We start from the raw sequence: 115,343 nt of genomic DNA on the forward strand, positions 1-115,343 counted from the left end.
GACACAATGTTATGGAATCACTTTTTTGCGGTGAGCGTGAGGAGTTTTCGGGAAAAGTTGTCAAATACTCACCCTAGCTTTTAATCGAACACCAGTACTATAATGGGTGGTGAGTGTTGAACATGCTGGATAGTATTCTCTCAGCTTGAACGTAAAGGACTATGGCCTGCGGATACCGATGGGAAAGGGGAAGGAATCATGTCGAATGTCGTATCGGCTACTACGCGTTTTGTGCAGCGTGCCGGGGGAGCGCAGCGGCTGCTTGACGGGGCCCATATTCATCTGGTGCAGGCCGGTGAGCTATCCCACCAAGGTGACATGTGCTCTGCATTGGAATATGCATATCGTGCGGCGTTGAGGGCTGCGGGGGCGCGGGTTGCTATGTCTCCAATAGCGACTCGCAAGCGTAAGCCAACTAGCGCGATTGAGCAATTGCGCTTGGTGGGGGCAGCAGAAAGCATGTGGGCGGACAAGATCGCTGGTTATTCACGGTTGCGCTCGCGAGTCTCTACTGGTTTGGAAACGGAAGTTTCGGCGCAAACCGTTCGGGGGCTTATATCTATTGTTTCAGATTTCCTGGACGATATTGAGTGTGCTCATGGTGGTCCTGTAGTGGCCTGACCTGCTATTTTTCAAGGTCTCCCTGTGTGGTTTTGAATTAGCTGGGAAAAACCTAATCTGGAGGGAACTTTCCTACTAGTGTTGGCGTTAGCATAAGTAGCTAGTTAAAAAGCAAAACGTCCCTTGGGAGGTCGAAGTGTCACTTTCAGAGCAGGAGCAGCGTGCGCTGCGAGAGATTGAACGCTCTTTATTGGCGGAAGACCCCAAGTTTGGCGCTTCTATAAGGGATGCGGGCTTGGTGCCTTCCGGCGGAATGGTTACCCTTCGGGGAATTGCGATCATTGCTATCGGATTGGTAATGCTCATTGGGGGCGTTGCGCTGAGCCAGCAAACACTACTGTTTGTGCTCCTTGCTATCGCTGGTTTTATCGTGATGCTTGGCGGTGCGATATGGATGCTTCGTGCGCCTTCTGGTGGGAAGGTCTCGTCTTTTGGGGCGACTCGCTCCTCGGGAAAGTCGAACCGCTCTTCACGCTCCGACGGAATCGGCAATCGCATGGAGGAAAATTTCCGTCGTCGATTTGAGCAATAGTTTTTTTAAAAAAGACAGTCGGTCACCCTCGGGTGGCCGACTTTTTTTCTGTGTGGGGCTCGTTGTCTGCGGCTTATGTATAGTCTCCCAAGGTTCCCCACTTTCCCCCACCTTTTCAGATGTGTCTGTCATTCCCCGTGGAAATATTGTGAAGAAGTGGGCATGTGGCGTTGCTGGCTACATTTTTTAAACGTGGATAAAAGTCGGCATTTCACCTTGTTGTGGTGATTATTTATCGTTTTTTCTAGCGTGTCACTGTGTCAAGGATGGGGTGTTGTGATTTGTGAAAAGGGGGAGAACTGGTGTGATTATTGGGTGTGTTGTGAAAAATTCTCCACTTTTATATCAGCTGGTAGAAGCCGATATTTTCACGTTTCCCAAGGTAAAAACGCAGTGATGCCTGTTGTCAGTGGGGGAAAGTGGGGTAAGGTGGTTTGCAGTGACGGGATAGTGGTTATTCTGCTACCCCGGAACTGGCAAAGACGTTGAGGCTTGCGTTATCGGGAAGGCAGGTGCCTAGCCAATGTTTCTTGGCACCTATACGCCGAAACTTGACGACAAAGGCCGTCTGACGCTTCCTGCAAAATTTCGAGATGAACTTGCCGGTGGCCTGATGGTTACCAAAGGGCAGGATCATTCGCTATCGGTCTATCCGCGTGAAGAGTTTGCAGCTCGTGCGCGTAAGGCCGCCGCGATCTCTAGGGCAAATCCTGAGGCGCGTGCGTTTATTCGAAATTTAGCTGCGAGTGCTGATGAACAACGTCCGGATGGGCAAGGTCGCATTACCCTCTCAGCCGCACATAGGGACTATGCAGGGCTGACAAAGCAATGCGTAGTGATCGGCTCCGTGGATTTCTTGGAGATCTGGGATGCCGAGGCTTGGGAGGCGTACCAAGCGGAAACTGAAGCCGCATTCTCCTCTGCTGAGGGCGACTTCTTAGGCGGTCTGTTATAGGTCAGATAACTACATATCGTATGGCGTGCGGAGTGTACGTACGAACTCTGCTCGAAGTGAAACTCTGGTGTACTTCCCCGATATCAGAGTGGGTTCTTCGTGCAGGGCTCTGTGTACACCCCGCTTTTAATTAACGTGCCGCTGAAGGGCGACGCATAGTTCTACTGAAAGGGGGACTTCATAGTGACCAGTGGTAGAGATTCTGCGTGGAACTACGATATTCGTGATAATCACGGGCACGTCCCCGTGCTCAGGGAACGCATGGCGGAATTGATCGCTGCTCCAGTGACCGCGATGGGGACATCCGCAGTCATTGTGGACGGGACTCTCGGCGCTGGTGGACATTCCGCCTTCTTCCTGGAAACTTTCCCAGAAGCCTGCGTTATTGGGTTGGACCGTGATCTTCATTCACTGGCTAACGCTCGGGAAAGACTAGCGGTTTATGGCGATCGCTTTCTAGGTATCCATACCCGCTTTGATCATTTCCTTCCTAAGTTGCAACAGAGTGCGGAGGAAGGCAATGAGATTGCGCAGAAAGCAATGCGCCACGGTATCAGCGGAGCACTGTTCGATCTTGGGGTTTCTTCAATGCAACTCGATCAAGCAGAGCGCGGATTTGCGTATCGGGTAGATGCGCCGCTTGATATGCGAATGGATGATTCCAAGGGGATCACTGCGGCGGATGTTCTCAACACATATGCGCATGGTGATTTAGCCAGGATCTTGAAAGTCTACGGCGAGGAGCGTTTCGCCGGAAAGATCGCGAGTGCCGTGGTAAAAGAACGCGAAAAAGCGCCTTTTACGCACTCTGGCCGGCTAGTAGAGCTGCTTTACGCTACTATCCCCGCTGCTACTCGACGAACCGGCGGACACCCAGCCAAAAGAACATTCCAGGCTCTGCGCATCGAAGTCAACAAAGAGCTGGAATCAATAGAGAATGTTCTTCCTGTGATAACAGGCCATTTGGCTAAAGGCGGCCGAGCGGTGTTCATGTCCTATCAGTCTTTGGAAGACAAGATCGTGAAACGCTACTTCGTGGACATTAGTACTTCTAAGTCTCCGCCAGGACTTCCTGTGGATCTCCCCGGGATGGAAGCGGGATTCAAAGTAGTAACACGAGGCGCAGAAAAGGCAAATGAACAAGAAATCGCAGAGAATCCTCGAGCCGCATCGGTGAGAGTCCGAGCGATTGAGGCACTTAAAGAACCAACCACAGCCAATCAGCACCTGGAGCAATAGATGACGATGACGGAAGGCACACGCCGAGAGTCAAGCTACCGGTCCCGTGACTTAAGCTCCGGAACCGCTACTGCGTTGCTAGATTCTCCAAGCAGGACTGCACGCCCCAGCTATCATGCGCTGTCAAAATCCCGGCGCAGGTTCCAACATGTGCCAGGCTCCCAGCAGGTTATTTCCTATCGGGGGCGGCGCATCGAGCGTCCCAAAGTCGATAAGGGGCGGGTGCGTTTTGTTGCTGGTATTTTGTTGCTGATGATCGCAGGAGTTGCCGTGACACTAGTTTTGTCAGGCTTGTCGACCAAACAAACCTTTGCTATCCAGCAGCTACAGAATCAAGAAACCACCCTAAAAAATCAGATTGAGACCCTCAATCGGGATGTAGAAAACGCGTCTTCTTCTGCAGAGATCGCGCGTAAGGCTAGTGCCATGGGGCTTGTAGTCCCTGATGCTGCAGGTGTTCTTGCGCACGATGACCACGGAAACCCAGTGGTTCAGCGGGAGGCTAATGATGCAACGCATCCTCTCGTGGACATCAACGGCGACAAGATTTCTCCTTCTGCATCCAGCGATCCTGCCAAAACGAATGAAGTAGCGGGTAGCCTTAATGCTGTTCCGCAATCCGGTCCCGCAGTGAGTGCTAACACGGGTACAAATACTGGTGCCAATGGGTCTACGGTTGCTCCTTATGCAGCAACCGCAGGTCGGTAGAGGAAGTTTCACCAGGTTAGGTGGCAATAGCGAGTGAATCGATCTAATTCGGATAATGTCCCGAAGAGACAAGAATGGGCTTCTCGGGATACTTCGCGTCGCCGCAACGATAGCTTTAGGTATCGGCGTGAACAAGATCTCGGTCTTAAAAGGACCGTCAACACAAGTGCCGTCGCGGTGGACAAGGATAAGCAGCTACTCTTCCGGCTCCGTGGAGTGATGGCGCTTGCCATTATCATGATTGTTCTCTTAGTTGCGCGCCTAGCGTGGGTTCAACTCGTGTGGGGACCAGAGCTTTCACATCGCGCAGAAGCGCAGCGTTCGCGTACCTATATAGATAGTGCGCGCCGTGGCGAAATTCTAGATCGCGCAGGCAACCGTATTGCCTATACGATGCAGGCTCGTTCTTTGACTGCTTCTCCTAAACTATTGCGAAAAGAATTGCGTTATACGGCGCAGCTTAAACTGCAAAATAGCGGCGAGTATGCCAAGCTCGACAGCAGCGCCAGGGAGAAGCGTATCGACGAAGTGGTGGATGATATTCTGAACGATTATGCCGATCAGATTCTCACCATCATCAGTGACGCGAGCGCTACGACGTTGGAAGTGAAGTCCGAACAGATTCTGAAGAAGCTGAAGGCCGATACTAATTACGAGGTTCTCGTGCGCAACGTGGACCCCGATATTGCTGAGGAGATCTCCCAGAATTTCCATGGCATTGCCGCAGACATGCAGCAGATTAGACAATACCCCAACGGGGCTGTCGCAGAGAACATAGTGGGGAAGATTAGCCAAGATGGCCAAGGCCAGTTTGGTTTTGAGGCAGCTAATGATTCTTTGCTCTCTGGTATTGATGGGCAAAAAACGCTTGATGTTTCTGCTAATGGTCAGATCATTCCCGGCACAACCCGCGATGAGGTTCCTGCCACGGACGGGGCTTCCATCACCTTGACATTGGATCTGAACTTGCAGGCCTATGTTCAGCAACAGCTAGAACAAGCCGTAGCTAACTCAGGCGCGAAATCTGCCTCTGCAGTGGTCTTGGACTCTGAAACCGGCAAGATCATGTCGATGGCTAATTCCGGCACAATAAATCCAAATGGAGATATTGAAAAGCAGCTCAAAAACGGAAAAGTCTTTGATAACACTGCGGTATCTGCTCCCTTTGAACCGGGTTCGGTTGCAAAGATCATTACTGCAGCCGGTGTGATAGAAGACGGAAAGACCACCCCTGACGAGGTGCTTCAAGTTCCCGGAAGTATCAAGATGTCTGGCGTGACGGTTAAAGACGCCTGGGACCACGGAACGGTTGGATATACCACCACAGGCGTGTTTGGAAAATCATCCAACGTGGGCACCTTGATGCTGGCGCAACGTCTTGGTGAAGAACGTTTTAATGATCTCCTCCATAAGTTTGGCGTGGGGCATACGACGGGCGTGGAGTTGCCTTCAGAATCTGCTGGACTTTTGCCAGATATTTTGCAGTGGTCCGGTGGTACCTTTGCCAACCTTCCCATCGGCCAAGGAATGTCCTTGACTCTGCTGCAGATGGCAGGGATCTATCAAGCAATGGCAAACAAGGGCGAGCGCATCGAGCCACGAATCGTGGAAAAAGTCGTTGACTCAACGGGATCCGAAATAGCTCAGCCTGAGCCAAACAAGACGCGAGTGGTATCAGCGGATACTGCGCGAACAGTCGTGGATATGTTTAGGGCCGTTATCCAGAAAGATCCCACAGGCGTCCAATCGGGTACTGGAGTTGGCGCAGGCGTGGAGGGCTATCAAGTATCGGGTAAGACCGGTACCGCGCAGCAAGTTGATCCCAATACTGGTGCATACTCAAACTCCAATTATTGGATTACGTTTGCGGGCATAGCACCGGCTGATAATCCTCGCTATGTGATCGCGCTGATGCTTGATAAGCCACTGCGTGGAGTTCACGGCGAAGGCGGGCAGTCGGCGGCTCCTTTGTTCCACGATATTGCGTCGTGGTTGCTTGATCGCGATAACGTTCCTCTGTCACGACCAATGGAAGGCCAATTGGTTTTACAGGCTCATTAGTTTTGTGAATATTTCGGCTAAAGCAGGGATTCATGAAAGACTTATCGTTTGTCGTTAAATGCGTTAGTGATCTTGGTAGGGAAGGAAGCGTATGAGCGGAAAAGAGCGTGCCTTGGTAACGCTGGGTTCTCTGGCAGCGTTGACATGTGGTGAACTCCACGGTGACAAGGACATTGTCATTGAGGAGATCAGTCTTGACTCCCAGGAACTTCCTCAAGGAGGTCTCTTCGCCGCACTTCCGGGTACCCGCAGCCATGGTGCTGTTTATGCTCAAGGAACACAAGCAGCTGCGATTTTGACGGATGCTGCTGGTGCGGCGATTTTGCAGGAGAGCGGAGATACCCGCCCGCGGCTGTTAGTCGAGAATGTTCGGGACATCCTTGGCGCAGTCAGCGCTGAGATCTATGGACACCCTTCAGAGTCGCTGCAAGTCATTGGAATTACTGGCACCAGTGGCAAAACAACAACGAGCTATATGCTTGAAGCCGGTCTGATTAACGCTGGAAAATCAGTAGGGCTCATCGGCACGACCGGGACTCGAATCAATGGGGCGAAGATCCCCACCAAGCTCACTACTCCTGAAGCGCCGATGCTACAAAAGCTATTTGCTCAGATGCTTGACCAGGGCGTAACCCATGTAGTGATGGAAGTATCCAGCCACGCCTTGTCTCTGGGTCGGGTGTCGGCTACGCATTTCGCTGCAGCTGGATTTACCAATCTTTCCCAAGATCATCTGGACTTCCATCCGACGATGGACGAGTACTTTGAGGCGAAAGCATTGCTGTTTGATCCAGCCTCTGCTGTGCACACAAACAAGGCAGTCGTGTGTATAGACGACCCATGGGGTCTGCAGATGCTAGAACGAAGCGGAGCGGATGCTCTATCGGTGTCTACGACTTCGGAAGCACAAGCAGATTTTGCTGTCTCGGGTCTTACCGTGGATGCCGCTGGTGGCCAGCGTTTTGTGGTGACGCATGGAGAGTGGAACATCGACGTTGATCTGCCTATTCCAGGGGTTTTTAACGTAGCTAATGCAGCGCTTGCAGTAGGTTTGGCCAGCAGCATCGGCATCGACCTTGATCGCTTTGTCGCAGGGCTCACGGCGGTAAGTGTCCCTGGGCGTATGGAGCGGGTTAACCGAGGCCAGGATTTCTTGGCGATCGTAGATTATGCGCACAAACCTGCGGCAGTGGCTGCGGTATTGGACGCGGTTCGTCGTCAAGCAGCCGGGCGCGTGGCGATAGTCGTGGGCGCTGGCGGCGATCGAGATAAAGGTAAGCGCTCAATCATGGGGGAGGAGTCCGCCCGCAGAGCCGATTTAGTGATTGTTACTGACGATAATCCGCGTTCGGAAGATCCTGCACTGATTCGGGAAGCCGTTCTGCGTGGTGCCCGTGAAGCCGCGACGACTGCGGAAATCCGTGAGGTAGGAGATCGTCGAGAAGCTATAAAGCAAGCTGTGGCGTGGGCAAAGCCCACCGATGCCGTCATTATTGCGGGCAAAGGCCATGAGGTAGGACAGCTCATCCAGGGAGTAAATCATCACTTTGATGACCGGGAAGAGCTGGCCGCCGCGCTCGAAGAGATAAGAAATAACAGCTAGCGCGCGAACTCATCCTGCTGATGGTCTAACCTGCGGCAGGCGTTAACCAGAGAGTCGAAGTACATGGGATTGAAGGGAAAACAATGATTGAGTTGTCTTTGGGGACAATCGCCGAGATCGTCGGCGGGAGTCTTACCTCGGGCACCGATCCGACGGCGTTAGTGACAGGATCTGTTGAGTTCGATTCCCGCAAAGTTACTGCCGGTGGGCTGTTTATCGCGCTCAACGGGGCGCGTATCGACGGCCACGACTATGCCGCGAAAGCAGTCACGGATGGCGCCGTGGGCTGCCTTTTGTCCCGTCCGGTTATGGATGGTGGACACCCTGTTCCTGGCGTTATCGTCCCGCCAATCCCGGAAAAAGAACGGAAACGCGATAGCTATGCCACAGAAAACGATGCCGATGGGTCCGTGGCCGCGGTATTACGTGCGTTGAGCCTGATAGCTCGTCACGTTATAGATGCTCTTACCCAGGAAGGCCTCGTGGTAGTCGGGGTGACGGGTTCCGCAGGAAAAACGTCCACCAAGGATATGATGGCTACCATCTTTTCTGCAGCAGGGAGCACCGTTGCTCCTCCGGGGTCGTTTAACAATGAAATCGGTCATCCCTATACTGCCCTGAAGTGCACCACAGAGACCCAATTCCTTATCGCGGAAATGTCCGCGCGGGGGATAGGCCACATCGCACATTTGGCTGCAATCGCACCTCCCAAGATCGGTGTGGAGCTCAACGTAGGAACTGCCCACGTCGGAGAATTTGGTTCCCAAGCTGCTATCGCCCAGGCGAAAGGTGAGCTGGTAGAGGCTCTACCAGACAATGGTGAGGCTGTTCTCAACGCGGATGATCCGCTGGTTTTGGCGATGGCGTCGCGGACTAATGCACGCGTGATCTCCTACTCTGCGATATCCACAGAGGCCACCGTACATGCAACGAACATCAGCTTTGATCACAATGCCCGCGCTAGTTTTATGCTGCACATTCAGGGCGAGAACGCCCATCAGATTACTCTTCTTGTCGCAGGAGAACATCAGGTATCTAATGCCCTTGCGGCAGCTGCGGCAGCATATGCGGCGGGGATCGATTCTGAAACGATTGCACGTTCCTTGAACCGTCATGTGGGTGCTTCAGCACATAGAATGTCGCTCGTTTCTTGTCCTCGCAACATTACGGTGATTGACGACGCCTACAACGCCAACAATGAATCGATGCGTGCCGGGCTATCCGCACTGGTACATACTGCCCGGGCTCGGGGAAGTAGTGGTTGGGCAGTGTTGGGACCGATGGGTGAGCTTGGTCAAGAATCTCACACAGTCCACACGGCACTCGGCGCTGAGCTTAAAAACATGGGTGTGCATGGGCTTATCGCAGTAGGTGAGAATCCTGACAGTCGCGCCTTAGCCGCTGCAGCAGAGAAGACGGGTATAACTACTCTGGTTGCTCGCACTAATTCGGAAGCCGCGCATATGCTTGCTTCTTTGCTGCATGCGGACGATGTGGTGCTGGTCAAAGCATCCAATGCGTTTGCCCTTTGGGAGGTAGCAGATGAGCTGGTAGCCGTGATATCCGACCAAGAGCTAATAAACAAACCCCACGTGAACGATCAACATAAAGAACGAAATACAGCAGGTGAATAGCAAGTGACTCAAATCCTTATCTCCGGAGCCATTGGATTGTTGGTCTCCTTATTTGTCACACCCGTGTTGATTCGTCGTTTTAGCGCGGAGGGGCTAGGGCAGGAAATCCGTGAGGACGGCCCAAAGTCTCACTTGCGTAAACGTGGCACCCCGACAATGGGTGGCATTGCTATCTTGGTGGGAATCACAGTCGCGTACCTAGTGACTGCGATTTATGGGGAAATCAGCGGACAAGGCGGTTTCACAGTTTCCGGAGTCCTGGTGCTTGGCTTGACTCTGGCACTTGGCGGGCTTGGGTTCGCAGATGACTTTATCAAGCTGTACGAAGGCCGAAACCTAGGCTTGAATAAGACCGCCAAACTCGTGGGACAGCTGGCCATAGCTCTCATCTTCGGCGGCCTGGTTCTGGGGTTCCCAGATGAAAACGGACTCACACCAGGGTCCACGCACTTGAGCTTCTTGCGAGACCTAGACACGGTGGACTTAGCCGTTGGTCCCACCGTTGTGGGAATCGCGATCTTTTTGATCTTCATTTACATTTTGATTTCTGCCTGGTCGAATGCCGTGAACCTCACCGATGGACTCGACGGCTTAGCCGCTGGCTCGACGGCTATCGTGATGGGAACGTACACCCTGATTACCTTCTGGCAGTTCCGTAATGCATGTACTGCTGGTGCGGAACCTGGCTGCTATGACGTACGCGATCCTTTGGACTTGGCTATTTTGGCAGCCGCAGGGTTGGGCGCATGTTTGGGTTTCCTCTGGTGGAATGCCGCGCCGGCGAAGATCTTTATGGGAGACACCGGTTCCCTGGCCCTCGGCGGTCTTGTCGCCGGTTTGTCAGTAGCTTCTCGCACCGAGCTTCTCATGGTGATCGTTGGTGCTCTGTTTGTTCTTGAGGCCGCATCGGTTGTTATTCAGGTAGTCGGGTTCCGGACTAAGGGAATCAGAATTTTCCGTATGGCTCCGTTCCATCATCACTTTGAAAATGGCGGGTGGGCCGAAACCACTGTCGTGATTCGTTTTTGGCTCATCGCTGCTCTTGCCGCTTTGATTGGCGCATCGGTGTTCTACGGTGAGTGGCTCTCGCTGGCGGGAGTCTAAGCGATGAAGAGACTTCCTCAAGAACTCCAGGGGCGCGTTCTCGTCGCTGGTGCTGGCGTATCGGGACTGGGAACCGCAGCTTTGTTAAAGAGCCTGGACGTAGATGTGGTTGTTGCAGACTCGCGTCCAGACGCCCTGGAAAACATCCACGCGCAGACCGGTGCCGCAGTCTGCGTGGACACAGATGTACAGCTTGAAGGTTTTTCATCTGTTATCACGTCGCCTGGTTGGAAGCCGGACACGCCTTTATTGGTGCGTGCTCAAGACTTAGGGATTGAAGTCTTGGGTGACGTGGAACTGGCATATCGCCTTGACCGCGCAGAAGTATTTGGGAAACCACGCCAGTGGCTTGTAGTAACCGGAACAAACGGGAAAACTACGACCACTGCGATGCTGGAAGCAATCATGAAACGTGCTGGCGTCAAGGCACAAGCGGTGGGCAATATCGGGGTTTCAGTGGCAGAAGCGCTGAACAGCGCTGAGCGTATCGACGTTTTCGTGGCTGAGCTTTCCAGCTTTCAGTTGCATTGGTCGGAGCAGCTTATCCCTGATGTGGGTATCTTGTTGAACCTCGCAGACGATCACATCGACTGGCACGGGAGTTTTGACAGCTACGCTGCTGCCAAAGCGAAGGTTCTGCGCGCCCCTATCGCTATTGCCGGTGTGGACAACGAACACGTAGCACGGATTCTGAGCACCACTCAGACGCAAAAGCTCGTTGAGTTTACCGCTGCCGACCCACGCGCAGGCCAGCTGGGAGTGCGCAATAAGATGATTGTGGATTGCGCTTTTGCCGATTCACTTGAGCTTGTATCCGCTGAAGGCATTGAGCCGCCTGGGCCAGCGGGAGTTTATGATGCCCTTGCTGCTGCGGCAGCGGCCCGAGCTATGGGAGTTTCTGCGGACACGATTGCGGCGGCACTAGCGGACTTCCACGTAGCAGGGCATCGCAGTCAGATCGTGGGTAATGTGCGCGGCATTGTGGCCATTGATAATTCAAAGGCCACAAATCCCCATGCAGCAGGCACCGCACTGGCTGGACACGAGTCGATCGTATGGGTTGCAGGAGGCCAGCTCAAGGGGGCAGAGATTCGAGACCTTGTTCTTGAGCATTCCCCACGATTGAAGGCGGTAGCCTTACTTGGTATCGATGCTCCGATTATCGCAGAAACAGTGCGAGAGCTTGCTCCACATGCCGCTATTATGGTGACGGAGAGTCAGGAACCCCGTGAGGCGATGAATGATGTTGTCGCGTGGTCTGTGGCACACGCGGCACCAGGTGACGCGATCATCCTCGCTCCTGCGGCGGCAAGCCTGGATATGTATACCGGAATGGGACAACGCGGAGACATCTTTGCTGAGGCCATAGCGCGAGAACTTCACGATTAATCGCTAAGGTGAGTTCCATAACCATCACGACAACCAGCGGCTAGGGGCAGTAATGACAAGCACCACAGCACCACAACGAAACACTGGATCTCCGCTTCGGATGATCGGTGATCGGGTGAGCGCGCTGTTCCAGCGGCCGCTTGCCAACTACTACATCATTTTGTCGATAGTCGGGTTGCTCGTCCTTTCCGGAGTCTTGATGGTAGTGGCCAGCTCGATGACGTGGTCTTTGGCAGAAGGCAGCGGCGTCTGGGGTTCTGCTCTCAAGCAGATGGTGATGGTAGTGATTGGCCTGGTCAGCATGTGGTTGATGCTGTGGTTGCCCCCAGGCGTAGTGCGAAGATTTTCCACTTTAGCCATGGCCTTTACGGTTTTCCTCTTGGTTCTGGTTCTTATACCTGGATTTGGTACAGGACGAGAAGAAGTGGGTTCGCAATCGTGGATTGTTCTAGGACCATTGCGGCTGCAGCCCTCAGAGGTCGCTCGTGTCATGATCGCGGTGTGGGGAGCGCACTTTTTTTCTCGCCCGAAATTTAAACCGACGGGTAAATGGAACGACTACATCGTTTACTCACTGTTCTCAGGAGTGGTCGCCGTTCTCATCGCGGCCGAAGGCGATTTGGGAATGACGGTTACCTTTTCTTCTGTGGTGATCGCGATGCTATTTTTCGCGGGCGTTAAAAAGACCTACATGTTGACCGCTGCAGCAGTTATTGTTTTTGGTGCATTGGGGATGGTGGTCGGAACCAGTTTCCGAAATGACCGTTTCACTGTCTACTTTGACGCGCTGCTAGGGCACTTTGAAGACACTGCAGATAAGGCCTACCAGTCGTATCAAGGCTTCCTTTCGCTTTCCGACGGTTCCCTCACCGGCGTAGGAATCGGGCAGTCGCGTGCAAAATGGTTCTACTTGCCAGAGGCACGTAATGACTTTGTTTTTGCCATTGTTGGAGAAGAATGGGGTTTTGTTGGCGGAGCGATTATCATCGTGCTCTTTGCCTGCCTACTTTTCTTTGGGATGCGCACGGCTGCAAAAAATTCCAATCGCTTTCTAGCTCTTGCCGCCGCGACGCTGGCAACAGGCGTATCTGCACAGGCCTTTGTCAACATTGGGTATGTGATTGGCTTGCTCCCTGTGACCGGTATCCAGCTACCGATGATCTCTGCTGGCGGAACTTCAGCGATTATTACTTTGGCCTCCATGGGCCTTTTGGCCAACTGCGCACGGCATGAGCCGGAGGCAATCTCAGCGATGCAATCTTATGGGCGCCCTCCCATCGACCGCCTCCTGGGGCTGAGAGAACCAAATGTGGAAGGACTTTCCCCTAAAGCCCCCATTTTTGGGCGTTCTGCTGCTAAAAACCGTCTCGCAGAGCGACGCATGCCGCCGCCAGCACCCAAGCCACACCAGGCTTCCTCGCCTGCTGCCCGTGGACCCCGGAGAGAATCAACTCATCGTAGCTCCTACGTAGTGGAGGAACAACGCACTACGCGAGGCAATCAAAGTCGTGATTGGCGGGACAATAGAGCAAGAAACACCGATACGCGTTACTCTTCTGGATCCGCATAACGCGGAAATAGGTGGGCGTCGGAAAGCAATAATTACGGCACTGGTAGCGTCGGATACCGTAGGCGGGACGGATGGTCCTCGCAGAACAATAAAGACGATAGGCGTAGGAGACGGTAATGCAATCCCCACACGTAGTAGTAGCAGGTGGCGGAACCGCGGGGCACATCGAGCCGGCGATGGCGGTCGCAGAGGAATTGCGAGGTCGCGGTGCTCATGTGATCGCGTTGGGGACATCTAGAGGGCTGGAGCAGACAATCGTTCCTGCGCGAGGGTTTGATCTTAAACTTATTGATCCCGTTCCTGTGCCTCGCAAGATTAATGCGGATTTGTTCAAGCTCCCATTGAGGCTGCTGCGTACCGTAAAACAGACCCGCGACGTGCTCAAAGCACACGACGCCTCCGTGCTTATCGGATTTGGCGGATATGTTTCTGCTCCCGGATACCTTGCGGCTAAGACATTGGGGATCCCGTACATCGTTCATGAGTCCAATGCGCGCTCGGGAATGGCCAATAAACTGGGCGTGCGGATGGGCGGGCTGGGACTCAACGCAGTAGCCGGCTCTGGCATGCCTGGGCGAGTTGTTGGGATTCCAATCCGTAATACGCTTGAGGTTAACTCTGAGGCTCGGGAACGCGGACTACAACTGTGGGGGCTAGATCCCGCTCGGAAGACCGTTTTGGTTACCGGCGGTTCACAAGGAGCCGTCTCTATTAACCGAGCCGTGGCAGCGGGAATTGATTCTTTACTTTCGCAGGGATACCAAGTTTTGCACTCTTATGGCGCAAAAAATGATGCTCCTAGCGCGCGCGAGCACTATGTTCCGGTTCCCTACATCGAGGACATGGCGGCAGCGTACTCGGTCTCTGATCTCATTGTCTGCCGTGCAGGGGCGATGACCGTCGCAGAAAACACTGCTGCTGGAATTCCAGCGATATACGTCCCCTTGCCCCACGGTAACGGTGAACAGGGGCTGAACGCGGCAGAAATCGTTGCTGCAGGTGGGGCTATTCTCGTTGACGACGAGGTTTTCGACGGTGATGCGTTTGCTACCAGTGTCGGAAAAATTCTGGGTGCCTCTGAGATATACCGCACTATGAAAGACGCAGTGGCTCACTCGCAGGCCGGTAATGCGGCTGCGGTCATTGCCGATATTGTGTATCACATTGTTAAAGACCACGATGCGGAGCATCTGCCCGCGTAGCTTGTTAGTCTGAGCCTGCCTTCTGAGAGAGGCTCCCTGTGGGTGCTGCCATCGCCCGCTTTATGATCATTCTTTTTTGTGTAAAAACGCTGGAAACATCAGCTTTTGTAATTCCCCACGGAGGATAAATGACCACTTCGGATTCAGCCATCGATCTTAGCCGGGTTCACCTCATCGGTATCGGCGGTGCTGGGATGTCCGGCGTTGCACGAATTTTGTTATCGCGAGGCGCAACCGTCTCAGGATCTGACGTGAAAGATTCGCGACCTGTTCTGGCGCTTCGATCCATGGGTGCACACGTGGCGGTTGGACATGCTGCAGAAAATCTCACCATCACGGGGGAAACGCCGACGGTAGTGGTGACATCCTTTGCGGCAATTCCACAGGATAACCCGGAATTAGTCGCAGCTCGTGAGCGCGGTATTCCTGTTATTCGTCGCTCTGATCTCCTAGGGGAGCTCATGGAGGGCAGCACGCAAGTTCTGATTGCTGGCACGCATGGGAAAACATCCACTACATCTATGGCAGTGGTAGCGATGCAAGCAGCGGGTATGGATCCGAGCTTTGCCATCGGTGGACAACTCAATAAAGCTGGGACGAACGCTCACCAAGGTACCGGCGACGCCTTTGTAGCAGAGGCCGATGAATCTGATGCCTCGTTGCTGCGTTATAAGCCGAATGTAGCGGTCATTACCAACATTGAGCCGGATCACCTTGACTTTTTTAAGTCGGAGGAAGCCTATTTTGAGGTGTTTGAGAAGTTCGCTGAGCGTTTGGTACCTGGCGGTTCCTTAGTCGTGTGCTTGGACGACCCCCACACCGCTACGTTGGGACAAAAAGTTCACGAGGAGCACAGCGACATCAACGTCGTGGGGTATGGCACGTCAGCTGCTGCGGCGGATTATCCGGATATCGCAAAGACAGTGGTGAAGTCCTTCGAGGTTACGCATTCCGGCACGGCGGCAACCATCATCGTCCAGGGCAAAGGGGTAGAGGTCCTCCTGCGGACACCCGGCCAGTATATGGTTCTCAACGCAGCGGCTGCATTAACTGCAGGCATGATCGCAGGTGGGGATCTATCCAAGTTAGCCGCCGGGATCAGCGATTTTAGCGGTGTACGCCGCCGCTTTGAATACCACGGTGCCGTTGCAGAGGGAGACTTTGCAGGCATTGAGCTTTACGACGACTACGCGCATCACCCCACCGAGGTGACTGCTGTCTTAACCGCTGCTCGTGCCAAGCTGCAAGCTCGCGGTCGGGGACGCCTCATCGTCGTCTTCCAGCCTCACCTATACTCCCGAACAATGAATTTTGTGGATGAGTTTGCTGCCGCTTTGTCTTTGGCTGACGAGGCTATTGTCCTGGACATCTATGGGGCGCGGGAGAAACCCGTTGAGGGTGTGGATTCCAGAATCATCACAGATAAAATGACCATCCCCGCGCATTTTGAACCTGATTTTTCGCATGTTCCCGATGCCGTCGCAGATCTTGCAGCACCGGATGATCTTGTGATTACGATGGGGGCAGGAAGCGTGACAATCCTTGCGCCGGAGATTTTAACGCGCTTGCGATCAGAAACAACATAGGAATTTCGTGGAGTTATGAAAAAGAAAACGATCTTGGGAAGCATAGGAGTACTTGTTGCTGTAGCCCTTGTTACGGCTGTCCTTTTTATTGTTCCTGTGATCAAAGTTTCAGGTTTTGACGTAGAAGGAAACATTCACACTCCACAAGAAGAAATTGTGGCTGCGACGGGTATCGCTTTGGGAAGCAACCTGTTACGGATTGATGCGAGAAAAGCAGCTACCGGTGTTTCGCGATTGCCGTGGGTGGCGTCTGCCTCAGTTGATAGGGCCTTTCCGCAATCTGTCAAGGTAAAAGTGACCGAGCATAATGCCGTGCTTTTTGCTGAGCGTTCTGACGGAGATCATCTTTTCGACGAAAAAGGGCGGGCCTTTGTTATCGATGTACACCCTCAAGAGGCGATCCGGGTTACCGGGCAAGACGACGATGCCTCGCCCGCGTATGCGGCGGTAGGGGCCATGGTGGAAGGACTTTCCTTTGAGATTCGTGCTCAGATTGAGTCCGTCGATGCTCCTAGCGCGTATGAACTGAAAATCCAGCTTAAGGACGGGCGCAGTGTCTACTGGGGTTCGCAGGAGAACTCAAAGGATAAAGCAGTTGCGCTGAAAAATGCTCTCACGCGTCCGGAACAGAGCCTGGATGTGAGTGGTGCACCGCTTATTGCCGTGAAATAAAATTCCTTAAAAAATGGAGTGCTCTCTTTTGTTGAATGGCACTCCATTTTATTGTGATGGGGTACAGAGGCCACTGGTACTTTTTCTGTGCTGAGCAGGCAAGCGAAACCCTTGAGGGAGGTGTCTAAACCTCCCTGTTTCTGCACGTCAAACCCTAAAGTTAAGGTTGAGACTAGAGACACGCCGCCGCAAATGTCCGACAAAAATCCCTGAAAGTAGTCGATGATGTATTGCAGTGCAGCGTCGCATTTTGGTCGTTTCCCTTGCGTCGCTGAATGAAGAAGTAAAAATACTCAATGTGAAAGGCGAGTCGCTCATGACTTCCCCAGATAATTACCTCGCCGTAATCAAGGTTGTTGGCGTCGGCGGTGGCGGCGTCAACGCTGTTAACCGCATGATCGAGGAAGGTCTTAAGGGCGTCGAATTTATTGCTGTCAATACCGATTCCCAAGCGCTGATGTTCTCTGATGCGGACGTCAAGCTTGATATTGGGCGTGAAGCTACCCGTGGCCTTGGTGCTGGAGCGAATCCAGAAGTTGGACGCACCTCTGCGGAAGATCATAAAAACGAGATTGAAGAAACCCTCAAGGGTGCAGACATGGTGTTTGTGACTGCGGGAGAGGGCGGCGGAACCGGTACCGGCGCAGCTCCAGTTGTTGCGAGCATCGCCAAAAAGATGGGTGCCCTGACCGTTGGCGTTGTTACCCGTCCCTTTAAGTTTGAGGGCCCGCGTCGTACGCGCCAGGCAGTAGAGGGTATCGATGCGTTGCGGGAAGTCTGCGACACGCTTATCGTGATCCCGAATGATCGCTTGCTGCAGCTAGGTGACACGAGCCTTACCATGATGGAAGCTTTCCGTGCTGCAGACCAGGTGCTGCACAACGGAGTGGAAGGTATTACCAACCTCATCACCATCCCCGGCATGATTAACGTCGACTTCGCCGACGTTCGCTCAGTCATGGCCGATGCTGGATCTGCGCTCATGGGTGTGGGCTCAGCACGTGGGGACAATCGGGTACTCACGGCTGCTGAAGAAGCCATTAATTCGCCATTGCTTGAGTCCACCATGGAAGGCGCCAAGGGCGTTTTGCTCTCTATTGCCGGCGGCTCAGATCTTGGCCTCCAGGAAGTCAATGACGCAGCCTCGATGGTGCAGGAGAAGGCTGATGAAGACGTCAACCTGATCTTTGGAACGATCTTCGATGACAACTTGGGTGACGAGGTCAGGGTCACTGTTATCGCCACGGGCTTTGATGGTGCAAAAAATGCTGTGGAAGCACCCGCTCCTAAGGCAGAAGCAGCTCCTGAGCCTGCCGTAACACCGACCCCTGCCCCTGAGCGTGCTTCCACATCAATCTTTGGTGAGGAATCCGATTCTTCAGCTCGCCACCTGCGGATAGAGGAGCCACCGCACCGTGGCAATGCTGGCGGTGGCGACGGCCTGTTCACCTCAAGCGATGAGCGCCGAGCAGACTACCGTAACGATTATCGGGATCGTCGCGACGAGCGCGGCGGAGATCTCGATGTTCCCGACTTCCTCCGCTAAACATGAGTAATGGAAACGACCGCTCCGTCCGCAAGGTGTTTACCACCAGAGCGGGCGGGGTCTCCCTTCCCCCATATGACTCTTTCAATCTGGGAGATCATGTGGGTGACGCGTTAGCTAACGTGACTTCTAATAGGAAACGTTTGGCGCGTGTTATCGGGTTGGAACCTCACAACATTGTATGGATGGAACAGATTCATTCAGTCAACGTTACGGTGGTTACTCAACCTCAAGAAACACCAGTGGAAGCTACCGACGCACTTGTGAGCACCACGCGTGGCCTTGCTTTGGCTGTTCTGGCAGCTGATTGTGTTCCCGTGTTGTTGTCGGACACGGAAACTGGGGTGGTGGCGGCAGTTCACGCTGGCCGAATGGGAGCTAGGAACGGAATTGTTCGTAAGACAATTGAAACCATGGCTGACTTAGGTGCCACACCTCGCAATATTCATGCACTTTTGGGACCAGCTGCCTCCGGGCGGCACTATGAGGTTCCTTTAGAGATGGCTGCGGACGTGGAGCGTCATCTGCCTGGCGCTCGGGTAAAAACTCGCAAAGGAACGCCAGGATTAGACCTTCGCAGAGGGCTAGCGCGACAATTGCTACAGCTAGGGGTCAAAGCTATAGATATTGACCCACGCTGCACGATAGAAGATAAAGAACTTTTTTCTTATCGTCGCGAAGGTACTACAGGGCGACACGCAGGGCTTGTGTGGCTTCCTTAACGTGGGCAATGAGGCAGGCAATTTTCTCCACAAAATTCATACCGGCTCGGAAAAATGCTGTGTCGCAGCGGCATTGAGCCACCATAAGCAAGTAGCTTTAGGTGCTAGTACCAGCTTTTGGACATCGCAAAAGCGGAGTACTGCATATCACACCGCATACGATGAAAGGGACACTTTATGTCGATAATGAAGAAGACCAAAGATTTCTTCGGGCTTTCTGGGGTAGAAGGCGATCCGTACCTCGCGGATGAGGCTTACTACGAGGAGCCACGTTACGAGGGAAGCGCAGCGTACCAGCCACAGCGCTACCGTGAATCCGCATATCAGGATGCACACGCCTATGACCGCGTTTCTCGTCGTGCTTCGTCGAATATTGTCCCTGTAACCATCAATAGCTACTCGGATGCCGCAACCAAAATTGGTGAGCCTTTCCGCGACGGTGATTCTGTTGTCTTTGACATCAATCGCTTGGGAATGGATGAAGGCAAGCGCATCGTTGATTTTGCGGCAGGCCTGTGCTTTGCTCTCCGTGGCCAGATGAAAAAGATCAGCCACATGGTTTTTGCTATTGTTCCCGAGAACGCAGATGTGACCACTGCAGATTTGGAGCGCGCCGCCCGCGTATAGGACCTTCCGTCAGGGTCTGGGAGAAACTTTTCTTACCCCTTGGCGTTATAAAGATGGATATGTCCCAACCATCCTTATAACGCCAAGGGGTTTTGTGTATCTCCCGAGGATAAAAGAATATGGATATTGATTGGGGGTTGATGTGGCACAATGCTGCGCTGGCTTCCACGATCATTGTGCTGATCAACTTGTCTTAGGGCACATTATTATGAATAAATACTAGGAAGCTAGATGAAGTTAGATAAATTTTTGCAAGGCGGAAGGGCACATCATTGCACACTCTGTTAAATATTCTGATTTTGATTGTCCAGATTTATACCTGGATCTTAATCGGACGAATCTTGGTGGAAATGATCGTGAGCTTCTCTCGTAATTTTCAGGCCCCACGATTCATGGTTATTGTCTTCGAGGTTTTGTTCAAACTAACGGATCCTCCGGTGCGCCTTTTGCGTCGTTGGATTCCTCCGCTAAAGCTCGGAAATGTTGCGCTGGATGTATCTATTTTGGTACTTTTCTTCGCGCTTTCGTTTGTCAGAATTTTGCTCAGCATCGCTCTTTATTCCGTATAAACTATAAATAACTTATGTCTCGGGTGCCCCTAAAAGAGGGCGGAGATGTCCAGTTTTCTGCTTGCTCGCCCGATTTCTTTCATTTTTGTTGAAAAAACACCAAAAAGTAGGAAAACGAGAGCTGTTTTGGCCTGTACTGGGCTGCATAAGCGCCTACACGCGTTATCATGGGGGAGGTATTGCGTATAAACGTTTGATCATCTTCTTGACGTTTGAGTGTGCAAGTAAGTTAATGTGAATTGTTAACCCCCCGCGCACAAGGAATTAGGTTCTTGGGCGCAGAAGAAATCTCGAAGGGAAGAGCTCCATGCCGCTGACTCCAGCCGATGTGCACAACGTCGCTTTCAGTAAGCCTCCAATCGGCAAGCGAGGCTACAACGAGGACGAGGTCGATCAGTTCTTGGATCTGGTAGAAGACACCCTCGCTGAGATTCAGGAAGAGAACGAGGATCTGCGTCAGCAGATAGAGGAACTAAAGGCGGAAGCTAAACAGGGCGGAATATCCAAGCCTGCTATGGCCTCTGCCTCTTTTGCTAAGCCCTCTGTCGATGAGGCTGCGATTCGTCGTGAGATCGAATCCAAGCTCAAGGCTGAATACGATGCCAAGCTAGCCGACGCGCGGAAGTACTCCGATAAGTCCTCGACCGATATCGCTGCTTTGCGCTCTGAGTTGGAAGCCGCCAAGGCCGAGGCTAAGAAGGCCAACGAAGAGGTGGTCAAGGCTAAGGCTGCTGCAGCAAGCCCCAAGCTGGACGTTTCCAAGGCAGCTTTCGCTGCGGCGGGCGCTGGCGCTGGAATCGCTACTGCAGAAACACACATGCAGGCAGCTAAGGTGCTTGGACTAGCCCAGGAGATGGCAGACCGCCTTACCTCTGAGGCGCAGAACGACTCTAAGTCCATGCTGGATGAGGCTCGTAGTGCTTCTGAGCGTCAGATTCAGGATGCGGATGTGCGTGCTAGGGCAACGCTTGCCGACGCGCGCGCGAAGGCCGACAAGCAGCTTGCAGAGGCTGACTCCCGTTCCCGCGCTTTGGTTGAGGAAGCTCAGAAGAAGTCCGAGCAGACCCTCAGCGAGGCAAACTCTCGTGCTGAGGCACAGGTACGCCAAGCTGAAGACAAAGCAAACGCACTTCAGGCGGACGCAGAGCGCAAGCACACGGAGATCATGGCGACCGTCCAGCAGCAGCAGTCTGCACTGGAGAAGCGCATCTCTGAGCTCCGCACCTTCGAGCGTGAATACCGCACTCGCCTCAAGACTCTGCTGCAGAGCCAGCTAGAAGAGCTTGAGAGCCGTGGCACGACCGCACCCGATGAGAAGCGTTAAGGCCTTTCAGGATAGACGCATATGTTCACGTGGCCCCTAGCTGAATGAGCTGGTGGGCCACGATTTCTTTATCAGTAAGTTCCAAGGAGCCTTGAATATGTTGATCGCTGCCATTGTGCTTTCGATCGCAGGGTTTATCTTTCTCGTTTTATCTCTGAGCAGCACTGGTGAGATTTGGGAATGGCTCTTGTTTGGAACTGTAGTTTTAGGCATGATCTTGTTGTTTGTGGACATGTTTAAAAAGCGACGTACGCGAGGCTCGAGCGGTAAACACTCTGGTGGCAAGCACTCCGCACGATAATGTAGATTGTACCAAAGGCTCGGAGAATCAAACGCGAAAAGGCGCTGTCAAAACGCGACAACGTCGTAAGCCTTATCCCCGATACGATGCGGACAACGTAGGGGTGCAGTGAGTTCGTCGCACATGGTTTATCGGGTATACTAATCGGCTACAAGGCGCTGATCCGGCAATCACCGGGGAGCCTCCGGAAGAAAAGCGATGCGCAGAAACGCACAGGCTGCCAATTGTGGTGGCTTTTCTCGTTGTGTGATCGTGGATGCTGAGTAGAACCGGACGGGTAGGACCGTCATCTCCTTCACAATGAAGCGGGAGCACTGTGTGCTCCAAGCAGGGTGGTACCGCGCTATAGATAGCGTCCCTGCGGCAGCGAATGCGATAGTGAAGGAGATTTTATGACCAACCAGGTAGGTGGCGTGTATCCCAAGGTGGACATGTCTGGTGGTTCCAATCGTTTCCCAGATATGGAACGAGAAGTTCTTAATTTTTGGTCTTCAGATAACACATTCCAGGCTTCTTTAGAGCAGCGTTCTGATTCCCCAGAGTATGTATTTTATGACGGCCCTCCCTTTGCTAACGGACTTCCACACTACGGGCACCTGCTGACCGGATACGTCAAAGACATCGTTCCGCGTTATCAGACTATGAAGGGCAAGCTCGTCGGGCGCGTTTTTGGTTGGGACTGCCATGGACTTCCAGCTGAGCTCGAAGCGGAAAAGCAGCTCGGTATCAAGGACAAAGGCGAAATCGAGTCGATGGGCTTGGAAGCCTTTAACGATTACTGCGCGAAGTCCGTTTTGGAATACACCCAAGAATGGAAAGACTACGTAACTCGGCAGGCACGCTGGGTCGACTTTGATAACGGCTATAAAACCATGGATCTAGATTTCATGGAGTCGGTCATGTGGGCATTCAAGGAGCTTTATGACAAAGGCCTGATCTATCAGGGATTCCGGGTCTTGCCTTACTCGTGGGCTGAACACACGCCGCTGTCCAATCAGGAAACGCGTTTGGATGATTCCTACAAGATGCGGCAAGATCCAACCCTTACGGTGACTTTCCCTATCACTGGGGTCGTCGAGGGAACGTCGGCAGATACCTCGCTCGTTGGTGCTTATGCGCTCGCATGGACTACTACTCCTTGGACGTTGCCTTCCAACTTGGCTCTCGCTGTTAATCCGAGCGTGAACTACGTTGAGGTGAAAGTAGGCGAGGATGGTGCCGAGGCTATCCGTGGCCAGCGCGTTCTTCTGGCGGAGGCTCTTATGGGGGCCTATGGCAAGGAGCTTGGAGAACACCACGAGGTACTGGCGGTTCACACTGGTGCGGACCTCGTTGGCCTAAAGTACCAGCCGATCTTTGACTACTTTGCAGATACGGAGAATGCTTTCCAGATTCTTGCTGCAGAATATGTGACCACTGAAGACGGCACCGGCATCGTTCACCAGGCACCTGCATTCGGTGAAGACGATATGAACACCTGTAAAGCCAACGGTATCCCCACAGTGATCCCGGTGGATATGGACGGAAAGTTTACGTCGCTAGCACCTGAGTATGAAGGTCTTTTGGTCTTTGATGCCAACAAGAACATCATCGCTGATCTCAAGGCTGCGGCTAGAGTTGTACGCCACCAGACGATCGAGCACTCTTACCCGCATTCGTGGCGTTCCGGGGAGCCTCTTATCTACATGGCGTTGCCGTCATGGTTCGTGGAGGTGACTAAGTTCCGCGACCGTATGCTTGAGCTGAACAAGGACATCGAGTGGATGCCCGCGCACATCCGGGATGGCCAGTTTGGCAAGTGGCTTGAAGGTGCTCGCGATTGGAATATCTCGCGTAACCGCTACTGGGGTTCGCCTATCCCAGTGTGGGTGTCCGATGATGAAAACTATCCGCGTATGGATGTTTATGGTTCTTTGGACGAGCTGGAACGCGATTTTGGTGTGCGTCCCACCTCGTTGCACCGTCCGTTTATCGACGAGTTGACGCGCCCTAACCCAGACGATCCAACAGGAAAATCGATGATGCGTCGTGTGCCTGAGGTGTTGGACTGCTGGTTTGAATCAGGCTCCATGCCTTTTGCTCAGAAGCACTATCCGTTTGAAAACAAAGAGTGGTTCGATAGCCATTCCCCGGCGGACTTCATCGTGGAGTACTCGGGCCAGACTCGAGGTTGGTTCTACACGCTGCATGTGTTGGCTACCGCGCTCTTTGATCGTCCTGCCTTTAAGAAGGTTGTGGCGCATGGCATCGTCCTTGGCGATGACGGAACAAAGATGTCCAAGTCTCGTCAGAATTACCCCAACGTGAACGAGGTCTTTGATCGCGATGGTTCTGACGCTATGCGTTGGTTCCTCATGAGCTCGCCGATCCTGCGTGGCGGTAACCTAATCGTCACCGAGCAAGGCATCCGCGAGGGTGTACGCCAGGCGCTTTTGCCGATGTGGAACGCCTACTCTTTCTTGCAGTTGTATTCGTCGAAGCCTGCCGAATGGTCTGTCGATTCCACAGATGTCTTGGAAAAGTACATCTTGGCAAAGCTTCACGACGTCGTCCGCGGCGTCGGCGAAGCCCTCGATAATACCGATATTGCTCAAGCATGCGATGAGGTCCGCTGGTTCTGCGATGCTTTGACCAACTGGTATGTGCGTCGTTCGCGCGAGCGCTTCTGGGCGGGTGACGATCAGCACCCAGAGGCCTTCAACACCTTGTTTACCGTGCTGGAGACTTTGACCCGTGTCACGGCTCCGCTGCTTCCGATATCCTCTGAGGTGATCTGGCGCGGACTGACCGGCGAGCGCTCAGTGCACCTGGCGGATTTCCCCAAGGCAGAGGATTTCCCGGCAGATGCTGACCTTGTCCGTGCTATGGATGAGATTCGTGGCGTATGTTCTGCTACGAGCTCGGTGCGCAAGGCTCACAAGCTGCGTAACCGCCTCCCGCTGCCTCAGGTGACGGTTGCATTGCCGGATTCGCAGCGCCTTGAGCCGTTTACGTCGATCATCCGTGATGAGGTCAACGTGAAGAACGTCGTGCTCACCTCCGACGTCGATGCCGTTGGGCGCTTTGATGTAGTGGTCAATGCCAAGGTTGCAGGACCTCGCCTAGGTAAGGACGTGCAGCGGGTGATCAAAGCAGTGAAATCTGGCAATTATGAGCGCTCTGGCGACGTCGTTGTTGCGGATGGTATCGAGCTGAATGCTGATGAGTTCACGGAACGTCTAGTCGCTGCGGATCCAGATTCAACGGCTCAGATAGATGGGGTCGACGGCCTGGTAGTGCTAGATATTACTGTGGATGAGGCCCTGGAAGCGGAAGGCTGGGCTGCGGATGTTATCCGTGGTTTGCAGGATGCTCGCAAGGCTTCGAACTTTGAAGTCTCAGACCGCATCATTGTGGAGCTCTTTGTCCCTGAAGAGAAGAAAGAGTGGGCTGATCGCCATTCGGCACTTATCGCCGGTGAGGTGCTAGCGACTGCTTTCACCGTAACCGTTGGTGGGGAAGGCGCGCATAAGGTCATAGAAGCTGTGACCGCAGATGTCGCAAAAGCTCAGTAATAACAGCGCATAAGAAAATATCCCGGACGCATAACACCCCCTTGTGTCCGGGATATTTCCTGTGGTGGTACCTGCAGCGTCTACTTGCGCTTTTATAGATTCGACACACACGTTTTATCGAACTAATGTTTGTATTTATGAGGCGTTGGGTACTGCACATAGATATGGATGCGTTTTTCGCATCCTGTGAGCAGCTGACGCGACCAACGCTGCGTGATAGACCGGTTCTTGTCGGAGGGGTGTCGGGCAGGGGAGTTGTCGCAGGTGCCTCCTATGAGGCTCGGGCGCTGGGCGCTCATTCCGCGATGCCGATGTACCAAGCAAAAAGGCTTGTTGGTTTCCGTGGCGTTATTGTTGCCCCGCGTTTTGAGGTCTACCGGGCGGCTTCGCACCGAGTTTTTGAGATTCTGCGTTCTGTGGGTGGGCTAGTGGAGCAAGTTTCTGTGGACGAGGGGTTTATGGAGCCAGAAGAACTCCAGGGGGCAACGTCTGCAGAAGTCATGGAGTGGGCGCATGAGTTGCGCCGGATAATACGACAGGATGTTGGGCTTCCGGCCTCCGTGGGAGCGGGATGTGGAAAACAATTTGCCAAGATCGGTTCGGATCAGGCTAAACCGGACGGTGTTTTTGTCGTGCCGGCGGAAAAACATGGAGAGCTGATTCTTCCTTTACCTGTGGGCGAGCTGTGGGGCGTGGGCCCGGTAACTCGCACAAAGCTCAAACAGTTGGGCGTGGAAACAATCGGAGACCTAGCCGCAATGACACAGTGGGAGGTGGATATTAGCCTGGGAACAACGGTCGGACGGGCACTGTGGATGATGGCGCGCGGCGTAGATGATCGCCCGGTAGCTCCGCGGGCTGAGGCTAAGCAAATATCAGCAGAACACACGTATCCGAAAGATCTCATGAATGTTCCCCAAGTGGATGATGCGCTGCGGCGTGCCGCGGATGATGCGCACAGGCGGCTGCTTAACGACGGCCGAGGCGCGCGGACGGTAACGGTGAAACTTCGCATGGCGGACTTCCACATAGAATCGCGATCGGCTACCTTGCCCTATGCCACTGATGATCGGGATACGTTTCTAGCAACGGCGATGAAGCTGGTGCGCTACCCGGATGAACTGGGGCCGATACGCCTTGTGGGCGTTAGCCTTTCCGGTCTGGAAATAGCTCGTCAAGATGTGCTATTTCCCGAGATCGACAGGGAGATCGTTCAGCGTGATTCTGACTTTGAAGTGGGAGTATCTGGGGCAGTGTCCAAAGAAAGCGCTGATCAACAGGAAACTGACCTAAAAGATACTCACCACGATGATCTTGTAGAAGAATCCCCACGGTGGCGTGCAACCCAAGATGTTTGGCATCCTGAGCTGGGCCACGGTTGGATCCAAGGACTTGGGCACGGGAAGATGACCGTAAGGTTTGAAACACGTACTACGGGGATCGGCAAGGTGAAGACTTTTGATCTTGATGATTCCGAGTTACAGCCTGCCGATCCTGTGGCAAGCCTTGATTGGGATGTAGCGGATTTTTAGAAAAGAGTTGCCGGATGCACGCCTGTAGCCACAGCAATGGCGAGCAGTACTCGTGCTTGGCCAGCCCGGAAATACGTTGAGCTGATTGCGCTCTTTGCGGCAAGGGTTGCTCCGCCACCGGCCCCGCCGTAAGCGCCGAAGACCTCGCCGCGTGGAACCCGAGTTGTTATAACAACGGGTATCCCGGCGTCGAGGGCAGCTCCGAGGGCCACTCCCATCTCCGTCCCCACATTTCCTGCGCCCATTGCCTCAACCACTAACCCTTGGGTTCCAGCATTTACCGCGGCGTCGACAAGCGTGGCTGGCGCGCCGGGGAAGGCCGGGATGATATCGACGCGGACGTCGGAAAGCTGCGTGGGGCTCACTGGATCCGCGCGCAACGGCTCCTCGGGGCCGTTGGTGGCAAAAGCGAGGGCATCGGAGGTGTGCCATTTCATACAACCGCGAGCCGGCAGCACCGCATGACCAAAGACAACCAGAACTCCGATGTCGCGAGCAGAAGTATCGCAGGCCACCATGATTGCTTCAAAGAGATTGCCTTGTCCGTCGGACTCGGGGTGATCGAAAGGAAGCTGAGCACCAGTGAGCACGATGGGGTTCGGGCTGGTGTGGAAAGTATCCAGTGCTATGGCTGTTTCCTCCATGGAGTCCGTGCCATGGGCGACCACCACGCCAAGAACATTGGGCTCTGCCAGAGCCTTGTGAGACTCAGCGACTATGACATCTATGTCGGTAAAAGTCATAGATGCGGAATCAAGACGATGCAGCTCGCGTACTTCTATGTCCACGCTTCCGCTGAAGCGAGGCGCGACATGCGCGATTAATTCCTCACCAGAAACCGTGGGGATAAGTGCACCATTGGGGTCCATCGTGCAGGAGATGGTTCCTCCTGTGGTGAGAACGACAACTTTTCCAAGTTCTTCATGAGCTGAGGTCATGTGCTCAAGACTGCCATATTGCGGGAGACAGCTGTGTTTACGTGACCATGTTGACGTGAGATTTTTTTCAATGAGCGCTAACATTCATGAGATACAACCCTTGTTCGCCATGTGGGCAGGGGAGCTAGGAGAGCATTCTTTGCGACGTATGCGGTCTGCGTTAAATGGCCGTGTGCTTTTGCTCATGATGCACTTCTGGTGACCTTGTGCAGGCCTCTGCGCATGGCGGACCGGTGACGGGCAGCAGCTTCTGCCGCTCACAGCCAATTCCGCTATAGTGCAGGGTTCGTGCCCGAGTGGACATGATCGGAAGTTCTGCAACCGCAGAATACAAACCATTGTGGCTTGGTGTGCGTGCCTTAACGGCGAACCAAACCTAGGAGTATTTGTGAAGCTAAAGAAGATCGTGGCAGTTACCCTTGCAGCAAGCGCGGGTCTCGCCCTTTCCGCTTGTTCCAGCGACGACAAGGGCTCGTCGAGTAGCTCGTCTGCGTCTAAGAGCACCTCATCTGCGGCCTCAGAGGCTGCGCCGGCAGAACTTCCTTCTGCTGAGGACCTCAACGCTATTTTGGCCGTGGCAACAGATCCCAATGCGCCAGTAGAAGAAAAAGTAAAGACTGTTCAAGGTGGAGAGACCGCGCCTGAGCTGTTCCAAACCATGACAGCATCCAAGCAGGAATCAGGAGCCGATTTCCACGTGGTTCCTCCGATCCTCCCTGGCTATACTCCTAACTCGGTGCTGGCTACGGTGAACTTCACACTGCCAGGTAAAGAAGCACAACCAGCAGAGAACGTGGAATTCATCTACGACAACGGTATGTGGAAGCTGTCCCAATCGTGGGCTTGTACCTTGATCACCAACACTGTGGCTCCAGAACAGGTTCCTCCTATGTGCCATGATGCTGCGGCACAACCGCCTGCGCCAGAAGCACCCGCTCCTGCGCCGGAAGCCCCTGCACCCGCACCAGCGCAGTAAAGCAGCACGCTAAAGCTTGAGCACACAGCTGCTCAGCGTTCATGACATACAGCACTGCCGTCGCCCTCTCGGTAAGAGAAGCGACGGCAGTGCTGTATTTTCTTGTATTCCCCTGTCCAGTATCAGTGAGTAGGAGAGAATTCTAGAGCGCTTGTGGAATCTTGGATTATGCGAAGATCTGAATTCTCTTGCCCGTAAACTACCCGGGTAGTCAGGGCTAGGGTGCCCATGGGAAGCGGTTTTTTAGATCGACGGTAAGACGTCCTGTGCTGGTTGTATGAGAACTGAGGACTTCTAGGGACGTGCCGTTTTGCTCAAGTGCTCCTAGCACGGGGCGTTGTTGGACGTCTACGTCGAGTACAACGGAATCCCCCTGAGCTTGCGCCAAGGTAAAACGCATCGTTTGTAAAAACGCAGAGTCGCCGTTGACCCGTGAATCAACTGTCCATACGGCGCCCTCGCCGATTTCCTCCGTGGGGAAAATGACGGGTAGGGACGCAAGTTTGAGCAAAAACGGTTCTACAATGGCACGGCCCGGTGTCGGTTGCGTCGACGGGTGCGGCGACGTTGACGGAGGACACCTGGCCAGATTTTTTAGCAAACCAGCCAAGACGAAAGCCTTTAGCGGTGTTTACTTCTTGTGCGACCTCAAGCTCGTCATATGTGGGGTATGCAAAAGTCACCGAAACTGAACGTGCTCCGTTATCATTTTCCACCGAGGCTTGAACCGGGGATTTTAAGTAGTGGATGTCGCCCCCGGAGGGCGCGGTGGTGTCAAAGGTTCCTTGCTTACGGGCCTCTTGATGGAAACCATCGGAGATTTTTACTGCAATTTTTTGGGAGTTATCGTGTGTGGTCTCCAGATCTTGGTATTCGTAGATCTTTTTGTCTGAATTGCCAGAATTAAGGACAGTAATCTTTGGGGCGTCGACTTCCAGGCCGATTGCTCGTTCAACCGGGGGAGTGTCAGGAGACTTCTGGTTACTGCATGCCACAAGCGTGCTGCCAGCTAAGAGGCAGGACAACATAACAGCTAGTGGGCGCTTGATCATGTGCCGGTTTTGCGGCTGATCGGAGGGGGATAAGCTGACAACGGGGGGAGTCTTTTGGTGATCAAACACAGGTCCACTGTACAGATCGCGTGTGTTCGGTTGGAACTTTTACCGGTGGGTTTGCCAAGATAGAAGGCGTGACTCGAACAGACAGGAGACAGCGGGGCCCGATAGGTACCGACAATCAACGCACATTCATCGTTACGATGGCCGCCATCAGCATCAGTATTGCAGCGGTGGATCAGGCGTCTAAAGCGGCAGTATTGCATTTCCTTGGTAACGGCCAGCCATTAAAGCTCATTGGTGATTGGTTCCGTTTCCGCCTCCTGTTCAACCCAGGCGCCGCGTTCTCCCTAGGCGAAAACGCGACGTGGCTTTTTACCTGCATTCAACTCATTTTTGTTGTCGGCATCGCGTGGTATGCACCAAAAGTGCGCGATGGCTGGACTGCCGTGGCTTTGGCGATGATCGCCGGAGGCGCGTTGGGTAATCTCATCGACAGGCTATTCCGCGAGCCAGCGTTTTTTGTTGGTCACGTTGTGGATTTCATCTCCGTGGGGAACTTCGCAGTTTTCAACGTGGCTGATAGCGCCATAACGTGCGGCGTGGCTGTTTTCTTTGTAGCGATCTTGTTGGAGAGTAAACGAGAAGCGCAGCAGCTCCAACGCAACGAGGATGAGGTGATTGACAATGCGTGAGCATCGTTCGCTCCCTGTTCCTGAGGGGCTAGCAGGCATGCGTATCGACGCAGCACTGTCCAAACTCCTCGGCATCTCGCGCACGGTCGCCGCAGATTTAGCCACAGCTGGCGATGTGCTTGTCGACGCCACCCCCGTGGGGAAATCGGACCGTATCGCCGAGGGACAGTGGCTGGATGTGACACTGCCGGAGACAAAGGATCTCACTCCTCGCGAGGAACTCGTCGAGGGCATGGACATCCTGTATTCCGATGATGATCTGATAGCAGTCAACAAACCGGTGGGAGTGGCAGCGCATCCTACACTTGGGTGGGAGGGGCCTACTGTGATCGGTGGGCTGGCCGCCGCAGGCTTTAGGATTTCTACCTCGGGCCCTCCTGAGCGCAAGGGGATAGTCCAGCGTCTCGACGTCGGCACGTCTGGCGTCATGGTGATTGCTGCCTCTGAACGCGGCTATTCAGTTCTTAAGCGAGCTTTCAAAGAGCGCACGGTGTCTAAGACATATCACGCGCTAGTTCAGGGACACATGGATCCTTTCACAGGCACCATCGATGCCCCGATCGGCAGGCATCCGTCGGCAGGCTGGCGTTTTGCCGTGACCAGTGATGGAAAACATGCGGTGACGCATTATGAGACTCTGGAGGCTTTTGCGGAAGCTTCACTGCTCAAGATCCACTTGGAGACCGGACGTACACACCAAATTCGTGTGCACATGTCTGCGCTGCACCACCCATGTTGTGGCGACCCCATGTATGGGAGCGATCCCAAGCTTTCGGAGAGGCTAGGCCTCATTAGGCAATGGCTTCACGCAGTTTCGCTCGGCTTTCATCATCCTGCTGATGGTCGCTGGATGGAGATAACATCGCCATACTCCGATGACTTGCAGCACGCGCTCGATGTTTTGCGGGAAGACTAGTAGTTGCTTGCTGTAGCGGCGCACGTTACCGTGCCGTAGTGTTCATCTACGCGTTAACATTGTGCAATGGACCACGTGGATAAAGGCCGGATGGTTATCGCGCTTGTGAGTATTGCTGCGCTCATGGCTGCTATCGCGATTCTGGGGCAGTCGGATAAGACCAGCAAACCGATGAACATTAACGGCGACCAATTGGGTATGGAACACTCTGAGAGCCTTGACCACTATGTCTCTCGGTCACGAGAATCATTATCTGACTTTGAAGGAAAGGCATTTGCCTTAGCGACTTTTCGCGGGCATTTCAGCGTAGCGGAAATAGGTTCTGTACTGGAGAAAGCGGGTATTGAGCGAGTCAATGCAGTAATTTCTGGCGGAGCTACGGCCATTGAACTTCCTGAGCCCATCCAGGGCGTCAACCGGGCTTCAGTGCTTACACAGCAGATTGTTATGCGGGGTGCGGACGAGGATGATATCCGTTCGGTCGTTGTGTATGACAACGTGAAGGCATTGCAGAAACTGCAAGAAGACCCGAAGATTCTGACCGTTGAGGCTTTGCCTCCTGATGCTGCTTGGGGGCGTATCGGAATCCGCCCTGTAAACCTTTAAACCTGGGCAGTGGGAGGCGTCGAGAGCTTTTTAACTTTCCTGCGCCATAGCGCGAGATCTGTGAGGTAAATAGCTACAGAAATCCAAATGATCACAAAACCCACCCAGCGGATGGTGTCCAGCTGCTCATTGACTACAAACACTGCCCACAACATTTGGAACGTAGGGGTCATATATTGCAGCATTCCAATGGTAGAAAGCGGAATGAGTTGTGCGGCGATACCAAAAAGGAGCAACGGAACTGCCGTGACTAATCCAGCGCTGATGAGCAACGCCGAGTGCTGCGGTCCATGAGAGAAAAATGTTCCTGTTCCTGTGGCTTCAAGATAACCCACATATGCCAGAGCTACTGGCATGAGGATGAGAGTTTCTGCGGTTAGCGATGCTGCAGGGGATAGGGACAATCCCTTTTTTACTAGCCCGTAGAAGCCAAAGGATGCGGCCAGAAGCAAAGAGATAACGGGAACGTGTCCTCCCACGATGCTGAGTAGAAGCACCGCGATGGTAGCAACTATCACGCTGAGCGTTTGGAGCTTTCTTAGACGTTCCGCTAAGAAGATGACGCCGAGGAGAACGCTTACTAATGGGTTAATAAAATACCCGAGGGCCGCATCCGCCACGTGTTGGGAATTGACAGCGATGACATAAATGAGCCAGTTAGCGGCGATGAGTACTGCTGCAAGCGCAATGCGTGACCATGTGGACACACTTGCGTTGCGCAACTCGCGCCATTTTTTAGTGACTGTGATGACAATGGCCATGACCACTCCGGTCCAGATGATCCGGTGGGCGATGATTTCTACAGGGGCCGCGGGGAGGAGCAGCGGGAAGTATGCGGGGAAGAGACCCCACAAGAGATACGCCAAAAAGCCATAGAGCATGGGGGAATCCTAACCTCTCCCATTGGTCGGACGCACCCGATAGTGCCGGTAGCGGACCCAGTTGGGGGTCGGGCAAGCGAAACGGGAACAGTGATATTGAAATTGAAGTTCAATAACGAACGTGGTGGGGCGTTAAAATATCCCCTGACCTGGCATGAGGCGATTTAAATAACAAGGCGCTACACTGACTGGCTATGGCCAAGAAATCCTCTTTCGTACATCTGCACAATCACACTGAGTATTCGATGCTCGACGGCATGGCGAAAGTGGATATGCTTGCCGACGAAGTCGTGAGGCAGGGGATGCCAGCTGTGGGTATGACAGACCACGGCAACATGTTCGGATCGGATGCTTTCTACCGAACTATGAAGAAAGCCGGAGTAAAACCAATTATTGGTATCGAGGCGTATATGGCTCCGGACTCTCGATTCAACAAAACAAGGGTTCGGTGGGGCGAGCCACATCAGAAGTCCGATGACGTCTCAGCCTCCGGCGCATATCTGCACCAAACTATGCTGGCAGAAAATGCCGAAGGCCTCCGCAATCTTTTCTATCTGTCATCGATGGCATCCTATGAAGGGCAGCTGGGTAAGTGGCCACGAATGGACGCAGATCTGATAGCCGAGCACGCCTCCGGCATTATTGCAACCACCGGATGTCCCTCCGGAGACGTACAGACTCGCTTGCGCCTAGGGCAATTTGATCAGGCGCTCGAAGCCGCCGCCATGTGGCAGGACATTTACGGCAAAGAAAATTATTTCTTGGAGCTCATGGACCATGGCCTGGAGATCGAAAACCGGGTTCGCTCGGAGCTGCTGGAAATCGGGCGAAAGCTTGATCTTCCGCCATTGGTCACCAACGACTGCCACTATGTTTTGGAATCTCAGGCGCAGGCCCACGAGGCCATGTTGTGCGTGCAGACCGGAAAAACGTTGAGCGATCCCGACCGATTCAAGTTTGACGGGTCTGGCTATTACATCAAGACTGCAGAACAGATGCGGGAAATGTGGGACTCTCTTGTGCCTGAGGCCTGCGACAACACTTTGTGGATTGCAGAAAGGGTCCAGGATTACGGTGAGATTTGGGAGGAGCACACCCACGACCGTATGCCCATCGCAGATGTGCCAGAGGGCCATACGCCGACATCCTGGTTGCATCATGAGGTTATGGAGGGACTCCGCGTTCGCTTCAACGGCGGGGAGGTTCCGCAGTCCTATATCGACCGTGCTGAATATGAGATTTCAGTGGTTGATATGAAGGGCTACCCCTCCTACTTCCTCATCGTTGCGGAGCTGATCAAACACGCCCGATCCATCGGTATCCGAGTAGGCCCTGGTCGTGGTTCTGCCGCAGGTGCCTTGGTGGCATACGCGTTGACCATTACCAATATTGATCCGATGGAACATGACCTTCTTTTTGAGAGGTTCTTGAACCCTGAGCGGCCTTCCGCGCCCGATATCGATATCGACTTCGATGATCGTCGTCGCGGTGAAATGATCCGTTATGCTGCTGATCGTTGGGGAGAAGACAAGATCGCCCAAGTGATCACCTTTGGAACGGTGAAGACCAAACAGGCGCTTAAAGACTCAGCTCGCGTGCAGTATGGACAGCCTGGCTACCAGATCGCCGATCGCATTACAAAGGAACTTCCTCCCGCGATTATGGCCAAAGACATTCCGCTATCCGGGATTATGGATCCCGAGCATCCCAGGTACGGGGAAGCCGGGGAAGTTCGAAATCTCATTGAGACAGACCCCGACGTTAAAAAAATCTATGACACTGCTCGCGGACTAGAAGGCGTAGTACGTCAGGCGGGCGTCCACGCTTGTGCCGTCATTATGGCCAGCGTGCCGTTGTTGGAGCATATCCCGATGTGGAAGCGTGCCGCAGATGGGGCGCTTATTACCGGATGGCCGTATCCTGCGTGCGAGGCCATCGGCCTGCTGAAGATGGACTTCCTAGGGCTGCGTAACCTTACGGTTATCGGTGACTGCATCGAGAACATCAAGATCAACCGGAAAGAGACGATTGATCTTGAGGAACTGGCCACAGATGACCCCAAGGTGTATGAACTGCTGTCCAGCGGCGATACGCTCGGTGTTTTCCAGCTCGACTCGGGCGGCATGCAAGAACTGCTCAAACGAATGCAGCCCACGGGCTTCCACGACATCGTGGCGTCTTTGGCTTTGTATCGTCCTGGCCCCATGGGTGTGAATGCGCACTGGGATTATGCGGACCGAAAGAATGGTCGTAAACCCATTGAGCCTATCCACCCTGAGCTTGACGAGCCGCTGCGTGAGATTCTTGATGAAACTTATGGTCTCATCGTTTATCAAGAGCAGATCATGCGTATTTCCCAAAAGGTAGCTAACTACACAGCTGGTGAAGCCGATGGGTTCCGTAAAGCGATGGGTAAGAAGCAGCCTGAAGTCTTGGCTAAACAGTACGACAAGTTCCTCGAGGGAATGCTGTCCAACGGGTACTCCAAGGGCGCTGTGGACGCACTGTGGGGAACTATTGAGCCCTTCGCCTCCTACGCGTTCAACAAATCCCATGCCGCAGGTTATGGCTTGGTTTCTTATTGGACTGCGTATCTGAAAGCCAACTACACAGCTGAGTATATGGCGGCGCTGCTGACGTCTGTTGCGGATAAGAAAGACAAGTCTGCCATCTACCTATCCAACTGTAGGCACCTGGGCATATCGGTGCTCTCACCGGACGTTAACGAGTCTCGTTTGAACTTCCTCCCCGTAGGAAACGATATCCGTTTTGGCTTGGGGGCTGTGCGTAACGTTGGTGAGGACGTGGTCAACTCGATCGTGAAAGCCCGCCAGGAAAAGGGCAGCTTCTCAGACTTCTCGGATTATCTGGACAAAATCGATACCGTTGCGTGCAACAAACGCGTGACAGAATCTTTGATCAAGGCTGGCGCGTTTGATTCCTTGGGACACCCGAGGAAAGGCTTGTTGCTCATCCACGAGGACGCAGTTGATTCCGTCATTAGCACTAAAAAGGCGGAAGACAAGGGACAATTTGACCTCTTCGCCGGATTCGGCGGCGATGATGACTCAATGAGCAATGCTTTTGCCGTGCAGATTCCAGAGGCTCAATGGGATAGAAAGCACCAGCTCGCGCTAGAACGAGAGATGCTTGGACTGTACGTTTCTGGGCACCCGCTCGATGGATACGAGGAAGCGCTAGACGCTCAGACAGATACTCAGCTGACAACGATCCTGGCCGGTGAGTTGCGTAATGGCGCAGAGGTACAAATCGGCGGCATTATTTCGAGCGTTGATCGTCGTTACTCTAAAAAAGATGGCTCCCCTTGGGCAATCGTAACCATTGAGGATCACCATGGTGCCCAGGTGGATCTGCTGGTGTTTAACAAGATCTACGCGATAGTTGGACCCCAGATTGTGGAAGACAATATCATCCTGGCCAAGGCACACGTCTCAATCCGTGATGATCGTATGTCGCTGTTCTGCGATGACCTCAAGGTCCCTGACCTTGGCCCGGGCAATGGAGCAGGGCTTCCCCTCCGATTGACGATGCGCACAGAACAATGCACCATGGCAAACATTGCGCGTCTGAAAGACGTGCTGGCTAATAACAAGGGCGATTCTGACGTGTACCTCAACATCGTTCATGGCGATGAGGCCACCGTGATGATTCTTGGTGAACATTTACGGGTTAACCGCACAGCAAGCCTGATGGGGGACTTGAAGGCCACGATGGGCCCGGGGATCCTCGGCTAGGAGGACGACAATTGGGGTGAACGCGAGGCAACCTTGGCCTGTGCGCACCCCAATTGTTCTCTCAATTAAAAATCACTTGAGATAACCGTCTAAACTGTGTCCTCATGACTACATCGGACAAGAAGCAGATCGCACATAGCGTTAATCATGAGGTTCATGCCGCCGATATTCAGATGGCGCAAGCACGGATTTCTGCTTCTATTGCTCCGACTCCCTTGCAGTATTGCCCACGTCTTTCCCAAGCTACGGGTGCGGAGGTGTACCTTAAGCGCGAGGACCTCCAAGACGTCCGTTCGTACAAAATTCGGGGAGCCGTGAACGCAATCTCGCAGCTTTCCGACGCCCAACGTGCGGCAGGAATCGTGGCGGCGTCGGCAGGCAACCATGCGCAGGGCGTAGCGTTTGCTTGTCGAACGATGGGGATCAAGGGACGCATCTATGTTCCTGCGGCAACTCCTAAGCAAAAGCGCGATCGTATTCTGGTCCATGGCGGAGACTCCGTAGAACTCGTGGTGACTGGGGCTAACTTTGATGAGGCGGCCGCGGCTGCGCGTGCCTATTCCGAGGAAACCGGGGCGACAATGGTGGAGCCCTTTGATAACCGAGACACCGTGATAGGCCAAGGAACCGTTGCGGCGGAAGTCCTCGCGCAGCTGACGAGTCTGGGAAAATCACTTGACTCGATAGTCGTTCCCGTCGGTGGGGGCGGGCTTCTTTCCGGAATACTGAGCTATGTTGCGGATATGGCGCCTCGTACCGCAGTGGTCGGGGTGGAACCGGAACACGCGGCTTCCATGGCTGCGGCGCTAGACAACGAGGGTCCTGTGTCTTTGGATACCGTTGATCCCTTTGTCGATGGCGCTGCGGTGAAGCGCATCGGTGATCTTAATTACCAGATCATTGAGGCAAATCTTGGGCGGCTGCACCCCATGCACGTAAGCGAGGGTGCTGTGTGCACGGAGATGCTAGATCTCTATCAAAACGAGGGAATCATCGCAGAACCAGCCGGAGCCTTATCGGTGACGGCTTTAAGGCACCTCAATCTCCCTAAAGGCCAGGTTGTAGTATGTGTGATTTCTGGAGGCAACAACGATGTCTTGCGTTATAGCGAGATCATGGAACGTTCTCTGGTGCACCGTGGACTGAAACATTATTTCCTCGTGATTTTCCCACAGGAGCCTGGTCAACTGAGGTCTTTCCTCAGCGACATTCTGGGGCCAGACGATGACATCACGCTGTTTGAATATTTGAAACGGAATAACCGCGAGACTGGCACCGCGTTGGTCGGCCTGCAACTGGGACGCGCGAGTGATCTCAAGGGGCTCTTGGAAAGGATGGATTCCTCCCGGATTGAGTGCCGTCGACTCGAACCTGGTACCGCAGAATATGGGTACTTGGTGAGTCTGTAGCGGGCCCCGTGGCTTTGAGGCAGCGTATCGCAATCGATAGTAAGAGTTGAGAGGCAGCGTTTATGTACGTCCGGCCGGTGGACCACCAGGAATTTTCCACTGAGATTGACATTAAGCGGTCTCGATTCATCACTTTTATTCGACGGGTTGCTTCTGAAGAGGAAGCGCGGAATTTTATCTCCGACATAAAAAAGCGATTTCCTGATGCACGCCACCATTGCAGCGCCTATATCTACCATGTCGAGGGATCAAATCCCGTAGAGCGTTCGAGCGACGACGGCGAACCATCGGGTACCGCGGGAACCCCCATGCTCGATGTGCTGCGGGGAAGCGGAATCCTCGATGTTGCAGCGGTAGTTGTGCGATATTTCGGCGGCACAAAGTTAGGCGCCGGAGGCTTGGTTCACGCTTATTCAGGCGCGGTGTCTGATTGCCTGGCTCAGGTGGCAACTGTGCAGCGACATAAAAGAGAGCTCTATTCTGTTGATTTCAACCACGCGGATGCCGGGCGTTTTGAAGCTGAGCTGCGTGCGCGGCACGTGGCAGTCGTGGACACCCAGTATTCTCACCGTGTGACATTAACGTTGGCTGTGGACCCTGGCCAGCGGGAATTCCTTGAAAATCTGCTGGCCTCGTTAACCCAGGATGGCGCGCGGCTATGCGACGCTGGCATCGCATGGATTGAACAGTCGCATTAGTGGGCTATTTTTGCCCAAGCTTTGTAGAATCTTAAAGCATGACTATGCAACCTCGTCCTTATAACTCGATTGAGCAGCGTAAACAAGATGTGCGTAAGTACACCCGGAATGCAGCAGTAAGCGTTGTCGGCGGTGTTGCTGGTGGCCTCGCAGTTTTTGCCCTGACGTCCTCTACGTTTCTGCTCATTGTCGGGTTGATTATCGCGGTAGTTGGCGGCTGGACTAACTGGTCTAAGGTGCAAAAGATCGTGAATCATAAGGACAATTACTAAACAACCGGTCTAGGCGACCTGATGAGGAACAGGACAAGCACGTGAGCGATGGCAAGCCAGTGCGTATCGACGCATGGGTATGGGGCAGTACGTCTGATAAAAACTCGGTCTCTTGCCTCTGAGGCTTGTAAAGCTGGCCACATCAAGCTCAACGGATCTGCAGTAAAACCATCGCAGTCGGTGGTGCCTGGGGATCGCGTTCGAGTATGGGTAGATCATCGTGAATACGATGTTGAGATCACAGAGTTAATCCGTAAACGGGTGGGGGCGGCTATTGCCCGCAACTGCTACGTAGATTATTCTCCGCCACCTCCGCCCAAAGAAATTCTTATGTCGATGCCTCGACGTGACCGGGGTGCAGGGTGTCCTACCAAGAAAGAGCGGCGTGAAATCGACCGTTTACAGGGACGCGCATAATTGTGTACTCGATAAAGTAAAAGGGTGGTGGAAAACGTAGTTTTCCACCACCCTTTTACTTGCTAACTAGAATCCCCAGTTAGGAAGCGGGAAATTGATCCCCAGTGGGCGGAAGAAATCGGCGATCGATAGCGCCCAAACGGAAATAAAATCTGCGAGAAGCGGAAAATGGGTAATGATCGATGTGCCCATGAGGAAAACTCCTAAGGTTCCATTGTTGCGGCTGCCTGTAAAGCAGCATTGTACACAAGCCAGCCTACGTGCCTGCGGACTCATGTCAACTATGGAGATGTAAGCTCAGCCTTGCTATGTGGTTCCGAGTCATCCAGAATACGTGCTGCCCGCATTGCGTGGAGGCGCTTGCGTAAGCGGGGTCCGCGCTGACGTGGATACTTTCCGCTCTTTCCCGTCGCATTGATATGTTCATCGTGGTATCTGCGTAGCAGCAGGTCGTCGATGATTCGCACCTGTCCAGGCTGGAATTGATAGTTCAATGAGCGTCTTACAGCATCTATGTCAGGGTCATTGAGGAGATCTCGTAGCTTTGTCGCAGTAGTAATACCGTGAGCAAAGAGCAATTCTTCCAACCACCGATAGTCTTCGATGCGCGATTGTGGGAAGCGATTTCCTACCAGCATGGCGATAACACCGGGCAGTGTCTTAGCACTGAGCTCAACATCTAGATCAGTACTGTGATGGTGGCCTGGATCCTGGATAGCTGCGATTTGATCAAATTGTTGGTCAGCCAGCTCAATGAGTCCAGCGGCAAGGGTGAAGGCCCTGTCCACCTGAGGATCCAAACCGCCAGACCGCTTGTAGCGGACATCATGCTCGAATTCTGCCCACGCATGTTGCAGCACTGTCCGGATTTGGACTTCAAAAACAAAGCCGTGGTAGCCGGCAAGATCTTCAATTCTATGGTCGACCTCCAAAATTAGGTGGTGGGAACCATAGCCAAAACTGCCAGATACTCTTGTTTGTGCGGCTTTATCCACGGAACGGTGCACGATAAAGACATCTGCGAGGGCCTCAATAATTTGAGGGATTTCCGTTGAATGAAGCGTGGTGATCCGGACACCAATCACATCGTGGATATCGACCCACGGCTCTGGATAGATAAGGTGTCCATCGGAGTTTTTCTTACGCGCTTTAGTCCGTAAGGACTGCCATTCTTTTAGCCGGACGCTTACGCGATCATAGGTGAGGCCGGCGTCGGCAAGCACTTCTTCAAACGCTTCCCGAAAGTCAGCTTCTGCATGGGGATGCTGGTTAGTGAAGTCTCTGTATCGCGCACTGAGTTTTGAGATGAACTTGTTAGGCATGGCGTTACGAGTTCCTTCCTCTGGTCTCGATGAGGCGATGACGAGTGACCCACTATGCGGGGAGCGAAGTGGCCGGCGATCTACCTTATCAGGTAGCCGAATCTTTGGTTTATAACACCATACTCTGTTTCAGAAGTCGTGACTAAGCCGCAAAGTGATCGACATGCTCGGGAAAACCTGAAGAGCAGACCACCCCACCTTGCTCCAGGGGGTGCTCAAAAGTGGTGAGCCATGTCGCAAGCTTTGGGCAGTTTTTACTGCGAGGAACTGCAATCAAGGTTGTGGGAGTAGGGCAAAAGAATACGGGTGCTTCTCTGATTTTCATGTTGATGTGATGGTTGAGGAGGACAAAGGTGCGCGGTTGCGCCAACCAGCTAGTGACTGGCCCGCTACCTGCCGCTATGTGAAGTCCGGTGGTCGGCTGTTTCACGAGTCGGGAAAGATCTCTCGTATGAATCGCTATACCGTGTGGTGTGCGGGCGGTGTCGATGAGATTTGTAGCGGCATCATTCCATAGCTGCCGGATTGTTTTGCCCAGCGAGTGCAACGAGCCCTGTCTGAGCAGTTGGCCATTGTATTTTAAACTCGCAGATAAACCGGAGGACAACGCGATAATCGCTGGAGCTCGATCAAAGTACGGGCTAAACATCTCATACGATAAGGTCTCTGAGTTGTCACGGCTACGAGTGAGATGCACTGTGACAGTGCCGAGACCAGCTTCCGGGTTCCTAGATGGAGGATGTAGCCTCTGCAGCTTAGAAATCATACTCGTTGTCATAAAGTCTCCCCCTGACGCACAATTTATGCCGCGGTCATAAGCCTGACGGTTTTTATAGCGCAGTTGTATATAGCTTTTGTGTGATTCGACGTAATACGCCGGGGGAGAGGTTCCCTGCGTCATGCAGTACCCCCTAGACGGAGGGAACCTACTAGTTAAGCAACGTGTTGTTTAAAACGGCGGTTGCTCGTCTGGCGCATCTAGTCCGAGCTGTGCAAAGAGATCCTCAGCTGTCCAGATCTGAATATTTTGTCCTTTAGCTATTAGTTCTTCAGCGCGTTTTTGTTTGGACGTTATAGATGCCCAAGGACCGCAGACAAGAATAGTTGTCTTTTTGGTCACATTTTTGCCAATTGTTCCGCCTTGCTCGGCGATGCCGTCCCAGAGTTTTCCTTTATCAAAGGGCTCAAAATCGCCAGTGAGCGTGACATTTTGTTGGTAGAGCCTGCCGTGCGGATCAGCGTCTGGGTTGGGTTCGGGGATAACTTCCGGGGTTGCAGCTTTCGCCCATGGCGTCTGTGCCTTTCGCTTCTGAGGCGCAGCGGTTTTTGTCGCAGCGTGCGTTTTCCCTATCGGTGGTTGCGTAGCACTGGTGGCAGCGGACTCTACCAGGGACGCAGAGGGCTTTTTCTTGAGCACCGGATACACGCGTTGAGCAGAAAGCTGGCCTTGAGTGAAACCGAGCGCCGCGCAGACATCGACAAAGCTTCCCTTGACGTCGGCTTTTTGTGCGAGTTTTATGATAATTCCTGCACAAGCAGCTGCGTCTGCAGTGGCATTATGATGATTGGTCAAATCCACATTGAGATGCTTGGCGACGGTAGGAAGCTTGTGGTTGGGCGTCCCTAAATCAGCTGCACGCGACAACGCAAGCGAGCACCCGAAAGAAACAGTGGGCAGAGCCACGTTGTCAGCCTGTGCGGCACGGAAAAATGCCGTCATATCAAACTGTGCGTTATGCGCTGCGAGAGGAAGGTCTCCCGTAAAACTGAGCATCTCAGCGAAGCACTCAGAAAACGGCTGGGCTGTTGCAACATCGTCTGGGCGGATGCCGTGAATGGCGATGTTAGCCGGTGCAAAATGGTTGATTGGGGTAGGCGGTTGGCAGAGCCACTCACGCTTATCCGTGATCACGCCATCCTTTACTGTGACCACTCCGATCTGGCAGATGGACCCCCAATCGTCGTTGGCTGTCTCTACATCCACAGCGGCGAAATCCAGGCCTGGGATTGCTCGGTGCGCTGGGGCTTGGCCATTGAGGGCGGTGGTGGCGGCGGATATAAAGGCCTGTTGTTCGTCGGCCCTGTTGGGGCTGAACTCAAGCCGCACTGTATGAGAATCACAGTTGATAGTGACTATTCCGCAGTCGTATCCATCGGAAAGTTTCAATGTGGATACCGAATCGATGCTGGCCAAAGAGATAATTTTAGGTTCTGTGGCTAATGCGGTGTGCAACAACGACGGTGTGATCGCGACCTGGTCTCTATCGACGAGGACAGTAGCACCGTGCGCATGAATCGCATCTGCCATGGTGATAAAACTCCTTTAATACGAGTGCTTCCAAACCTCAGTTGCACGTATGCCCCTGCAGCTCACTGGCCAAGTGTTCTCCTATGGATGAGAACACTTGGCGGAGATGCCAGCAACATCACCTACGAGTAAGTGAGGGCTTTCCCTAGAAGCTTAGCGGGTGAGGGAAACTTTGGGCCAACATGCTGCAAAAGGACACGGCAGGCACTGCACAAACGCCAAGACTGTGCCGCATCTGGTTGCACGATGGCACGCAGATGAGGCACAGTCGTTGGAAACGATATGGGTTAAGCCCTGTTTTTATGCTCTGGAATAGTCATCGGCACGTGGAGCAGGTGCCTTGTTTTCTCCATGCGAGTCGGCTTGGGCATCATCATGCGCTGGTAGGGCTTCGAGCTGCCGGAAAAGCATGGTGGAACGAGCTGGAACGACCACGGTGTCTCCGACGCAGGCAACTTTCTCCGCGTAAGGGTAACCAGTGTCTTCCGTTGTGTCGACAATGAGCTTCCAGCTGTGCCCAAACTGTTCCGTAGGAATAGTAAATTCTATGTCCTCATGATACGCATTGAACATGAGCAGGAACGAGTCGTCTTCAATCTTTTGCCCACGGTCGTCTGGTTCTTTAATCGCCATGCCGTTGAGGTAAACCATGAGGGATTTTCCAAAAGCAAAATCCCAGTCTTCTTGCCCCATGAGCTGCCCGGTGGGCACAAGCCACGCAATATCACGATCATGAACGTCTGCGCCGAGAGGGCCACCTGCGAGGAATCTACGACGCCGGAACACCGGGTGATTGTTTCTGATACGGATTAACCGCCGCGTGAACTCCAGGAGCTCTTTATGCTCGGTGGCAAAATCCCAGTTCATCCAGGCTAATTCGTTGTCTTGGCAATACACATTGTTATTGCCCTTTTGCGTGCGCCCCATCTCATCGCCGTGCGCGATCATGGGTGTGCCCTGGCTCAGCAACAGAGTGGTGAGGAAATTGCGCCGTTGGCGGGCACGCAGGCTGAGGACTTCAGAATCGTCTGTGTCTCCTTCAATTCCGCAGTTCCACGAACGATTATGGCTTTCTCCGTCGCGTCCGTCTTCGCCGTTAGCGTCGTTATGCTTTTCGTTGTAGCTCACGAGGTCATTGAGGGTGAATCCATCATGCGCGGTGACAAAGTTGATCGATGCAGTGGGACGACGTCCATTGTTGGCATAAAGATCGGAAGAACCAGTCAAACGTGACGCGAACTCGCCAAGCGTAGAGGGTTCGCCCCGCCAGAAATCGCGGACAGTATCGCGATACTTTCCGTTCCACTCAGTCCACAGCGGTGGGAAATTGCCCACTTGGTAGCCGCCTTCGCCAACATCCCATGGCTCAGCGATAAGTTTGACTTGAGACACCACAGGGTCTTGTTGCACAAGATCGAAGAAGGTGGCAAGGCGGTCGACGTCGTGAAGCTCACGGGCGAGCGTTGAAGCAAGGTCGAATCGGAAACCATCAACGTGCATCTCCGTGACCCAATAACGCAGCGAATCCATAATCATCTGCAGCGGATGGGGGTCTCGCACGTTCAGGGAATTTCCGGTGCCCGTGTAGTCCATGTAGTGCGCTTTATCGCCGTCAACGAGCCGGTAATAAGCCTCATTGTCAATACCGCGGAAAGCAATGGTTGGTCCCATGTGGTTGCCCTCAGCGGTGTGGTTATACACCACATCCAGGATGACTTCGATCCCGGCCTCGTGGAAGGCGCGAACCATGCCTTTGAACTCGGAAACTGCGCCGCCTGGCTCCTGCGCCGCAGCATAGTCTTGCTGAGGGGCAAAGAAGCCGAAAGTGTTGTAGCCCCAATAATTGCGTAAGCCGAGGTCGCGGAGCCGATCGTCTTGCAAGAATTGGTGCACAGGCATGAGCTCGATAGCGGTAATACCGAGATCTTTGAGATAACTAATAATCGCAGGATGAGCGAGTCCTGCATAGGTTCCGCGAAGCGCCTCAGGCACGTCGGGATGCTGCATCGTCATGCCTTTGACATGCGCCTCGTAAATCACGGTTTCGTTATAAGGCGTGCGGGGTGCTCGGTCTGCGCCCCAATCAAAGAATGGATTGACGACCACGGACTTCATCGTGTGTTCGAGGCTGTCTTCGGTGTTTCGACCGAGCGGGTCATCGGGGTTGGTTACGTCGTAACTGAACAACGATGGATGTCCATCAAATTCACCAACAAAGGCACATGCATAAGGGTCGACGAGCAATTTGCTGGGATCACATCGCTTGCCGTTGGGTGGATCATAGGGGCCGTGAACGCGGAATCCATAGCGTTGACCAGGCTTAACTCCGGGGAGGTAACAGTGCCAGATGTGAGCGTCGACTTCATCGAGAATGACACGTTCCTCGTGGCCGTCTGCGTCGATAAGACAAAGCTCTATCTTTTCAGCAACATCCGAAAAAATAGCAAAATTTGTGCCTGCGCCATCGTATTTCGAGCCGAGAGGATAGTTCTGGCCCGGCCAGATTTCCCGCTGAGTCGAAGGAAGAGAGTCAGTCATGCCACTGACTTTAGCTGGTGCATTGCTCCAAACCCGCCATAATTAACCGCAATCCTTCAGTGAATTGTGTGGCATAGGCCTGCTGTTGTTGTTCTAGATCGCACTGGGTCTTAGGTGTGTGACAGCCTAAGTTTTGTGGTTCTTCCTGGTCAGCGGAAGGATTGGCCGAAGCTACTTCAGTGCCGTGGTGGAGAGCTGCTCTCTGTACAGCAGCTTGTTCAATAACCGTGGACCCCAAAATAAAGTGCAGTAACGTTGTGGCGCCGAGCGTGGAGTGCGGATGTTCGCCGAACGCTTGCCTGATGCAGTGCTCCACGTCGTTGCGCAGAACATTGTCCGTAAGCGCAGCACTAAGAAGTTCCGCCCCGTCGCGATACTCAAGCATGACCGCACGAACCTTGTGAGCAACGGCGGTAGGCGTTGACTCTGAATCTGAAAGGAAGAGAGGAGCGAGTAAACGCCGTGCGGTGGCGTCGATAAGCGCTTGCTTGTTTTTAAAATGCCAGTAGAGCGCGCCGGGTGCTACCCCGAGCTTTTTAGCTAATCGACGCATCGTCATATCCGCAAGCCCATAGGTATCCAGGATCTCAAGGCTTGCGGTGATGATGAGGTCTTTACTCAATTGCACATCACTAGAGTAGCGGTCCCGGAGGAATAATAGGTACCTGACGCGATATGACAATGGGTAACGAATTTATAATTTTGGTCGATTACCCTTAAAGGAAAGTTCTTGTTCGAGAGAGCCAAGAATTTCAAAAATAGTGATGATTTTGGGTAACGTCATCGGAGTTGAACTGAAGCAAGCGTAGTGCCTGCTTGTCATAGGATATGTGTGACCTGTGTGTTGTAGATGTTCCTATAAAGTTGGTTGCTAGTCTTGCTAAGGTCGTACTAAATTCTTAATGTTCTGAACCTGTGGCAGGCACTCCGTCTGCGATTGCCTTCAAAGAGCGCCGCTGAGTAATCAAGCGGTGGCGTTTATCGCTTTATAGGAGATCTAAAACTGTGCTTAACCGAATTCACGTCAACCGCGCTAAAAAGATTGCGATCGCCGTGGCGGCATCGAGCGCGCTCGTTTTGACGGCGTGCGGTGATGAGGATGACTCCAAGGAGAATAAGACCACCTCAGCTACGACTTCTAGCTCAGTTGCTACTACAGCTTCCGAGACTTCTGCGTCGCCTGCAGCACCTTCTACAGAAGAGCCTACGCCAGCAGCATCTCCTGCCCCTGCCCCACAGGGAAATAACGTACCTCCTGCAGCGATCAATGAGGCAATGCCTGAGCTAACCTACAATGACGTCCCACCGATTGACGGCGGCGCGCCTGCAACCGATGCGGATCGTCAGGCCATTGAGAACCTGGTACGCGGCATCAACGGTGCGAGGACTATCCGTGATTACATCGGCTACGTGCCGGCACACACCTGCCAGCGCGTGATCAACGAGCAGGGTGGCCCTGCTGCTTTTGACCTATCACAGTTCCCAGACGTTCCTCTTGATGATTTTGAGGAATACCGTAAGGCAAAGCCATCCATCGACAACGTTGATTCAGTTCAGGTGAACGGCAACATTGCTTCCGCAAGCGTGACGGCCACCGCAAACGGTGACACGAACACTGCCACCCAGCGCTTTGAACGTGAGAACGGCAAATGGAAGTTCTGCCGCTAGTAACTGGGGCAACTCCGCAGAATGCGCCTTTTGAGCACCTCTGAACACTCTAGTTGGTGCTGTTGGAAGGACATATTGGGCTACCGCTCGTTTGGGCGGTAGCCTTTTGCTATGCCTAAGCAAGATTCTGGATCTTTTATTCCTGCATCAGATGAGCACTCACATGGTGCAGGCGACGCTGTAACCAAGTCAGGGACTGATCTGGAAAGCAAGGATGCTCGAGGGTCTTTGCGTGAAAAACAAACAAAACGTCCATGGAAAGTTTCAGAGAAAACAGGAAATTTCTCAGCGGTAGTGGTGGCTATCGTATGCATTTATGCGGGACTCGGTGCGCTGTGGCCGGTCATACGACCTCGGTACGATGCGACCCTGGCCGAGGGCGGCGGGCTACAACTAATGTCAGGAGAAAACGTTGAGTTTATTTCCTTTGCGCAATTCGTAGGGATTACCACCTTGGTGGCCGTAGTATTAGCGATTTCTCTACTCAAACTCCTTCCGCATAGGCGAGGCGTGGCGCTGTTGTTATGGTTCGGCGTATGGATTTTTATCGGTGGGGGCGTGTTTTTATTTGTGGGAGATCTTGTTTCCGGTCTGATCTCCGCCGTAGGACGAGCAAAAGAGCTCCAGGTAGGAGACAATATCTCCTTTATTCCGCCATTATCTCCAGGTATCGCTGCGCGTCTAGCGCCGGTGTTCGTGGGAATGGCCGTGTATTGGTGCCGCATGTACATCAATGGCGATGATGCTGACGTCGAGGAAGAGAGCACCGAGGAAGAAGACACCAAAGAATCGGCGGAAATAAAAGTTACGTAGCTCGTTGCTTAAAGATGCTCTGGTCCGGGCGGGACGTCGTAAAGCCCGAAACCAGGGCTTTTTAGCGTTCGGACGCACACAAAAATCGCGGAGAAAGCCTGCTCTAGATGCGCTGCGAGTTGTGTATCGTTGAGGCCTCCGCCGACGTCGACAGTCGCCTCCACTCGGATACTTAATGAATCGTGGGCAGTGGTGGAGACAAACGCCTTAGAGTCGATGCTTTCTTCGTTCCATCTATTGCACAGCATGAATACGCGGCTGAATTCGCGTTCGGAACTGAGCCCCGAGTCCCAAAATCCCCAGCAAAGAATTGTGGGGCCGGACTCCAAGGAACAACCAAACTCGATATCGGCGTGCCATTCGCCTGTGGGCAAGAGCGCGCGTTCATTCCACGTGCTCGACACCTCGGACATGATCGGGGTGATTCTTTCCATTGTCACGGCAGAGGGGACATCAAAAAGTTCGGAGGTATCTGAGCTGACCTCAATATCTTCGAACGGCGATTGAGGGAGTGCGGTTGAGGATGCTAGCTCGGGGAATTTTTCCAAAAACCAGTTGACAGCTAATAGCGTGGCATCACAAGCAAGCTCTAAAAACTCTGCGAGTTGTAGATCCGTGGCTCCGATGGCCGCTGAATTGGCTGATCGAAATGCCAATTGCAGATGTGAATCAGGGGAATAGCTAATGCGCGCAATAGGGCTGACTCGCTCGCTGTTCCATAACGTAACGGCTGTGGCCACGTCGTTGAAATAGTGCAAGGGGAGTGCGCCGGAAGCCTTCGCATCCACGATAATGATGGGCTCGGAACCACCGCGTAAAGTCACAAAATCACTATGTTCAGGCCACGGAATTTCCAGAATGTCGCCATTGATAGCGGGGATCGAATGGAGGTTGTATCCCAACTCGTTGAGTACCCGAGAAACCCGAGGCATCGTGACAGGCTGGATGCGGTCCTTGTTAAAGTCTGGACGTTCGGGAGGCTGCGAGCCCTCTGAGGGGCGGTGATTTTTCACGCGAGGGCTCCTTTCCTTCTACTTATACTGCGCTAGCGTGATGCTGTGATCCCCACGGTGAAGGGCGCAGCATCAATAGATACTTGGAAAAGAGTAGCCCGCATGCTTGTCATAAGTAAAAGCTAGGAGAGGTTCGTGCCGGAGCTGTTGGTGCAAGGCTGACATAAAGCTGGCTTGGGAAGGGGTAGCTCCAGCTCCATTTTCGGGGAAGAGTCTATGCGAAGCTACCTACTCATGCTTGAATGACTCTAAGACGGTAATCGGAAGATAATTCCGTTTCCCGCATATAATGTGAAAACGTGTGTTGGTGATGTTTCCACGTGAAATCACGGTGGAAGCGTTGTCTTTTTCAACGCACATGGAAAGAAGACGTTCCCCCACGGAAGTGTGAGCAACAATGCTGAGCTTGATCGATCTACGCGGACATACCCCTACTACGAGTGAACTCCGTCGTACTCTCCCACGTGGAGGTACAGACGTTAACTCCGTTGCGCATATTGTTGAGCCGCTTCTTCATAAGATTCAAGAGCACGGTATTCAGGCAGCCCTTGATTTTGGTGAAAAATTTGATCATGTGCGGCCTAAGAGCGTGCGCGTCCCTCAGGACGTGATGGACGCTGCGTTAGAGTCTTTGTCTCCTGAGGTAAAACAGGCGCTTGATGAGGCTATCGACCGAGTGCGCAAAGTGCACGCGGACCAAAAACCACAGGAACATGCGACACACCTTGCGGCTGGAGCCACTGTCGCAGAAGTGTTCTTGCCGGTTGATCGCGTAGGTCTGTATGTTCCCGGCGGCAACGCTGTGTACCCCTCAAGCGTTGTTATGAACGTGGTACCAGCGCAGGAGGCCGGCGTTAAGTCTTTGGTGGTGGCATCGCCGCCGCAATCTCACTATGGCGGCTGGCCTCACCCGACAATTCTCGCGGCGGCAAAGCTGCTGGGAGTCGATGAAGTATGGGCAGTGGGAGGTGCACAGGCTGTAGGGCTTCTAGCCTATGGTGATGACTCCGAGGGGCTAGAACCTGTGGATATGATCACCGGCCCCGGAAATATCTTTGTTACCGCGGCAAAACGACTGGTCAACGGGGTAGTAGGTATCGACTCGGAAGCTGGGCCAACTGAAATCGCCATCGTGGCTGATGGAAGCGCTAACCCCGTATGGATTGCCTATGACCTTATTAGTCAGGCAGAGCATGATGTCTTAGCCGCCTCAGTGTTGATAACTGACTCGGAAGACCTCGCAGAACGCGTTAATGCTGAGGTGAAAGCGCGGTTTGAGATTACGCGCAACTCAGATCGGGTTGCCCAAGCTCTCCAGGGGGAGCAATCGGGAATCGTGCTTGTCGACGATCTCGCGACCGCCCTGACAGTCGCCGATGCTTATGCTGCGGAGCACTTGGAGATCCACACGGAAAATGCCCAGGAGGACGCCCGCAAGATACGCAACGCAGGCGCTATCTTTGTCGGAGGCTTCTCGCCGGTTCCGCTTGGCGATTATGCCGCAGGCTCTAACCATGTTCTTCCAACATCTGGGAGCGCGCGTTATAGCTCGGGGCTTTCCACCCATACCTTCCTACGCGCGGTGAACCTCATTGAATATGACGAGGCCGCACTAAAAGACATCTCGGATACGATCGTTGCCCTTGCCGACGCAGAGGAACTTCCTGCGCACGGGGAGGCTATTCGTTCCAGGTTTGAAGACCTCACCGCAGAATAAACCTGATGCCTAGCTTAAGGCTTTGATAACCGACGAAGCCCTTATTGCTCCAACACATGAGAGAAGCACCTGAATATATGTCAGAGATTAGTTTGGACGATCTTCCGCTCCGCCCTGAATTACGTGGTCAATCAGCATATGGGGCGCCGCAGTTGGAAGTAGAGGTACGGCTTAACACTAATGAGAATCCGTACCCTCCTTCTGATGCATTGATCGAGGAACTGGCGCATGTGGTGGCGGAACAAGCGAGGTCTCTTAATAGATACCCCGAACGTGATTCCGTGGAGCTCAGGACTGCGCTGGCTCAATACGTGACTGAGCGCACCGGCACAGAGGTTTCCTATAAAAACGTGTGGGCGGCGAATGGTTCTAACGAAGTATTGCAGCAACTTCTGCAGGCTTTCGGAGGTCCAGGACGCACAGCATTAGGCTTCCAGCCGAGCTATTCTATGCACCCCATCCTGGCAGAGGGAACCCATACTGCTTTTGTTTCTTGCCCGCGTGGGGCAGATTTCCGCATCGACGTAGATGCTGCTCTTGAAGCCATCGCAGAGCACTCACCCGAGATCATCTTTGTGACTACGCCCAATAATCCCACGGGTGACGTCACCTCGATCGAGGACATTCGTCGTATCTCGGATGCCGCCCCCGGCATTGTCATTGTGGACGAGGCATATGCAGAGTTCTCGGATGCTCCTAGCGCTACCACTTTGATTGCGGAATACCCGGACACCATTGTGGTTTCTCGGACGATGAGCAAGGCGTTTGATTTTGCGGGGGGAAGGCTCGGCTATTTTGTAGCTTCACCTGCATTCATAGAAGCCGTTATGCTGGTTCGCTTGCCTTATCATTTGTCGTCGCTCTCCCAGACTGCGGCTTTGGTGGCACTAAGGCACAGCAAAGACACTCTTGCAACGGTGGACATATTGGTGCGGGAACGGCAGCGCGTACAGGATGCTTTGATCGCATGTGGTTTTGATGTGGTGCCAAGCCACGCTAGCTTCCTATTTTTCGGGGCTTTTAAAGACCAACATGCTGCGTGGCAGGAATTCTTGGATGGCGATGTGCTTATCCGGGATGTGGGAGTACCTGGTTACTTACGCGTCACTGTAGGGCTTCCCTCGGAAAATGATGCTTTCATCCAAGCTGCGCGTCGAGTCGCCCATACCAATGGGATCATTCCTAAGGCATAGCAAACTACACAACGCTTGGATCATTGTATTCCCAGTACAATCGGCGTGAGACTAAAAATTAGCGGAGATATTTTAGTGCAGATAGGGAGACTTTCCCTGTGACTAAAACGGATAAGGATATTGAGATGGCGGCAGCCCCTAGAGTTGGAACGGTGACTCGCACCACGAGCGAATCAAACATCACAGTCACCATTAACCTTGACGGTACCGGACAGGTCAAGGTGAACACGGGGGTGCCTTTTCTGGACCATATGCTTACGGCATTCGGCGTACATGGCGCTTTTGATTTAACTGTTTCCGCCACAGGCGATACTCACATAGATGCGCACCACACGGTTGAAGACACTGCGATTGTCTTGGGGCAAGCCCTCCTTGCGGCTGTGGGTGATAAGCGCGGGATTCGCCGTTTTGGTTCTTTCCAATTGCCCATGGACGAGACTCTGTGTGAAGCAATAGTAGATTTTTCGGGACGCCCTTATTTTGTTATGAACGGGGAGCCTGATTATATGGCGCACTCCGTTATCGGAGGTCACTATCCTACGGTCATTAACCGACACTTCTTTGAATCCTTAGCGCTTAATGCCGCTATTACTCTGCATGTGAATTGTCGCTATGGTCGTGACCCGCACCATATAACGGAGGCTGAATTCAAGGCTGTGGCCAGGGCAATTCGCCATGCTACTGAGCCGGATTCCCGGGTGCAGGGCATCCCGTCTACTAAAGGGGCGTTATAGCAGTGGAGCACCCGGAGACGTATCTTGCCGCGGGCACAACGGGAGACTATGTGGTGTCCTACATATTGTTCCTGCTCGGCGGACTCTTGGTCGGTGGCGTGTGGTCGGCGTATAAAGCAGAAAACACTCTATTAGCCGTGGCTTTGGGTGCGTGTGCGTTGTGGTATCTATATGCGGCGGAATCGCATGGGCTGTGAGCTTATATTGATGTACTGAAACGTGCAGTTCCTACGGGCGGTGAGAACGGACTTAGCCAACGGGCTCGTTTCTCATCGCTCGTTTGTATGCACTAAAACAGAGGCAACTAGGTTGTGATTCAACAGGTTGTACTTCAACACAAGAAGTAGTCCACAATGGAAAACACACGTGGCTACGTGATCCGTGCTGTATCTGATTTGTACTGAGCATGATTTTGTAAAACGGGAGGGATTGAGAATAGTCGGAGATAAGAATCAGACGTAAGTACTGGGGAACACGCAGTAGCAGCGGTGAAAGAACCACCGGCACTAGAGCGTGATGCCGATGCCGATCAATCGATCCTGAAAATCACTGGTTTCCTGCCCACGATCGTGGCTGTGGCCGCAGCTTTTGCGGCTTTTTCCCTCATACTCCCGGTGATCCCGCTGGCGGTTATTGCAGGTGGCGGATCGGATACGCTGGCAGGTGTCACCACTGCTGTGTTTATGGCAGTTACCGTGTTGACCCAATTATGCACAAACGCTGCATTATTGCGTTTCGGGTATCGCAAAGTAATGGTGCTTGCTGCGTTGCTTCTTGGAGTTCCCGCTCTGTGGTACGTCGTGGCGATGGACCCCGTCTCCGTACTTGTGATCGCCGGTGTACGTGGCGTGGGGTTCGGGCCTTTGTGTGTTGCTCAATATGCATTGGTGGGGCAACTAGTACCGGCAGGAAAACTCGGGAAAGCTTCCGGAGTACTTGGGCTGTTTGTTGGTGGCTCCCAGATGGTGTGCCTCCCGTTGGGCTTAGTGCTTATCGACGCCGGCGTTGGCTTCAACGCAGTATTCATTGCAGGCAGACTCGCCGCTCTTATCGCTGGTGCGATGGCCTTTGCGATTCCAAATGTAGATCCCGAGCAATCTGCTGCAGCCGAAGTATGGACTGAAGAAGACGATGCCCGAGAGTTGGCTAAAAACCGCCGCAACAAAGTGGTACGCGCGGCCCGTGCGCAGATAGTCAAGGTGGCCAAACACACGGTGCCTGCGCGGACTCGCAGGCAGATCCGCAAGCGGATTCACCGTAGGCCGCGAACCAAGGGGTTAATAGTCACTGTGGTGCTAGCGGTGGCATTGGCCAGTGTCTCTATGGGGCTATGTGCGGTGTCTAGCTTCCTTCCTGCGTCAGTCAGAGAAATGGATCCGGTCAGTGGCGCAACAATTGCGGGGGTCATGCTATCCGTGGTTGGCGGTGCACAGATGATTTTCCGCTATATATCGGGAACTCTCGCCGATAGGCTACAACGGCCCGGCACCACGATGATCCCAGGTTTGGTCTTGTCCTCAATAGGCCTGATCGGCATCGTAGTTGTACTGACGCAGGAGTGGTCTGCGCTATGGCTGATCTTTGCTGCCCTGTTGTTCGGCGCAGGATTCGGATTGGTGCAAAATGAAGCGCTTTTGGAGATGTTTCTCCGGGTGCCTCGCGGAAAATTAGCTCAAGCGTCGACCGTCTGGAATGCCTCGTTTGATACTGGCACGGGTATTGGTTCCATCATCTTGGGCATCGTGGCCACAACACACGGTTATAGTGCGGCGTTTGCAGGTGGTGCTGTCTTGGTGAGCATAGGTTTGGCCACTGAGATAGGGGACCGAATCCTCCGAAAAAGGGGTAAGCGTTGGGCGCTTGCACAAGCGACGGCTTAGCCCCCATTAGTATGGTGAACTATGAAGAAAGTGGCGCTGCTTGATTATGGTTCAGGGAATCTTCGCTCAGCTCAACGGGCTCTTGAGCGCGTGGGCGCGGAAGTAACCGTAACGAGTAATCCGGAGATAGTCCTCAACGCTGATGGACTTTTAGTGCCAGGCGTGGGTGCTTTTGCCGCCTGTATGAAAGGCCTGCGAGAGATCCAGGGAGATCGCATGATTGGGCAGCGCCTAGCTGGCGGGCACCCGGTCATGGGAATTTGCGTGGGAATGCAGATCATGTTTGAGCAAGGCATCGAGCACGGCATAGAAGCGCAAGGTTGTGGGGAGTGGCCGGGGACCGTCGAAAAGCTCCAAGCAAAGGTGTTGCCGCATATGGGTTGGAATACCGTGGAGATGGAAAGCACAAGCGAGCTTTTTGCCGGGCTAGACAGCGCCACGCGTTTTTATTTCGTGCACTCTTATGGCGTGAGAAACTGGGAGTTTGAGGGGGACGGTTTAACGCAGCCACCACTGGTCACGTGGGCGAGCCACGATGAAGATCGATTTGTGGCAGCAGTAGAAAATGGCCCACTTTGGGCCACGCAGTTCCACCCGGAGAAGTCTGGAGATGCTGGTGCTCATTTGTTAGAGAACTGGTTGGGGACTCTCTGACGTCTGTATCCCCTTAGGAAGCATAAGACGCCGGAGGAATCTGCTTTGCCGGGGGTAGGCATGCTTTTGAATCATCGTTGGTGAGAATTGCATTCCTGTGGCTAAACTTGGCGTTTATGACTTTCACACTTCTTCCCGCAGTCGACGTTGTCAACGGACAAGCTGTCCGCTTGGATCAAGGCGAAGCCGGAACAGAGAAGTCATATGGCTCGCCTGTTCAATCAGCTTTGAAATGGCAAGAACAAGGCGCACAATGGCTTCACTTTGTAGACCTTGACGCGGCATTCAACCGGGGAACAAACCATAACCTGATGTCAGAAATAGTGGGAACACTAGACATCAAGGTGGAACTGACTGGTGGGATTCGTGACGACGAGTCATTAAAACGAGCACTCAACACAGGTGCCGCCCGGGTAAATATCGGAACAGCGGCACTGGAAAAACCGGAATGGATTGAAAAAGTCCTTGGGGAATACGGCGATCGCATTGCAGTTGATATTGCAGTACGCAACATCGACGGAGAATGGCGGACACGCGGCAATGGCTGGGTCTCCGATGGCGGAGATCTGTGGGAAGTACTTGAGCGTCTCGACGCCCAAGGTTGCACGCGGTTCATAGTAACGGATGTTTCCAAAGACGGAACCCTCACCGGACCGAACGTTGAGCTATTACGCGACGTTTCCGCCGCCACAGAGGGAAATATTGTTGCTTCTGGCGGAATCTCTACTATCGACGATCTTCTGGAGCTTGCTCGATATGAAGATGAAGGAATCGATTCAGCGATTATCGGAAAAGCCCTCTATGAAGGACGTTTTACTCTCCGTGAGGCACTGGCTGCTTTATGAGCGATGTGCGCGAGCTGTACCACATTGCCGAGGCAATTCTCGATGATGCGGAGAGGATGTTTATCCAGGGCCTAGGCTCGGACCCCGCTTTGATTAAAGGAAAAGGGGACTTTGCCACGGAATATGACATCCTCATTGAGCAGTATCTACGGAAAACCTTGACCCAGATGACTGGAATCCAGGTTCATGGAGAGGAATGCGGCGGGGACCAGGGCACTCCCATGTGGGTTGTTGATCCTATTGACGGCACTGCTAATTACGCTGCCGGAAACCCCATGTGCTCGATCCTTATAAGCCTTGTCGTCGATTTCCAACCCGTGCTTGGCCTCACCAGCGTTCCCGCGACCGGGCAGCGCTTTGGCGCGTTTGAAGGCTCACCGTTGTATATCAATGGGCGGCCGCAACGCCCCCTAGAAGATGCACCACGAGTGGCTGCGCATTTGGGTTTTTCTTCCATTTCCTCGCCTGTGCAATCGAGTTTCCCTACGGAAGTGCGACAGGGTTTGTTAGGCGTACTAGCAGAAACGTATTTGCGCCCACGCATTACCGGTTCTGTAGGAATCGACTTAGCCTATTCCGCCGCAGGCATTTTTGATGCAGCTTTGTCCCTTAGCCCCAACATATGGGATAACGCCGCTGGTGTCATGCTGGTTCGCGCGGCTGGGGGAAAAGTAACGGATCTTAATGGTGAAGAGTGGACACCAGAATCGCAGGGCGTAGTCGCGGGCTCTGCACGTTCGCATGCGTTGTTGCTACACGCAATTGATAAGTTCCGTTAAAAAGATAGCCCAGTAGTCGCTTGGCTTAGATCGCACGCCAGATGGGGGATGCGGGCAGCCAGCTATGGGAAAAGTGTGAGAGAAGTGCGATAGTCTCCATGAAATACACACGTGGACTATGGTCGCAAAGGAGTCATTAATGCCGGTAGCAGTACGAGTTATCCCTTGCCTAGACGTTGATAATGGGCGCGTAGTCAAGGGCGTGAACTTTGCAGGGCTGAAAGACGCAGGAGATCCTGTCGAACTTGCGGCACGTTATGACGCAGAAGGTGCCGACGAACTAACCTTCTTGGATGTTTCCGCATCCAAGGACGGCCGTGGAACGATGCTTGACGTGGTCAAGCAAACCGCGGATCAAGTTTTTATTCCGCTCACCGTGGGCGGCGGAGTGCGAAGCGCTGAGGATGTGGACCAGCTCCTACGCGCAGGTGCAGACAAGGTCAGCATCAACACATCTGCCATTGCTCGCCCCGAACTGATCCGTGAGCTCTCTCAGCGATTTGGTGCTCAATGCATTGTGCTGAGCGTCGACGCGCGCCGTGTTCCAGAGGGAGGAACGCCGCAACCCTCTGGCTTTGAAGTAACAACACATGGCGGCAGCAAATCCGCTGGTATTGATGCCGTACAGTGGGCGCGTCGAGGGCAGGAGCTAGGCGCTGGGGAAATACTTTTAAACTCAATGGACGGCGATGGAACAAAGCAGGGCTTTGATATTGAGCTTTTAACTCTTGTGCGTGATGTGGTGAGCATTCCCGTGATTGCTTCGGGCGGCGCTGGCGCAGCCGAACATTTTCCACCCGCTGTTGCTGCAGGTGCAGACGCAGTGCTGGCGGCGTCCATCTTCCATTTTGGTGAAGTAACAATTCCTGAAGTAAAAGAGGCGATTGCTGAGGCTGGTTTCCAGGTTCGCTAATACCCCATCCCACCCAAATAGTTACACGATTCCTTATTTTGTGGTTGGACGACTTTTCATGACTACAACACAAAGATGAACAATGAGGACCCAACGATGAATACTGCAGACCCAAGTACCTTTGAACTTGAAGACTCCATACTTCAGCGTGTGAATTTCAATGATGCTGGGCTCATACCAGCAGTCGTTCAATCGACCACCGGTGAGGTATTAATGATGGCGTGGATGGATTCCCATGCATTGGCATGCACCCTTGCCACACGCCAGGGGACGTACTTTTCTCGATCCCGTCAAGAGTATTGGATTAAGGGGCTTACCTCGGGGCATACCCAGGAAGTGAAAGAACTTAGGCTTGACTGCGATGGAGACACTGTCCTCATGACAGTGGAACAACAAGGTGGTGCGTGCCACACTGGAGATCGAACCTGTTTTGATGCAGACAAGCTGTTATAGGTTTATGCGCGCTATCACTTGTTAAGACAGCATCCCACGTCAAAGAGAGGTTGAACCAACATGGCGATCAAACCCATGCAATCGAGCGCCCTTATTGGGCTTGGAGCATTAGCTGTCTGGGGCGCGTCACGCATGCCATGGCTGGGCGTGGAAGCGTACGACGATAAGTCGGGAAGCAAATCCCTCGACGTTAGTGGTGCGATGTGGAGCATCGAGACGACTGCAGTAGCTCTTGTGCTTCTCGCTGCCTGCATAGCAAGTTTTGCTTTACGACGCGCCGGGCGTCGGCTAGTCGGCATAGTTGCAGGATTAGCAGCGGCCGGGGGAGCATGGTCCCCGATTCATCTTGTGACAACAGACCCAGATCGGGAACGTGTTTTGAACCTGTTGACCTCGGGATCTGCATCAGGGCATCAAAAAGATGGCGCTGCGCTTACTGGGTGGGCAGAAATTACGAATCTTACAACGCATACTCCCGCCGCGGCCTTAGCAATCATTGGGTGCGCGCTTGCATTATTCGGGGGATTGGTGCTTGTGATGAACCCCGGGCAAGATTCTGTGAAGAAGAATCGGTATGAGCGCAAACAAGAACGCTCACAGAAGATACGTAAAGATCTGGAAGACGCCCCTGATTCGGGAAGAGTCCTGTGGGATGCTATTGACGCTGATATAGATCCCACAGTGGACAAAGGTCGCGGATAGGCTTATTCGGTTCTAGAGGAACTCTAGGGAAATATGCTTAATGGTTCATAGCCCCAAGAAAAAGGGCAATTTTCACAAGTGCAGGTTGTTCCAGTAGCCTAAAAACGATCATTCTAAAGATAATGGGACGGGTTATGGCATCAGTCTTCGAAGAGATTATTGCGGGCGTCATTGAAGACGTAGCTGCGCGAGAATCAGTGGTGTCGTTTAAAGAGATCAAAGCCCGTTCGCGTGCCTGTGAGCCGCCTCGGGATGCAATTGCCGCGCTTCTTAGTAGTGGTTGCGGCGTAATTGCGGAGATTAAACGCGCCGCTCCTGACCGAGGCGTTTTGGCAGAGATCAATTCTCCTGTTGGCCTAGCAAAAGAACTTGTCGCCGGTGGCGCTAGCTTGATCGCATGCCAAACGGAACGGCGGAGGTTCCACGGCTCGTTGTCTGAGATGGCTGAAATCCGTCATGCAGTATCGGTGCCAGTAATGTGCCGAGACTTCATCGTGGATCCCTATCAAATCCATGAGGCACGCTGCTATGGGGCAGATATGGTGCCGTTGCGTGTGGCCGCTTTAGACCAGGCCAGGATGATCGCGCTTATAGACAGGATCGAATCCCTTGGAATGGCCGCTCTGGTAGAGGTCCGGGACACCGAGGAAGCATCCCGCGCGGTAGCAGCGGGTGCGAAAGTCATAGGAGTCAATGCTCGAGACTTCTCGACGATGACGCTTAACCGGCTGGCCTTTGCAGAAATTGCCCCGGGGCTTCCCACCGATGTTATTAGGGTCGCTTTGTCTGGTGTGCGTAACGCTCGCGAACTCTTGGATTATGCAGCGTCTGGAGCGGACGCTGTGGTGGTGGGAGAAAAGATCGTTACTGCCGCCGATCCGTGCGAGGCGACGCGTTCGTTGGTGGCGGCGGGGCAGCATCCCTCGTGCCCATCCCGAGGATAAAAAGGGTCGAAACGGCTAAAAATTAGCCTTACACAGTTGGGTTATAGAGCGGAATACGGCAAACTAAGGAAGTTCCGTTACTAATGACGACTGGAGTTTATTCAAGGTGACTGTGAGTAATATGGCGTATCTGCCATCCCCTCCTCAGGGCGTATGGATGTTAGCCGGGATCCCCATTCGTGCATATGCACTATGCATCATTACGGGGTTTATCATCGCTGTGTGGATAGGCTCCAAGAGATACGTTAAGCGTGGTGGGAATCCAGACGTGGTGATCGATGCCGCTATCGTGGCGATGATCTCCGGCGTGATAGGCGGACGCCTCTACCACGTGATAACAGATCATCAGAAGTATTTTTGCGATGATTGCAACCCGCTGGATGCCCTCAAGATTACTAATGGTGGCCTTGGTATTTGGGGTGCTGTCTTCCTAGGGACAGTGTGCGTCTATTTTTATTTAAGGGCAAAGAATGTTCCTTTTGCTCCTTTCGCCGATGCGATGGCGCCTGGCATTGTGTTAGCGCAGGGAATAGGCCGCCTAGGCAACTGGTTTAACCAAGAGCTATATGGGGCAGAAACGTCTGTGCCATGGGCGCTAGAAATTTATTACCGCGTGGATGCTGAAGGAAAATTTGCTCCGCTCACCGGACATTCGACTGGCGAGGTTATCGCTACTGTCCATCCGACATTCCTTTATGAGCTGCTATGGAATGTTTCGGTCTTCTTGTTCTTACTCTGGGCAGATAAGAAATTTACGCTGGGCCATGGACGGGTGTTCGCCTTGTACGTTGCGGGGTACACCTTAGGGCGATTCTTTATTGAAACTATGCGAGTAGATGAAGCAACTCATCTTTTTGGGTTACGCATCAACGTTATTGTTTCCGCTGTGGTCTTTATCATCTCAGTTGTTGTTTTTTATGTGTTGTCGCAGAAAGCTGCAAAAAGCAGGGGAAGAGACTGCGAAGGCAGGGCCTGATCCGCAGGATACTAGCGAGGCACGCAGCTCTTAATCTACGGATTTTCTAGGGAGTGGTCGGATATTCCGGCTGCTCCCTTCTGAATATCGTGGGTTATTTGTCTTTGTGATGGAAATCGCGAAAACTTTTCAGATTGACCCAAATTGCCCGAATAGGCCCGATAATGTCTGTTTTCTATGGTTTTGATGGCGGTGGGGAGTCAGCGAGATGAAAAAATGTGGGTACGGGGACAGAAGTCGCTAGCAGGATGCACTATTCGGGATTAGGGTTTAAATCATGGAACGTCGCACAAAGATTGTTTGTACTCTTGGCCCGGCAGTGGCCAGTGAAGATGGAATCCTGCGCTTAGTCCAGGATGGCATGAACGTCGCCCGAATGAACATGTCACATGGTGACCACTCGGACCACGAGAAAAACTACAAGTGGGTGCGTGAAGCAACCGATAAAACCGGCAAAGCAGTGGGCATCCTCGCGGACCTGCAGGGGCCAAAGATTCGCCTTGGTCGTTTTGTAGAGGGTGCCACCGTTTGGGCAAACGGAGAAATTGTTCGCATTACGGTTGATGACGTTGAAGGAACACACGACCGTGTTTCTACGACGTATAAGAACCTAGCTAAAGATGCTAAGCCGGGCGATCGTTTGCTTGTCGACGACGGCAAGGTAGCACTGCGCTGCGTCGACGTCGAAGGCAACGATGTTATCTGCGAGGTTATTGAAGGCGGGCCTGTCTCTAATAACAAGGGAGTCTCTCTTCCCGGAATGGATATTTCCGTTCCCGCGCTATCGGAGAAAGACATCGAGGACCTACGCTTTGCAATAAACCTTGGCGTTGACATCATCGCTTTGTCCTTTGTTCGTTCGCCAGCGGACGTTGAGCTCGTCCATGCAATTATGGATGAAGAAGGGCGTCGATGCCCTGTTATCGCCAAGTTGGAAAAGCCTGAGGCAATGGATGCTTTGGAGTCGATCGTTTTGGCTTTCGACGGCATTATGATTGCACGTGGTGACCTGGGCGTGGAGTGCCCGCTTGAGCAAGTTCCGCTCTTCCAGAAGCGCGCAATCCAGATCGCTCGGGAAAACGCAAAGCCGGTCATCGTGGCTACGCAGATGCTTGATTCCATGATCGAAAATATGCGCCCGACTCGCGCTGAGGCTTCAGACGTGGCCAATGCCGTTCTTGACGGCGCAGACGCCGTGATGCTTTCTGGTGAAACCTCTGTGGGTATTGACCCCCATAACGTCGTTCGCACTATGTCTCGCATCGTCTCCTATGCTGAGACCGATGGAAAGGTGCCTGACCTGGCACACATTCCGCGCACTAAGCGTGGCGTGATTTCTTATTCGGCACGAGACATTGCCGAGCGCCTTAACGCTAAGGCACTGGTTGCTTTTACCTCCTCGGGAGACACCGCTAAGCGTGTTGCTCGTTTGCACTCGCATCTTCCGCTATTGGTCTTTACACCAAACCAGGCGGTTCGTTCGCAGTTGGCTCTGACCTGGGGCGTGGAGACTTTCTTGACACCTGAGGTTAAAGACACCGACGACATGATGAAGCAGATCGATGATCAGCTCTTGGGCATGGACGCCTATCATCGTGATGATATGATTGTGCTTGTTGCTGGTACTCCTCCGGGAATCCCTGGCAACACCAACATGATTCATGTGCATTTGTTGGGTGAAGAAACACACGTATAAGCACTAAAACGTGATAAAAGGAAGCGGTCCATTCATGGACCGCTTCCTTTTATTTCAATAGCGGGGTTAACTAGGAGAGCTCAGCCGCGCCGAAGGAGACATTGAAAGCTTCGCACCACAGGGTTACGGACTTCCAATCGGAGAAGTTGATGTTGTCAGGCAGGGTGTACACCTGGTTGCCCTGGTTGCCCTTGATGGGGGCAACGTCAAAGTGCTCGTGGTCCTTGGCTACAAACCAGCCGGCCTGGCCTTCAACAACGGGGCCCTTGCTTAGCCATACGTGAACGTCGGGGCCGTTGGAGGTGGAGAGGTTGCTAAGAACAAGCTTCTTTTTGCCGTCGGCGTCTACGATCAGATCAACCTTGCCGCTTGTCTGGTGCTCGTGAGAAATGAAAGTACCTTGGCGATGCTGGGCGGCGTTTTCTGCCATCATCTTGTCGGTACGCTCCATGGCATCACCGGTTGACGGGGTGCTTTGTGTGGAGGTCTGGGAGGAGAGTGCAGCAGGAAGCTGGTCTTCGACATTCTTGTCAATGAAAAGCAACCACGGTTTGAAGACAAAAAGTGCTACCGCGAGGACTACAACGAGTACTGCGGCGATGATAGAAATCTTTTTCCGGCTCATCTGGAATCGTTTTGCGGTCATGAATCAATCTTTCTCTGCGAGGTCGTGGCTGTCGCTCTTACATGGTTGACAGCGGGTCTACATTTGCTATTACGGAACGTTAAGCCTTCATGGATTGAAACGTGATACAAAGCACAAAGTTTTCCGCTCGCGGACGTCAGTTTCTGAGAAAGATAGCGCGTTTATCTGATAGAAAACTGAATAAGTTACGAGACCTAAAAAGGTATCGCGACTTATCGGAAAAATCAACTAATGGCTACGCGATGGCGGTTGGCTCGATAGCCCACACTTCTTGTGCGTAATCGGAAATGGTGCGATCGGAGGAGAAACGCCCTGATTCGCAGATATTTATCCAACATTTGCGGGCCCACGCCAACTGATCGTTGACATAGTCCGCTGCCATAGCGTCGCGAGTCTCGCGGTACGCAGAGAAATCGCCTAGAACGTAGTAGACGTCGGGAGTCTCCCAGCCGTTTCCGTCGAGAAGCGATCCTCTGAGATCGTGGAACCAGCCGGAATTATCGTCGTCGAGGGTGCCGTCGATAAGGGCGTCGAGTGCTCGTTTTAGCCCCGGGACCATCTCATAGGTGCCCATGGGGTTGTACCGTGCTTTAAGCTCGGGGAGTTCCTCGTTCTTGGCGCCAAAGATGTAGGCGTTGTCGTTGCCTACGGAGTCAAGAATCTCAACATTGGCACCGTCAAGGGTTCCTAGGGTGAGCGCACCATTCATCATGAACTTCATGTTTGATGTGCCCGAAGCCTCTTTACCTGCCGTGGAGATCTGCTCAGAGACATCGGAAGCCGGGATGATGTGCTCGGCGGGGGAGACATTGTAATTCTCCACAAACACGACCTTGATGAGTTTGGAGACCTCTGGGTCGTTGTTTACTAGGTCCGCAATAGCATTGATGAGCTTGATAATGGCTTTAGCTCGGATGTAGCCCGGAGCAGCCTTTGCACCGAAGATGAAGGTGCGTGGAGGAATCTGGGTTTCACCGTCTTCTTTGATGCGGAAGTAAAGGTCGATGATGTAGATAGCGTTGAGGAGCTGACGCTTGTACTCGTGGAGTCGCTTGATCTGGGTGTCAAAGATCGACTCGGGATCAATCTCAAGGCCTTGGCGATCCTTGAGCCAGACAGCGAAATCACGCTTGTTAGTGGCCTTGATCTCCAAGAGCTCCTTCATGATCTCTTCATCATCGACATAAGAGCGGAGCTTTTTCAGCTCAGAAAGATCGGTGACCCATGCGTCTGAACCCGACAGGCGTGTTAGGAGCTCAGAAAGACGCGGGTTGCACATCTTCAACCAGCGACGTGGAGTGACGCCGTTGGTTTTGTTGTTGAATTTTTCTGGCCACAGAGCATGCCATTCTTTGAGTGTGTCCGCCTTGATGATCTCGGTATGCAGGGCAGCGACACCATTGATGGAGAATGCCGCGTAGCAGGTGATCCACGCCATGTGGACATTGCCATCATGGACGGGGGAAAGGTAATTGATCTGTTCCTGATTAAGGCCGCGTTGTTCCATATCCTCGCGGAAGCGACGGTCGATTTCTGCGGTGATTTCCCAGATGCGATAGAACAGCTGCTGGAAAATGGAAACGTTCCACTGCTCGAGAGCCTCCGCGAGAACCGTATGGTTGGTGTACGCAAAGGTACCTTGGACTACCTTCCAAGCGTCGTCCCATGAAAGGCCGTGTTCGTCGAGAAGCAAGCGCATCAGTTCGGGAATAGCCAGCACGGGGTGCGTATCGTTGAGCTGGATGCTGTTGTACTTATGGAATCCGCGGACGTCATCGCCATGGTGTTTGACGTAGTTATCGAGCATTTGCTGCAAGGACGCAGACACAAAGAAGTATTGCTGACGCACACGCAGGACTTTTCCGGCATATGTTGTGTCATTGGGGTAAAGCACTCGGCAGATATCCATGACGCGCTCCCGCTCGACGATGGCGTCGGTAAAGCGCTGGGAATTGAAGGCATCATAGTCGAACTCTTCGAGCGGCTCGGACTTCCACAGACGTAGGGTTCCCACGTTATCTGTGCCATACCCTGTGATGGGCATGTCATAAGGGGTGGCGCGCACAACCATGTCGTCGAAGGTGACGATGCGTTGCTGATCATCGCGACGAATCGTAAATGGATAGCCGTCTTCTCGCCATGCGTCAGGATGCTCAGTTTGGAATCCGTTGTCAAAGGTCTGACGGAAAAGCCCATAGCGATAGAGCAAACCATATCCAGTAACCGGCAGGTTCTGTGTGGCACAGGAATCGAGGAAGCACGCAGCGAGACGCCCGAGGCCACCGTTGCCCAGAGCTGCATCGTTTTCAGCTTCTAGCACGTCGGAGAGCTCGTGCCCTTGCAACCGCACAGCTTCCTTTGCGTCTTCCTCAAGACCCAGGTTGGTGAGGTTATTAAGCAAGGCGCGTCCCATGAGGAACTCCGCGGAAAAGTAATGCTGCTGGCGGGTCGCAGAATACGTTTCCATGGTTTTTGCCCAGTTATCAGCAAGTTGTTCCATGACGGAGTTGGATAGGCCGAACCAGAATTTTCTGTCGGTTGCTGCCTGCGGAGAGGATCCGGAAGCGCTACGGACGTACCCACCGATGTTGTCAGCAAAAGCTGAAATGTCTTCAGTGTGCTCGTGTGAACGGTGTTTGTTCATTAAAGAACTCCTGACCTTTGAAAAAGATTGCTGCACATTTTCTTTGCGCAATTCACCCTCCATATCCTATATGCGGATGGACATCGCCACATGCAATACCAAGGCAGACACATTGCCCGTGGCATAACATATATGGAGATAACGAGGGAAATAGCTATACGACGCCCCTGCGCAGCCTCATAATCACACTGCGTTATGCCCGATGATGTGGGTTTTATGTGAGAAAAAGCGCGCAGTAGAGATGCCTCTTAACGTGATCGGATACATAGCGAGGTATCCCTGCTCACGCTAGAAAAGCAATGCAAAGACCCCACCAAGTAGGGCAAGGACAGTTCGCATAATGGTATTTAGTTCCAAAATATCCGGGTAGGGGAACAACGCATTAGCCCGGGGTTTGTGTAGTGCTGTTTTGGGGATGGCGTGGTGCTTTATTAGCAGGTAGAACTAAAAGCTCTAGAGAGCGCAAGGAAATGAAGGGGTATAAGGGCAGTGAGGCTGGAATTTTATTTTGATCGTGACTGCGGCTTTTGCGAGGTAAGTGCAGGAGTTTTGGCACGACTATGCCCGAGTACACACATAATTCCAGCCGTGCCGGATTCCTCTTATGTGGGGAAAAATATTAGTCATTCGGCGGTATCTCGGGTTAATAATTCTTGGTACCAGGGAGCGAACGCTATAGCGAGCATTCTAGAAAATGGGGGACGCAACGCTGGGCTCAGGTGCGCGGGAAGAGCGTTAAAAAACCCCGTGGTCGCCCCTTTTGCTGGAATCGTCTACAGACTAATAGCAATAAACAGGCACAGGCTCGGCCCTCTTGTTGGCGCAGAGGCCTGTCGGTTGAACTACTGATGCCCCAGATAAGTAAGCGCCGCTGTGACTGTGGCATGAGTTGCGGATGTCACCGTGGGCACATAATCGGGTAGGAAAGAGCCCATGTGATTGACCGGGATATCCGATTCTATGGTTCCGCGCCGCTCCGCGTCTTCCCATTGATCGCGTGGCGTGGCTCCCATGGTCCAGAAGAGATACGGGGAGTTGAATGCCATGGGGCTGTTGGAAAAATCTTCCGACGCTGTCCACTGGCTTGCAGTACGAGAGTCTGTCCCAAACACCTGATCAAAACTAGCTCGCACACGTGCGAACACATGGGGGTCGTTTTCTGTCAGTGGGCCGTGGGCGAAATAGCGGAAAGTAGGAGGGACAATCACTCCAGAAGCCACACATTCCGCCTGCACTACGCGTTCGATGGCGGCATAAAGTTTGTGCCGAACCTCGTTGCTGTACATACGGCAGTTCAGCACAATCCGTGCACTTCCTGGGATCGTATTGTTGGAGTGCCCTGATTCCAAGGTTCCCACAGAGACGATCGCAAAGTCTTGAGGCGCGATCTCGCGGCCCACGATGCCTTGAAGGCGAATAACGATCATGGCTGCGATATACGTGGGATCAATCGAATTATGGGGCATCGAACCATGAGCGCTTTTCCCCTCGATGCGTATTACTATGGAATCGCATGCTGCGAGGACCGCACCTGGTTTGGACATAACAACGCCAGCAGGACCTGGCACGATGTGCTGTGCGAAACACACGTCAGGACGCGGAATCTTTGCCACCAGACCGTCGGCGACCATGGCTTCAGCGCCAGCGCCGTTTTCCTCGGAGGGTTGAAAAAGCGCGATGAATGTGCCCGACCAGCGTGAGCGGTGGGCGTCGATAAGCGCACAGGCTCCCAACAACGCGGTGGTATGCATATCGTGTCCGCAAGCGTGCATAACCGGAACTGGTGATTCCCCGGAAGTATCTATGCGACGTGAAGCAAAACTTACGCCTGTGGTTTCTTCCACTGGAAGCGCGTCAAAATCGGCGCGGGCAAGGACGCACGGGCCTTCGCCGTTATTAAAGATCGCTACAACCCTGTGTCCGCCGATCGATGGGATGATGTCACAGTTGAATTCAGCAAGCTTCTCTTGGATTTTTGCGGAGGTTTCTCGTTCCCAACCAGAGAGCTCGGGGTGAGAATGCATCCACTGGTAGAAGTCCTTTTGCCAACTGAGGTCGGTCGTAGAGGAAGCCAAAAATTCAGCGATATCCATGCACTCCACCATAAAGAAAGCGACCCGAGCATTAGTAAACATCCCCCCGGTTCTTGCATCCCGGCGCGATAAGGCACCGGATACTTCCCAGGGGGTAGAGGATGCGATCGCCTGGTGAGGGCTATTTAATGCAGTGAGGTAGTGTATTTCAAACTATTGCGCTGAAGCGTGCATTCCGTAGCAATTCGAATATTCGGGGAGATGCGGCCTTGGCCACGGAGGCTATAGAGCGCATGGACAATCCGGTCTCGAACGTCCCATGGAGAAAGCGTATTCAGGTAAATTTTTGTTCCGCCCTCAAAGCCCGCGAGTGTGGATACTCGCCACTTGATCATGATGCGCCACGGCATGGGGATGTCTACGTCGGCGGGTTTATGATGCCATTCTTCATTGCAGGGGATTTGTGGGCCTGCACCGGCATGGCATGCGTGTACTAGGTCGCTCATGGCGCGGATTTCTTCTGGCGACTGCAGCCAGGGTTCAGAGACCGCTGATTTGGAGAACACCTCAAGGGTGGGGAAACGGTGACCAAAACCTGCAAAACATATGGCATGGTCGTTTTCTGCAATCACGAGGTTGTGCATGGCGGCGAAATCGACGGCCCATTCGTTATACATATTGGGGTTCTGGCGCAGTTTTTGTACTTCTATGTCGGAATGAACGCCGCGTTCATCAACAGCGACTAATTGCTTGTGTAAGTGATCAAAAGAAGCACCGGCGGGTTTGAGCCAGTTTTGAAAAACCGCAACGTAGGGCGCATAGCGGTTGCGGGCATAGAGGTCGCGCAGCGAATCTATAGTGAAACGTATAAAAGCCTCGTGTTCCTCGTGTGTGAGAGTTCCGGCAGACGCTAGTTGATCGCTGCTCGTAGCACTATCGGTGTAGTGGCGGCGGGCTATGATCACGTCATGTCCGCCACCGAAGAATGCGGGCGCGTCTTGTAAAAGCTCGCTTTCAGTGTGATCCCCACTATCACCAGCGGCTCTGCGCTTGGTTTTGGCAATTTCTAACACATGCTTCTTGCCAGAATCCGATGCTAGGTAATGTTCCATGCGGGTTTGGGTTTCCGCGTCTAAACAATATCCGTAGTTATCGTGCCAGTAATCGTAGGAGACGATCTCAAATAGATTTGGGACTCGGCGGAATTCTGCCGTCGTAGCATGAAGTTCTGCAGCGTTCACGCCGCGCAGAATGTCCCAATCGGACGTTCCCTCGGCAGGACTTAAGACCATTCGCGATTTTTCCGGAGGCGTTTCTATCTGGCGATCTGCGCAAAAAGCACAGGTGGAAACGTGGTCTTGAAAAGTGAGATCGTGGATGTCTGCTGGCAGGTGTGCCAGGGGACGGTTGCCTCTCCCCGGAACCGTCCACACTTGAGTCCCGGAGAAGGGGTTGACCTGTTTGATTGTTCCGTCTGCCATGGTCACGATCGGGGTGGGTCGCGAATACATCTGCGCGTTCATAGCTCTTTAGAATATTAGCTACTCTGGTACTATGCCTACGATTCAGTTTGATTGCCTGATAGATAGTGAAAATGCAGCGTCTATGACTAAGCGCGTGCGCACACTCAACGAGCTTCTTATTCGCGATGGCAAGATTGTATCGGCGGATGTGACTCACGATCCGCACCCTCATGTTGAGCCATTATTGGAAGATCAGCTGCGGCAAATATTGCGGGAACAAAGAGACAATGAACCGGAATATGACGAGGACGACGTAGTGGAAGCATCAGAAGATGATGTGACTGTTCAGCGTTTCTCTATTGACGTAAGCGGGGTAGGTGGTTCACTCAATGAGTTAGCGATGACGTATTCGCGTCTTTTCACCCCGCTTGCCGATCTTCCTCGTGACACACTAGCGCTCAACGATGAGCAGGCCTTTGAACAGGCCACTCCTTACCCGTGGTCGCTTGAAATTTTGAGATAAGACCTCATCACTGCGCTGCCGGCGCGGGTGAGTTGCTCTTGTGTGGAGGCGACTTCGTCGAGAGGCGCGAGCTGGATGGGAAGTGCTCCTTGTGGTGCGTCGTCAGCTAACTTGCCCGCGACGATAACAGGGAGGGTGTTTTCTCCTTTGAAGGAAAGGACTGTTCCTACTACTTTTCCTTTGGTCGACTGGGAGTCGAAGGCTCCTTCGCCGGTGATAAGGATATCCGCGTGTTGTGCCAAATCTTCAAGGCCGAGCGACTGGGCAACGACGTGTGCTCCGGGAAGAATACGCACATGATCAGCGTTTCCGTGGAATATCCCCGATAACCATGTGATACCCACTGCCAGTGCTCCTGCGGCTCCCATGCTCACGGTAGTGGGGTCGACTCCGGAGACTTCACAAAGCCGTGCAATACCTGCATCAAGTAGTGCGATGTCGCTCTCGGAGGCTCCTTTTTGAGGGCCAAATTGAGCGGCTGCGCCGTGAGGGCCGATAGCCGGTGCGGTGACGTCACTTAGCAGCACCCAGTCCATCGCTGCAGCTGGGATGTTGAGTTGAGCTGTGTCGAGGGAATCTATATCGATAAGCGCTGCGCCTCCTTGCTTGAGCGCTAGGCCGTTCTTATCCATGGGAGTGGCTCCTAGAGCCACCAAGATTCCGGTTCCTCCGTCGGTCGTTGCGGTTCCGCCGAGTCCTAGGACGATGCGCGTTGCTCCGCGTGTTTGTGCGTCGGCTATGAGTACGCCGGTTCCGTAGGTGTCCGCAAACGTAGGGTTGAGGCGGTCTGTTACTGCTGCGAGTCCGCTTGCTGCGGCGACATCGATGTATGCGGTGTGTGATGCGGAATCGAATGTGTAGGTGGCTTCGGTGAGTCGTCCGATGGCATCAGTGGTCGGTAGCGTGATCTCTTCACCGCTGAATACAGAGGAGGTGCCTTCTCCGCCGTCTGCCATGGGGGCAAGCGTGATAGTGACTGATTCTGGAGGAATGTTGAGTCGTTGGAGTTCTTGGTTAATCCCATCGCTGATGTAGCGGGCCGCTTCTGTGGAGGTAGCGGTTCCTTTAAAAGAATCGGGAGCGATCACAATATTGAGGGGTTGACGTGGCCCTTGTTGCAGATCTGCAAGGTCATATGGCGGCACATTCTCCACGGTCATGTTCGCGCATCCTTTCTCCGGTGTTCGCAGGCTGTTTGTATGGCAGGCACAGCTCTGTTTGCGCTGGTTTGGTCCGCACGTGGTGTTTGCGGACGGTCGGTTTCTTAGCCTACAGGGCTGCAATGCATGTGCAGGCCGTGATGAGGAAGTCCACAGGCTCTCAGTACCATGAGCTTTTCGACGCCACCCTGTATGGAAAACTTATCTATCAATGGGCAGATACTCGGCAGAAAAGGGCGGGTTTTCTGTGGGGTGATAGATATTTTTGGCGCCTGTGGAAAATTTTTCCCACGGGAATGTGGTTTTATTGTGGCAGGTAGGGGTCTATATTTTAATTTTTTACGACAGGTGAAATTGGTATCGCTGCGCTATTTTCGATAGTCCGATAGGTGAATTTAGATAATTCGGTGTAAAGTCACAATCGCCGGCTTGAGAGCTGGCCCGCATTCAATCTTTTGCTAGGTTGCGTCCGCGCATGTGCAGGCGTTGTGTGGGGTTCCGGAAGTAAGTTCCTAGGAGGTAGGAAAACATGTCAACGATTGACGAGCGTGTGCAGGGCTACTATGACGCACTACTAAAGCGTAATCCTGCAGAGCCTGAGTTTCACCAGGCTGTGGCGGAAGTTCTTGACTCCCTGAAAACCGTCCTGGAGAAGGATCCTCACTACGCTGATTACGGTCTTATTCAACGACTCTGCGAGCCAGAGCGCCAGTTGATGTTCCGTGTGCCATGGGTGGATGACCAAGGTGTGGTACAGATCAACCGTGGTTTCCGCGTGCAGTTCAATTCTGCAATCGGCCCATACAAGGGTGGGCTGCGTTTTCACCCATCGGTCAACCTAGGCATCATCAAGTTCTTGGGTTTTGAGCAGATTTTCAAGAACTCCCTCACAGGGCTTCCTATTGGCGGCGGCAAGGGGGGTTCGGACTTTGATCCTAAGGGCAAATCCGATGCTGAAATCATGCGCTTTTGTCAGTCATTTATGACTGAGCTGCACCGTCATATCGGCGAATATCGCGACGTTCCCGCCGGTGATATTGGAGTTGGTGGGCGTGAAATCGGCTTCCTCTTTGGACAGTATCGTCGTCTTGCTAACCAGCATGAATCGGGTGTGCTTACCGGAAAGGGTCTTACCTGGGGTGGCTCATTGGTTCGTACTGAAGCCACCGGCTACGGCCTGGTTTATTTCACTAGCGAGATGCTGGCGCATCATGGCGACTCTTTCGAAGGTAAAAAAGTCATCGTCTCGGGCTCTGGCAACGTAGCAATCTATGCTATCGCCAAGGTTCAGGAGCTTGGTGGAACCGTTATTGCTTTCTCTGATTCCTCGGGCTGGGTTGAGACTCCCAATGGTGTGGACGTCGCAAAGCTCAAGGACATCAAGGAAGTTCGTCGTGAGCGTGCCACTGCATATGTCGACGAGGTAGAGGGTGCAATTTATCACGAAGATGGATCCATCTGGGACCTTCCCTGTGACGTAGCTTTGCCTTGTGCAACTCAAAACGAACTTGATGGCGACCATGCCAAGAAGCTCGCAGAAAATGGTTGTAAGTATGTTGCAGAAGGCGCCAATATGCCGTCGACTGCAGAGGCTATTGAGGTTTACCGTGAAAAGGGTATCCACTTTGGCCCAGGCAAAGCTGCCAATGCAGGCGGTGTGGCTACATCGGCCCTGGAGATGCAGCAGAATGCCTCCCGTGATTCTTGGAGCTTTGAATATGCGGATGAACGCCTCCGGGAAATCATGCGTGGAATTTTCCAGAATTGTGAGCGCACTGCCCGCGAGTATGGGCATGAAGGCGACTACGTGATCGGTGCTAACATCGCCGGCTTTAAAAAGGTTGCCGATGCGATGCTCGCTCAAGGCGTGATCTAAAACTCGTCATCGATTCTTAACGTGAAATTGCTGTGTATACAGCGGTTTCACGTTTTTCTTTTATTCAAGGAACTGATTGTAGTGGGGATGGAACAAGTTGTTGCACATCAATATCTTTAAAAGTAGTGACGCCAGCCACAAATAATCCTACACTGGGGGCACAATGGTCCTCACATTGGTCCGCACAACGGCCCCAGAGAAAGGAACACATCATGCTTATCGGCTGCCCGACAGAGATTAAAAACAATGAATCTCGCGTTGCACTGACCCCCGCTGGCGTAGTTGAACTGGTAAAACGTGGACATGATGTGATGATTCAAACTGGCGCGGGAATTGCTTCTGGTATTGAAGACTCTGCATATGTAAAAGCTGGTGCCCGGATCGCAGGCGATGCCGCAGAAGCATGGTCGGCAGATGTCGTGATCAAAGTAAAAGAGCCACTTTCTGAGGAGTATGGCTACTTTCAACAGGGACAAATTCTGTTCACCTACCTGCATCTGGCTGCGGCCCCTGAGGCTGCCAAAGCGCTTTTGGAAGCCGGAGTGACCGCCATAGCGTATGAGACAGTCACCGGTGATCAAGGCTTGCCGCTCCTAGCTCCCATGAGCGAGGTCGCAGGGCGTCTTGCTGCGCAGGTAGGGGCGTATCACCTCATGCGCACGCAACGCGGAGCGGGAGTTTTGTTGTCGGGTGTGCCGGGGACCGCGCCGGGCAAAGTGACAATCATTGGCGGCGGGGTTGTGGGGGAGTCGGCCGCTCGAATCGCTGTGGGATTAGGCGCTCAAGTGACGCTTCTCGACGTCAACCTGGATCGACTGCGTGATCTCTCGGCGCAGTACGGGCCTCGTCTTATCACCATGGCAAGTAACGCTTATAACATTGCGCACGCAGTTGCTGACGCTGACCTGGTGATCGGTTCTGTGTTGATTCCCGGGGCCGCTGCGCCAAAACTTGTTACCCATGAACATGTGCTGTCTATGCGGGAGGGGACGGTTCTTGTTGATATAGCTATTGACCAGGGCGGTTGCTTTGCTGATTCTCATCCCACCACACACGACGACCCAACGTTTATTGTCGATGGAAAAGTCTTCTACTGTGTGACAAACATGCCTGGCGCGGTACCGGTGACCTCTACCGCTGCGCTGACTAACGCCACGCTTCCTTTCTTGCTTTCTCTGGCAGATAAAGGTTGGCGCAAGGCAATGGCCGATGATCCACACTTTGCGGCGGGGCTTAATACTGCGGAAGGGGAACTAACCAACGCTGCGGTGGGAGAAGCACTAGGGCTGGAGTCTGTAACCCCAGCTTCTCTCATCTCCTAGCGAGCGTTTGGGGCACAACGTATCCGTCCGGGTCGGAATTGCGGTACTAGTTTGAATCTGGACGTGGGCCGTATAGGTGGCTATAACGTTTCCCTTTGACGTCGTAGAAGCTGAGATCAGTTGTAGACGCGTAAGCGGGAGACCCTCAAAAAGCGTAGGGCCGGTGCCAACGATCACTGGATGCATAATGAGCGTGATCTCATCCATGATGCCGGCTTCCACGCACTGGCGGACTACAGAGAGTGAACCCTGGATTGCAATATCGCGTCCGGGCTGCTCTTTGAGGTTGCTGATGTAGGTGATGAGGTTATCGTCGATAAGCTGCGTATTGGACCACGTAATATCTTGAGGCTGTAAGGATGTGCTGGCCACATGCTTTGGCGTGGAATTAATAAAGTCAGCGAACCCGGCATCAGGGCCGTCAGTAACAGCAGGCCAATAGGATGACTATTCGTTATAGCTGTTGCGTCCAAGGATGGCGTCGTCGATACGTCCGATGCTTTCGGTCATAAGCTGTGCTAGTTCCTGATCAAAAGCATCAAATTGGAATGTGTCGGGGCGGGTGGCGCGCCCATCGACAGAATAGAAAAGTGTTGCTACAAGTTTGCGGGTCATGGGGATCCTTAAGGGATAGGGCCACGTATGCGTGGTTGCGAGAAAGCTGCTCTACGCCAGTTCTTCTAGGAACCGCGGTTGTCTCTGCGGAAGTTGTTTGGCGGCCGGAAAAGTTGTGCTTACTGAGTGGTCACACAGGAAGCTTGTGTCAATAGGGTGCTGAAAGCGCGTGCTAAGTACAAAAGATTGTACACAACAAGAAAAGCGTGGCGTGGCAATTGAGTGCTGCTAGCAGTAAATCGTGCTCGCCGCAAAGACACGTCTATATGTGAATATTGAGACCTTCTGGGGCGTAAAAGTATCTCTGAGACAAATATTTTTGGGGGAGGCGCGGCGCTAAAAGCCCAGTTCTGGCGGTTTGCGCAAAATAATTTGGCGTTAAGAATGGAAAGGCTGTGTACTGGGAAGTACCCTTAAAGCATGTACCGCGTATTCGAATGCCTTGATGAACTTGTCCAGACTGTAGAGCAGGCATATGGCGTTCCAATGACGTCTAACTGCATGGTTCCTCGTAATGAGATGCTGGCGCTTCTCGACGACCTACGCAATGCGCTGCCGGTCGAAGTCGATGATGCTCAGGATGTCCTCGATCAGCGCGATGAAATCATTCGTGGTGCTGAGGAGCGCGCACACGAAACGGTTTCTTCGGCGGACCGTGAGGCCACAAGCATTATGGAGCGTGCCCGTCAGGAATCTGACACGATGCTTACGGATGCAGAAAACCGTGCTCACGCCACGGTTGCTAAAGCACAAGACGACGCTGACCACATGGTCAACAGCGCGCGTCGAGAAGCTGACGACACTATTAATCGTGCACAAAATGAGGCCGAGCGAATCGTCGCGAGTGGCAATGAGCAGTACCAACGTAGCGTGGACGAGGGCCTAGCGGAGCAGCATAGGTTGGTGAGCGAAGCTGAAGTTGTGCGCCGCGCGAACGAAGAGGCTCACCGCGTTGTCGATGCCGCCCATGCCGACTCGAACCGCTTGCGTCAAGAATGCGATGCATTTGTGGAGAACAAGCTGTCCGAGTTTGAGGACTCACTTTCTGCAACACTTCGTACTATCTCTCGTGATCGTGCCGCTCTGCGCAGGGGTGCAGGTGCCTCTGCCGGTGCAACTACCATGCCGTCAACGCGCGGTGGATACGAGAACTAGAGCCTCCTTAAGGTGTACAAGTACTCGTTAGCACTGCTAGCGAGTACACTCAAGGGACGATGATGAACGATTCTTCTCCTTTTATTTTTAACGTGTCCTCGCTGCTGCGGGGTTATGCTATGCCCGAAACCTTTACGCAGACTGGACCTAGTCCTGTTCGCATTGGTCCCGCGATGATCGGGATTCCAGAAGGCGGCTCGGTCCAGGTTGATGTGACCCTTATTCCGCTGGGAGATGCCGTTATAGCAGAAGCGACGATTCGGGCGGAGCTGGAGGGCGAATGTGCACGCTGCTTGAAGCTGCTCACCCCAGACGCAGAATTTCATGTGAGTGAAGTTTTTGCGGCAACCGATGACTTCATCCAAGGGGAGGACAACGAGGGGGAGGACGATGTGTCAAAGATTATTGACGACTCGATAGATCTCCTTCAAGTTGTTATCGATGAAGCTGGTATGAACTTACCGTTTAACCCGGTGTGCGAAGCCGGTTGCGATGATTCGGAATCCGATGTGCCGGCACCTGATGGAGTGTCTGGGGAGAAGCAGGATCGAACTGATCCGCGCTGGGCTGGATTGGAGAAATTCCTGTGAGCAGAAAAAAACAACGAGCAACCGGTTTTGATGCCTTGCAGGAAGCCTTCGACCGTATTAATTACGACTCTTTGATTGACTCTTTGGGCGTTGATATTCCTCAAGATCTGCTGATGTTGGCGTTGACGCACCGGTCCTTTGCCAATGAAAACGGGACTCTTCCAAACAACGAGCGTTTGGAGTTCCTCGGCGATGCCGTTTTGGGGCTGTCCGTTGCCGGTAAATTGTACGAACAATACCCATCGAGGGCGGAAAGTGACATCTCCAAGATGCGCGCGAGCATAGTGAGCCGTTATGGCCTTGCTGATATTGCTCGGGAGATTAAGTTGGGTAGCTTCATTTTGCTGGGCAAAGGGGAGCTGATGACTAATGGTAGAGACAAGGAATCGATTCTTGCTGATACCACTGAAGCTCTCTTGGGGGCAATCTACTTAGCACACGGCTTTGAAGTTGCTCGGGCCACGGTTTTACGACTTTTCCAAAAGAAGATCGATACTGCCAGTGCCGTCGGTGTCGGTATGCACCAAGACTGGAAAACCACGCTTCAGGAGCGCGCTGCTGAGCGTAAACTTCCCGTGCCGGTATACACAGCTTCCTCCACGGGGCCAGAACACAGCCAAACATTTACTGCTGTCGTTACCGTGGGCACTGCGACTTTGGGAGAAGGAATAGGACCCAATAAGAAACTTGCAGAGCAGGCAGCAGCACATAAAGCGGTTGTCTTCCTTCAAGAAAACCCCACGTTTTCTTGAATCCTTAAAATTAAGGATCACGCCGTGCCTGAATTGCCAGAGGTAGAGGTTGTTCGTCGGGGGCTTGAATGTCACGCCGTTGGGAAGACTTTGACTTCGGTGACAGTCTCCCATCCGCGTGCTGTCCGTTATGTAGAAGGCGGCTCGCGGGAACTTGAGGCACGGTTACGGGGACGAGTACTTTCCTCGGTGTATCGGCGTGGAAAGTTTTTGTGGTTTGTTTTGGATGATTCCTGTGCGCTCATGGTTCATCTAGGTATGAGTGGGCAAATGCTCATTAAGCGTACCGACGCCCACTCGCATCCGCATACCCGGATCCGATGTTCCCTTAGCAATGAAGTGGAGCAGGGAGAATTATGGTTTGTAGATCAGCGCACGTTTGGCTATTGGCGACTTGCTGAATTGACCTATGCGCATAACCGATTAGTTCCCGAACCAATGGCTCACATAGCGGCTGATCTCTTGGAGCCCACGCAGGATCTTATGGCAACAGCGCGATTGATAAAGTCCAAACAAGTAGAGATTAAAAAACTGCTTCTTAATCAAGAGATCGTTGCGGGGATCGGCAATATATATGCAGATGAGATACTCTGGTCTGCACAAATACACCCTAGGCAGAAAGCACATCGGCTTTCATTGAATGCAATTCACTCGCTTCTGTGCGAGGGACAAAAAGTGATGAATAAAGCCCTGTTGCAGGGTGGAACGAGTTTTGATTCGCTGTATGTCAATGTGAATGGGCAGTCTGGCTATTTTGATGTTTCCTTGCAAGCCTATGGGCAAGAGGGGAGACCGTGTGGACGCTGCAGTACCGCGGTGATTCGGGAAAAATTCACCAATCGCTCAAGCCACTTGTGTCCACGCTGTCAGCGGCTGCATTAAGTGCCCTATGAAAACAAAATATTTTTGGTTGGTTAGCCGAAAATATGGAGTTTATTTGAAGGGAAACAGGGGATTGTGGGGTACTCAGCTCATTCTTATCGAATGTGGAAATATGTAGTGGATTGACTAGAAAAACTGGTATTTCCCAAGGAAAATGCGATGACTGGCCCTTATTCCTTTATTAACTTCAAGTGGGATGGGGGCTAATGATGCCGTGCCTCACAAGTCAGGATTACGTGAGATTAAGTCACTGCCGGTACGATTCGCCACATGGAAAGTGTGCAGACGTTTGTCACTGACGTCATCAATGACAACTATTGGAAGATCATCCCCTTCCTTCTCATTGCTGCAGGAGTCTACTTCGCTGTTCGTACACTGGTCGTTCAAATTCGAATGATTCCAGATATGTTCCGAGCAGTTGCAGAAAAACAAGACACACCTGAGTCCCACACAGATGAGCAAGGTATTTCTGCGTTCAAAGCTTTCACCATCTCTGCCGCTTCCCGTGTGGGAACTGGAAACGTCGCCGGAGTCGCCGTAGCAATCACGCTAGGCGGCCCCGGCGCCGTTTTTTGGATGTGGATGATCGCGCTCCTAGGCGGTGCAACCGCCTTTGTGGAATCGACTCTGGCACAGCTGTGGAAGACGAAAACTGCGGATGGCACGTATCGCGGTGGCCCGGCGTATTACATGACCAGGGGTATAAATGCGCGATGGCTAGCAGTCATCTTCGGCGTAGCCATCACGATTACTTACGGTTTTGTCTATAACTCGATCCAGGCAAACTCTATCGTCGAGGCGACTGGCGCTTCTTTCGACTCCTCGACGATGACTTTTAAAGTCGTCGTCGGGCTGATCCTAGCGGCTGTGACTGGCGTGATTATCTTTGGTGGCGTTCACAGGATCGCAAACTTTACCCAGATCATCGTTCCAGTTATGGCATTGGCGTATTTGGCTATCGGCATCCTTGTTTTGTTGCTCAACGTGGAAAAGATACCCGGAATGTTTGCCAGCATCCTGGAGCACGCCTTGGGATTTAAAGAGATCGCAGGTGCGACAGTGGGCGCTGCGTTTATGAACGGTATGCGCCGTGGCTTGTTCTCTAACGAGGCTGGTCAAGGTTCTGCACCGAATGCTGCAGGAACAGCCAACGTCTCCCACCCCGTAAAGCAAGGCTTGGTGCAGACTTTGGGCGTGTATTTTGACACGATTTTGGTGTGTTCCATTACCGCTTTCATTATTTTGCTGGGTAATCCGACTTTTGGCGATAACGTTCAAGGTGCCACCTTGACGCAGTCGGCTCTTGCCGGCGAGGTCGGCGCATGGGGCACACACTTTGTCACCGTTATCCTGTTCTTCCTCGCATTTTCCTCGGTGATTGGTAACACCTTCTTGGCGCAGTCCAACATTGAGTACTTCACAAACTCTAAAGCTGTGATGACTACTTTCCGCATCATTGTGATGGCTTGTGTGTTCGGTGGGGCCATCGGCCCGTTGCCGTTGGTTTGGGCTCTGGGGGATACCTTTGCTGCGACAATGGTCGTGATCAACTTGATTGCTATTATTCCGCTGGGCGGAGTTGCTGTGAAGCTGTTGAAGAATTACAACCAGCAAAAGGCACAAGGCCTCGACCCTGTTTTCCATCGCGACATGCTCCCCGAGCTTAAAAATGTAGAGTGCTGGGACGGTTCGGATCCGGTTACTCGCCGCGACCATCAGATCGTGCGTGAAGTGTAATACAAAGAATTACAGAAAAGCCCTGTTTTCTTGCGGGAACTTGCCCAAAGTGCCCTGCGTAAGAAAGCGGGGCTTTGTGCTGTTTAAGATGTCAACAGCATTGAGGGGAGGCGTCGACACGCTTATAAGGGGGCTTGGGTATGGTAGTGGAAACTCATTATGAAAGGTCGATACGTGGACAACGGTGAATCTAGGGGAGCAGCGAGACAACCTGAGCAGGTTCGGCTCACCGCCTGGGTTCATGGACATGTACAAGGGGTGGGATTTAGGTGGTGGATGTACACCCAAGCGATGGAGCGCGGGTTAGCTGGTTCTGCCACGAATCTTGTGGACGGTCGAGTATGCGTTGTCGCAGAAGGCGACGCTGAATCCTGCCAAAGCCTGTTACATATTCTTAAACGACCTGATGTAGATGGCAGGCCTGGAACCGTGTCTACGGTGGTGGAACTCTGGTCTGAGCCCAAAGGCGTGCACGGTTTTATCACCCGCTAAAACATGTTTGTTTGCTGGCTTGTCGTGATTCCTCTGCACGATGGTTTGCTAGACTGCCTTGGGTGTATTTGAAGTCGCTTACGCTTAGAGGATTTAAGTCCTTTGCCTCTGCGACGACCCTAAAATTTGAGCCAGGAATCTGCGCTGTGGTGGGCCCGAATGGGTCTGGAAAATCCAATGTTGTGGATGCACTTGCTTGGGTGATGGGGGAACAAGGTGCAAAGAACCTGCGTGGCGGCAAGATGGAAGACGTCATTTTTGCGGGAGCAGGGGAGCGCAAACCACTCGGCCGGGCGGAAGTCACGCTCACCATCGACAATAGCGATGGCGCTTTGCCTATTGAGTATCGTGAAGTTTCTGTTACTCGCCGTATGTTCCGTGATGGTGCTAGCGAATACGAAATCAACGGCAGCCGCGCCCGCCTCATGGACATCCAAGAGCTGCTCTCTGATTCCGGCATTGGTCGGGAAATGCACGTTATTGTTGGGCAGGGCAGCCTTGCACAAATACTTGAATCACGTCCTGAGGATCGCCGGGCGTTCATCGAAGAGGCAGCAGGGGTACTAAAGCACCGGCGACGAAAAGAAAAAGCGCAACGCAAGCTCGTCGGCATGCAAGCAAATCTGGATCGCCTTAATGACCTCACAACGGAGCTGCGTCGACAACTTAAGCCACTGGCGCGCCAAGCCGAAGCTGCGCAACGTGCCGCTACCGTTCAAGCAGACGTAAGGGACTCTAGATTACGGCTTGCCGGGCACCGCGTAGTGGAATTACAAGAACAGCTTAATTCCGCGGAGTCCCAGGCGCGGGTGCTATTGGAAAAGGTCGAGCTCGTCACCGAACAACTCGAAGAAGCAACTGCGCAGCAAACGGAGATAGACGATCTCCTAGCGGAGGCAACCCCGCGCGCAGAAAGTGCACAGCACCTATGGTTTGAACTTTCTGCCTTGGCGGAGCGGGTAGCCGCGACCCAGAGAATCGCTTCCGACCGTGCCTCTTCCATACAAGAAGTTGCCTATTCTGGCCCGGATCCAGAAATTTTAGAGAACAAAGCCGCGCGTGCAGATGACGAATACCGGGAGCTGGCGGAAGCCGCAGAGATCGCGCGGGAGCGTTTAGACGCCATCCACGAAGAGGCAGAGCAGCGTGAAGAGGCCGCTCGTGAGGCGGAACAGGAGCACCTAGCGCAGGTCCGAGCCATTGCAGATAGACGCGAGGGCGTAGTCAGACTTCTCGCTTCAGAAGAATCCCAACGCAAGCAAGTTGAGTCGGCCCAAGCTGAGGTTTCGCGCTTAACAGAAACATCCCAGGCTTCTTCTCAGCGCCAGCGCGAGCTGATAAATGAGAAAACTGCGATAGATGAGACCGTAGCTCAGTTACAGGCGGAGATGTCTCCGCTCAGTGAGCGCCACGCGCAGGCAACGACGGAGGCCGAAACCTCCGAAAAACGGCTTGAGCAGCTCCGCGTACAGCGTGGTTCCATCGACAAATTAGTGTCTCGGTTGGAATCGCGCATTGAGACCTTAACCGCAACCCTGCAGGTGGCAACCTCAGAAAACGTGCTCTCTGGGCTGGAGGAATGCGCTCCTCTTGGGCCAAAGATTCGTCCACGACCGGGTGCAGAGAAGGCAGTTTCTGCCGCTTTGGGGCGCTTTACCGAGGCATTAGTAGCTGCAATCTTTGACGCAGGATCTGTGAACGATCTTGATTCGGTTGCTCGGACCATTGTGGTCACCAGCGCAGGTTCCGAGGGCTGGCGCATGGATGCTGATCTGCCTTCTGGCGCATCATGGCTACTAGACCACGTAGACATGGACAGTGATGTCCGCGGTGCTATCACGCGAGTGCTTGCCGACGCAGTCTGGGTGCCAGACCTAGAAGCGGGACGAACCCTCATAGAACAAGACCCACGGTTGCGTGCTGTCACTTCTGAGGGCACCATGCTGGGGCAAGGATGGATTGAGTTAGGCTCTGGCGGCTATAGCTCAGTGGAAGCTGCGTCTCATATAGAAACAGCTCAAGCTGAACTTGATATAGCTCACGCCCAGTTGGAAGAGTTATCTGGAACTTTGGAGGGCGCCCACCATGCTGCTGCAGAGGCCCGCGTTGCGGCTGCCCGCGCAACAGCGGCTTTAAGGGATCACCAGCATCGAATTTCTGAAGCTGAAAGGGACAGCTCCAGATTGCAGCAGCAGTGCGACGCCCATCAAAAGCAACACCAACAAGCTCTTGAACAATGCACAAAAGCTGAAACACGAATGCACCAGCTCCAGGAAGAATGGGAGGAGATAAAGAGTCGTCTGGATAGAGTGTCAGACAGTGACACCCCAGAAGAACCCTCCAGTGTCGCCCGGGATGAAGCTGCTTCCGCCTTGGCTCAGATCAAAGCGATGGAGATGGAAGCACGCTTGAACTTGAGGACAGCCGAGGAACGCGCGGAAAATGCTCAGGGTAAGGGCGAGGGGTTGCGTCGACAAGCTCATTACGAGCGCCAAGCAAAAATCCGCCATGAGCAAGCGATGGAACGCCGGATAAAACAGTCGCGTCTGGCGGCTGCAGTTGCTGAGGGTGCGAACATGCTTGCCCAGCGAGTATCCACGGCATTGGAGAAAGCAGCCACGGAGAAGAACTCAGCTATCGCAGAACGTACTCGCCTGGCAGCCCAGGCCGCTAGTGCAAAAGATGCGGTCAATGCTCTACAGAATCAGCTCAACCGACTGAGCGATACTGCTCATGCCTCAGAAATCGCCCAAAGCCAGTCTCAAGTGAGGCTAGAGGAAGCCCAAGAAAAATTAGTCGAGCAACTCGGCGTGCCGATAACGGACTTGTTGCGTGACTACGCGCCGGGAGCTGATTTTGACGTAGCTGCGGAACGCGCGCGTCTGAAGCAAGCAGAAAAAGACCTCAGTGCGCTTGGCGAGGTGAATCCTTTGGCTTTGGAGGAATTTAAGGCGCTAGAAGAGCGATATGAGTTTTTGTCCACCCAGCTAGCCGACGTGGAGCAGGCACGACAAGACCTCGGAGGCGTGATCGAGGACGTAGACGCGAAAATCCTGCAACTTTTTACCGACGCATGGCGCGACGTAGAGGCTGAGTTTCCGAAGGTTTTTGCAACTTTGTTCCCAGGCGGGGAGGGGCGTCTTATCCTGACCGAGCCCGACGACATGCTGGCTACGGGAATTGAAGTGGAAGCTCGCCCTCCAGGAAAGAAAGTAAAGCGGTTGTCTTTGCTCTCTGGTGGTGAGAAATCGCTGACTGCGCTGGCAATGTTGGTTGCTATTTTCCGGGCTCGGCCTAGTCCGTTTTACGTGATGGATGAGGTGGAAGCAGCACTTGATGATGTTAACCTTCGTCGTTTGATCGCTTTGTTTGAAGAGCTGCGGAAAGACTCCCAGCTCATCGTTATTACGCACCAGAAAACAACGATGGACGTAGCCAACGTGCTGTACGGCGTAACAATGTGTGGCGACGGCGTAACGCGTGTGATCTCTCAGCATATGAGCCCAGGTGCAGTAGCGGTTGCGCAAGGCGATTCTTCAGGGAACACGCCAGAGGAGAAGGCTTGAGAAAACCCACGCAGAATTAGTGTGGTCTGCCCGTATTCTTTGGCATCGCCAGCCGGATTATAGCGCTGAAATTTATGAGTATTCAGCGCGCTGCGGCGGTTAGGTATTGAGCCTTTGTGCAGGGTATCCTCGAATCTTTGTCACATCTTCGTATCTACTTTGTATCTAAAACTTTTAAGAAAGGGGACACATGAGCGAGTCAGTTCATCCGATCGCAGACATTACGGATTCACTGCTAGGTTGGGCTTCGCAAACAGAATTGGAACTCGCTCAGCGGCTTCAAGCTGAGACGCTTGTGATCAACGTTGATTTGCGTGACGATGAGCTTGAAAGAATCGAACGGCTTTACGGTATTTTCCTTACCCGCCAGCTTGTCGCCGGAGCAGACCTGAAGGCACTGTTAGGAGTTAGCCCAGCGTTGACCATCACCACTTTGGTCGGTCGGGCGCGTCGCGTTGTAGACACTGATAATTTTATTGCGGAGTACCTGGGCGGCCTGGGGCTTTCTCCAGAGTCGCAGGCAGTAGTCGGTGGGGTTGATGTTGCGCAGGTACTTGCCGAGGTAGCACCAGCAGCTTTTACGTCCCTTGATTTGTATACGGCACCCGTCGGAGATTTCGCTGAACTACTGTGCGTTCATGCCGGTATTGTGAACAATGAAGTCCCCGCGCTTCTAGAGCTTTTCGACGCCCACGAGGTAACCACTGCAGCTGAAGTCGCAGAAATAATCGTTGCCGCTGCAGAGCCACGGCTGTTCGCCCACGCACTTGCGGTAGCGCCAGTAGAAGCCACCAGGGTTTTGGCTGGTATTACCGCATTGCGAGACTTTGCTCTCGAACACCCGAATTCTTGGTTTGATCGCTCCTATGCATGCTGTGAACCACAGCTTCCCGCGCCTATCGCTGCAGCTGTGCGCGCAGAACTTCGTGAGCGCCCGGTGGGGACGCTGGATCGTGAGTCTGCAGTGGGCGTGGCAAACCGTGAGCTACGTCCGCGAATTTTGCTTGATGTTTCCCGACGGAAGGTATGCCTGCGTCTTCCTGAGCAGCGTGTACCTACGCTGGAAGACGGGAGCTTTGGGGAGGTCAACTGGCGCGTTAGCATCGACGGAACCACAAAGGTTTATCGCACAGGGTGCGCGTGGGGAGACGTCTCTGGCTTAGCGCAGCAGCTGGATGTCACCATTTCTCACCCCGTCCGTGAGGTGACCGTTCAAGACGTAACCAATGGGATTACGTGGAATGTTCCGGTGGTGGATAACGACGACCCGACTGTGATCTTTACATCGCGTGGCACCAATGTGACGGATAAAGTTTCCCTTCACCACCATAATCTTCTCGTCTTGGCACCAGCCGATGCCACCTTGATGGATGTGGGCAGCGATCATGAGATCTATGAGTCTGATTCCTTTAGCGTAGAAGGCTGGGAGGGCTGGTTGTGCCACGATCTGGATGTCAACACCGTGGCTTCTATTGCTACCGTGGCTCCTGGTACAAACCCCAGCATGGATCGCGTACGTAGCGTCGATCCTCGTCAACGCGTCATTTTCCGCTCTCCCGACTACGCGATTGATTATTTGAGCAGCTCCGGCGGGCTTCCTATTCACGCTGAGTCGCTTGTCGCAGAATTTCCTCCTACGCCATCGGGGCAAACAGAAACCTGGTACCTGACGATTTCCTCGTTTGGTGGCGTCGGCTCTGCAGGTGAAGAGGTTGCACCGCCGGAGCCTTTGGAGGTTCCAGCTGAGGGTGGGGCTTTTGCTGTTTTCGATCCTGAGCTTTACGACGCCCCATGGGTAGGAGAGTACCTCGTGCGTCTGCGCGGTCCTCGTAATGAAAGCTTTAGGCATGAATATGCAATCGTCGAGGGTGCACACGCAAATATCAACGTTATCGGCGCGTGCCGTTCCTTCCGCATTCCTTCTGGCGGCGGTTTGTCGGAAACCGTACTCACCCTGCGCTCAAGTGATAAAGAATTTATTGTTGAGCCATCTGAGGTTGTGGTGCGGGCACTAGAACCAGCCGCTAATGTGATCGTGTCCACTGAGGAGGGGGACCAACTTCCGCTTCGCTTTAGCCCACCAAGCCTTGCTTTTGAGTTCCCACTTCTTACGGAACCTCCGATGTGGCGCGCAAGCCGCTTGACTCTCCGCCCGCGTGATATTGATATGCGCGGCATCCTGCGCATCCGCGGTCGTGGTGAGCTCGGCGATCCCAAGATCACTGTGCGTAACCACCATGGCGCTCCAGTGAAGACCGCGCGCTTGCGCAGCAACGACGGTGGCCTCACCTACGTCACGCCCATGGCAACGATCGCTAGCTCCACCAATGTGTTGCCCTTCGGGCGAGTGGATTTTGAATGGACGGATCCCGTAAGCGATCGACGTGTTTCTGTGGCACTGGCAGATATTCATTCTTCCGATGCAGAAGAATTGACCTTGGTTGATGAGACCATTGTGGTTTCCGGTGGTGGGGAACGTCCTTTGGGTGTCTGGGTATGGCCTGCCACAGCGCCGTGGGCTCCAGCGCGTGCGCTTCCTGTTGTCGAGGGATCCGTGAAGCTTCCGAGTTCACTTGTTAAAGCCGGCAATCTTATTGTTCAGGTGCACACAGTAGATCGTTTTATGACTCTCATCGCTCCCGTGTCGCCGGGGGGAAATGCGGTGATTCTTGAGCAGCCTGGTCACTTTGAGGGAACCGACCCCGCGCTTGGGGCGCTATCGGCGTTTTTGGCTGGGGAAACTGAGGAGGTGCCGGCGTCGGAAAGCATCATGCCAGTGCTCTGGGACATGGTGACCACGGGCGTGGCCTCGGGAGAATCCGCTAAATCTGTCCGCAAGGTGTTCAGCAGCAATCCGAGTGCCGCGCTGACAGGCCTATCGGAATCGCTTGTTCCCGCAGGTAAGCAGCCAGGTCGCGTGGTAGAAAGCGGATTGGTGCGAGCGAGGTTCGAGGCGGGAGTAGGCACTCATCACAGGGCGCCGTGGATCGGCGTGCTAGAGCTGCTGGGGTCCCTGGACTCCATGACAGGCGCAGACGGAAAACCGCTGGCACCGGTTACTCCAGAATCTGCTGAGCCTTCTGCGGCGGATGAAGACTTGGTAGCTGCCGTGCTAGGTGGAGAAACCCTTGTCAAGGCTGATGCGGGTCGAAAGAAGATCAGTGACGGTGTGGCTGCAAAGCGAGAGATTCTTGCCAATATCAAGGACATTGCCGGCGATAACGTTGTGAGCATCCTGAAGACTGGACGTGACACCACGCTGGACACGGCGTGTATTGATAAATCCACAGTAGCGATTGCAGGTATGGCTAAAGCCCAGCAAGCAGCGCTATTGGAGATGTTCTTCTCTCGTTCACAAATCGTTCCTGGATCGCTCATGGACGACGGAACACGTTTGCTTGCGGTCTTTGAGACCTTTAATAAACGCACCGAACTGCGTGAGCTCTTGAGCAATGAAGGCCTGATTAAGTCAGCGGTAACGTTGCTTCGCACCCTGCGCAGTACTAACAAGGTTCTCTACTCAATGGCGCGAATCCGTTTTGACAAGCTCGATGGCGTGGACACCGATGCACATGAAAATTTGTGGGCACTCACGCCGGTAGTCTCCCTGGTGCTGGCATTGGCCGCTCGAATGCATGCTCATGGGCTGGTGTCGTCTAACAAAACGCTCGATGCCGCGACACCAGGTTGGGCAAAGCTTGCCGACGTCGTGCCGGACCTTGTTACCGGCGACTTGATCGCCGCAGACGCCATTATCTTGGCGCTGGCTAAACCAGGTATCGCTTAAATGACGGGCTAATCGCATGGCCTGCTCACAAGCCCGTAAGACGTGGTTGGAACTTACGTTTTACGGGCTTGTGCGTTGCTGCTTAGGGCGTTGCGAGGGGATAGGAAAAGCTACAGAGGTGTAAAACCCGCAAGAATTTGCAACTATTAGAGGTATGTCAACTCCTGTGTTAATCGGCATCCTTATTGTCGTCCTTGCGCTCATCGTGGTTATTGCTGTTGGCCTTAGCCGAAAACGATCCAAAACTATTAGTTTTGATCGCGGTGATGAGGACGAACCAAAACAGCTTACACAGCAAGAACGTTCCGGAAACTATCAAGCTCAAGGCGGCTTTAATTTCTCCGCTGGGCAGGCCTCTGCTGCTCCCGTAGAAAAACTGCCAGTTGCTTCTCCCTCCTTTGAACCAGTGCAGGAAACACCGGTAGATCCGGTGGCACCGCTAGCGCTTCCGGAAGAACCACTAGCAACACAGGAAACAGAAAAACCTGGTGTGCATCTCAATGAGTCGGAGTTAGTCGACCCGGTCTCTGACTCGGAACTGCCAGTGGCTCATCACGCAGAATCTGAATCAGATGCAGCCTCGGCGGCTGAAGCCGCAGCTGAGGCTCAAGAGCTATTTGAGCAACAGCAAGAAGCAGAAGAACAAGCCAAGCACGTCGAAGAAAACTTTGTGGAGCTTGATGAGTTCCATGAAGAACCTGTCGAGGATGCGGCAAAAGAGTCTCTTATCCATGACGAAGACAAAAAAGAAGAGGCGAAGCTAGAAGAAGACGCATATGAAGCCGCTGTCGCAGCAAGTGTCGCAGCGTCTGGTGCAGAAAAGGCCTTACAGGAGGCTACAGATGAGCCTGTGGACAGTGCTGCTGCGGCAGAAGCTGTGCAAACGGAGTCTCAAGACGATATCGCTCCCGCGACTGGACGCATCGGACGGCTACGAGGCCGTTTGTCACGATCACAGAATGTCTTTGGAAAATCTGTCTTGGGTATGCTTTCTGCAGGTGAGCTTGATGAAGACGCGTGGGAAGATATTGAAGCACAGTTGATCCAAGCCGATCTAGGCGTAACTATCACGATGAAAGTGGTAGAAGACTTACGCGAAATGATTGCCGAGCGGGGAGTCGCTAGTGAGGCCGATGCGCGTGCGATGCTGAAAGAATGCCTGATCCGCGCTTGTAAGCCCGAGCTTGATCGCTCGATTAAAGCGATGCCTTACGAGGGCAAGCCTGCTGTGGTGCTGGTAGTAGGAGTAAACGGCACTGGCAAGACCACAACGACAGGCAAGCTCGCACGTGTGCTGGTAGCTATGGGGCATTCGGTGGTCTTAGGCGCTGCAGATACTTTCCGTGCAGCGGCGGCTGATCAGCTTGAAACGTGGGGACGTCGAGTTGGCGCACGGACAGTGCGTGGAGCTGAAGGTGCCGATCCTGCCTCGGTTGCCTTTGACGCAGTTGCTGAGGGCGTAAAAACTGGTGCCGACGTGGTGCTTGTAGATACCGCAGGCCGCCTCCATAACTCCAGTAACCTGATGGATCAGTTGGGAAAGGTCAAACGCGTTGTGGAAAAGAAAGCCGTGGTTGATGAGGTCCTTCTTGTTCTGGATGCCACCACAGGCCAGAACGGGCTTACGCAGGCGAGAACTTTCCGCGAGGTCGTGAACATTACGGGTGTGGTTTTGACCAAACTAGACGGAACTGCCAAGGGCGGTATTGTGTTCCAGGTTCAGGAGGACCTCGGGGTCCCCGTCAAACTGGTCGGATTAGGAGAAGGCGCCGACGACCTGGCACCTTTTGAAGTAGAAGGCTTTGTTGACGCGTTGCTTGGTTAAAACAGCAAGCTAAAGCCCCTTGTGCGGTGAGTGGTACACCAACCCTCATCATGCAAGGGGCTTTTGCGATAAGGCACCTAAAAATAATAAAACTGTCGATTTATAGAAAACTAAATCTGTTGCCCTATAGTTATTGAGGTGGGCGCGTGTTCACTCAATGAGATTAGGGAGCAGATATATGAATCCGGATCAGATAAATCACGCTTCCGGTAGTGCTGCGTGGATACTTATTTCTGCTTCATTGGTGTTGCTTATGACTCCGGCCTTGGCATTTTTCTACGGTGGTATGTCTCGTCAAAAATCCGTACTTAACATGCTGATGATGTCTTTTGGGGCACTGGGAGTCGTATCCATTGTGTATGTGCTCTGGGGATGGTCTATGTCATATGGATCAAAGTCTATAGGTGGGATATTTGCTAATCCCTGGGAACTATTTGGACTGCGTACAGCAATTCTGGATTCTTCACATCATTACGTTGTGGGCGTGAATGGGTATGCAAATGATATTGGATTTCAGCTCACCTTTGCGGTTATCTCTACTGCCATCATTTCCGGTGCGATTGCAGAGCGCGTGAAATTTGGAACGTGGCTTGTCTTTATAGCCCTATGGGTTAGTTTTGTTTATTTTCCGTTGGCTCACATGGTGTGGGGGCCGGGATTCTCTCTCATGCAGCAAGGGGTGTATCTGCCTGGATGTTTGGAACTGCTGGTGGCATGGCAGTGATCCCTCCCATTGACTTCGCAGGTGGCACGGTAGTGCATATTTCCGCAGGAGCTACAGCCTTTGTTCTAGCCGTGGTCGTAGGTCGTCGACATGGCTTTCCTAGCAAACCTCAGCGCCCACATAATCTTCCCATGGTCATGCTGGGAGCGTCGCTGCTTTGGTTTTAATGGAGGCTCTGCATTTGCGGCAGATGGGGTGGCGGGGCTTGCATGGCTAAACACTACGGTGTCGGCTGCAGCAGCAATGCTTGGTTGGCTTGCGGTGGAACGGATAAGGGACGGCCATGCTACCTCTTTAGGTGCGGCATCGGGGCTCGTAGCTGGGCTTGTTTCTATAACGCCTGCGGCGGGAGACTTAACACCAATGACGGCCATCGTGCTCGGAAGCATGGGCGGTATTATAGGGTCCTTTGCCGTAGGTCTTAAGTATCGTTGTGGATTCGATGATTCAATTGATGTGGTGGGGGTTCATCTAGTCGCAGGTCTATGGGGAACCGTGGGAGTGGGACTTTTGCCCACGACAAAGGCCTGCTGACCGGTGGCGGAGTAGCGGGACTAAAACTCTTTATAGTTCAGCTTGTCATAGCTGCTGTGGCTGTTGTCTTTGCAGGTTTCATCTCTGTGATACTCGCATACTTGTTGAAGATAACACTGGGATGGCGAGTGGACCCAGAGGTGGAAAACGCTGGAATCGATTATGCGGTGCATGGGGAGACGGCGTATGAAACGGTGAATACGGGGTGGGGATAACAACCTGGACTAACGCGGTGAGTGTTTGTTCTTATGAGCGAAGACATCGGGCTGTAGTAATGGATCGGCCAGGTTAACCAGTGCAAGCAGCATTGAGCGGTTCAGACTGGCTACACTAGAAAATCGAAAGATTAATATCGCTGAGGCTAAGGGCGATGCGGCGTACAACAACGCGGAATCGTCGTTATGCTTTGGTTGCCGGTGTATTGATGAATGAGGAGATCTCTCAATGAAGCTCGTTACTGCCATTGTTAAGCCTTTTACGCTGACAGACATTAAAGATGCTCTGGGGCAGGTGGGTGTGCACGGCATGACGGTTACAGAGACCCAAGGCTTTGGCCAGCAAAAAGGTCATACGGAAGTTTATCGTGGCGCTGAGTACGCGGTGGACTTTGTGCCCAAGGTCAAGATTGAAATCGTTATTGATGATGAACTTCTCGATGACGTTGTACGTGCCGTTGTCGATTCGGCGCACACCGGCAAGATCGGAGACGGCAAGGTGTGGGTCACCCCTGTCGATGATCTTATTCGCGTTCGTACAGGCGAGCGCGGTTCTGACGCAATCTAGATACAGCTGCCACTTCTGCAGCTGATGGGTTTTCTCCCATTAGACCGAAGCCATAGTTCCGTTAAGGATAGATTGTGACGCATTCTGCGATCGACTCATGCGATAAAACCGCGCACGCAACAGTTCTAGCTCAAGCAACTGAGAACGGTGGGTCGCAACGGGCGCTAGAAATTCGAGAGCATGCGTATCGACGTGCGCAGGCACTGGTGGAGAAGCTTACTATCCCCGAAGGCTCCGCGCTTGCCGCGACAGGTTCCTTTGCCCGGGAAGAAATGACTTCCAAATCGGATCTGGATTTAATTCTTCTTCACCCGGCAGGATTAAATCTCGACGGTCTTGCAGATTTGTGGTACCCGATTTGGGACGCAAAAATGCGTCTTGATTACGCAGTGCGTACTCCGCAGGAATGCGCCAGCATGGTCTCAGATGATTCAACCGCCGCGTTGGCATTGCTTGATGTGAGGCACATCAGTGGCGATCCAGAGCTTACTGAGCAAACTAGACGGCTGACCCTAGACACCTGGCGTAGGGAACTGAACAAAAACTTTAATGCGGTTTCCGATACCGCTATTGCCCGTTGGCGCCGCTCTGGCTCGGTTGTGGCAATGACACACCCCGATCTCAAACATGGTCGCGGCGGTCTCAGAGACATCGAGCTGATACGGGCGCTTGCACTAGGTCACCTGTGCGACGTGCCTCCTCTTGATTCTCAACGCAGGTTGCTTCTCGACGTCCGCACCCTCTTGCACCAACACGCTGGGCGCGCCCGAGACGTCTTGGACCCGGAATTCGCTGCAGATATTGCGCTCGATTTGGGGTTTGATGACAGATACGAGCTCTCCCGCGTCTTAGCCCACGCTGCCCGGACTATTAATGACGCCACTAATCATGCGCTCAGTACTGCTCGAAATGCTCTTCCGCGGCGTAACCACGTAAGACGAGCTGTACGCCGGCCTATCGATGTTGATGTGGTTGCCGTTGATGATGAAATTTCCTTGTCTCGAAATCCGAACCTCAAAGATCCTGCCTTAGTTCTTCGAGTCGCAGCTGCAAGTGCACGCACCGGCATGCCTATCAGTGATTCCGTATGGCCCCGTCTGGAGAATCTTCCTGAACTGCCAGCTCCATGGCCTGTGGGAGCAGCGGGTGACTTCTTTGAACTTTTGAGCTCATCGGTCCATAGCCCGCGGGTTATCCAACAGCTTGATGACCACGGCTTCTGGGAGAAAATGATCCCCCAATGGGGTCATATCAGGGGACGGATGCCGCGTGAAGCAGTCCACATTCACACAATTGATCAACATAGCCTCGTAGTCACAGCCAATTGTGCAGCAAGAAGCGTTAGCGTGGCTCGTCCGGATCTCCTGTTCCTTTCCGCGCTCTTTCATGATGTTGGTAAAGGATACGGCAGACCCCATGAAATCGTGGGCGCGGAATTTGTGGTGGAGATGGGGCGCAAGCTTCGGCTGAATGAACAAGATCTGAGTGTGGTCGAGACTCTGGTCGTAGAGCACACAAAGATCGCACAAATTGTCGGCCGTCTTGACCCGACAAGCGATGAAGCCGTAACGATGCTTTTAGACGCTGTCAATTATGATCTTCTCACCCTTAACCTCTTGGAATCCCTGGTGGAGGCGGATGCTGAAGGCACCGCGCCGGGTGTGTGGAGTGCGGTGCTGAAACTTGGAACCCAAGCATTATGCAGCCGTGCGCGTGCTCGACTTACCTCATTGACTCCTGAACCACCAGAGTTTGATATTCCGCTGGATATTGGTTTGGTTCCTAAAACCTCTAATAACTTTGACAATGACCTGAACACCGGATCGACTATGAACCCTGGGAGGGAAAGTGGCAACGCCACCGTGTACTGGAAAGGCCGGTATATGCGGGAAAGCGTCAGAGTCTTGGCGTTGATTGCGGCTAAAGGGTGGAACATTGAGTCGGCACGCTTCAAGATGAGTGGATCTGATGAGGCTAAGCATGTGATTGCAGAGCTTCAAGTGCATAACACTGTGGGTACGGGGTTCGATCCATGTGAATTTGTGCAGGCCTATAAGTCGGGGGTGTACTCATCTCTGCCGAGTATCAGGAAGAGTACTTCCGCGACGTTTTGGGTGGGCAATATTCTAGAGGTAAGGACAGCCGACCGTAGAGGTGGTTTAGGCGCCGTGTTAGGCGTCTTGCCTGATGTTTTATGGCTGACTATGAGCAACCCGGGCGCGACAATGATCATGCAGTGTGAGCTTGCCGAGGGATTTGATCGTGCCAAAGTTGAGCGTGACGTGACCAAGGTGCTCACCAACGGTTAACATAGGAACGTTAATCTTCAAGTCCACGCGAGATTTTCCCAGCAATGTAATTAAAGGTGCGCAGGGAAGATCCATAAAGGGAGTGTGCGTTTCGTGTTTGAATCTCTGTCTGACCGGCTAGGCAATGCCCTGTCAGGCCTACGGTCAAAGGGCAAAGTCACCGAGGCTGACATCAATGCTGTCGCGCGTGAAATCCGGTTGGCGCTGTTGGAAGCCGATGTTTCCTTGCCAGTGGTTCGCGGATTTATAGCACGAATTAAAGATCGTGCGCTAGGGGTTGAAGTATCTAAGGCTCTTAACCCGGCTGAACAAGTTATCAAGATCGTCAATGAGGAATTGACCGGGATTCTTGGTGGAGAAACTCGTCGCCTTAATTTGGCTAAAAATCCTCCTACGGTGATCATGGTGGCGGGCCTTCAGGGTGCTGGTAAGACTACGCTTGCTGGAAAGTTGGCTAAGCACCTTCAATCCCAAGGCCATACTCCAATGTTGGTGGCGTGTGATCTGCAGCGCCCGGGTGCTGTTCAACAGCTGCAAATTGTTGGTGAACGAGCGGGCGTTCCCACCTTTGCCCCAGATCCAGGAACATCCATCGACTCCAACGACCATGAGATGGGCACTTCTCATGGCGACCCAGTAGGCGTGGCTCGCCAGGGCATCGAAGAGGCAAAGCGTAGCCAGCATGACGTGGTCATCGTCGATACGGCGGGTCGTTTGGGTATTGATGAAGCCCTGATGACCCAGGCCCGGAATATCCGTGATGCGATTAACCCTGATGAAGTCCTTTTTGTTATTGACTCCATGATCGGACAGGACGCCGTGAACACGGCTGAGGCCTTCCGCGATGGCGTCGATTTCACAGGTGTCGTGTTGACCAAGTTGGATGGTGACGCCCGCGGTGGTGCGGCGCTTTCTATCCGCGAAGTAACCGGCAAACCCATCATGTTCGCCTCCACCGGTGAAAAACTGGAAGATTTTGATGTCTTCCGCCCCGAGCGTATGTCCAGCAGGATCCTCGGCATGGGTGATGTGCTTACTCTCATCGAGCAAGCAGAGAAGAACCTTGATCAAGAACAAGCCATGGAAACTGCCCAGAAGCTGGGGTCCGGCGAGCTTACGTTGGAGGACTTCCTCAATCAGATGTTGATGGTGCGCCGGATGGGCCCGCTTGGCAACATCTTGAAGATGCTGCCTGGCGGTAAGCAGATGTCGCAGATGGCGGATATGGTTGATGAGAAACAACTAGACCGCATCCAAGCCATTATCCGTGGTATGACTTCGGCAGAGCGTGAAGATCCTAAGATCTTGAATGCTTCTCGACGCAAACGTATCGCTAACGGTTCCGGTGTTGCCGTCTCTGAGGTGAATCAGCTGGTAGACCGCTTCTTTGAGGCGAAAAAGATGATGAGCAAAATGGCCGGGCAATTCGGCATGGGTGGCGGTGGACGTAGCGCAACCAAGAAGAAGCCCAAAGGTCGTAAAGGCAAAAACGGTAAGCGTAAACCTGCGAAAAACCGTAGCGGCGCTATGAACGGCGGTATGCCGGGCATGCCAAGCATGGCTGAGCTGCAAAAAATGCAAGAGCAAATGGGTGGAGCCGGTGGTCTAGGCGGTATGCCGAATCTCCCGGGGATGCCTAAGATGCCCAAGGGCATGGAAAACATAGATCTGAACAACCTGGACTTTGGCGGCAAAAAATAACTAGATACTTTCCCTCGGCCAGTTCACTATAGAAAAATTGGAATGGCCAAGGGGAGTGCTGTATTGTGTCTAGAGTTGTCTCAATTGTGAGGGAACACCACAAGACATTCCTGCGTCATACCGTCACCGTCTACGGTCGGCCGGTCTGAGTCACCGCAGGTAAATCAAGGGATGAACCGGTTCAATGCATATGCAAAGAGCGCCTGTACTTCCCAGTGACCCAAGAAGGAGCCTTTCATGGCTGTTAAAATCAAGCTGCAGCGTATGGGTAAGATCCGTACCCCGCACTACCGCGTTGTTATCGCAGATGCTCGCACTCGTCGTGACGGCAAGGTTATCGAGAACATCGGTACCTACGAGCCAAAGCAGAACCCTTCCGTTATCAAGATTGATTCGGAGCGCGCACAGTACTGGTTGGGCGTTGGCGCACAGCCAACCGAGCCTGTTCTGGCACTGCTTAAGGTGACCGGCGACTGGCAGAAGCACAAGGGCCTTGAGGGCGCTGAGGGAACCCTGCAGGTTGCAGAGCCTAAGCCTTCCAAGCTGGAGCTGTTCAACCAGGCACTGGCAGAGGCTAACGAGGGTCCTACCGCTGAGGCTATCACCGAGAAGAAGCGCAAGGCTAAGGAAGATGCAGCTGCTAAGGCTGCCGCTGAGGTTGAGAAAGCCGAGAAGGCTGAAGAAGCTGCTGCAGAGTAATTCTGTTGAGCTTTTCAAGCAACTAAACCGCTTAAGAAGGACGTTGTCTTCTTAAGCGGTTTTGTGTTGTGTGCTTGACTTTAGCTTTTCCCCGTCAGCATGGTTAACAACAAAATTGCTTCGGAGGGAGAGCTAGAAGGGGAACTCACTTTGTGGATCACTCGTTGCGGGAGATAGAGAACCTTTCCTGGAGTGAGCCGTACGTTTTTATCGGGGCATTCCACGTCGAGGAATCCTTGTAAGCATTGGATGGTAACGGGATGCGCCGCCTTGTGGTCATTGAGGACCTGCCCTGGCGCAAAAGTAAAAACGATAATATTGGCGCCTTCAGCTTGGAGCAGCCTGGTTACCGTTGGAACTTTACGCTGAGGATCAGCATCGGGAGCCTCGCTAAGAATGTCGAGGCTCGTTGCATTTTCTGCATCACAATCGCGGTGGGCGTCTCCGAAACTATGAGGGGTATTGGTGGGGACATCCATGGTCTTGCTCCTACCAGGCTAGGGGACAGTTAAAGCAAGAATAGCTCTGCTTTTTGCTCGTACACCAGGGCTGACGCCTGCACTATATAGCTAGGAAGAGATGCGGGTGGGCGTCGATAAGCATGCAAGAGAAGCTATAGCAGATGAAAGCGGAAGGGGCGAGGGGAGCTGTTAAAGTATTGTCCATGGAATTAATGATTGGGCGAGTAGTTAAATCTCACGGAATCAAGGGGGAAGTCGCCGTTGAGGTAACCACCGACGAACCAGATATTCGTTTTGCGGTGGGGGAAGTGCTCAATGGTAGGCAGGGGAAAAAAGAACATCGCTTGACCATCGCCACTGGGCGGGTGCACCAAGGCCGTCTGCTCATTAAATTTGAAGAAATCCCTGATCGCACAGCAGCTGATAGCTTGAGGGGGACTCAGTTCTTCGCGGCACCGCTAGACAACGATGACGATGAGGAAGGCTTCTACGATCACGAGCTTGAGGGGTTAGATCTACTCCAAGACGGCAAAAAGATCGGGGAGATAACGGGTGTGATGCATGGCCCCGCCGGAGAAATCCTGGAAGTTGAACTTACTGGAGGCAAGCAGGTACTTGTTCCCTTTGTTCACGCTATTGTTCCCGAGATAGATCTTGAAGAGGGAACGTGCACGATTACTCCTCCCGATGGACTTTTGGAGCTGTAATGACCGCGCGAAAACTTCGGCTTGATGTCATCACCATCTTCCCCGAATACTTGGATCCGCTTCGCCACGCCTTGCTGGGCAAAGCTATTGAAAAGGACATTCTGAGCGTCGGGATACATGATCTACGGCAATGGGCAACCGATGCACATAAGTCTGTTGATGATTCTCCTTTTGGAGGCGGACCTGGGATGGTCATGAAGCCAACGGTGTGGGGCCCTGCACTTGATGACGTAGCACAGGGAACCGGTCTCGCCTCAGCCGCACAACCTCTGGAATCTGCACTTCCGCATCTGGATAAACCCCGCCATGATGACATCGAGGGCGTGGAACAGACTGGATATCAGCGCGAGGATGAAGACTCCTCATTGCCGTTGCTGATTGTGCCAACACCGGCGGGCACGCCTTTCACCCAAAAAGACGCACAAGAATGGTCAAATGAAGAACACATCGTTTTTGCCTGCGGAAGGTATGAGGGCATCGATCAACGCGTTATCGACGATGCCGCTCACCGCTACCGCGTGCGTGAAGTCTCGATCGGAGACTACGTGCTTATCGGTGGGGAAGTCGCCGTTTTGGTCATAACAGAAGCGATTGTCCGGCTGATTCCGGGAGTCTTAGGAAATAAACGAAGCCATGAGGAAGATTCTTTTTCCGATGGTTTGTTGGAAGGCCCCAGTTACACCAAGCCTCGCGTGTGGCGCGGTCTAGAAGTTCCAGATGTTCTTTTTTCTGGTAATCACGCAAAAGTAGATCGTTGGCGTCGTGAAAAGGCACTGGAACGCACCCAACGGGTTCGGCCAGAACTACTTGAGGTCTGCGACCTGGATAAAAAAGATCGCGAGTTCTTAGCGCAGTTGCCGCAAGAGTGAGAAGAAAGTGGCTGGGAATGATTGCCCCTGCGCGCTGTTAATAAGGATATGAAAAGAAAAATATCCACTGACCTTAACGCGCTGATTATTCCTGGCCAGCGGGATAGCATACGTGCGACGTTGCGTGATGGCCTGGCCAACCACGGCTATGAGGTCACGAGCATCGTGATTGATCCGATCGATCTCACCTGCGAGCCGGATAATATGTTGGTGACCCATTATGCGCAGGTTGAAGGTCACCCGCCGAGCGTTGAGCAGCTTTATCGTATTGTGCTCACTGGATATTCGACGCTTGACCTACGATCAGCCACAAAAGTTGTGGTGGGGCTGCTTCCGCGTGACATCTATTGGTATGGAACCTCGGTAGAAGGACACGTTGAGACCACAACGACTGCAGCGTGTGCATGGCAGGCAGAAGCGGATTAACCGCTCACGTTGAGTGAGATGCCGGAGGTTATCTCGCAAACCACATAATAGGGATATCCTACCGCTGAGGCGTTTTCGCTCTTATGATCGGAAATATGAGTGAAACAGTACATCAGGCTCCATGTGTGCTTGCGATTACCGCATGCCCGACCGGAATCGCTCACACGTACATGGCGGCAGAGCGTCTCACTGAAGCAGCAGATGCCGAGGGTATAGAACTCAAGATAGAAACGCACGGTTCTATTGGAGTTGAAGGCACCTTCAGCGATCAAGATATTGAGCGTGCCGACGCCGTCCTCATCGCAGCCGACACCACAATCGACACAGCGCGTTTTGCGCATAAACCCTTGGTAAACGTGTCGGTTGCGCAAGCCATTCGTGAGCCGAATGCGCTATTGCAGCGGGTGGTGAATGCAGCTAAAACCAGCGATACCACGGGACCAGCTACACCAAAGGAAGCTCAGTCTCTAGAATCCTCCCAACAACCGAGCCCAGAGGCTAGGGGAGCGGTGGGAAGAGTTATGTATGCCGCGTTGATGAACGGTGTGTCTCACATGATTCCCTTCGTGGTGACCGGTGGTCTCCTGCTAGCTGTTGCTTTGTCCATAGGAGGGCAACCGACTGCAGAAGGACTCAAGATTCCCGAAGGCTCATTCTGGGATACTGTGCAGCAGCTTGGTGTATTGGCATTTAGCCTGATGGTTCCTGTTTTATCTGCATACATAGCTCAGGCAATCGCGGATCGCCCAGGTCTCGCACCAGGATTTATCACAGGACTGGTGGCGACCACCGGGTCTTTGTATAACTCAGAAGCAGGGGCTGGATTCATAGGCGGTATTGTTACCGGATTTCTTTCCGGTTATGTGGCGCTGGGAATTCGTAAGATACCCGTGCACAAATACGTGGCGCCTATTTGGCCGATTATTGTGATTCCGATTCTTACCACGGCGATTGTTGGCCTTTTGTTTATTTACGTTTTGGGACACCCGATTGCGGCACTATTTGAAGCCCTCACGGGATACCTTGCCACGATGCAAGGGGAATCTGTTTTGGTCCTTGGGGCAATCCTTGGCGCGATGATAGCCTTTGACATGGGCGGACCTTTTAATAAGACTGCCTTCCTTTTCTCCGGAGGTCTTATCGCGGCAGGTAATGCTCTACCCATGGGTATGATCGCTGCGGCAATCGCAGTCCCGCCATTGGGCGTTGGTGTGGCCACACTCATGCGCCGCAGTCTCTTTACCAAACCTGAACGCGATGCCGGTATTGCGTCTGTGTTCATGGGCTTTTTTGGTATTACAGAGGGAGCTATCCCACTGGCTGCAGCCCGGCCATTGCAGATTATCCCCGCGAACGTGATCGGAGGGGCAGTAGCTGCTGCATTAGCAGGGTCGTTAGGAGTTAAAGACCACGTCATGCACGGCGGTCCTATCGTCGCGGTGCTGGGGGCAGTAGACAATGTGGGCGGCTACTTCTTAGCCTTGGCAGCGGGTGTGGCTGTCACGTGTGCGTTGGCTTTGATCCTTGTCGGATTCAGCAGGAAAAGGACTGCCGCAGCGGACCCGACTCCTGAGTCGTCTCTTCGGTACAGCACGCAGGAAGCAGCAGCGCCTGTTAAACCGGAAGACCCAATCATTATGGATGAATTGGTGTACTCGGGGTCGATAAAGAACCGTGAGGAAGCTATTTGCTGTCTTGTGGATAAAGGCGTTGTTGCTGGACGAATCTCGGATGCGCGCGCTGTTGTAGACGCATCGCTTAACAGAGAGCGGTTGGCGTCGACAAGCGTAGGCTACGGCGTTGCTATACCGCATTCGCGTAGCACCGGAACCCATGCCGCGATGGTAGGGCTTGCTCGTTTGGATGCCCCGATCGAGTGGACTGACGGGGAGGAAACGGATCTAGTATTCCTCATTTGCGTTCCTTCTGATGCCGGAAAACAACACTTGAAGATTCTTTCCCGCCTTGCGCGTGCGATCATGAAAGAGGACTTCAGAACTCAGCTGCGGCAAGCACCCGAGTCTGAACTTGCAGATGTGGTGCGCAAAGTCGCAGAACCTGCAGAATCGACCGCTGCAGGTGCGTCTTAAAACAGAAACCCTGTCTACCCGTTTCTGGGTACCACAAAGGGAACTCGCTACAATCGTGTGAATGATTTCCGCGAAGATCGCTCAGGAGCTAGGAGTTAAGGAAAGCAATGTCGCTTCCGCTCTCGCACTCCTCGCAGAAGGCAATACAGTTCCCTATTATCGCTCGGTACCGCAAGGAAGCCACAGGCGGGCTCGACGACTCGCAGTTGCGCGCCATTGAAGAACGCGCGACCTATCTTAAGGAGCTGGAGGACCGGAAACAGACGATTCTCGCTGCGATTGAAGAGCAAGGAAAGCTCGATCAAACGCTTAAAACGTTGATCCTGGAATGCGATACAAAAGCTCGCCTGGAAGACTTGTATCTTCCCTACAAAAAACGACGCAAGACTAAAGCGGATATCGCGCGCGAAGCCGGGCTGGAGCAACTGCTGGATGAGCTTATCGACGCACCCCACGCGAACCCGGAGCAGCTTGCCGCGAGCTTTGTCACAGAGGGGTTTGAGGATACCAAGAAGGCCCTTGAAGGCGCACGCGCAATCCTTATCGATCGCTTTGCTTTGAATGCAGACCTGGTAGGAGAAGTTCGCGAGCGGATGTTTACCACGGGTTCTATGTTGGCCAGCCCGGTGGAAGGCAAAGAGGCAGAGAGTGCAAAGTTCAAAGATTATTTTGAGTTTTCAGAACCTTTTACATCACTGCCTAGTCACCGGATCTTGGCGCTCTTTCGTGGGGAAAAAGAAGGGGTGCTGCATCTAGAGCTCGATGCCGGAGACGAATCGGTGTATGCGGGCATGATCGCAGAGCATTGTGGCCTCGATGTTTCCTCTCAATGGATTGCGTCTGCTGTGCGTTGGGGCTGGAAAACCAAGTTGGTTATCTCCTCGGGGCTCGATGTTCGTATGCGTTTGAAGGAGCGCGCAGAAGAGGGGGCACTTGATGTCTTTGCTCGAAACCTCAAGGATGTTCTTCTTGCTGCCCCAGCGGGTCAACGTGCGACTCTCGGCCTAGACCCCGGATATCGTAATGGAGTGAAGTGCGCCGTTGTAGACCGCACTGGCAAAGTACTAGACACGCTTATTGTCTATCCACATCAACCACAAAATAAGTGGTCGGAAGCTGTACAAGAATTAGCGTCGGCATGCGCAACCCATGGCGTAGACCTCATGGCTGTGGGTAACGGCACAGCCTCCCGTGAGACAGAAAAACTCGCAGGAGAGGTTGCGGATTTGATCAAAAAAGCTGGTGGAAAGCGTCCCACCCCAGTCGTAGTATCGGAGTCCGGGGCATCGGTGTATTCGGCATCGGAACTGGCGGCGAAAGAATTTCCCACCATGGATGTTTCCTTGCGCGGCGCAGTTTCTATTGCACGCCGATTACAGGACCCGCTCGCAGAACTGGTCAAGATCGACCCCAAAGCGATTGGAGTCGGCCAGTATCAACACGATGTAAACCAGGCTGCCTTGGCCAAAACTCTTGATGCCGTAGTGGAAGATGCAGTGAATGCCGTGGGCGTAGACCTCAACACAGCTTCAGTTCCGCTGCTTTCTAGAGTTGCTGGCATCAGCCCGACCATTGCAGAAAACATTGTGCATTACCGGGATGAACACGGTAGTTTTGCCTCCCGGGCTTCGCTGAAGAAAGTTCCCCGTTTAGGCCCCAAAGCTTTTGAGCAGTGCGCTGGTTTCTTAAGGATTAACGGTGCACGCGATCCCTTGGACTCCTCTGCTGTACACCCTGAGGCTTATCCAGTCGTGCGGCGAATCGCGGAGAAAACAGGGCTCAGCGTTGACGGGCTTATCGGAAACACGGCGGTGCTTAAGACACTGCGGCCCCAGGACTTTGCAGACGATCATTTTGGTGTCCCCACCGTGACCAACATCCTCGCGGAGTTGGACAAACCCGGGCGTGACCCCCGGCCGGAATTTGCCACGGCCACGTTTAAAGAAGGCGTAGAGAAAATCTCCGATTTGATCCCGGGGATGATCCTGGAAGGAACCGTGACTAACGTGGCAGCCTTTGGCGCATTCGTGGATGTGGGGGTCCATCAAGATGGCCTAGTGCACGTTTCTGCTTTGGCGGATACCTTTGTCTCCAATCCCCACGACGTTGTGTGTTCTGGGCAGGTAGTCAAAGTGAAGGTGATGGAGGTTGATCCAGAGCGTAAACGCATTAGCCTCTCCATGAAGTTTTCCGACGAGCCCAGCGCTAACACCGCTAAACCGGCCTCTCGCAACACAAACACCGCGAAAGATAAGCGTTCTTCGCGTGGAAACAGCACGCGTAATGCGTCGCAAAGGCGCAGCTCATCGCAGCCTGCAGCAGGTGGGGCGATGGCAGAAGCTTTGCGACGTGCCGGGCTCAAATAACAGACGTCCATTGACGGCGGCGGGAACCCGCAACGCACTGTGGAAGAAAAGTTGTTCCCAGTGCGTAAACATGGCATAATCTCCACCGTTGTCTGTCTCTTTCGTGGGGACAGCTGCTTTTCATGTCTTGGGCACGAACCAGTCGAGCGCCCCGATCATAGGGAAGAGCCGCTAGGTTCCTCTGTCTTTTAAAAGTAAGGATTGGTTTTATGAACCTTCTTGACAAAGTCGATGCAGCATCATTGCGCAACGACATCCCAGCTTTCTGTCCCGGCGATACCCTTGACGTTCACGTAAAGGTTATCGAGGGCAACAAGACCCGTACCCAGCTGTTCAAGGGTGTTGTTATTCGTCGTCAGGGCTCTGGCGTTCGTGAGACCTTCACTGTCCGCAAGGTTTCCTTCGGTATCGGTGTTGAGCGTACCTTCCCGGTACACACTCCAAACATCGAGAAGATTGAGGTTGTTACTCGCGGCGCTGTTCGTCGTGCGAAGCTTTACTACCTGCGTGACCTGCGCGGCAAAGCAGCTAAGATCAAGGAAAAGCGCTAATATTCAGCGCCTTGTGCCTCTGACCTGCATGAACTCCATGCGGTTGGGGGCTTTTCTTATTATCTAGAAGCGAAGAGGAATAGGGCTTTTCTGTATCGGTGTGTGGTTAACCGAAGTGTGTGAAAGCAAACCTGCAGCCTAGATATGTGATTTAAACGTGAGGTAATAAAACATTTGCCTACGCGAGGTTTACCTTAACGCTGCTAACATCATTCGTTGTGACTGATCAGAGTAATGGATTCAACACGGCGGACCGTGATGTCAAGCCGCAGGCGCGCACTGATGCGACGGATAGAGGCACAAAGGCTGATTCTGCTGAAGGCAAGAAGCCGTTGCCCTGGTTCATAGAAATACCGGTTGTTGTCGTGGTGACTCTGCTAGTTATTACGATGCTGCAAACCTTTGTGGGGCGGGTCTATATGATTCCCAGCCAATCGATGGAGCCAACACTGCACGGGTGCGCTGGCTGTACAGGGGATCGCATTTTTGTGGACAAAGTAAGCTATCACTTCAACGATCCAAAACCTGGGGACGTTATCGTCTTTGAAGGAACGGACTCCTGGAATTCTTCTTTTGTTTCACAAAGGTCCCAGAACTCGCTCGTACGGGGACTGCAGAACGTCGGCGCCTTTGTTGGGCTCGTTGCTCCAGACGAGAATGACCTGGTGAAACGAATCATTGCAACCGGGGGACAGACCGTGCAATGTTTGGAAGGCGATGAGGGCGTTAAAGTAAACGGAAAAGTGATTGATTCTTCATACATCCAGAATCCCCCTGCTTATCCGGTAGATCCTGCGACTGGATCTGATGCATGCGGCGGTTTCTACTTTGGCCCTGTCACTGTTCCTGCAGATAGTTATTTCATGATGGGAGATAACCGGACAAACTCGATGGATTCTCGTTATCACATCGGCGACCAGTTCCAGGGTACCATCCCGCGCGATCATATTAAAGGCAAGGTTCAGTTTAAGATCTTCCCGTTTAATAGGATCGGCAGCGTAGAAGATTACGATATCCAAGGGTAAAGGAATTAGGTTGACTCCTAAGGGACAAGAGGCTTGTCAAAGTCTCCCCTTGCCCACGTCCCAGGGGATTAAAGTCCGTAAGCTCAAACACCTCCGGACATTTGAGGGAACGCTAGAAAAATGGGGTTTGGGTCCAGTCGCCGGGATAGATGAAGCTGGCCGCGGTTCTTGTTGCGGCCCAATCACCATTGCCGCGTGCATCTTGCCTCCCCGGCCGATCGCGGCGCTAGCCACGCTGACCGACTCTAAGAAGCTTTCTCCTCGAATGCGGGAAGAGCTCTATCCTCTTATTAAAAAACATGCTGTAGCCTGGTCGATTCTGCATATTTCGGCTTCGGAAATTGATACATACGGTATCCAACACGCCAACATTTCTGGCATGAGAAGGGTTATCGCTTTGCTCTCGGAGCAGCCGGGTTATGCGCTTATCGACGCCATGCGGGTACCCGGCCTCACTTGTCCATCTCTGCCCGTTATTGGCGGGGATGCGGCTGCACGCTGTATTGCGGCTGCGAGTGTTTTAGCCAAACAGTCTCGTGATGAGCTGATGATTGATTTGGATAAGGAGTATCCGGGATACGGATTAGGGGATCACAAGGGATATGGAACCAAGTCTCACATAGATGCGGTGCGCCGCCACGGGGGAACACCGGAGCATCGTTATAGTTATGCCAATGTGAAGGCCGCGCATGAAGAATGGGCTGCCGAGAATAACGCAGTAATCGGGAGGTAAAGCGATGGGTGCAGAAGAACTCGACAACTATGAGGCTGAGGTAGAGCTGTCACTGTATCGCGAGTACCGAGACGTGGTTAGCCAGTTCTCTTATGTCGTAGAGACAGAACGGCGATTCTACCTTGCCAATGCGGTTGAGTTAATCCCTCATACGCAGGGTTCTGATGTTTATTATGAGGTCAGAATGTCTGATGCCTGGGTATGGGATATGTACCGTTCCGCGAGGTTTGTGCGTTACGTCAGGGTCATTACGTATAAAGATGTGAACATCGAGGAGCTAGACAAACCCGATTTTGTCATGCCCGATTAATCCAGTGTCTTATCTTATGCACATGCACCATGCTTGCGTGCGCGATAACCATGATCGATGGGGCCATGACCATGTCCTACCTGCAGGGCACTGCCGTGGGCGATGGCCTCATGAAGCCACGCGGTTGACCACTCCAATGCGGTGACCAGATCCTCGCCTAGGCCGAGTCGGGTAGCCAATGCTGATGATAAAGAACAACCAGTACCATGCGTATTTGTGGTCCTTATTTGGTTATTGGGTACTCGGTGAAAGGCCCCAGAGGGGAAGACTACCGCGTTGTCAGCATGATCCTGGTGAAGATGACCTCCTTTGACAATGACGGCTACTCCGTGTTCGCAGGCCCAATTTTGCGCGTCGATGATTGCTTTTTCCAGATTAGTGCGAAGCGGAGTGCCTGCCACAGAGTACCGCTAGTTCCGGCAGATTCGGGGTTACTACTGTGGCATGCAGAGCAAGCTCTTGGAGTGCTTTTTCAGCTTGAGGATCAAGTAGACGATGTCCACTGGTGCTAATCATTACAGGATCCAAAACTATAGGCATATCGCGGTTTTTGGGTAGTGAAGCTAGCCATTGAGCAACCGTAGTGATAACACCAGAATCACCTAGCATCCCGATCTTGATAGCGTCGATGGCAACATCATCACTGACCGAGGTGAGTTGTGAGCGGAGAAAATCGGTTGGTGGGGTATGTACATTCCGTACACCTTGAGTATTTTGTGCCACTAAGGCTGTGACCACGCACATTCCATAACCGCCAGCAGCAGCCACCGTCTTCAGGTCTGCTTGAATGCCTGCTCCGCCGGTGGGATCTGTTCCAGCGATAGAAAGAACTCTGGGAATAGAAATATCCATATTATGCACTTTCTTTTCTCTTATTGTTTCCGCCTGGCAGGTCGAGCAGCGTAATAGACGCTTGTACGGCAAGGTCGCTGTATTGTGCGATGAATTGTTGGGAACGCTGCCCGGAAGCACATGCAACAACAATTGTGCGTTTGGATTGGGTCTGAACCACATCTAAGAGTGCTGCTAATGCGGCGTCTTGCGAGACGATGCTGCTTAGTGGGACCACATGGGGAGAATAGCGTGGGGGAAATGGATCCAGGAGGACTTCGTGCGGCTCGCGAATATCTAAGAGCGCTGCCTCGCCAGTTAAGACACGCTGCAGGAGTAGGGAATTTTCTTTTGTACTGGATTCCCCTGAAATGCTGCACGACGCAGCTGCCGCATAGTCACTGAGGCTAGTTGTGAGACTCCTTTGAGGATCTGCTACGGCTTGCATATGGCGTATAGTGGCCGGGATAGCATCGTAGCTAAGAATCTTGCCGACCGTTCGATCCAAACCAGACAACCATGCAAGGGGCGTAGTGGACATGAGCCCGCCGACTACGGATGTAGTCACTCCCAAAACGCCGGCTGTTGCACACGTGGGAACGGCATCGGCAGGTAGTTGATAGGGAAACACATCGCGTAGACCCACTCCGCGTTCGCGCGGTCTGGAATACCACAATGCGACATCACCATGGAACCCCAGTACCGTGCCCCATACCAATGGCGTTCCTACTATTTCTGCAGCATCTGCGACGAGATATTTGCTGGCAAAGGTGTCTGAACCATCGAGTACTATATCTGCTCCTGCTACTAATTCGCAGGCGTTGTGTGCTGTGAGAGCTTCGTTCCTGGCTTCTATGACAATGTCGGGTTGCAATGCCTGCGCTCGTCGTGCAGCTACCTCAACCTTAGGCTGGCCGCAATCATCTGCTGAGAAGAGTATTTGTCGATGAATGTTGGTTATATCGACCGTGTCATGGTCGATCAAGGTCATTTTTCCGATTCCAGCTGCGGCTAATTGCTGCACAATAGGGCACCCATGCCCACCGACCCCCCACTACTAGAACATGCGCATTATGGAGTGCCTCTTGCTGAGATAACCCGAATCCAGGAAGCAACATCTGGCGAGAAACCCGGTGTAGCTCTGATCGTGGAAGTGATGTTTCCATTTAGAGCACCTGCTCAGGCCACGACACAAAACCTGCGGATGAGGAAGACGCCTGAGCATGCTCGCGCCGGGGTATCCGACCAGCTTTACGCGCGTATCCACCAGCCTCAACGGCCAGCCGCATCGCATGCGCCATCATGACTGGATCTTGGCAACGATTGACCGCGCTAGCCAGGAGAACCCCGTCGCACCCAAGTTCGCGGGCAAAAGTAGCATCGGATGCGGTGCCCACGCCGGCGTCGATAAGCACTGGCACGTGCGCACGAGAACAGATCAGCTCGATATTATGCGGGTTGAGAATACCCAGACCTGTCCCTATCGGTGATCCCAAAGGCATGATTGCTGCGGCACCAGAATCTTCCAAACGCTGAGCCGCAACCGGATCATCGCTGGTATAAACCAGCACGGTAAAACCCTCAGAGACGAGCTGCTCGCAAGCAGTCAGGGTCTCCATCACGTCGGGCAGCAAAGTATGCTCGTCTGCAATAATCTCGAGCTTGATCCATGATGTTCCCAGTGCCTCCCGAGCCAGACGGGCCGTGATCACCGCATCCCGCGCGGTGCGGCACCCTGCGGTGTTGGGAAGCGGATCAATGCTGAGCCGACTAAGCAATTGAAAGATAGTCTCTCCATTATGCACACTGGTAGATGCGCTATATCGGCGCATAGCCACTGTTGTTAATTCAGTTCCGGAAGCGACTAATGCCTGCTCTAAGATTTCTTGGGAACTCGCCCCTCCCGTACCCATGATGAGATGAGAAGAATATTCTTTGTCAGCAATAGTAAGCACTTAACCTCCTTGAATTGCAGTGAGTATGTCTACGCGTTCGCCTGGATGCAGCGGGCGTAGCCACTGCGAGCGCGGGATTACTGCGCCCTGGACGGCAATGGCAATACCTGCGTCGTGATGACTTCGGGCAACAATTTCTTTCACTAATTCAGATACAGTGCGTGCGGTGACTTCCTGTACTTTTCCGTTTAGTTCTATATGCATAATCATGTTCCTTTAACCATGAACTAAGTGTCGTAATGGACAACACGGGCGGATATCTGTGCTCAATGGTTGCCCTAAAACAAGCTCTCGACTCACTCGAGCCCCCAAAGCTGCTAATGAAATCCCGTGCCGGAAATACCCAGTGGACATAACTACGTGATCGTTTACACGTCCTAAATATGGAAGATCATCAGGAGTTCCTGGACGCGCGCCCGCTGTTGCCTCAATAAAGTCGCAGTCTTCCAAGCATGGCGCTATGCGGATTGCGTCTCTCAAAAGATCGTGGACACCGCCGAGATGGGGCACCGGACGAGAGTCCTCCCTCGTCGTGGCCCCTAGCGCGATCGTTCCATCATCGCGCGGAATGATATAAATCGGGCGGCCTTCTACAAAACCGCGGATCACCTTACGCGTGAAAGGTTGGAGATACGTAGGAACACGCAGCCTTACGATATCGCCATAGACAGGACGCAACTTAAGCGGTGATGACTCTTGGGTTGCAGAAGGATGCCAACCTGAAAGCGTGCTTGCTCCGAGACCATTAGCCACAACTACCTGGTCGGCAGGAAAAATAGAGCTCGTGGTATGAACGTATACGGGAGCGTCGTCTTTGTCGGGATTGCTTATGTGTAGGTGCGTTGCTGCTAAAGGATGGAACGTCACACCAAGATTGATCGCGGCGTCGTAGAGCGCAGCAGAAAAACTCGAGGAGCGATCTGATGATCGCCGGGGATAGAAACGACCTCTGCCATATGCGGATGCAGCGCGGGTTCGATCTGGCGGGCTTTGCTCAGCGGTAGTCGCTCTACGTTCATGCCATAGGCACGTTGGTAGTGCATCATATCGCGTAGATGTTGAGCGTCGGCGCGGTCTGCGGCAACAACAAGCGTGCCGTCATCGCGATAACCTACGGGAAGGGATGTGTGCTCGGTAACGGTCTTTATCAGTTCCGGATACCATCGGGCCGAAGTCTGCATCAGCGGGAAAAGCGAGTCTTGCTGATAAATCATTTCTGCCGTGGGCACGAGCATTCCGCCTGCATGATAGGTGGCGCCACTCATCGGGGCAGGATCTATAACATTAATATCGAGTTTCTGCTCTGATTGGTGCGATGCCAACTCTACTGCGGTAGCCAATCCTAGGATGCCTGCGCCAAGAATCACTATGCGCATGAGCTGGCCCTTACACATTGGCTAGCTCCGCGATCAAATTCCCTCAGAATCGTAGAAGCAAAGTCCGTAGGATCTGAGGCTTCCATAAATCCACGTACTACAGCTAGCCTGGACACCCCTTGGGCAGCAAGAGGCGCTGCATCGTTAAGAGTAATGCCGCCGATGGCTACCAGAGGTACCGCAGAATGGGTGACAAGCTCTGCGTAGGAATCTAGTCCTAGAGGAGCCCGGCCAGAGTCTTTCGTTGGGGTGACCGCACCCGATATAGTCAATGTATTCGGCCTGTTTGTTTGCTTTTTCGACGAGTTCGAGGGTCCCCGTAGTCAGACCGATGATGGCTTCTGCGCCAAGGAGCTTTCGGCAGATGCGTGGGCTGAGATCGTCTTGTCCCACATGAACACCGGCGATCGGGATGTTCTGAGAACGCAAAGCAATAGCCACGTCTAGACGATCGTCGATAAGCACACGCGTGAGTGGATTGATTGTGGCTACTGCACACGCAACTTCGCTGGAAAGCTTGTACAGATCACGAGCGCTGATCGGCTTAGAACGTATCTGAATAATGCCAGCGCCGCCAGCTGCGGCTGCCATGGCGATGCGTACAATACGACGGGGGTCGGCCAGATGTCCTGTGACAAAGTAGCACCGTAGATCCACTGGGGGCGTGTTTTACGCACTAGTCTAGGGCCCTTCCTGCGTCTGGAAAGTTTTGCGAACAACCCTGAGGTATGTCTGTTGAGAGGATTCCTAGATCTGTGGGGAACGCAGACCGTATATCTTGTGATATGCGCATGGAACAAAACTTGGGGCCGCACATTGAACAAAAATGGGCGGTTTTAGCAGGCTCGGCGGGGAGAGTCTCATCGTGGTAGTCCGTTGCCGTGACCGGATCCAAAGACAATGCGAATTGATCATGCCAGCGAAATTCAAAACGAGCCTTGCTCATGGCGTCATCCCAGTCTCTGGCGCCAGGATGCCCCTTGGCCACGTCAGCTGCGTGAGCTGCGAGTTTATACGTGATAACACCAGTTTTTACGTCGTCGAGGTTAGGCAAACCCAGGTGTTCTTTAGGGGTGACATAACACAGCATGGCTGTGCCACCCATTGCTATGGTAGCTGCACCAATTGCGGAAGTAATATGGTCGTAACCAGGAGCAATATCTGTAACAAGCGGGCTAAGCGTATAAAACGGAGCATAGTGGCACCACTCTCGCTCGTGCTCATTATTAACCTGAATCATATTCAAGGGAACATGGCCAGGCCCTTCCACCATGACTTGCACATCATAGTCCCAGGCGCGTTTAGTGAGCTCACCGATAGTTTTAAGCTCTGCGAACTGTGCTGCATCGTTAGCATCGGCCAAACTACCTGGTCTGAGTCCATCGCCCAAGGAAAACGCGACGTCATAACGCGCGAAAATCTCGCATAGATTGTCAAAATTTTCGTAGAGGAAAGACTCTTTGCCATGCGCGAGGCACCAACCCGCCATAATAGATCCGCCACGACTAACAATGCCGGTGACCCGTTGGCTGGTTAGCACAACCGGTCACGATGGATACAAGAGCCCCGTGCGGAGCGGTGCTATCGGATAGCGTCGATACCGGCTATGAACTGGAAATTCTGGCTGGCGCTATCGTTTGGGGATTAGCCTACTGAACCGCTGAATGTCCGGCACGTCGCTACCCCGGCTGGCGTCCAAAGAGGGGTGAACCAGTCGGGATTTCGCGCGCAGTAATGGTTACTCCTGGTCGATGTCGTCCTCTCCATCGTCTTCAGATTGTGTACCCTTCTCAGCCTGGTGTCGGAGTTCCCAGTAAACAAGGTCGGAGATCTCTCTAATGATCTTGCCCTTACGATGAGCACTTTCAAAGAACTTCTCCATGATGCTTTGCTGGGAGTCCTGGTGATCGAGCACCGCGTTCGTGACGGCAGTTTCGTGAGTCGCAGACGATCGAAACTGCTCCTTGGTGTTTGCGTTGACCTGATCCTTAATCTGTTCATTCTGAACGAGAATCGTGACGACGCCCTGTACCCAGGACTCCACTGAACCAGGATCAAAATCCTCGTCCTCAAAAAGGGAATTGATATTGTTCAGGATCTCTTCCCAGGCCACAAGATGCGGGTCGCGCGAATGTCCACCACCAACACCCATCGGTTTGAGCTTCTCGCCGTCACCCCCGAGCGAAATAGCCCCTTCGCTCTTACGCGTCTGCTTGATATGGGTGAGCTCGATGTTGTTAAAGTCAAGCTCTTCTGGAGTCTTGCGACCCGTAAGTCGCGGTCGCAGCAGCCGGAGGAACAGGGCAAGCTTCTCGAGGTCGGTGTCCTGATAGTCGACGACTTGAGAAAGGAAATCGTAGAGGCGCACGAATGAACCAACGTCCTTGTGGAAGAGGTCAAGCTCGTCAATCTCGGCCTTTGCGTTGTCGGCCAAGGCTGCCACGTAGCGGTCATTGAACCGATCAGCGGCTTGCTTCAGCGGTGCAGTGTGCTTACCGTGCTTTTCCTCGATGATGAATGCCTGCGCGAAGGCATCCACGTCATCCTTCGTATAGATCCCGGCAATTTCAAGCTTCCGCGCAAGGTCATGCACGAGATCTGGGTCGGTAGTTTCAATGATCTCGGCAGTGCGGTAGTACGGCAGAAATGCGTCGAGGATCGTGTCCGTGTCGTTGACGAAGTCAAGAATGTACGTGGTGTCTTTACCCTTGGACGGCAGAGTACGGTTCAGGCGGGAAAGCGTCTGGACAGCTTCGATCCCGTCAAGGCGTTTGTCCACGTACATCGCGCACAGCAGTGGCTGATCAAAGCCCGTCTGGTACTTGTTGGCAACAATCAAAACCTGGAACTGATCGCCCGCGAAAGCCTGTGGAATCCCTCGACCACGAAGGTCAGGGTTCATGTTCGTTTCTGTATACGGCTCCTGCACGCCGGGCACGACATCATCAATCTGCGCAGCGGTCAAGCTTCCGGAGAACGCCACCAGGGTTCCCAACGGGTAGTTGTGTTTCTCAACGTAGGCGTCGATTGCCATCTTGTACTTCAGTGCAGCGGCTCGGCTCGAGGTCACTACCATTGCCTTAGCGTGCCCATCGAGGAGCTCAGCAACGTTTTCACGGAAATGCTCGACGATGATCTGAACCTTCTGAGCAATGTTGGTCGGATGCAGACTCACCCACCGCATCAGGCCCTTTTTCGCGGTGCCCTCATCGACGAGATCTTCAGTGCCAACAGCCCCACCGGCTTTCTGAGCGAGCTGGAAAGCCGTCTTATAGGTCGTGTAGTTACGCAGCACATCGAGGATAAAGCCCTCCTCGATGGCCTGCTGCATCGTGTACACATGGAAAGGCTTTGGCAAACCATCCACACCAGGACGGCCAAACATTTCCAGCGTCTTGCCCTTCGGCGTAGCAGTAAACGCATAGAACGAGATGCTCTGGGCTGTCGCCCGTGCTGCCATTTCAGCGGCAAGCACGTCCTCGACGCTTACCTCGCCACTGTCCTCGAGGGCTTCGATCTCTGCTTGTGAAAGAACCTGTCGCAGCTTCTGAGCACTTGTACCGGTCTGGGACGAGTGCGCCTCGTCCGCGATTACCGCAAACTTGCGATCCGCGAGCCCACCCTGCTGCGCAAGCGCCTCGAGCACGAACGGGAACGTCTGCAACGTGACGATGATGATGAGCTTGCCGCTGCTAAGTTCCTTGGTCAACAGATCCGATTTTGAAGTAGCTGACGCTTTACGAACCTCGTCAGCCTTGATCGTTCCGACCACACCCTTCGTGCCCTCAATCGCCTTGATCGCTTTCTGAAGCTGGTCATCGAGCACAGTGCGGTCAGTCACGACGATGACCGAATCAAAGGTCTTCGCGTTATCGCTGTCGTGGAGGTTCGCGAGCCCGTGAGCAAGCCACGCGATCGAGTTCGTTTTTCCTGATCCTGCAGAGTGCTGAATTAGGTACTTACTACCTGGCCCCTCAACGCTCGTGGTCTCGAGCAAGCTAGTGACGGCCTCCCACTGGTGGAAGCGCGGAAAGATGATCTGCCTACTACGCGAGCGAACGCCAGTGATTGGATCGACCTTCTCAGTAATCTGCAGGTTCACAAATCGTTCCAGAATCTGCAACCAGTTATCACGCTGCAGCACCCGATCCCACAGGTACGAGGTTGCAGCGCCATTCGGGTTGACTGGATTACCGGCACCGCCATCATTGCCGAGGTTAAACGGCAAGAACACCGTGTTCGCACCATCTAGCTTCGTGGTCATCTGAATTTCGTTAGTAGAGACCGCAAAATGCACCAGTGCACGGGAGCCGAACTTCAGCAACGGTTCGCCTTGAGGTAAACGATCTCGGCGGTATTGACGCACCGCGTCATCAATCGACTGTGTGTTGTCCGTCTTGAGCTCGGCGGTCGCCACCGGTAGGCCGTTGACGAAGAACACCAGGTCGACCGAATCCTGCGGGCGCTTCGCCGAATGATGTACCTGCCGTACAACCCGGAGCCGGTTTGCCTGGCAGTGCTGCTGAGCCACGGGGTTCATCGAGGTCGCAGGCTTGAAAGCACACATGAAGAACTTTGCTGGAGTCTTCCTGAACCCGCCACGCAACACTGAAAGCAAACCGCCACCATGCTCAAGCGGCTGGTCAAGTTCCTTCGCAAGCCGATCCAACAACAACCGCTTTGCAAGAGCAGTCTCCACCGAAGAGCCGTTATCCGGCATGACCCGCACCCACTGCTCAGGCTGCGTCTCTTGAAGCCAAGCAAACACATCCTCAGGAATCAGCGCATGCTCCTGGTCATAGCCAGTAAAATCCTCTTCGTACAGCCAGCCATGCGCGCCGAGGTACTCGCAGATCTCGGTCTCAAAACTCTTCTCGTGCTGAACACCCATTACGTCCTCCTTAAACCTCGATTTGACCTGTCACCGCAGCCGTAATCAACGCCGAACGACGCTCCTGCAAGAGTCCCAAAGCACGCTCAATTGTTGCCCTAGCGTCAGCAAGCAGCG

Annotated in this window: 94 protein-coding genes and 9 pseudogenes (2 of these 103 running past the window's edge); 74 read left to right on the forward strand and 29 right to left on the reverse strand. The window is 53.2% G+C overall.

Annotated elements, in window-relative coordinates; translation table 11 throughout:
- Window positions 1–5: the beginning of a GNAT family N-acetyltransferase gene (locus ET810_RS01645; RefSeq protein WP_087454279.1), read on the reverse strand. It extends 604 nt beyond the left edge of the window; the window shows 5 of its 609 coding nt (coding positions 1–5); its start codon is at window positions 3–5; its stop codon lies off the left edge, out of view.
- 193 nt (window positions 6–198) lie between these two features.
- Here ET810_RS01645 and ET810_RS01650 point away from each other — a divergent pair, with 193 nt between their 5' ends.
- The 22 genes from ET810_RS01650 to ET810_RS01760 all read left to right on the forward strand — a co-directional run bounded on the left by ET810_RS01650 (window position 199) and on the right by ET810_RS01760 (window position 27,051).
- Window positions 199–621, forward strand: coding sequence for an SAV_6107 family HEPN domain-containing protein (locus ET810_RS01650; protein WP_087454278.1), 423 nt, complete (start codon window positions 199–201; stop codon window positions 619–621).
- 136 nt (window positions 622–757) lie between these two features.
- Entirely contained in the window at window positions 758–1,153 is a 396-nt protein-coding gene (locus ET810_RS01655) for a DUF3040 domain-containing protein (protein ID WP_087454277.1), read from the forward strand.
- 523 nt (window positions 1,154–1,676) lie between these two features.
- A complete protein-coding gene (gene mraZ, locus ET810_RS01660) occupies window positions 1,677–2,108 on the forward strand; it encodes a division/cell wall cluster transcriptional repressor MraZ (RefSeq protein WP_087454276.1) in 432 nt (143 codons plus the stop codon).
- A 183-nt stretch (window positions 2,109–2,291) separates the two neighbouring features.
- The gene (gene rsmH, locus ET810_RS01665; RefSeq protein WP_087454275.1) at window positions 2,292–3,347 is read left to right on the forward strand and encodes a 16S rRNA (cytosine(1402)-N(4))-methyltransferase RsmH; all 1,056 of its coding nucleotides are present in this window, start codon (window positions 2,292–2,294) and stop codon (window positions 3,345–3,347) included.
- On the forward strand, window positions 3,348–4,055 hold the full coding sequence (gene ftsL, locus ET810_RS01670) for a cell division protein FtsL (RefSeq protein WP_087454274.1): 708 nt from the start codon (window positions 3,348–3,350) through the stop codon (window positions 4,053–4,055).
- A gap of 33 nt (window positions 4,056–4,088) precedes the next feature.
- Window positions 4,089–6,116, forward strand: a complete 2,028-nt coding sequence (locus ET810_RS01675) for a peptidoglycan D,D-transpeptidase FtsI family protein (RefSeq protein WP_087454273.1) — start codon at window positions 4,089–4,091, stop codon at window positions 6,114–6,116.
- Between the two features lie 91 nt (window positions 6,117–6,207).
- Window positions 6,208–7,719 carry a UDP-N-acetylmuramoyl-L-alanyl-D-glutamate--2,6-diaminopimelate ligase gene (locus ET810_RS01680; RefSeq protein WP_087454272.1) on the forward strand — a complete coding sequence of 504 codons (1,512 nt, stop codon included), beginning with the start codon at window positions 6,208–6,210 and terminating at the stop codon, window positions 7,717–7,719.
- Window positions 7,720–7,802: 83 nt separating this feature from the next.
- The gene (locus tag ET810_RS01685; RefSeq protein WP_087454271.1) at window positions 7,803–9,353 is read left to right on the forward strand and encodes a UDP-N-acetylmuramoyl-tripeptide--D-alanyl-D-alanine ligase; all 1,551 of its coding nucleotides are present in this window, start codon (window positions 7,803–7,805) and stop codon (window positions 9,351–9,353) included.
- 3 nt (window positions 9,354–9,356) lie between these two features.
- Window positions 9,357–10,457: a phospho-N-acetylmuramoyl-pentapeptide-transferase gene (gene mraY / locus ET810_RS01690; RefSeq protein ID WP_134315960.1), complete on the forward strand. Its 1,101-nt coding sequence runs from the start codon at window positions 9,357–9,359 to the stop codon at window positions 10,455–10,457.
- A 3-nt stretch (window positions 10,458–10,460) separates the two neighbouring features.
- Entirely contained in the window at window positions 10,461–11,846 is a 1,386-nt protein-coding gene (gene murD, locus ET810_RS01695) for a UDP-N-acetylmuramoyl-L-alanine--D-glutamate ligase (RefSeq protein WP_087454269.1), read from the forward strand.
- A 52-nt stretch (window positions 11,847–11,898) separates the two neighbouring features.
- Window positions 11,899–13,416, forward strand: a complete 1,518-nt coding sequence (locus ET810_RS01700) for an FtsW/RodA/SpoVE family cell cycle protein (RefSeq protein WP_375167308.1) — start codon at window positions 11,899–11,901, stop codon at window positions 13,414–13,416.
- 116 nt (window positions 13,417–13,532) lie between these two features.
- Window positions 13,533–14,618 (forward strand): undecaprenyldiphospho-muramoylpentapeptide beta-N-acetylglucosaminyltransferase, encoded by a 1,086-nt coding sequence (gene murG / locus ET810_RS01705; protein WP_087454268.1) that lies wholly within the window; start codon window positions 13,533–13,535, stop codon window positions 14,616–14,618.
- Between the two features lie 128 nt (window positions 14,619–14,746).
- The gene (gene murC, locus ET810_RS01710; RefSeq protein WP_134315959.1) at window positions 14,747–16,204 is read left to right on the forward strand and encodes a UDP-N-acetylmuramate--L-alanine ligase; all 1,458 of its coding nucleotides are present in this window, start codon (window positions 14,747–14,749) and stop codon (window positions 16,202–16,204) included.
- Window positions 16,205–16,219: 15 nt separating this feature from the next.
- Window positions 16,220–16,876, forward strand: coding sequence for a cell division protein FtsQ/DivIB (locus tag ET810_RS01715; RefSeq protein ID WP_087454266.1), 657 nt, complete (start codon window positions 16,220–16,222; stop codon window positions 16,874–16,876).
- A gap of 316 nt (window positions 16,877–17,192) precedes the next feature.
- On the forward strand, window positions 17,193–18,422 hold the full coding sequence (ftsZ, locus tag ET810_RS01720) for a cell division protein FtsZ (RefSeq protein ID WP_087454916.1): 1,230 nt from the start codon (window positions 17,193–17,195) through the stop codon (window positions 18,420–18,422).
- 2 nt (window positions 18,423–18,424) lie between these two features.
- Window positions 18,425–19,144 (forward strand): peptidoglycan editing factor PgeF, encoded by a 720-nt coding sequence (gene pgeF / locus ET810_RS01725; RefSeq protein WP_087454265.1) that lies wholly within the window; start codon window positions 18,425–18,427, stop codon window positions 19,142–19,144.
- A gap of 177 nt (window positions 19,145–19,321) precedes the next feature.
- The gene (locus tag ET810_RS01735; protein WP_087454263.1) at window positions 19,322–19,771 is read left to right on the forward strand and encodes a cell division protein SepF; all 450 of its coding nucleotides are present in this window, start codon (window positions 19,322–19,324) and stop codon (window positions 19,769–19,771) included.
- 272 nt (window positions 19,772–20,043) lie between these two features.
- Window positions 20,044–20,340 (forward strand): YggT family protein, encoded by a 297-nt coding sequence (locus tag ET810_RS01740; RefSeq protein ID WP_087454262.1) that lies wholly within the window; start codon window positions 20,044–20,046, stop codon window positions 20,338–20,340.
- 307 nt (window positions 20,341–20,647) lie between these two features.
- Complete coding sequence (gene wag31, locus ET810_RS01745; protein ID WP_087454261.1) at window positions 20,648–21,664, forward strand: DivIVA-like cell division protein Wag31; 1,017 nt, start codon at window positions 20,648–20,650, stop codon at window positions 21,662–21,664.
- Between the two features lie 97 nt (window positions 21,665–21,761).
- On the forward strand, window positions 21,762–21,965 hold the full coding sequence (locus ET810_RS01750) for an SdpI family protein (protein ID WP_087454260.1): 204 nt from the start codon (window positions 21,762–21,764) through the stop codon (window positions 21,963–21,965).
- 392 nt (window positions 21,966–22,357) lie between these two features.
- The gene (gene ileS / locus ET810_RS01755) at window positions 22,358–25,519 is read left to right on the forward strand and encodes an isoleucine--tRNA ligase (protein WP_134315958.1); all 3,162 of its coding nucleotides are present in this window, start codon (window positions 22,358–22,360) and stop codon (window positions 25,517–25,519) included.
- A 137-nt stretch (window positions 25,520–25,656) separates the two neighbouring features.
- Complete coding sequence (locus ET810_RS01760) at window positions 25,657–27,051, forward strand: DNA polymerase IV (RefSeq protein ID WP_166740993.1); 1,395 nt, start codon at window positions 25,657–25,659, stop codon at window positions 27,049–27,051.
- Here the strand turns inward: ET810_RS01760 and ET810_RS01765 are convergent.
- Window positions 27,048–27,989, reverse strand: coding sequence for an asparaginase (locus ET810_RS01765; protein ID WP_166740994.1), 942 nt, complete (start codon window positions 27,987–27,989; stop codon window positions 27,048–27,050). The two genes, ET810_RS01760 and ET810_RS01765, sit on opposite strands and share 4 nt — an antisense overlap.
- A gap of 388 nt (window positions 27,990–28,377) precedes the next feature.
- On the opposite strand from ET810_RS01765, the gene ET810_RS01770 reads away from it, so the two are divergent.
- Entirely contained in the window at window positions 28,378–28,965 is a 588-nt protein-coding gene (locus ET810_RS01770) for a WKL family lipoprotein (protein ID WP_087454256.1), read from the forward strand.
- A gap of 217 nt (window positions 28,966–29,182) precedes the next feature.
- Here the strand turns inward: ET810_RS01770 and ET810_RS13265 are convergent, their stop codons facing one another.
- Both ET810_RS13265 and ET810_RS01775 read right to left on the reverse strand, forming a co-directional pair.
- Window positions 29,183–29,365, reverse strand: a complete 183-nt coding sequence (locus tag ET810_RS13265; protein WP_241657930.1) for a hypothetical protein — start codon at window positions 29,363–29,365, stop codon at window positions 29,183–29,185.
- A gap of 37 nt (window positions 29,366–29,402) precedes the next feature.
- Window positions 29,403–30,086, reverse strand: a complete 684-nt coding sequence (locus ET810_RS01775; protein ID WP_225870063.1) for a hypothetical protein — start codon at window positions 30,084–30,086, stop codon at window positions 29,403–29,405.
- A 137-nt stretch (window positions 30,087–30,223) separates the two neighbouring features.
- Between ET810_RS01775 and lspA the strand changes: the two genes are divergently transcribed.
- The 3 genes from lspA (at window position 30,224) to ET810_RS01790 (ending at window position 32,237) form a co-directional block, all read left to right on the forward strand.
- Window positions 30,224–30,715 carry a signal peptidase II gene (lspA, locus tag ET810_RS01780; protein WP_087454255.1) on the forward strand — a complete coding sequence of 164 codons (492 nt, stop codon included), beginning with the start codon at window positions 30,224–30,226 and terminating at the stop codon, window positions 30,713–30,715.
- On the forward strand, window positions 30,708–31,631 hold the full coding sequence (locus ET810_RS01785) for an RluA family pseudouridine synthase (RefSeq protein WP_046096086.1): 924 nt from the start codon (window positions 30,708–30,710) through the stop codon (window positions 31,629–31,631). Before lspA ends, ET810_RS01785 begins: the two co-directional genes overlap by 8 nt.
- Before the next feature lie 66 nt (window positions 31,632–31,697).
- A complete protein-coding gene (locus ET810_RS01790) occupies window positions 31,698–32,237 on the forward strand; it encodes a hypothetical protein (protein ID WP_087454253.1) in 540 nt (179 codons plus the stop codon).
- Here the strand turns inward: ET810_RS01790 and rarD are convergent.
- Window positions 32,234–33,118: an EamA family transporter RarD gene (gene rarD, locus ET810_RS01795; protein ID WP_087454252.1), complete on the reverse strand. Its 885-nt coding sequence runs from the start codon at window positions 33,116–33,118 to the stop codon at window positions 32,234–32,236. The two genes, ET810_RS01790 and rarD, sit on opposite strands and share 4 nt — an antisense overlap.
- 194 nt (window positions 33,119–33,312) lie before the next feature.
- On the opposite strand from rarD, the gene dnaE reads away from it, so the two are divergent.
- From dnaE to ET810_RS01820, 5 genes and pseudogenes are all read left to right on the forward strand, one after another.
- A complete protein-coding gene (dnaE, locus tag ET810_RS01800) occupies window positions 33,313–36,873 on the forward strand; it encodes a DNA polymerase III subunit alpha (protein ID WP_087454251.1) in 3,561 nt (1,186 codons plus the stop codon).
- Between the two features lie 104 nt (window positions 36,874–36,977).
- Window positions 36,978–38,282, forward strand: a complete 1,305-nt coding sequence (ilvA, locus tag ET810_RS01805; protein WP_087454250.1) for a threonine ammonia-lyase IlvA — start codon at window positions 36,978–36,980, stop codon at window positions 38,280–38,282.
- A 62-nt stretch (window positions 38,283–38,344) separates the two neighbouring features.
- Window positions 38,345–38,980 (forward strand): YigZ family protein, encoded by a 636-nt coding sequence (locus tag ET810_RS01810; RefSeq protein WP_087454249.1) that lies wholly within the window; start codon window positions 38,345–38,347, stop codon window positions 38,978–38,980.
- Between the two features lie 38 nt (window positions 38,981–39,018).
- Window positions 39,019–39,252: a hypothetical protein gene (locus ET810_RS01815; protein WP_087454248.1), complete on the forward strand. Its 234-nt coding sequence runs from the start codon at window positions 39,019–39,021 to the stop codon at window positions 39,250–39,252.
- A 41-nt stretch (window positions 39,253–39,293) separates the two neighbouring features.
- A pseudogene (locus ET810_RS01820) lies at window positions 39,294–39,669 on the forward strand (RNA-binding S4 domain-containing protein).
- A 66-nt stretch (window positions 39,670–39,735) separates the two neighbouring features.
- Here the strand turns inward: ET810_RS01820 and ET810_RS12960 are convergent.
- The 6 genes from ET810_RS12960 to ET810_RS01845 form a co-directional block, all read right to left on the reverse strand.
- Window positions 39,736–39,861, reverse strand: coding sequence for a hypothetical protein (locus ET810_RS12960; RefSeq protein ID WP_014836579.1), 126 nt, complete (start codon window positions 39,859–39,861; stop codon window positions 39,736–39,738).
- A gap of 89 nt (window positions 39,862–39,950) precedes the next feature.
- Window positions 39,951–40,991 carry a GTP pyrophosphokinase gene (locus ET810_RS01825; protein ID WP_087454247.1) on the reverse strand — a complete coding sequence of 347 codons (1,041 nt, stop codon included), beginning with the start codon at window positions 40,989–40,991 and terminating at the stop codon, window positions 39,951–39,953.
- Window positions 40,992–41,133: 142 nt separating this feature from the next.
- Window positions 41,134–41,757 carry a glycogen debranching protein gene (locus ET810_RS01830; RefSeq protein WP_087454246.1) on the reverse strand — a complete coding sequence of 208 codons (624 nt, stop codon included), beginning with the start codon at window positions 41,755–41,757 and terminating at the stop codon, window positions 41,134–41,136.
- Between the two features lie 183 nt (window positions 41,758–41,940).
- Window positions 41,941–43,299, reverse strand: coding sequence for a 3'-5' exonuclease (locus tag ET810_RS01835; RefSeq protein ID WP_087454245.1), 1,359 nt, complete (start codon window positions 43,297–43,299; stop codon window positions 41,941–41,943).
- A gap of 300 nt (window positions 43,300–43,599) precedes the next feature.
- Window positions 43,600–45,837, reverse strand: coding sequence for a glycogen debranching protein GlgX (glgX, locus tag ET810_RS01840; RefSeq protein ID WP_087454244.1), 2,238 nt, complete (start codon window positions 45,835–45,837; stop codon window positions 43,600–43,602).
- 10 nt (window positions 45,838–45,847) lie between these two features.
- Window positions 45,848–46,465 carry a TetR family transcriptional regulator gene (locus ET810_RS01845; protein WP_087454243.1) on the reverse strand — a complete coding sequence of 206 codons (618 nt, stop codon included), beginning with the start codon at window positions 46,463–46,465 and terminating at the stop codon, window positions 45,848–45,850.
- Between the two features lie 377 nt (window positions 46,466–46,842).
- Here ET810_RS01845 and ET810_RS01850 point away from each other — a divergent pair, with 377 nt between their 5' ends.
- The gene (locus ET810_RS01850) at window positions 46,843–47,505 is read left to right on the forward strand and encodes an Rv0361 family membrane protein (RefSeq protein ID WP_087454242.1); all 663 of its coding nucleotides are present in this window, start codon (window positions 46,843–46,845) and stop codon (window positions 47,503–47,505) included.
- Window positions 47,506–47,616: 111 nt separating this feature from the next.
- On the forward strand, window positions 47,617–48,318 hold the full coding sequence (locus ET810_RS01855) for a hypothetical protein (RefSeq protein ID WP_087454241.1): 702 nt from the start codon (window positions 47,617–47,619) through the stop codon (window positions 48,316–48,318).
- Window positions 48,319–48,326: 8 nt separating this feature from the next.
- Here the strand turns inward: ET810_RS01855 and ET810_RS01860 are convergent, their stop codons facing one another.
- Window positions 48,327–49,331 carry a YbjN domain-containing protein gene (locus ET810_RS01860; RefSeq protein ID WP_087454240.1) on the reverse strand — a complete coding sequence of 335 codons (1,005 nt, stop codon included), beginning with the start codon at window positions 49,329–49,331 and terminating at the stop codon, window positions 48,327–48,329.
- 397 nt (window positions 49,332–49,728) lie between these two features.
- Here ET810_RS01860 and hisD point away from each other — a divergent pair, with 397 nt between their 5' ends.
- From hisD to pyk, 14 genes and pseudogenes are all read left to right on the forward strand, one after another.
- On the forward strand, window positions 49,729–51,048 hold the full coding sequence (gene hisD / locus ET810_RS01865; protein ID WP_087454239.1) for a histidinol dehydrogenase: 1,320 nt from the start codon (window positions 49,729–49,731) through the stop codon (window positions 51,046–51,048).
- Window positions 51,049–51,125: 77 nt separating this feature from the next.
- Window positions 51,126–52,241, forward strand: coding sequence for a histidinol-phosphate transaminase (locus tag ET810_RS01870; protein WP_087454238.1), 1,116 nt, complete (start codon window positions 51,126–51,128; stop codon window positions 52,239–52,241).
- Window positions 52,242–52,366: 125 nt separating this feature from the next.
- Window positions 52,367–52,975, forward strand: a complete 609-nt coding sequence (hisB, locus tag ET810_RS01875; RefSeq protein ID WP_087454237.1) for an imidazoleglycerol-phosphate dehydratase HisB — start codon at window positions 52,367–52,369, stop codon at window positions 52,973–52,975.
- Window positions 52,976–52,977: 2 nt separating this feature from the next.
- Window positions 52,978–53,183 (forward strand): annotated as a pseudogene (locus ET810_RS01880) (hypothetical protein).
- Window positions 53,184–53,550: 367 nt separating this feature from the next.
- A complete protein-coding gene (locus ET810_RS01885; RefSeq protein ID WP_087454915.1) occupies window positions 53,551–54,855 on the forward strand; it encodes an MFS transporter in 1,305 nt (434 codons plus the stop codon).
- Between the two features lie 21 nt (window positions 54,856–54,876).
- Window positions 54,877–55,509 carry an imidazole glycerol phosphate synthase subunit HisH gene (gene hisH, locus ET810_RS01890; protein WP_087454236.1) on the forward strand — a complete coding sequence of 211 codons (633 nt, stop codon included), beginning with the start codon at window positions 54,877–54,879 and terminating at the stop codon, window positions 55,507–55,509.
- Window positions 55,510–55,625: 116 nt separating this feature from the next.
- Window positions 55,626–56,354, forward strand: coding sequence for a bifunctional 1-(5-phosphoribosyl)-5-((5-phosphoribosylamino)methylideneamino)imidazole-4-carboxamide isomerase/phosphoribosylanthranilate isomerase PriA (gene priA / locus ET810_RS01895; RefSeq protein ID WP_087454235.1), 729 nt, complete (start codon window positions 55,626–55,628; stop codon window positions 56,352–56,354).
- On the forward strand, window positions 56,351–57,133 hold the full coding sequence (locus tag ET810_RS01900; RefSeq protein ID WP_087454234.1) for an inositol monophosphatase family protein: 783 nt from the start codon (window positions 56,351–56,353) through the stop codon (window positions 57,131–57,133). Before priA ends, ET810_RS01900 begins: the two co-directional genes overlap by 4 nt.
- Window positions 57,134–57,272: 139 nt before the next feature.
- Window positions 57,273–58,046: an imidazole glycerol phosphate synthase subunit HisF gene (gene hisF, locus ET810_RS01905; RefSeq protein ID WP_087454233.1), complete on the forward strand. Its 774-nt coding sequence runs from the start codon at window positions 57,273–57,275 to the stop codon at window positions 58,044–58,046.
- 96 nt (window positions 58,047–58,142) lie between these two features.
- Window positions 58,143–58,499 carry a phosphoribosyl-AMP cyclohydrolase gene (hisI, locus tag ET810_RS01910; RefSeq protein ID WP_087454232.1) on the forward strand — a complete coding sequence of 119 codons (357 nt, stop codon included), beginning with the start codon at window positions 58,143–58,145 and terminating at the stop codon, window positions 58,497–58,499.
- Window positions 58,500–58,559: 60 nt separating this feature from the next.
- Window positions 58,560–59,201: a TIGR02234 family membrane protein gene (locus ET810_RS01915; protein ID WP_134315956.1), complete on the forward strand. Its 642-nt coding sequence runs from the start codon at window positions 58,560–58,562 to the stop codon at window positions 59,199–59,201.
- Between the two features lie 134 nt (window positions 59,202–59,335).
- Window positions 59,336–60,145 carry an indole-3-glycerol phosphate synthase TrpC gene (gene trpC / locus ET810_RS01920; RefSeq protein WP_087454230.1) on the forward strand — a complete coding sequence of 270 codons (810 nt, stop codon included), beginning with the start codon at window positions 59,336–59,338 and terminating at the stop codon, window positions 60,143–60,145.
- Between the two features lie 112 nt (window positions 60,146–60,257).
- Window positions 60,258–61,121 (forward strand): prolipoprotein diacylglyceryl transferase, encoded by an 864-nt coding sequence (gene lgt / locus ET810_RS01925; protein WP_225870099.1) that lies wholly within the window; start codon window positions 60,258–60,260, stop codon window positions 61,119–61,121.
- A 277-nt stretch (window positions 61,122–61,398) separates the two neighbouring features.
- Complete coding sequence (pyk, locus tag ET810_RS01930) at window positions 61,399–62,817, forward strand: pyruvate kinase (protein WP_087454228.1); 1,419 nt, start codon at window positions 61,399–61,401, stop codon at window positions 62,815–62,817.
- A 70-nt stretch (window positions 62,818–62,887) separates the two neighbouring features.
- On the opposite strand, the gene ET810_RS01935 is transcribed toward pyk, so the two are convergent.
- A complete protein-coding gene (locus ET810_RS01935) occupies window positions 62,888–63,463 on the reverse strand; it encodes a DM13 domain-containing protein (protein ID WP_087454227.1) in 576 nt (191 codons plus the stop codon).
- A gap of 235 nt (window positions 63,464–63,698) precedes the next feature.
- Window positions 63,699–66,107, reverse strand: coding sequence for a glycogen/starch/alpha-glucan phosphorylase (locus tag ET810_RS01940; RefSeq protein ID WP_087454226.1), 2,409 nt, complete (start codon window positions 66,105–66,107; stop codon window positions 63,699–63,701).
- A 489-nt stretch (window positions 66,108–66,596) separates the two neighbouring features.
- On the opposite strand from ET810_RS01940, the gene ET810_RS13270 reads away from it, so the two are divergent.
- Entirely contained in the window at window positions 66,597–66,956 is a 360-nt protein-coding gene (locus ET810_RS13270; protein WP_166740995.1) for a DCC1-like thiol-disulfide oxidoreductase family protein, read from the forward strand.
- On the opposite strand, the gene ET810_RS01950 is transcribed toward ET810_RS13270, so the two are convergent.
- Window positions 66,950–68,212 carry an amidohydrolase gene (locus tag ET810_RS01950; protein WP_134315992.1) on the reverse strand — a complete coding sequence of 421 codons (1,263 nt, stop codon included), beginning with the start codon at window positions 68,210–68,212 and terminating at the stop codon, window positions 66,950–66,952. The genes ET810_RS13270 and ET810_RS01950 overlap by 7 nt on opposite strands.
- A 113-nt stretch (window positions 68,213–68,325) precedes the next feature.
- A complete protein-coding gene (locus tag ET810_RS01955) occupies window positions 68,326–69,663 on the reverse strand; it encodes a DUF4921 family protein (RefSeq protein ID WP_087454224.1) in 1,338 nt (445 codons plus the stop codon).
- Between the two features lie 31 nt (window positions 69,664–69,694).
- On the opposite strand from ET810_RS01955, the gene ET810_RS01960 reads away from it, so the two are divergent.
- Window positions 69,695–70,126, forward strand: coding sequence for a hypothetical protein (locus ET810_RS01960; protein WP_087454223.1), 432 nt, complete (start codon window positions 69,695–69,697; stop codon window positions 70,124–70,126).
- On the opposite strand, the gene ET810_RS01965 is transcribed toward ET810_RS01960, so the two are convergent.
- Entirely contained in the window at window positions 70,096–71,286 is a 1,191-nt protein-coding gene (locus ET810_RS01965) for a glycerate kinase (protein WP_134315954.1), read from the reverse strand. The genes ET810_RS01960 and ET810_RS01965 overlap by 31 nt on opposite strands.
- Before the next feature lie 529 nt (window positions 71,287–71,815).
- Between ET810_RS01965 and gdhA the strand changes: the two genes are divergently transcribed.
- Together gdhA and ald are read left to right on the forward strand one after the other, a co-directional pair.
- Window positions 71,816–73,162, forward strand: a complete 1,347-nt coding sequence (gene gdhA, locus ET810_RS01970) for an NADP-specific glutamate dehydrogenase (RefSeq protein ID WP_087454221.1) — start codon at window positions 71,816–71,818, stop codon at window positions 73,160–73,162.
- 212 nt (window positions 73,163–73,374) lie between these two features.
- The gene (gene ald / locus ET810_RS01975; RefSeq protein WP_087454220.1) at window positions 73,375–74,484 is read left to right on the forward strand and encodes an alanine dehydrogenase; all 1,110 of its coding nucleotides are present in this window, start codon (window positions 73,375–73,377) and stop codon (window positions 74,482–74,484) included.
- On the opposite strand, the gene ET810_RS12280 is transcribed toward ald, so the two are convergent.
- Together ET810_RS12280 and ET810_RS12285 are read right to left on the reverse strand one after the other, a co-directional pair.
- The gene (locus tag ET810_RS12280; protein ID WP_225870100.1) at window positions 74,443–74,877 is read right to left on the reverse strand and encodes a dihydrofolate reductase family protein; all 435 of its coding nucleotides are present in this window, start codon (window positions 74,875–74,877) and stop codon (window positions 74,443–74,445) included. The genes ald and ET810_RS12280 overlap by 42 nt on opposite strands.
- Before the next feature lie 54 nt (window positions 74,878–74,931).
- On the reverse strand, window positions 74,932–75,099 hold the full coding sequence (locus ET810_RS12285; protein ID WP_225870066.1) for a dihydrofolate reductase family protein: 168 nt from the start codon (window positions 75,097–75,099) through the stop codon (window positions 74,932–74,934).
- A 420-nt stretch (window positions 75,100–75,519) separates the two neighbouring features.
- On the opposite strand from ET810_RS12285, the gene ET810_RS01985 reads away from it, so the two are divergent.
- The 14 genes and pseudogenes from ET810_RS01985 to rpsP all read left to right on the forward strand — a co-directional run bounded on the left by ET810_RS01985 (window position 75,520) and on the right by rpsP (window position 96,635).
- On the forward strand, window positions 75,520–76,254 hold the full coding sequence (locus ET810_RS01985; protein WP_087454219.1) for a DivIVA domain-containing protein: 735 nt from the start codon (window positions 75,520–75,522) through the stop codon (window positions 76,252–76,254).
- A 59-nt stretch (window positions 76,255–76,313) separates the two neighbouring features.
- Window positions 76,314–76,844, forward strand: coding sequence for a YceD family protein (locus ET810_RS01990; protein WP_166740996.1), 531 nt, complete (start codon window positions 76,314–76,316; stop codon window positions 76,842–76,844).
- Window positions 76,841–77,596 carry a ribonuclease III gene (gene rnc / locus ET810_RS01995; RefSeq protein WP_134315953.1) on the forward strand — a complete coding sequence of 252 codons (756 nt, stop codon included), beginning with the start codon at window positions 76,841–76,843 and terminating at the stop codon, window positions 77,594–77,596. Before ET810_RS01990 ends, rnc begins: the two co-directional genes overlap by 4 nt.
- 24 nt (window positions 77,597–77,620) lie before the next feature.
- Window positions 77,621–78,478, forward strand: a complete 858-nt coding sequence (gene mutM / locus ET810_RS02000) for a bifunctional DNA-formamidopyrimidine glycosylase/DNA-(apurinic or apyrimidinic site) lyase (RefSeq protein WP_087454216.1) — start codon at window positions 77,621–77,623, stop codon at window positions 78,476–78,478.
- 270 nt (window positions 78,479–78,748) lie between these two features.
- Window positions 78,749–80,215: an alanine/glycine:cation symporter family protein gene (locus ET810_RS02005; protein WP_087454215.1), complete on the forward strand. Its 1,467-nt coding sequence runs from the start codon at window positions 78,749–78,751 to the stop codon at window positions 80,213–80,215.
- Between the two features lie 159 nt (window positions 80,216–80,374).
- On the forward strand, window positions 80,375–80,707 hold the full coding sequence (locus ET810_RS02010; protein ID WP_171483187.1) for an acylphosphatase: 333 nt from the start codon (window positions 80,375–80,377) through the stop codon (window positions 80,705–80,707).
- A 62-nt stretch (window positions 80,708–80,769) separates the two neighbouring features.
- Window positions 80,770–84,273: a chromosome segregation protein SMC gene (gene smc / locus ET810_RS02015; protein WP_087454913.1), complete on the forward strand. Its 3,504-nt coding sequence runs from the start codon at window positions 80,770–80,772 to the stop codon at window positions 84,271–84,273.
- 190 nt (window positions 84,274–84,463) lie between these two features.
- Entirely contained in the window at window positions 84,464–88,060 is a 3,597-nt protein-coding gene (locus tag ET810_RS02020; protein ID WP_134315952.1) for a hypothetical protein, read from the forward strand.
- A 166-nt stretch (window positions 88,061–88,226) separates the two neighbouring features.
- Window positions 88,227–89,885, forward strand: a complete 1,659-nt coding sequence (ftsY, locus tag ET810_RS02025; RefSeq protein ID WP_087454213.1) for a signal recognition particle-docking protein FtsY — start codon at window positions 88,227–88,229, stop codon at window positions 89,883–89,885.
- A 178-nt stretch (window positions 89,886–90,063) separates the two neighbouring features.
- Window positions 90,064–91,358: pseudogene (locus ET810_RS02030) on the forward strand (ammonium transporter).
- Between the two features lie 229 nt (window positions 91,359–91,587).
- Window positions 91,588–91,926 (forward strand): P-II family nitrogen regulator, encoded by a 339-nt coding sequence (locus ET810_RS02035; RefSeq protein WP_013911801.1) that lies wholly within the window; start codon window positions 91,588–91,590, stop codon window positions 91,924–91,926.
- A 74-nt stretch (window positions 91,927–92,000) separates the two neighbouring features.
- Complete coding sequence (locus ET810_RS02040; RefSeq protein ID WP_087454212.1) at window positions 92,001–94,235, forward strand: [protein-PII] uridylyltransferase; 2,235 nt, start codon at window positions 92,001–92,003, stop codon at window positions 94,233–94,235.
- 93 nt (window positions 94,236–94,328) lie between these two features.
- Window positions 94,329–95,936, forward strand: coding sequence for a signal recognition particle protein (gene ffh, locus ET810_RS02045; RefSeq protein WP_087454912.1), 1,608 nt, complete (start codon window positions 94,329–94,331; stop codon window positions 95,934–95,936).
- A 237-nt stretch (window positions 95,937–96,173) separates the two neighbouring features.
- Complete coding sequence (gene rpsP / locus ET810_RS02050) at window positions 96,174–96,635, forward strand: 30S ribosomal protein S16 (RefSeq protein ID WP_134315951.1); 462 nt, start codon at window positions 96,174–96,176, stop codon at window positions 96,633–96,635.
- Window positions 96,636–96,715: 80 nt separating this feature from the next.
- Here rpsP and ET810_RS02055 read toward each other — a convergent pair whose 3' ends face one another.
- On the reverse strand, window positions 96,716–97,114 hold the full coding sequence (locus tag ET810_RS02055) for a cupin domain-containing protein (protein ID WP_087454210.1): 399 nt from the start codon (window positions 97,112–97,114) through the stop codon (window positions 96,716–96,718).
- Between the two features lie 185 nt (window positions 97,115–97,299).
- On the opposite strand from ET810_RS02055, the gene rimM reads away from it, so the two are divergent.
- The 9 genes and pseudogenes from rimM to ET810_RS02100 all read left to right on the forward strand — a co-directional run bounded on the left by rimM (window position 97,300) and on the right by ET810_RS02100 (window position 106,173).
- Complete coding sequence (gene rimM / locus ET810_RS02060) at window positions 97,300–97,803, forward strand: ribosome maturation factor RimM (RefSeq protein WP_087454209.1); 504 nt, start codon at window positions 97,300–97,302, stop codon at window positions 97,801–97,803.
- A complete protein-coding gene (gene trmD, locus ET810_RS02065) occupies window positions 97,803–98,672 on the forward strand; it encodes a tRNA (guanosine(37)-N1)-methyltransferase TrmD (protein ID WP_087454208.1) in 870 nt (289 codons plus the stop codon). Before rimM ends, trmD begins: the two co-directional genes overlap by 1 nt.
- 48 nt (window positions 98,673–98,720) lie before the next feature.
- Window positions 98,721–99,098, forward strand: a complete 378-nt coding sequence (locus ET810_RS02070) for a hypothetical protein (protein ID WP_087454207.1) — start codon at window positions 98,721–98,723, stop codon at window positions 99,096–99,098.
- Window positions 99,099–99,181: 83 nt separating this feature from the next.
- A complete protein-coding gene (locus tag ET810_RS02075; RefSeq protein WP_087454206.1) occupies window positions 99,182–101,188 on the forward strand; it encodes a fructose-specific PTS transporter subunit EIIC in 2,007 nt (668 codons plus the stop codon).
- Between the two features lie 61 nt (window positions 101,189–101,249).
- Window positions 101,250–103,554 (forward strand): annotated as a pseudogene (locus tag ET810_RS02080) (Tex family protein).
- Window positions 103,555–103,763: 209 nt separating this feature from the next.
- Window positions 103,764–104,105: a 50S ribosomal protein L19 gene (rplS, locus tag ET810_RS02085; protein WP_087454205.1), complete on the forward strand. Its 342-nt coding sequence runs from the start codon at window positions 103,764–103,766 to the stop codon at window positions 104,103–104,105.
- Between the two features lie 218 nt (window positions 104,106–104,323).
- A complete protein-coding gene (gene lepB, locus ET810_RS02090) occupies window positions 104,324–105,130 on the forward strand; it encodes a signal peptidase I (RefSeq protein WP_087454204.1) in 807 nt (268 codons plus the stop codon).
- A gap of 49 nt (window positions 105,131–105,179) precedes the next feature.
- Entirely contained in the window at window positions 105,180–105,863 is a 684-nt protein-coding gene (locus tag ET810_RS02095) for a ribonuclease HII (protein WP_216605256.1), read from the forward strand.
- Window positions 105,864–105,867: 4 nt separating this feature from the next.
- Window positions 105,868–106,173, forward strand: a complete 306-nt coding sequence (locus ET810_RS02100) for a DUF2469 domain-containing protein (protein ID WP_013242174.1) — start codon at window positions 105,868–105,870, stop codon at window positions 106,171–106,173.
- A gap of 32 nt (window positions 106,174–106,205) precedes the next feature.
- On the opposite strand, the pseudogene thiD reads toward ET810_RS02100, so the two are convergent.
- From thiD to ET810_RS12300, 9 genes and pseudogenes are all read right to left on the reverse strand, one after another.
- A pseudogene (gene thiD / locus ET810_RS02105) lies at window positions 106,206–107,025 on the reverse strand (bifunctional hydroxymethylpyrimidine kinase/phosphomethylpyrimidine kinase); the annotation flags it as partial.
- A gap of 1 nt (window position 107,026) precedes the next feature.
- Window positions 107,027–108,170: pseudogene (locus ET810_RS02110) on the reverse strand (ThiF family adenylyltransferase).
- The gene (locus tag ET810_RS02115; RefSeq protein WP_087454202.1) at window positions 108,171–108,959 is read right to left on the reverse strand and encodes a thiazole synthase; all 789 of its coding nucleotides are present in this window, start codon (window positions 108,957–108,959) and stop codon (window positions 108,171–108,173) included.
- A complete protein-coding gene (gene thiS, locus ET810_RS02120; protein ID WP_087454201.1) occupies window positions 108,960–109,163 on the reverse strand; it encodes a sulfur carrier protein ThiS in 204 nt (67 codons plus the stop codon). It abuts the gene before it with no gap.
- A gap of 12 nt (window positions 109,164–109,175) precedes the next feature.
- A pseudogene (gene thiO / locus ET810_RS13275) lies at window positions 109,176–110,353 on the reverse strand (glycine oxidase ThiO).
- Window positions 110,326–110,992, reverse strand: a pseudogene (locus ET810_RS02130) (thiamine phosphate synthase). Before ET810_RS02130 ends, thiO begins: the two co-directional pseudogenes overlap by 28 nt.
- A 19-nt stretch (window positions 110,993–111,011) precedes the next feature.
- A pseudogene (locus ET810_RS02135) lies at window positions 111,012–111,878 on the reverse strand (phosphomethylpyrimidine synthase ThiC); the annotation flags it as partial.
- Window positions 111,879–112,073: 195 nt separating this feature from the next.
- Complete coding sequence (locus ET810_RS02140) at window positions 112,074–115,226, reverse strand: type I restriction endonuclease subunit R (protein ID WP_087454200.1); 3,153 nt, start codon at window positions 115,224–115,226, stop codon at window positions 112,074–112,076.
- A 10-nt stretch (window positions 115,227–115,236) separates the two neighbouring features.
- Window positions 115,237–115,343 carry the 3' portion of a restriction endonuclease subunit S gene (locus tag ET810_RS12300; protein WP_225870067.1) on the reverse strand. 1,072 nt of this gene lie beyond the right edge of the window, so 107 of the gene's 1,179 nt are visible here — the last part of the coding sequence; the start codon falls outside the window, past its right edge; its stop codon occupies window positions 115,237–115,239.

The organism is Corynebacterium silvaticum (assembly GCF_004382825.2).
Classification (GTDB): domain Bacteria; phylum Actinomycetota; class Actinomycetes; order Mycobacteriales; family Mycobacteriaceae; genus Corynebacterium; species Corynebacterium silvaticum.

Bases quoted from the DNA above. Each gene is read 5' to 3' on its own strand.
- ET810_RS01765 (WP_166740994.1), bottom strand. From the start codon at position 27,989: ATGACCTCAGCTCATGAAGAACTTGGAAAAGTTGTCGTTCTCACCACA.
- mraZ (WP_087454276.1), top strand. From the start codon at position 1,677: ATGTTTCTTGGCACCTATACGCCGAAACTTGACGACAAAGGCCGTCTG.
- ET810_RS02035 (WP_013911801.1), top strand. From the start codon at position 91,588: ATGAAGCTCGTTACTGCCATTGTTAAGCCTTTTACGCTGACAGACATT.
- ET810_RS02005 (WP_087454215.1), top strand. From the start codon at position 78,749: ATGGAAAGTGTGCAGACGTTTGTCACTGACGTCATCAATGACAACTAT.
- ftsZ (WP_087454916.1), top strand. From the start codon at position 17,193: ATGACTTCCCCAGATAATTACCTCGCCGTAATCAAGGTTGTTGGCGTC.
- ET810_RS01825 (WP_087454247.1), bottom strand. From the start codon at position 40,991: ATGCCTAACAAGTTCATCTCAAAACTCAGTGCGCGATACAGAGACTTC.
- ileS (WP_134315958.1), top strand. From the start codon at position 22,358: ATGACCAACCAGGTAGGTGGCGTGTATCCCAAGGTGGACATGTCTGGT.
- ET810_RS01715 (WP_087454266.1), top strand. From the start codon at position 16,220: ATGAAAAAGAAAACGATCTTGGGAAGCATAGGAGTACTTGTTGCTGTA.
- wag31 (WP_087454261.1), top strand. From the start codon at position 20,648: ATGCCGCTGACTCCAGCCGATGTGCACAACGTCGCTTTCAGTAAGCCT.
- ET810_RS01940 (WP_087454226.1), bottom strand. From the start codon at position 66,107: ATGAACAAACACCGTTCACACGAGCACACTGAAGACATTTCAGCTTTT.
- ET810_RS02055 (WP_087454210.1), bottom strand. From the start codon at position 97,114: ATGGATGTCCCCACCAATACCCCTCATAGTTTCGGAGACGCCCACCGC.
- dnaE (WP_087454251.1), top strand. From the start codon at position 33,313: ATGGCCAAGAAATCCTCTTTCGTACATCTGCACAATCACACTGAGTAT.
- ET810_RS02020 (WP_134315952.1), top strand. From the start codon at position 84,464: ATGAGCGAGTCAGTTCATCCGATCGCAGACATTACGGATTCACTGCTA.
- ET810_RS01735 (WP_087454263.1), top strand. From the start codon at position 19,322: ATGTCGATAATGAAGAAGACCAAAGATTTCTTCGGGCTTTCTGGGGTA.
- lspA (WP_087454255.1), top strand. From the start codon at position 30,224: ATGGCCGCCATCAGCATCAGTATTGCAGCGGTGGATCAGGCGTCTAAA.
- glgX (WP_087454244.1), bottom strand. From the start codon at position 45,837: ATGACTGACTCTCTTCCTTCGACTCAGCGGGAAATCTGGCCGGGCCAG.
- ET810_RS01790 (WP_087454253.1), top strand. From the start codon at position 31,698: ATGGACCACGTGGATAAAGGCCGGATGGTTATCGCGCTTGTGAGTATT.
- ET810_RS02100 (WP_013242174.1), top strand. From the start codon at position 105,868: ATGGGTGCAGAAGAACTCGACAACTATGAGGCTGAGGTAGAGCTGTCA.
- ET810_RS01985 (WP_087454219.1), top strand. From the start codon at position 75,520: ATGTACCGCGTATTCGAATGCCTTGATGAACTTGTCCAGACTGTAGAG.
- ET810_RS13265 (WP_241657930.1), bottom strand. From the start codon at position 29,365: ATGCGTTTTACCTTGGCGCAAGCTCAGGGGGATTCCGTTGTACTCGAC.
- ET810_RS01870 (WP_087454238.1), top strand. From the start codon at position 51,126: ATGTCAGAGATTAGTTTGGACGATCTTCCGCTCCGCCCTGAATTACGT.
- murG (WP_087454268.1), top strand. From the start codon at position 13,533: ATGCAATCCCCACACGTAGTAGTAGCAGGTGGCGGAACCGCGGGGCAC.
- ET810_RS01855 (WP_087454241.1), top strand. From the start codon at position 47,617: ATGCCTAAGCAAGATTCTGGATCTTTTATTCCTGCATCAGATGAGCAC.
- hisH (WP_087454236.1), top strand. From the start codon at position 54,877: ATGAAGAAAGTGGCGCTGCTTGATTATGGTTCAGGGAATCTTCGCTCA.
- rplS (WP_087454205.1), top strand. From the start codon at position 103,764: ATGAACCTTCTTGACAAAGTCGATGCAGCATCATTGCGCAACGACATC.
- ET810_RS01650 (WP_087454278.1), top strand. From the start codon at position 199: ATGTCGAATGTCGTATCGGCTACTACGCGTTTTGTGCAGCGTGCCGGG.
- ald (WP_087454220.1), top strand. From the start codon at position 73,375: ATGCTTATCGGCTGCCCGACAGAGATTAAAAACAATGAATCTCGCGTT.
- ET810_RS01810 (WP_087454249.1), top strand. From the start codon at position 38,345: ATGTACGTCCGGCCGGTGGACCACCAGGAATTTTCCACTGAGATTGAC.
- ET810_RS01900 (WP_087454234.1), top strand. From the start codon at position 56,351: ATGAGCGATGTGCGCGAGCTGTACCACATTGCCGAGGCAATTCTCGAT.
- ET810_RS01935 (WP_087454227.1), bottom strand. From the start codon at position 63,463: ATGACCGCAAAACGATTCCAGATGAGCCGGAAAAAGATTTCTATCATC.
- ET810_RS01685 (WP_087454271.1), top strand. From the start codon at position 7,803: ATGATTGAGTTGTCTTTGGGGACAATCGCCGAGATCGTCGGCGGGAGT.
- hisF (WP_087454233.1), top strand. From the start codon at position 57,273: ATGCCGGTAGCAGTACGAGTTATCCCTTGCCTAGACGTTGATAATGGG.
- gdhA (WP_087454221.1), top strand. From the start codon at position 71,816: ATGTCAACGATTGACGAGCGTGTGCAGGGCTACTATGACGCACTACTA.
- ET810_RS12960 (WP_014836579.1), bottom strand. From the start codon at position 39,861: ATGGGCACATCGATCATTACCCATTTTCCGCTTCTCGCAGATTTTATT.
- ET810_RS01700 (WP_375167308.1), top strand. From the start codon at position 11,899: ATGACAAGCACCACAGCACCACAACGAAACACTGGATCTCCGCTTCGG.
- ET810_RS01955 (WP_087454224.1), bottom strand. From the start codon at position 69,663: ATGAACGCGCAGATGTATTCGCGACCCACCCCGATCGTGACCATGGCA.
- ET810_RS01960 (WP_087454223.1), top strand. From the start codon at position 69,695: ATGCCTACGATTCAGTTTGATTGCCTGATAGATAGTGAAAATGCAGCG.
- hisD (WP_087454239.1), top strand. From the start codon at position 49,729: ATGCTGAGCTTGATCGATCTACGCGGACATACCCCTACTACGAGTGAA.
- ET810_RS02140 (WP_087454200.1), bottom strand. From the start codon at position 115,226: ATGGGTGTTCAGCACGAGAAGAGTTTTGAGACCGAGATCTGCGAGTAC.
- ET810_RS01680 (WP_087454272.1), top strand. From the start codon at position 6,208: ATGAGCGGAAAAGAGCGTGCCTTGGTAACGCTGGGTTCTCTGGCAGCG.
- ET810_RS01965 (WP_134315954.1), bottom strand. From the start codon at position 71,286: ATGACCGTGGAGAATGTGCCGCCATATGACCTTGCAGATCTGCAACAA.
- ET810_RS02070 (WP_087454207.1), top strand. From the start codon at position 98,721: ATGAAAAGAAAAATATCCACTGACCTTAACGCGCTGATTATTCCTGGC.
- trmD (WP_087454208.1), top strand. From the start codon at position 97,803: ATGACCGCGCGAAAACTTCGGCTTGATGTCATCACCATCTTCCCCGAA.
- rimM (WP_087454209.1), top strand. From the start codon at position 97,300: ATGGAATTAATGATTGGGCGAGTAGTTAAATCTCACGGAATCAAGGGG.
- rarD (WP_087454252.1), bottom strand. From the start codon at position 33,118: ATGCTCTATGGCTTTTTGGCGTATCTCTTGTGGGGTCTCTTCCCCGCA.
- ET810_RS01830 (WP_087454246.1), bottom strand. From the start codon at position 41,757: ATGATTTCTAAGCTGCAGAGGCTACATCCTCCATCTAGGAACCCGGAA.
- priA (WP_087454235.1), top strand. From the start codon at position 55,626: ATGACTTTCACACTTCTTCCCGCAGTCGACGTTGTCAACGGACAAGCT.
- thiS (WP_087454201.1), bottom strand. From the start codon at position 109,163: ATGCATATAGAACTAAACGGAAAAGTACAGGAAGTCACCGCACGCACT.
- pgeF (WP_087454265.1), top strand. From the start codon at position 18,425: ATGAGTAATGGAAACGACCGCTCCGTCCGCAAGGTGTTTACCACCAGA.
- ilvA (WP_087454250.1), top strand. From the start codon at position 36,978: ATGACTACATCGGACAAGAAGCAGATCGCACATAGCGTTAATCATGAG.
- ET810_RS01990 (WP_166740996.1), top strand. From the start codon at position 76,314: ATGATGAACGATTCTTCTCCTTTTATTTTTAACGTGTCCTCGCTGCTG.
- ET810_RS01750 (WP_087454260.1), top strand. From the start codon at position 21,762: ATGTTGATCGCTGCCATTGTGCTTTCGATCGCAGGGTTTATCTTTCTC.
- ftsL (WP_087454274.1), top strand. From the start codon at position 3,348: ATGACGATGACGGAAGGCACACGCCGAGAGTCAAGCTACCGGTCCCGT.
- ET810_RS01835 (WP_087454245.1), bottom strand. From the start codon at position 43,299: ATGGCAGATGCGATTCATGCGCACGGTGCTACTGTCCTCGTCGATAGA.
- murD (WP_087454269.1), top strand. From the start codon at position 10,461: ATGAAGAGACTTCCTCAAGAACTCCAGGGGCGCGTTCTCGTCGCTGGT.
- hisB (WP_087454237.1), top strand. From the start codon at position 52,367: ATGGCGGCAGCCCCTAGAGTTGGAACGGTGACTCGCACCACGAGCGAA.
- ET810_RS01915 (WP_134315956.1), top strand. From the start codon at position 58,560: ATGGCGATCAAACCCATGCAATCGAGCGCCCTTATTGGGCTTGGAGCA.
- rpsP (WP_134315951.1), top strand. From the start codon at position 96,174: ATGGCTGTTAAAATCAAGCTGCAGCGTATGGGTAAGATCCGTACCCCG.
- ET810_RS02075 (WP_087454206.1), top strand. From the start codon at position 99,182: ATGATCGGAAATATGAGTGAAACAGTACATCAGGCTCCATGTGTGCTT.
- murC (WP_134315959.1), top strand. From the start codon at position 14,747: ATGACCACTTCGGATTCAGCCATCGATCTTAGCCGGGTTCACCTCATC.
- trpC (WP_087454230.1), top strand. From the start codon at position 59,336: ATGGCATCAGTCTTCGAAGAGATTATTGCGGGCGTCATTGAAGACGTA.
- ET810_RS02010 (WP_171483187.1), top strand. From the start codon at position 80,375: ATGAAAGGTCGATACGTGGACAACGGTGAATCTAGGGGAGCAGCGAGA.
- ET810_RS01785 (WP_046096086.1), top strand. From the start codon at position 30,708: ATGCGTGAGCATCGTTCGCTCCCTGTTCCTGAGGGGCTAGCAGGCATG.
- pyk (WP_087454228.1), top strand. From the start codon at position 61,399: ATGGAACGTCGCACAAAGATTGTTTGTACTCTTGGCCCGGCAGTGGCC.
- hisI (WP_087454232.1), top strand. From the start codon at position 58,143: ATGAATACTGCAGACCCAAGTACCTTTGAACTTGAAGACTCCATACTT.
- ET810_RS12285 (WP_225870066.1), bottom strand. From the start codon at position 75,099: ATGACCCGCAAACTTGTAGCAACACTTTTCTATTCTGTCGATGGGCGC.
- ET810_RS01760 (WP_166740993.1), top strand. From the start codon at position 25,657: ATGAGGCGTTGGGTACTGCACATAGATATGGATGCGTTTTTCGCATCC.
- ET810_RS01815 (WP_087454248.1), top strand. From the start codon at position 39,019: ATGACTATGCAACCTCGTCCTTATAACTCGATTGAGCAGCGTAAACAA.
- ET810_RS01950 (WP_134315992.1), bottom strand. From the start codon at position 68,212: ATGGTGGAGTGCATGGATATCGCTGAATTTTTGGCTTCCTCTACGACC.